The organism is Pseudalkalibacillus sp. R45, from assembly GCF_052246725.1.
Classification (GTDB): domain Bacteria; phylum Bacillota; class Bacilli; order Bacillales; family Fictibacillaceae; genus Pseudalkalibacillus.
In genome coordinates this window covers 1-115,343 of sequence record NZ_JBQQCL010000004.1, presented here as the reverse complement: position 1 = coordinate 115,343, position 115,343 = coordinate 1, and the positions used below count along the sequence as shown (strand labels likewise).

The 115,343-nt window shown below is 41.1% G+C and carries 100 protein-coding genes and 1 pseudogene (1 of these 101 running past the window's edge); 88 read left to right on the top strand and 13 right to left on the bottom strand.

Annotated elements, in window-relative coordinates:
• The 25 genes from ACTWQL_RS09805 to dapA all read left to right on the top strand — a co-directional run.
• A protein-coding gene (locus tag ACTWQL_RS09805; protein WP_443142273.1) for a phosphatidate cytidylyltransferase crosses the window boundary here: on the top strand, nt 1-485 show its 3' portion. It extends 313 nt beyond the left edge of the window; 485 of the gene's 798 nt are visible here — the last part of the coding sequence; its start codon lies off the left edge, out of view; its stop codon occupies nt 483-485.
• Nucleotides 486-595: 110 nt separating this feature from the next.
• Complete coding sequence (locus ACTWQL_RS09800; RefSeq protein WP_443142272.1) at nt 596-1,744, top strand: 1-deoxy-D-xylulose-5-phosphate reductoisomerase; 1,149 nt, start codon at nt 596-598, stop codon at nt 1,742-1,744.
• 14 nt (nt 1,745-1,758) lie between these two features.
• On the top strand, nt 1,759-3,021 hold the full coding sequence (gene rseP / locus ACTWQL_RS09795) for an RIP metalloprotease RseP (RefSeq protein ID WP_443142271.1): 1,263 nt from the start codon (nt 1,759-1,761) through the stop codon (nt 3,019-3,021).
• A 455-nt stretch (nt 3,022-3,476) separates the two neighbouring features.
• On the top strand, nt 3,477-5,171 hold the full coding sequence (locus ACTWQL_RS09790) for a proline--tRNA ligase (RefSeq protein ID WP_443142270.1): 1,695 nt from the start codon (nt 3,477-3,479) through the stop codon (nt 5,169-5,171).
• 265 nt (nt 5,172-5,436) lie between these two features.
• The gene (locus ACTWQL_RS09785; protein WP_443142269.1) at nt 5,437-9,732 is read left to right on the top strand and encodes a PolC-type DNA polymerase III; all 4,296 of its coding nucleotides are present in this window, start codon (nt 5,437-5,439) and stop codon (nt 9,730-9,732) included.
• Nucleotides 9,733-10,045: 313 nt separating this feature from the next.
• Nucleotides 10,046-10,516: a ribosome maturation factor RimP gene (gene rimP / locus ACTWQL_RS09780; RefSeq protein ID WP_443142268.1), complete on the top strand. Its 471-nt coding sequence runs from the start codon at nt 10,046-10,048 to the stop codon at nt 10,514-10,516.
• A 19-nt stretch (nt 10,517-10,535) separates the two neighbouring features.
• Complete coding sequence (gene nusA / locus ACTWQL_RS09775; RefSeq protein WP_443142267.1) at nt 10,536-11,645, top strand: transcription termination factor NusA; 1,110 nt, start codon at nt 10,536-10,538, stop codon at nt 11,643-11,645.
• A 15-nt stretch (nt 11,646-11,660) separates the two neighbouring features.
• Nucleotides 11,661-11,933 carry an RNase P modulator RnpM gene (rnpM, locus tag ACTWQL_RS09770; protein WP_443142266.1) on the top strand — a complete coding sequence of 91 codons (273 nt, stop codon included), beginning with the start codon at nt 11,661-11,663 and terminating at the stop codon, nt 11,931-11,933.
• The gene (locus ACTWQL_RS09765; protein ID WP_221564408.1) at nt 11,934-12,236 is read left to right on the top strand and encodes a YlxQ family RNA-binding protein; all 303 of its coding nucleotides are present in this window, start codon (nt 11,934-11,936) and stop codon (nt 12,234-12,236) included. It abuts the gene before it with no gap.
• Between the two features lie 16 nt (nt 12,237-12,252).
• Nucleotides 12,253-14,514, top strand: a complete 2,262-nt coding sequence (gene infB / locus ACTWQL_RS09760; protein WP_443142265.1) for a translation initiation factor IF-2 — start codon at nt 12,253-12,255, stop codon at nt 14,512-14,514.
• The gene (locus ACTWQL_RS09755) at nt 14,511-14,789 is read left to right on the top strand and encodes a DUF503 domain-containing protein (RefSeq protein WP_221564414.1); all 279 of its coding nucleotides are present in this window, start codon (nt 14,511-14,513) and stop codon (nt 14,787-14,789) included. The genes infB and ACTWQL_RS09755 overlap by 4 nt, the downstream gene beginning before the upstream one ends.
• A 38-nt stretch (nt 14,790-14,827) precedes the next feature.
• Nucleotides 14,828-15,178: a 30S ribosome-binding factor RbfA gene (gene rbfA / locus ACTWQL_RS09750; protein WP_443142264.1), complete on the top strand. Its 351-nt coding sequence runs from the start codon at nt 14,828-14,830 to the stop codon at nt 15,176-15,178.
• Nucleotides 15,179-15,541: 363 nt separating this feature from the next.
• Nucleotides 15,542-16,471, top strand: a complete 930-nt coding sequence (truB, locus tag ACTWQL_RS09745) for a tRNA pseudouridine(55) synthase TruB (protein WP_443142263.1) — start codon at nt 15,542-15,544, stop codon at nt 16,469-16,471.
• Between the two features lie 8 nt (nt 16,472-16,479).
• Nucleotides 16,480-17,421 carry a bifunctional riboflavin kinase/FAD synthetase gene (gene ribF, locus ACTWQL_RS09740; protein ID WP_443142262.1) on the top strand — a complete coding sequence of 314 codons (942 nt, stop codon included), beginning with the start codon at nt 16,480-16,482 and terminating at the stop codon, nt 17,419-17,421.
• 136 nt (nt 17,422-17,557) lie between these two features.
• Nucleotides 17,558-17,827, top strand: a complete 270-nt coding sequence (rpsO, locus tag ACTWQL_RS09735) for a 30S ribosomal protein S15 (protein WP_443142261.1) — start codon at nt 17,558-17,560, stop codon at nt 17,825-17,827.
• 211 nt (nt 17,828-18,038) lie between these two features.
• Complete coding sequence (pnp, locus tag ACTWQL_RS09730; protein ID WP_443142260.1) at nt 18,039-20,144, top strand: polyribonucleotide nucleotidyltransferase; 2,106 nt, start codon at nt 18,039-18,041, stop codon at nt 20,142-20,144.
• A 311-nt stretch (nt 20,145-20,455) separates the two neighbouring features.
• Complete coding sequence (locus ACTWQL_RS09725) at nt 20,456-20,656, top strand: hypothetical protein (RefSeq protein WP_443142259.1); 201 nt, start codon at nt 20,456-20,458, stop codon at nt 20,654-20,656.
• Nucleotides 20,657-20,729: 73 nt separating this feature from the next.
• Nucleotides 20,730-21,725, top strand: coding sequence for a polysaccharide deacetylase family protein (locus ACTWQL_RS09720; protein WP_443142258.1), 996 nt, complete (start codon nt 20,730-20,732; stop codon nt 21,723-21,725).
• A 101-nt stretch (nt 21,726-21,826) separates the two neighbouring features.
• Entirely contained in the window at nt 21,827-23,068 is a 1,242-nt protein-coding gene (locus ACTWQL_RS09715) for a M16 family metallopeptidase (RefSeq protein WP_443142257.1), read from the top strand.
• Nucleotides 23,069-23,253: 185 nt separating this feature from the next.
• Entirely contained in the window at nt 23,254-23,514 is a 261-nt protein-coding gene (locus ACTWQL_RS09710) for a YlmC/YmxH family sporulation protein (protein WP_443142256.1), read from the top strand.
• A gap of 98 nt (nt 23,515-23,612) precedes the next feature.
• A complete protein-coding gene (gene dpaA, locus ACTWQL_RS09705) occupies nt 23,613-24,494 on the top strand; it encodes a dipicolinic acid synthetase subunit A (protein WP_443142255.1) in 882 nt (293 codons plus the stop codon).
• A gap of 18 nt (nt 24,495-24,512) precedes the next feature.
• The gene (dpaB, locus tag ACTWQL_RS09700; RefSeq protein ID WP_443142254.1) at nt 24,513-25,097 is read left to right on the top strand and encodes a dipicolinate synthase subunit B; all 585 of its coding nucleotides are present in this window, start codon (nt 24,513-24,515) and stop codon (nt 25,095-25,097) included.
• A gap of 333 nt (nt 25,098-25,430) precedes the next feature.
• The gene (gene asd, locus ACTWQL_RS09695) at nt 25,431-26,480 is read left to right on the top strand and encodes an aspartate-semialdehyde dehydrogenase (protein WP_443142253.1); all 1,050 of its coding nucleotides are present in this window, start codon (nt 25,431-25,433) and stop codon (nt 26,478-26,480) included.
• 17 nt (nt 26,481-26,497) lie between these two features.
• Entirely contained in the window at nt 26,498-27,724 is a 1,227-nt protein-coding gene (gene dapG / locus ACTWQL_RS09690; RefSeq protein ID WP_443142252.1) for an aspartate kinase, read from the top strand.
• A gap of 27 nt (nt 27,725-27,751) precedes the next feature.
• The gene (gene dapA, locus ACTWQL_RS09685) at nt 27,752-28,630 is read left to right on the top strand and encodes a 4-hydroxy-tetrahydrodipicolinate synthase (RefSeq protein ID WP_443142251.1); all 879 of its coding nucleotides are present in this window, start codon (nt 27,752-27,754) and stop codon (nt 28,628-28,630) included.
• A gap of 29 nt (nt 28,631-28,659) precedes the next feature.
• Here the strand turns inward: dapA and ACTWQL_RS09680 are convergent, their stop codons facing one another.
• Complete coding sequence (locus tag ACTWQL_RS09680; protein ID WP_443142250.1) at nt 28,660-28,863, bottom strand: hypothetical protein; 204 nt, start codon at nt 28,861-28,863, stop codon at nt 28,660-28,662.
• Between the two features lie 438 nt (nt 28,864-29,301).
• Here ACTWQL_RS09680 and ACTWQL_RS09675 point away from each other — a divergent pair, with 438 nt between their 5' ends.
• From ACTWQL_RS09675 to ACTWQL_RS09640, 8 genes are all read left to right on the top strand, one after another.
• Nucleotides 29,302-30,090: a ClpP family protease gene (locus ACTWQL_RS09675; RefSeq protein WP_443142249.1), complete on the top strand. Its 789-nt coding sequence runs from the start codon at nt 29,302-29,304 to the stop codon at nt 30,088-30,090.
• Nucleotides 30,087-30,347, top strand: coding sequence for a YlzJ-like family protein (locus ACTWQL_RS09670; protein WP_443142248.1), 261 nt, complete (start codon nt 30,087-30,089; stop codon nt 30,345-30,347). The genes ACTWQL_RS09675 and ACTWQL_RS09670 overlap by 4 nt, the downstream gene beginning before the upstream one ends.
• 178 nt (nt 30,348-30,525) lie before the next feature.
• Complete coding sequence (locus ACTWQL_RS09665; RefSeq protein ID WP_443142247.1) at nt 30,526-32,892, top strand: DNA translocase FtsK; 2,367 nt, start codon at nt 30,526-30,528, stop codon at nt 32,890-32,892.
• 694 nt (nt 32,893-33,586) lie between these two features.
• On the top strand, nt 33,587-34,315 hold the full coding sequence (locus tag ACTWQL_RS09660; protein ID WP_443142246.1) for a GntR family transcriptional regulator: 729 nt from the start codon (nt 33,587-33,589) through the stop codon (nt 34,313-34,315).
• Nucleotides 34,316-34,444: 129 nt separating this feature from the next.
• Nucleotides 34,445-35,536 (top strand): BMP family lipoprotein, encoded by a 1,092-nt coding sequence (locus ACTWQL_RS09655; protein ID WP_443142245.1) that lies wholly within the window; start codon nt 34,445-34,447, stop codon nt 35,534-35,536.
• Between the two features lie 238 nt (nt 35,537-35,774).
• Entirely contained in the window at nt 35,775-37,301 is a 1,527-nt protein-coding gene (locus ACTWQL_RS09650; RefSeq protein ID WP_443142244.1) for an ABC transporter ATP-binding protein, read from the top strand.
• Nucleotides 37,302-37,307: 6 nt separating this feature from the next.
• The gene (locus ACTWQL_RS09645; RefSeq protein WP_443142438.1) at nt 37,308-38,357 is read left to right on the top strand and encodes an ABC transporter permease; all 1,050 of its coding nucleotides are present in this window, start codon (nt 37,308-37,310) and stop codon (nt 38,355-38,357) included.
• A complete protein-coding gene (locus tag ACTWQL_RS09640; RefSeq protein WP_443142243.1) occupies nt 38,358-39,320 on the top strand; it encodes an ABC transporter permease in 963 nt (320 codons plus the stop codon).
• Between the two features lie 52 nt (nt 39,321-39,372).
• On the opposite strand, the gene ACTWQL_RS09635 is transcribed toward ACTWQL_RS09640, so the two are convergent.
• On the bottom strand, nt 39,373-39,579 hold the full coding sequence (locus ACTWQL_RS09635; RefSeq protein WP_443142242.1) for a hypothetical protein: 207 nt from the start codon (nt 39,577-39,579) through the stop codon (nt 39,373-39,375).
• Between the two features lie 174 nt (nt 39,580-39,753).
• Here ACTWQL_RS09635 and yfmF point away from each other — a divergent pair, with 174 nt between their 5' ends.
• The 20 genes from yfmF to ACTWQL_RS09535 all read left to right on the top strand — a co-directional run bounded on the left by yfmF (nt 39,754) and on the right by ACTWQL_RS09535 (nt 63,048).
• Nucleotides 39,754-41,034, top strand: a complete 1,281-nt coding sequence (gene yfmF / locus ACTWQL_RS09630) for an EF-P 5-aminopentanol modification-associated protein YfmF (protein WP_443142241.1) — start codon at nt 39,754-39,756, stop codon at nt 41,032-41,034.
• A gap of 2 nt (nt 41,035-41,036) precedes the next feature.
• Nucleotides 41,037-42,326: an EF-P 5-aminopentanol modification-associated protein YfmH gene (gene yfmH / locus ACTWQL_RS09625; protein WP_443142240.1), complete on the top strand. Its 1,290-nt coding sequence runs from the start codon at nt 41,037-41,039 to the stop codon at nt 42,324-42,326.
• 167 nt (nt 42,327-42,493) lie between these two features.
• A complete protein-coding gene (gene ymfI, locus ACTWQL_RS09620; RefSeq protein ID WP_443142239.1) occupies nt 42,494-43,216 on the top strand; it encodes an elongation factor P 5-aminopentanone reductase in 723 nt (240 codons plus the stop codon).
• 174 nt (nt 43,217-43,390) lie between these two features.
• Nucleotides 43,391-43,642, top strand: a complete 252-nt coding sequence (locus ACTWQL_RS09615; RefSeq protein ID WP_443142238.1) for a DUF3243 domain-containing protein — start codon at nt 43,391-43,393, stop codon at nt 43,640-43,642.
• A 247-nt stretch (nt 43,643-43,889) separates the two neighbouring features.
• Nucleotides 43,890-44,672, top strand: coding sequence for a DUF3388 domain-containing protein (locus ACTWQL_RS09610; protein ID WP_443142237.1), 783 nt, complete (start codon nt 43,890-43,892; stop codon nt 44,670-44,672).
• Between the two features lie 18 nt (nt 44,673-44,690).
• Complete coding sequence (locus ACTWQL_RS09605; RefSeq protein WP_443142236.1) at nt 44,691-45,614, top strand: helix-turn-helix domain-containing protein; 924 nt, start codon at nt 44,691-44,693, stop codon at nt 45,612-45,614.
• Nucleotides 45,615-45,950: 336 nt separating this feature from the next.
• Nucleotides 45,951-46,529: a CDP-diacylglycerol--glycerol-3-phosphate 3-phosphatidyltransferase gene (gene pgsA, locus ACTWQL_RS09600; protein WP_443142235.1), complete on the top strand. Its 579-nt coding sequence runs from the start codon at nt 45,951-45,953 to the stop codon at nt 46,527-46,529.
• A gap of 120 nt (nt 46,530-46,649) precedes the next feature.
• Nucleotides 46,650-47,912, top strand: a complete 1,263-nt coding sequence (locus ACTWQL_RS09595; protein WP_443142234.1) for a competence/damage-inducible protein A — start codon at nt 46,650-46,652, stop codon at nt 47,910-47,912.
• Between the two features lie 74 nt (nt 47,913-47,986).
• Nucleotides 47,987-49,030 (top strand): recombinase RecA, encoded by a 1,044-nt coding sequence (gene recA / locus ACTWQL_RS09590; RefSeq protein WP_443142233.1) that lies wholly within the window; start codon nt 47,987-47,989, stop codon nt 49,028-49,030.
• 300 nt (nt 49,031-49,330) lie between these two features.
• Nucleotides 49,331-50,899 (top strand): ribonuclease Y, encoded by a 1,569-nt coding sequence (gene rny, locus ACTWQL_RS09585; RefSeq protein ID WP_443142232.1) that lies wholly within the window; start codon nt 49,331-49,333, stop codon nt 50,897-50,899.
• Nucleotides 50,900-51,347: 448 nt separating this feature from the next.
• Nucleotides 51,348-52,142, top strand: coding sequence for a TIGR00282 family metallophosphoesterase (locus tag ACTWQL_RS09580; protein WP_443142231.1), 795 nt, complete (start codon nt 51,348-51,350; stop codon nt 52,140-52,142).
• A gap of 91 nt (nt 52,143-52,233) precedes the next feature.
• Nucleotides 52,234-52,494 (top strand): stage V sporulation protein SpoVS, encoded by a 261-nt coding sequence (spoVS, locus tag ACTWQL_RS09575; protein WP_066446403.1) that lies wholly within the window; start codon nt 52,234-52,236, stop codon nt 52,492-52,494.
• Between the two features lie 366 nt (nt 52,495-52,860).
• Entirely contained in the window at nt 52,861-53,784 is a 924-nt protein-coding gene (locus tag ACTWQL_RS09570) for a dipeptidase (protein ID WP_443142230.1), read from the top strand.
• 201 nt (nt 53,785-53,985) lie between these two features.
• Nucleotides 53,986-55,722 (top strand): 2-oxoacid:acceptor oxidoreductase subunit alpha, encoded by a 1,737-nt coding sequence (locus ACTWQL_RS09565; RefSeq protein WP_443142437.1) that lies wholly within the window; start codon nt 53,986-53,988, stop codon nt 55,720-55,722.
• A complete protein-coding gene (locus ACTWQL_RS09560; RefSeq protein WP_443142229.1) occupies nt 55,723-56,589 on the top strand; it encodes a 2-oxoacid:ferredoxin oxidoreductase subunit beta in 867 nt (288 codons plus the stop codon).
• Nucleotides 56,590-57,020: 431 nt separating this feature from the next.
• On the top strand, nt 57,021-58,061 hold the full coding sequence (tdh, locus tag ACTWQL_RS09555) for an L-threonine 3-dehydrogenase (RefSeq protein WP_443142228.1): 1,041 nt from the start codon (nt 57,021-57,023) through the stop codon (nt 58,059-58,061).
• A gap of 48 nt (nt 58,062-58,109) precedes the next feature.
• Complete coding sequence (locus ACTWQL_RS09550; RefSeq protein ID WP_443142227.1) at nt 58,110-59,285, top strand: glycine C-acetyltransferase; 1,176 nt, start codon at nt 58,110-58,112, stop codon at nt 59,283-59,285.
• A 241-nt stretch (nt 59,286-59,526) separates the two neighbouring features.
• Nucleotides 59,527-61,047, top strand: coding sequence for a tRNA (N6-isopentenyl adenosine(37)-C2)-methylthiotransferase MiaB (miaB, locus tag ACTWQL_RS09545; RefSeq protein WP_443142226.1), 1,521 nt, complete (start codon nt 59,527-59,529; stop codon nt 61,045-61,047).
• Complete coding sequence (locus ACTWQL_RS09540) at nt 61,047-61,466, top strand: RicAFT regulatory complex protein RicA family protein (RefSeq protein WP_443142225.1); 420 nt, start codon at nt 61,047-61,049, stop codon at nt 61,464-61,466. Before miaB ends, ACTWQL_RS09540 begins: the two co-directional genes overlap by 1 nt.
• A gap of 568 nt (nt 61,467-62,034) precedes the next feature.
• Nucleotides 62,035-63,048 (top strand): DUF3231 family protein, encoded by a 1,014-nt coding sequence (locus tag ACTWQL_RS09535; RefSeq protein WP_443142224.1) that lies wholly within the window; start codon nt 62,035-62,037, stop codon nt 63,046-63,048.
• Here ACTWQL_RS09535 and ACTWQL_RS09530 read toward each other — a convergent pair.
• From ACTWQL_RS09530 to ACTWQL_RS09510, 5 genes are all read right to left on the bottom strand, one after another.
• Complete coding sequence (locus ACTWQL_RS09530) at nt 63,038-63,409, bottom strand: CBO0543 family protein (protein WP_443142223.1); 372 nt, start codon at nt 63,407-63,409, stop codon at nt 63,038-63,040. The two genes, ACTWQL_RS09535 and ACTWQL_RS09530, sit on opposite strands and share 11 nt — an antisense overlap.
• An 80-nt stretch (nt 63,410-63,489) precedes the next feature.
• A complete protein-coding gene (locus ACTWQL_RS09525) occupies nt 63,490-64,089 on the bottom strand; it encodes a CBO0543 family protein (RefSeq protein WP_443142222.1) in 600 nt (199 codons plus the stop codon).
• A complete protein-coding gene (locus ACTWQL_RS09520; protein WP_443142221.1) occupies nt 64,055-65,140 on the bottom strand; it encodes a Ger(x)C family spore germination protein in 1,086 nt (361 codons plus the stop codon). The genes ACTWQL_RS09525 and ACTWQL_RS09520 overlap by 35 nt, the downstream gene beginning before the upstream one ends.
• Nucleotides 65,133-66,245, bottom strand: a complete 1,113-nt coding sequence (locus ACTWQL_RS09515) for a GerAB/ArcD/ProY family transporter (RefSeq protein WP_443142220.1) — start codon at nt 66,243-66,245, stop codon at nt 65,133-65,135. Before ACTWQL_RS09515 ends, ACTWQL_RS09520 begins: the two co-directional genes overlap by 8 nt.
• A complete protein-coding gene (locus ACTWQL_RS09510; RefSeq protein WP_443142219.1) occupies nt 66,238-67,743 on the bottom strand; it encodes a spore germination protein in 1,506 nt (501 codons plus the stop codon). The genes ACTWQL_RS09515 and ACTWQL_RS09510 overlap by 8 nt, the downstream gene beginning before the upstream one ends.
• 114 nt (nt 67,744-67,857) lie before the next feature.
• On the opposite strand from ACTWQL_RS09510, the gene ACTWQL_RS09505 reads away from it, so the two are divergent.
• Entirely contained in the window at nt 67,858-68,067 is a 210-nt protein-coding gene (locus ACTWQL_RS09505) for a hypothetical protein (protein WP_443142218.1), read from the top strand.
• A 70-nt stretch (nt 68,068-68,137) separates the two neighbouring features.
• On the opposite strand, the gene thpD is transcribed toward ACTWQL_RS09505, so the two are convergent.
• Nucleotides 68,138-69,028 (bottom strand): ectoine hydroxylase, encoded by an 891-nt coding sequence (thpD, locus tag ACTWQL_RS09500; protein WP_443142217.1) that lies wholly within the window; start codon nt 69,026-69,028, stop codon nt 68,138-68,140.
• A 374-nt stretch (nt 69,029-69,402) separates the two neighbouring features.
• Between thpD and ACTWQL_RS09495 the strand changes: the two genes are divergently transcribed.
• From ACTWQL_RS09495 to hfq, 5 genes are all read left to right on the top strand, one after another.
• Nucleotides 69,403-69,969, top strand: coding sequence for an outer spore coat protein CotE (locus ACTWQL_RS09495; RefSeq protein WP_261133001.1), 567 nt, complete (start codon nt 69,403-69,405; stop codon nt 69,967-69,969).
• Nucleotides 69,970-70,264: 295 nt separating this feature from the next.
• Complete coding sequence (mutS, locus tag ACTWQL_RS09490) at nt 70,265-72,889, top strand: DNA mismatch repair protein MutS (protein WP_443142216.1); 2,625 nt, start codon at nt 70,265-70,267, stop codon at nt 72,887-72,889.
• Nucleotides 72,868-74,754: a DNA mismatch repair endonuclease MutL gene (gene mutL, locus ACTWQL_RS09485; RefSeq protein WP_443142215.1), complete on the top strand. Its 1,887-nt coding sequence runs from the start codon at nt 72,868-72,870 to the stop codon at nt 74,752-74,754. The genes mutS and mutL overlap by 22 nt, the downstream gene beginning before the upstream one ends.
• 19 nt (nt 74,755-74,773) lie before the next feature.
• Nucleotides 74,774-75,712 (top strand): tRNA (adenosine(37)-N6)-dimethylallyltransferase MiaA, encoded by a 939-nt coding sequence (gene miaA, locus ACTWQL_RS09480; RefSeq protein ID WP_443142214.1) that lies wholly within the window; start codon nt 74,774-74,776, stop codon nt 75,710-75,712.
• A gap of 32 nt (nt 75,713-75,744) precedes the next feature.
• Nucleotides 75,745-75,987, top strand: coding sequence for an RNA chaperone Hfq (gene hfq / locus ACTWQL_RS09475; protein ID WP_221564517.1), 243 nt, complete (start codon nt 75,745-75,747; stop codon nt 75,985-75,987).
• Between the two features lie 205 nt (nt 75,988-76,192).
• On the opposite strand, the gene ACTWQL_RS09470 is transcribed toward hfq, so the two are convergent.
• On the bottom strand, nt 76,193-77,176 hold the full coding sequence (locus ACTWQL_RS09470; protein WP_443142213.1) for a tyrosine-type recombinase/integrase: 984 nt from the start codon (nt 77,174-77,176) through the stop codon (nt 76,193-76,195).
• Between the two features lie 212 nt (nt 77,177-77,388).
• Here ACTWQL_RS09470 and ACTWQL_RS09465 point away from each other — a divergent pair, with 212 nt between their 5' ends.
• The 12 genes and pseudogenes from ACTWQL_RS09465 to ACTWQL_RS09410 all read left to right on the top strand — a co-directional run bounded on the left by ACTWQL_RS09465 (nt 77,389) and on the right by ACTWQL_RS09410 (nt 93,141).
• Nucleotides 77,389-77,961 (top strand): YhcN/YlaJ family sporulation lipoprotein, encoded by a 573-nt coding sequence (locus tag ACTWQL_RS09465; RefSeq protein WP_443142212.1) that lies wholly within the window; start codon nt 77,389-77,391, stop codon nt 77,959-77,961.
• Nucleotides 77,962-78,177: 216 nt separating this feature from the next.
• Nucleotides 78,178-78,345: a hypothetical protein gene (locus ACTWQL_RS09460; protein WP_443142211.1), complete on the top strand. Its 168-nt coding sequence runs from the start codon at nt 78,178-78,180 to the stop codon at nt 78,343-78,345.
• Nucleotides 78,346-78,736: 391 nt separating this feature from the next.
• Nucleotides 78,737-80,170: pseudogene (gene treP / locus ACTWQL_RS09455) on the top strand (PTS system trehalose-specific EIIBC component).
• A 53-nt stretch (nt 80,171-80,223) separates the two neighbouring features.
• Entirely contained in the window at nt 80,224-81,912 is a 1,689-nt protein-coding gene (treC, locus tag ACTWQL_RS09450; protein WP_443142210.1) for an alpha,alpha-phosphotrehalase, read from the top strand.
• Nucleotides 81,913-81,932: 20 nt separating this feature from the next.
• The gene (gene treR, locus ACTWQL_RS09445; RefSeq protein WP_443142209.1) at nt 81,933-82,652 is read left to right on the top strand and encodes a trehalose operon repressor; all 720 of its coding nucleotides are present in this window, start codon (nt 81,933-81,935) and stop codon (nt 82,650-82,652) included.
• Nucleotides 82,653-83,020: 368 nt separating this feature from the next.
• Nucleotides 83,021-83,959, top strand: a complete 939-nt coding sequence (spoVK, locus tag ACTWQL_RS09440; protein ID WP_443142208.1) for a stage V sporulation protein K — start codon at nt 83,021-83,023, stop codon at nt 83,957-83,959.
• Nucleotides 83,960-84,063: 104 nt separating this feature from the next.
• Nucleotides 84,064-85,317 carry a GTPase HflX gene (gene hflX / locus ACTWQL_RS09435; protein WP_443142207.1) on the top strand — a complete coding sequence of 418 codons (1,254 nt, stop codon included), beginning with the start codon at nt 84,064-84,066 and terminating at the stop codon, nt 85,315-85,317.
• A gap of 16 nt (nt 85,318-85,333) precedes the next feature.
• Nucleotides 85,334-86,602 carry a methionine gamma-lyase family protein gene (locus ACTWQL_RS09430; protein WP_443142206.1) on the top strand — a complete coding sequence of 423 codons (1,269 nt, stop codon included), beginning with the start codon at nt 85,334-85,336 and terminating at the stop codon, nt 86,600-86,602.
• A 137-nt stretch (nt 86,603-86,739) separates the two neighbouring features.
• Complete coding sequence (locus ACTWQL_RS09425) at nt 86,740-87,129, top strand: MerR family transcriptional regulator (protein WP_443142205.1); 390 nt, start codon at nt 86,740-86,742, stop codon at nt 87,127-87,129.
• A gap of 58 nt (nt 87,130-87,187) precedes the next feature.
• Complete coding sequence (gene glnA / locus ACTWQL_RS09420) at nt 87,188-88,525, top strand: type I glutamate--ammonia ligase (RefSeq protein ID WP_443142204.1); 1,338 nt, start codon at nt 87,188-87,190, stop codon at nt 88,523-88,525.
• Between the two features lie 741 nt (nt 88,526-89,266).
• Nucleotides 89,267-91,300 (top strand): ATP-dependent nuclease, encoded by a 2,034-nt coding sequence (locus ACTWQL_RS09415; protein WP_443142203.1) that lies wholly within the window; start codon nt 89,267-89,269, stop codon nt 91,298-91,300.
• A 5-nt stretch (nt 91,301-91,305) separates the two neighbouring features.
• Nucleotides 91,306-93,141: a UvrD-helicase domain-containing protein gene (locus ACTWQL_RS09410; RefSeq protein WP_443142202.1), complete on the top strand. Its 1,836-nt coding sequence runs from the start codon at nt 91,306-91,308 to the stop codon at nt 93,139-93,141.
• Nucleotides 93,142-93,414: 273 nt separating this feature from the next.
• Here the strand turns inward: ACTWQL_RS09410 and ACTWQL_RS09405 are convergent, their stop codons facing one another.
• The 3 genes from ACTWQL_RS09405 to ACTWQL_RS09395 all read right to left on the bottom strand — a co-directional run bounded on the left by ACTWQL_RS09405 (nt 93,415) and on the right by ACTWQL_RS09395 (nt 96,053).
• Nucleotides 93,415-94,548, bottom strand: coding sequence for a tyrosine-type recombinase/integrase (locus tag ACTWQL_RS09405; RefSeq protein WP_443142201.1), 1,134 nt, complete (start codon nt 94,546-94,548; stop codon nt 93,415-93,417).
• Between the two features lie 88 nt (nt 94,549-94,636).
• Nucleotides 94,637-95,680 (bottom strand): ImmA/IrrE family metallo-endopeptidase, encoded by a 1,044-nt coding sequence (locus ACTWQL_RS09400; protein WP_443142200.1) that lies wholly within the window; start codon nt 95,678-95,680, stop codon nt 94,637-94,639.
• Complete coding sequence (locus ACTWQL_RS09395; protein ID WP_443142199.1) at nt 95,658-96,053, bottom strand: helix-turn-helix domain-containing protein; 396 nt, start codon at nt 96,051-96,053, stop codon at nt 95,658-95,660. The genes ACTWQL_RS09400 and ACTWQL_RS09395 overlap by 23 nt, the downstream gene beginning before the upstream one ends.
• A 123-nt stretch (nt 96,054-96,176) precedes the next feature.
• On the opposite strand from ACTWQL_RS09395, the gene ACTWQL_RS09390 reads away from it, so the two are divergent.
• The 16 genes from ACTWQL_RS09390 (at nt 96,177) to ACTWQL_RS09315 (ending at nt 111,721) form a co-directional block, all read left to right on the top strand.
• Nucleotides 96,177-96,449 (top strand): helix-turn-helix domain-containing protein, encoded by a 273-nt coding sequence (locus tag ACTWQL_RS09390; RefSeq protein ID WP_443142198.1) that lies wholly within the window; start codon nt 96,177-96,179, stop codon nt 96,447-96,449.
• A 50-nt stretch (nt 96,450-96,499) separates the two neighbouring features.
• Nucleotides 96,500-96,802 carry a group-specific protein gene (locus ACTWQL_RS09385; RefSeq protein ID WP_443142197.1) on the top strand — a complete coding sequence of 101 codons (303 nt, stop codon included), beginning with the start codon at nt 96,500-96,502 and terminating at the stop codon, nt 96,800-96,802.
• 27 nt (nt 96,803-96,829) lie between these two features.
• Nucleotides 96,830-97,708: a phage replisome organizer N-terminal domain-containing protein gene (locus ACTWQL_RS09380; RefSeq protein WP_443142196.1), complete on the top strand. Its 879-nt coding sequence runs from the start codon at nt 96,830-96,832 to the stop codon at nt 97,706-97,708.
• Nucleotides 97,611-98,522 (top strand): DnaA ATPase domain-containing protein, encoded by a 912-nt coding sequence (locus tag ACTWQL_RS09375; protein ID WP_443142195.1) that lies wholly within the window; start codon nt 97,611-97,613, stop codon nt 98,520-98,522. Before ACTWQL_RS09380 ends, ACTWQL_RS09375 begins: the two co-directional genes overlap by 98 nt.
• A gap of 440 nt (nt 98,523-98,962) precedes the next feature.
• A complete protein-coding gene (locus ACTWQL_RS09370; RefSeq protein WP_443142194.1) occupies nt 98,963-99,682 on the top strand; it encodes a hypothetical protein in 720 nt (239 codons plus the stop codon).
• Nucleotides 99,666-101,564: a TraM recognition domain-containing protein gene (locus ACTWQL_RS09365; RefSeq protein ID WP_443142193.1), complete on the top strand. Its 1,899-nt coding sequence runs from the start codon at nt 99,666-99,668 to the stop codon at nt 101,562-101,564. The genes ACTWQL_RS09370 and ACTWQL_RS09365 overlap by 17 nt, the downstream gene beginning before the upstream one ends.
• 31 nt (nt 101,565-101,595) lie before the next feature.
• Nucleotides 101,596-102,639: a conjugal transfer protein gene (locus ACTWQL_RS09360; RefSeq protein WP_443142192.1), complete on the top strand. Its 1,044-nt coding sequence runs from the start codon at nt 101,596-101,598 to the stop codon at nt 102,637-102,639.
• A 13-nt stretch (nt 102,640-102,652) separates the two neighbouring features.
• Complete coding sequence (locus tag ACTWQL_RS09355; protein ID WP_443142191.1) at nt 102,653-102,874, top strand: hypothetical protein; 222 nt, start codon at nt 102,653-102,655, stop codon at nt 102,872-102,874.
• A 13-nt stretch (nt 102,875-102,887) separates the two neighbouring features.
• Nucleotides 102,888-103,304 (top strand): conjugal transfer protein, encoded by a 417-nt coding sequence (locus ACTWQL_RS09350; protein WP_443142190.1) that lies wholly within the window; start codon nt 102,888-102,890, stop codon nt 103,302-103,304.
• On the top strand, nt 103,301-105,742 hold the full coding sequence (locus ACTWQL_RS09345) for an ATP-binding protein (protein WP_443142189.1): 2,442 nt from the start codon (nt 103,301-103,303) through the stop codon (nt 105,740-105,742). The genes ACTWQL_RS09350 and ACTWQL_RS09345 overlap by 4 nt, the downstream gene beginning before the upstream one ends.
• Nucleotides 105,743-105,758: 16 nt before the next feature.
• Nucleotides 105,759-106,109 carry a hypothetical protein gene (locus ACTWQL_RS09340; RefSeq protein ID WP_443142188.1) on the top strand — a complete coding sequence of 117 codons (351 nt, stop codon included), beginning with the start codon at nt 105,759-105,761 and terminating at the stop codon, nt 106,107-106,109.
• 11 nt (nt 106,110-106,120) lie between these two features.
• Nucleotides 106,121-108,052 carry a CD3337/EF1877 family mobilome membrane protein gene (locus tag ACTWQL_RS09335; RefSeq protein ID WP_443142187.1) on the top strand — a complete coding sequence of 644 codons (1,932 nt, stop codon included), beginning with the start codon at nt 106,121-106,123 and terminating at the stop codon, nt 108,050-108,052.
• Nucleotides 108,053-108,064: 12 nt separating this feature from the next.
• Nucleotides 108,065-109,168, top strand: a complete 1,104-nt coding sequence (locus tag ACTWQL_RS09330; RefSeq protein WP_443142186.1) for a lysozyme family protein — start codon at nt 108,065-108,067, stop codon at nt 109,166-109,168.
• On the top strand, nt 109,169-109,735 hold the full coding sequence (locus ACTWQL_RS09325) for a hypothetical protein (protein WP_443142185.1): 567 nt from the start codon (nt 109,169-109,171) through the stop codon (nt 109,733-109,735).
• Between the two features lie 428 nt (nt 109,736-110,163).
• The gene (locus ACTWQL_RS09320; protein ID WP_443142184.1) at nt 110,164-110,478 is read left to right on the top strand and encodes a TIGR04104 family putative zinc finger protein; all 315 of its coding nucleotides are present in this window, start codon (nt 110,164-110,166) and stop codon (nt 110,476-110,478) included.
• A gap of 313 nt (nt 110,479-110,791) precedes the next feature.
• A complete protein-coding gene (locus tag ACTWQL_RS09315; protein ID WP_443142183.1) occupies nt 110,792-111,721 on the top strand; it encodes a hypothetical protein in 930 nt (309 codons plus the stop codon).
• A 129-nt stretch (nt 111,722-111,850) separates the two neighbouring features.
• On the opposite strand, the gene ACTWQL_RS09310 is transcribed toward ACTWQL_RS09315, so the two are convergent.
• Complete coding sequence (locus ACTWQL_RS09310) at nt 111,851-113,992, bottom strand: KAP family P-loop NTPase fold protein (protein WP_443142182.1); 2,142 nt, start codon at nt 113,990-113,992, stop codon at nt 111,851-111,853.
• Nucleotides 113,993-114,643: 651 nt separating this feature from the next.
• Between ACTWQL_RS09310 and ACTWQL_RS09305 the strand changes: the two genes are divergently transcribed.
• The gene (locus ACTWQL_RS09305) at nt 114,644-115,078 is read left to right on the top strand and encodes an NUDIX hydrolase (RefSeq protein ID WP_443142181.1); all 435 of its coding nucleotides are present in this window, start codon (nt 114,644-114,646) and stop codon (nt 115,076-115,078) included.
• Nucleotides 115,079-115,343: the final 265 nt, after the last annotated feature.

Here is a 115,343-nt window from a genome sequence, read left to right as displayed (position 1 = left end):
TTGAAGATGCTAGTTTCGTCATTATGTCTACATTATATGTCGGAATCGGATTTCTTTATTTTAACGAGACTAGAGCATTAAATGATGGAATTGGTGCGATTTTCTTTGTATTGTTCATTGTTTGGGCGACAGACTCGGGGGCCTACTTTTTCGGGAAATCCATGGGAAAACGCAAGCTTTGGCCGGTAATAAGTCCGAATAAGACGATAGAGGGTTCATTAGGCGGTTTATTATGTGCTGTCATTGTAGCTGTCATTTTCCAAGTGTTCCTGCCGATTTACTCGACGATTCTGCTTGCTGTTGTAGCAGCAATGGTCATCGGTGTTTTTGGACAAATCGGCGACTTGGTTGAATCAGCTTTTAAGAGGCATTATGAAGTGAAGGATTCAGGAACGTTATTACCTGGGCACGGTGGAATATTAGATCGATTCGACAGCATCTTGTTCGTCCTGCCGATTTTACATATCGTTCAATTATTGCCTTAGGAGGTTTTTGTAAGTAAGGAAGAGCAACCTTACTGGTGAAAACCTTTTACCAAGTCAGCAGGTTTCAACTATTAAACAACTGGGCAAGTTTTCTTTAAATGGAGGAATGTATGAAATATATCAGCATACTAGGTGCTACTGGATCGATCGGTACCCAGACAGTGGAAGTCGTTCGGGCGCATCCAGAACAATTTAGAATCACATCATTTTCTTTTGGTACAAATCTCGAAGTTGGAGCAAAATTGGTTAATGAATTCCGCCCCGGACGTGTTTCTGTCGCTACTAAAGAATTGGCCGATGAATTAAAAAGGACTATCGATCATCCTTGTCTCGTATACTATGGTGAGAATGGCCTGTTAGAGATTGCGACAGATCCTGCCTCAGATACACTTATGAACGCTGTTATGGGAAGCGTCGGACTTGAACCGACACTGGCAGCTATTGATGAAGGGAAGACCATCGCACTTGCAAATAAAGAAACTCTGGTCACGGCTGGTCACATCGTGATGACCCGTGCGAAGGAAAACAATGTAGACATCCTTCCAGTTGATAGTGAGCATTCCGCAATCTATCAATGTCTTAATGGGGAAAAAATAAGTGAGATGTCCAAGCTGATTCTGACTGCTTCTGGAGGGAGTTTCCGTGACCGGACTCGAACGGATTTGCAAGGAGTCACTGTTGAAGAAGCACTCAATCACCCGAATTGGTCGATGGGATCCAAAATCACGATCGATTCTGCAACGATGATGAATAAAGGTCTGGAAGTCATCGAAGCACACTGGTTGTTTGATACCAAGTACAAAGATATTGAGGTCGTCTTGCATCGTGAAAGTGTCATCCATTCTATGGTAGAGTTTATAGATGGCAGTGTAATTGCACACCTGGGTACTCCTGATATGAAGGTACCGATCCAATATGCTCTTACGCATCCAGGCAGACTTGATTTACCAAGTGGAAAAAGGTTAAACTTAGTAGATATTGGAACCTTGCATTTTGAAAAAATGGATTTAGAAAGGTTTCCATGTTTGCGATATGCATTTGAAGCAGGGAATGCTGGCGGGACGATGCCGACAGTACTGAATGCAGCCAATGAAGCTGCAGTGGATGCCTTTCTAACTGGGCGTATCGAATTTTTGGAGATCGAGACCTTGATCGAGAAAACACTAGACAATCACGAATGTGTCGAGGCTCCTTCGTTAGAAGAAATTCGTGAAGCTGATGTTGCTTCACGGCAATTTGTACAATCCCTTATAGTGTAAAGGTGGTCACGTAAATGAATACATTTATTTCGATCGTTATTATCTTTGGTGCTCTTGTATTCTTCCATGAATTAGGGCATCTGTTGCTGGCAAAGAGAGCTGGAATTCTATGTCGTGAGTTTGCAATCGGGTTTGGTCCGAAGATCTTCTCCTCAAAAAAAGGGGAGACGCTATACACGATCCGGCTGCTTCCACTCGGCGGGTTTGTGCGGATGGCAGGGGAAGATCCTGAAGGAATCGAAATCAAACCCGGAACACAAGTTGGACTGATCTTCGATTCAGAAGGAAAGGTCAAGCAGATTGTAGCCAATCAACTGGCCCGTTATCCTGATGCGAAAGTTGTTACAGTTGAGAAGGCTGACATAGAACATGACCTTGTTCTTAGAGGTCATGTCAATGACGAACTGACAGAATCATATCCTGTGCATCCAGAGGCAGAGTTTGTTCAGGATGGCATGCCGATGCAAATCGCCCCTTACAATCGCCAATTCGGTTCTAAATCATTGGTTGATCGTTTTCTTGCGATATTTGCCGGTCCATTGATGAATTTCTTGCTCGCATTCGTATTATTGGCTGCTTATGCTATGACTCAAGGTATTCCGGTCGATGAAGCACAATTAGGCAAGCTGGATAAAGACGGAGCTGCATATGAAGCTGGGCTTCAAGAGGGGGACCGTGTCCTCTCAATTGACGGAGAAGCTGTAAACACATGGGAGGAGCTTGTCAAAGTCATTCAGCAAAACCCGAATGAAGAGTTACAATTCACCATTCAAAGGGATGGGGACACCAATAAGGTCACAGTGACCCCTAACGAGCGGGAATCACAAGACGGGAAATCCTCAGAAGGTTATATCGGTGTATACATGCCGACTGAAGTATCCTTCCTTGGGTCTCTACAGTACGGAGTCGAGAAGACAGGAGAACTTACTGTTTTGATCATTCAAGCATTAGGACAGCTTGTCACTGGCCAGATTTCGTTTGATAATCTTTCGGGTCCCGTTGGTATATATAAATACACGGACCAGGCTTCTGAAGGTGGCGTCTTTGTCTTATTGCAATGGGCTGCTTTCTTGAGTGTCAACCTAGGTATATTCAACCTGTTGCCGCTTCCTGCCCTTGATGGTGGAAGACTTACTTTCCTGGCAATCGAGGCTGTCCGTGGAAAACCATTGGATCCTCAAAAAGAAGGAATGGTTCACTTTATCGGTTTTGCCTTGTTGATGTTGTTGATGATCGTTGTCACATGGAATGACATCCATAAATTTTTTATCAACTAACTCTGTAATTCATACCGGCTCATCTATCTAATTGATGGGTCGGTTTTTCTTCTGTTCAGGCTTTGTTGTGGAATTTAGAGATGCGGATGCAATAGAGGAAATTAGAGGACACAGGAGACCTTATCAGCATGAAATCGACATGTTTTCGAAAATTAGAGGACACCAGAGACCTTATTGGCTTGAATTCAACGATAAACCTAGTGATTTTAACCCAATAACGGAACAGTTGTCCTCTAAATATTTGAAACACCTCATTTGTTCGCAAATAACGGAACAGATGTCCTCTAAATTTTTCCTTGGACCTCATATCACAAACAACAGAGTTTATGACCGGAAACTTATTTCACTTAAAACGGTTGATTTTTTAAGCCAGTACCTTTTAAATTAAAATAGGTATGATTATCAGGTCAACGTAATAGCGATTGCAATATTTAAAAAATAAAGAAGGTGCTGTAATGAGACAAAGTAATTTATATATCCCTACGTTAAGGGAAGTCCCTTCAGATGCTGAAGCGATCAGTCACCAGTTGCTCGTACGCGCTGGTTTTATCCGCCAAAGTGTGTCTGGAGTCTATTCTTTTCTTCCATTAGGTCGAAAAGTCCTTAAGAAAGTTGAAACGATCATACGTGAAGAAATGGATAACATCGGTTCCCAGGAAGTCCTGATGCCTGCTCTGCAACCATCGGAGCTTTGGGAAGAATCCGGCAGGTGGAATACATATGGTCCTGAATTGATGCGTTTGAATGACCGCCATGATCGCAGGTTCGCACTTGGTGCTACACATGAAGAATTGATCACAAGCTTGCTTCGCGATGAAGTGAAATCATATAAACGATTACCTATGGTTCTCTATCAAATACAAGCGAAATTCCGTGATGAGAAAAGACCACGTTTCGGTCTTCTGCGCGGTCGGGAGTTCATCATGAAAGATGCCTATTCTTTCGATGTCGATTCTGAAGGGTTGGACCGTAATTATGATGCTATCTATGGAGCGTATATGAACGTCTTCAATCGATGCGGATTGAACTTCAGAGCAGTCATCGCCGATTCAGGGGCCATGGGTGGTAAAGATACGCATGAATTCATGGTGCTCGCTGATATGGGGGAGGACACGATTGCGTATTCTGATGAATCTGATTTTGCAGCAAACGTAGAAATGGCACCTGTAAAAGTAGAATACAAGAAAGAGGATGTGCCAGTAAAAGAACGGGTAAAAGTCAAAACAGAAAACATGCGGACGATCTCGGAGGTTGCTGAATACTTAAATGTAACCCCGCAAAGTTGTATCAAATCACTTTTATGGATGGTCGATGAGATGCCGATCCTTGTGATTTCACGCGGAGACCATGAGATCAATGATGTCAAGATTAAAAATGTACTTGATGCAGAAGTTGTCGAGTTGGCAACTGAAGAACAGGCGAAAGAAATCGTTGGCTGTGAGGTAGGATATATTGGACCAGTTGATGTACCGGATGAGGTAAAAGTGATTGCTGATCATGCAGTAGAATATATCGTAAATGGTGTTTGTGGAGCGAATGAACCACATATGCATTATCAAAATGTCAACCCTGGAACAGATTTTGAAGTTGATTATTATGAAGACCTACGCTTCATCGAAGAAGGGGACCGTTCTCCAGATGGAAGAGGTACAATTGTTTTCGCAAGAGGAATCGAGGTTGGCCATGTTTTCAAATTAGGCACAAGATACAGTGAAGCAATGAATGCCACTATACTCGATGAAAACGGAAAATCAAAACCGATTACGATGGGCTCGTACGGAATCGGTGTGTCCCGAATCATGGCAGCTGTCGTTGAACAAATGCATGATGAGAATGGGATCGTCTGGCCTAAATCGTTGACACCTTTTGATGTCCATCTCATTTGCGTCAATCCTAAAAATGATACCCAGGCTGACCTTGGAGAAGAACTCTATGCTCAATTGAAGAGGAATCGTTTGGATGTATTGTATGATGATCGTAAAGAACGTGCCGGTGTAAAATTCACTGATGCTGATTTGATCGGCATTCCGTTCCAGGTCATTGTCGGGAAGCGGGCTGAAGAAGGAATCGTCGAAGTGAAGAACCGCCAAACCGGCGAAAAAGTAGAAAAGCCTATATCTGAAATCGAAGCGTATATTGCACAAGCTTAAAAATGTTCGAAAGCCTCAGAGGGACTGACGAGTAGATCACAGTCAGTCCTTTCCCTATTCTTATATAAAGGTACATACTTGTAAATCGGGTATTGGTACAATGGAAAAGTACCACTCGTTTTTAGTTTGAGGCTCTGTTAAAGTACTTTGTTGATTTAAGTGAGTTTTGCGGCATTCCTGAGGAAAACTCGCGGAAAGCGAAGGAGTTTCGTGGAAATCAGCAATAAAAACGAACAAAGCCTAGTTTGAAAGGAGTCAAGACGAAATGGAAGACCTCGAAATTCGGAAACAACGATTGTCCTTGTTGCTTGAACAAATCGGTTTTCCTCAAGAGAAACTTTCTTTTTTTGAAGATGGATACTTGAAGAAGCTCTCCATTCAAAAGGAGCAGAAAAAATGGACGTTCCATATATTCATAACCTCACCTTTGCCATATGATGCTTATCAACTACTTGAGACATTAGTACAAAAAGCTTTCCACACCATTGCAAAAGCAAGTTGTGTTATACACTGCGATCAAAAAGAAATCTCAAGTGAATTATTTGAGGGCTATTGGAGTCCAGGTATCGAACAATTACAATCCCAAAATATGCCTGTCTTGGATATGCTATCAGGGAAGATACCTAGCCTTGAAGGAAATAAGGTCACAGTGAAAGTATCCAATGACGCACAGGCGATGCTTTTTCAAAGAAAACTTGGTCCATCTCTCGGTGCCGCCTTTAAAAAATATGGCTTCCCTACATTGAACTTCGAGACGAAAGTAGAACAGAATCAGGAAGATTATCAAAGGTTCGTTGAGCAGCGGGAGCAGGAAGATAAGACCAAAGTGATGGCCGCCATGATGGAGAAGGAAAAAGCGGAGAAGAAGCTTGAAAACGGAATTCGGAATGAAAAATTGAAGATCGGATACGGAATAAAAGATGAACCGGTGCAGATCCAATCAATCGTGGATGAAGAGAGAAAAATCACCGTCCAGGGTTACGTATTCGATGCTGAGACGAGGGAATTGAGAAGCGGCCGCGTCCTATTGACATTCAAGATAACGGATTATACGGATTCTTTGCTTATTAAAATGTTTTCGCGTGATAAGGAAGATATCCCAAGACTTCAATCCTTGAAGAAAGGGATGTGGGTAAAGGCACGTGGAGGAATCCAGAACGATACATTCGTAAGGGATCTCGTCATGATTGCGAATGATATTGAAGAGCTGCCACCAGTAGTCAGGAAGGATGAAGCACCTGAGGATGAAAAACGGGTTGAACTTCACCTTCATACACCGATGAGCCAGATGGATGCGATCAGCTCTACGTCTTCTCTCGTCGAACAGGCGGCGAAATGGGGGCATCCAGCAGTAGCAATCACAGATCATGCAGTCGTCCAATCCTATCCAGAGGCCTATTCTGCTGGCAAAAAACATGGAATAAAAATTTTGTATGGACTTGAGGCGAATCTTGTCGATGATGGCGTACCGATCGCTTATAACGATCAGCACAGACTGTTACAGGACGAAACATACGTTGTATTTGATGTAGAGACGACTGGCCTATCTGCTGTTTATAATAAAATCATTGAGCTAGCAGCGGTGAAAATCAGAAATGGGGAGATCGTCGACCGGTTTGAATCGTTTGCAAATCCACATCATCCTCTTTCAGCTACGACGATCGATTTGACTGGGATTACTGATGATATGGTGAACTCCGCTCCTGAGATCGAAGACGTGTTGAAGGATTTCCATGCTTTCATTGAAGATTCAATTTTAGTGGCTCATAATGCAAGTTTCGATATGGGATTCTTGAATGTCGGTTTCCGGAATGTTGGAATCGGTGATGCGCTAAACCCGGTGATCGATACCCTTGAACTTGGTAGATTCCTATATCCAGAGTTCAAGAACCATAGATTGAACACGCTGTGTAAGAAGTTCGATATCGAATTGACGCAGCATCACAGAGCGATTTACGATGCTGAAGCAACGGGTTATCTATTATTGAAAATGATCAAGGACAGTATCGAAAAAGGAATCACCTATCATGATGAATTCAATGATCACATGGGAGAAACCGGATTTGAACGGACACGCCCATCTCATTGTATTCTTCTTGCTAAAAACCAGGAAGGTCTGAAAAACATCTATAAACTGGTGACAGATTCCCATCTCAACTATTTTTATCGTACACCGAGAATACCTAGGTCCAAATTGAAGAAGCATCGCGATGGGATTTTAATCGGCTCAGGCTGTGATAAAGGTGAAGTTTTCGAAGGTATGATGCAGAAATCGCCAGAAGAAGTGGAAGAGATCGCTAAATTCTATGATTATCTTGAAGTGCAGCCAATCGGAAACTATGAACACCTCATAGAGAAAGAGCTAGTCCAGAATGAGCTTTCATTGAAAGAAATCATTAAAAATATCGTCAAACTTGGCGAAAAATTGGACAAACCGGTAGTTGCAACCGGGAATGTTCATTACCTTGATGAAACTGATAAGATATACCGGAAGATCCTGATTGGAAGTCAAGGAAATGCGAATCCTCTTAATAGGCAGAAGCTACCTGATGTCCATTTCCGGACAACCGTTGATATGCTTGAACAATTCGATTTTCTTGGCGAAGATACAGCAAAAAAGATTGTTGTTGAAGCAACACAAGCAATTGCAGAGCAAATCGAAGAAGTGAAGCCGATTCCGGATGATCTTTATACGCCAAAGATTGAAGGTGCGGATGATGAAATACGTAACATGAGTTATGGCCGTGCGCGAAGCATCTATGGAGAAGATCTTCCTAAATTGGTTGAAGATCGACTGGAAAAAGAGCTAAAGAGTATCATTGGTCATGGTTTTGCCGTCATCTACTTGATTTCTCAAAAACTCGTAAAGAGATCATTGAATGATGGCTATCTAGTCGGTTCTCGTGGATCCGTCGGCTCTTCATTCGTGGCGACGATGACGGAAATCACCGAGGTGAATCCGCTGCCGCCGCATTATGTTTGTCCATCCTGTAAACACTCTGTATTTTTTGATGATGGATCGGTAGGATCAGGGTTCGACCTTCCTGATAAACCATGTGAAAAATGTGGCACTGAATATACGAAAGATGGTCACGATATTCCATTTGAAACGTTCTTAGGGTTCAAAGGGGACAAAGTGCCTGATATCGATCTGAACTTCTCAGGCGAATATCAACCTCGAGCACATAACTATACGAAAGAACTGTTCGGGGAGGATTATGTATACCGTGCAGGGACGATCGGAACGGTAGCTGAGAAGACGGCCTATGGGTACGTCAAAGGGTATGCGTCTGATTACAATATCCATTACCGCTCAGCAGAAATCGACCGGCTTGTCAGTGGATGTACCGGTGTGAAAAGGACCACAGGGCAGCACCCAGGCGGTATCATCGTCGTACCTGATTACATGGATATTTTCGACTTTTGTCCGATTCAATTTCCAGCGGATGACAAGAAATCAGAATGGAAGACGACTCACTTTGACTTCCACTCCATCCATGACAACCTGTTGAAGCTGGATATTCTCGGGCATGATGATCCGACGGTTATAAGGATGCTCCAGGATCTGAGTGGTATCGATCCGAAAACGATTCCGACTGATGATGAAGAGGTCATGAAATTGTTCAGCGGAACCGAGGCTTTGGGAGTAACAGAGGAACAGATCATGTGTAAGACGGGAACTTACGGCATTCCAGAGTTCGGAACACGGTTCGTCCGGCAGATGCTTGAGGAGACGAAGCCAAGTACATTCTCCGAATTGGTGCAAATCTCAGGACTTTCCCATGGTACAGACGTATGGTTGAATAATGCGAATGAGTTGATCGCAAATGGAACATGTGAACTTAAAGATGTGATCGGCTGTCGTGACGATATCATGGTTTATCTAATATACAAAGGTCTCGAACCATCACTGGCATTCAAGATCATGGAATTCGTCCGTAAAGGGAAGGGTTTGCAGGATGAATGGATCGAAGAAATGAAAAAGAACGATGTCCCGGATTGGTACATTGAATCTTGTAAAAAGATCAAGTACATGTTCCCGAAAGCCCATGCTGCTGCATATGTGTTGATGGCAGTAAGAATCGCCTATTTCAAAGTTCACCATCCGATACTCTTCTATGCTGCATATTTCACTGTTCGTGCAGATGATTTTGATTTAGAAGTGATGGTGAGAGGATCTGCAGCGATCCGGCAACGTATTGAAGAAATCAACCAAAAGGGACTTGATGCTTCACCTAAGGAGAAGAGTTTGCTGACTGTGCTAGAGTTGGCTCTTGAGATGTGTGAACGCGGGTACGGCTTCAAAAAGGTAGACCTCTACCGCTCTTCTGCATCGGAATTCATCGTCGATGGAGATACGCTCATTCCACCGTTCAATGCGATACCAGGACTTGGGACGAATGCTGCGATCAACATCGTCAAAGCGAGAGAAGATGGCGAGTTCCTTTCGAAAGAAGATCTTCAGCAAAGAAGTAAGATTTCAAAAACTGTGATTCAATATTTAGAAGATCAAGGCTGTCTAGAGGGACTGCCGGATGCGAACCAGCTCTCGTTGTTCTAAGTTGCAATCCTGAACACGTTTATGGTATATTGAAATTGGAAATACTAGTGAATAGGTCGTCGGAAGGAGTGGGTGCCAACCCACTCTTTCCTTTATGTTTGATATCTTTTTCTAATGGCTCTGTTAAAGGACTGTGTGTTTTATAAAAAGCGAAACTTGCGACACTCCTGTCGGAAAAAGGGTTGCCGATCAGCCGCGGAAAGGGAGTAAATTTCGTTGGAATCAATAAAAAAACGAATAGAGCCAATCTATCAAGTATTCGAACAGCAAGAATTGAAGCAGAAAATGTCCCAGTGATAAAGGAGGGCCACAAATGAGTAAAAAGGTGACTGAGATAACGGAAGAACTCGTAACACCGATCTTAGAATCCATGGACCTTGAACTAGTAGACGTCGAGTTTGTCAAAGAGGGAAAGAACTGGTTTCTAAGGGTATACATCGATAGCGAAGATGGTGTGGATATTGAAGAATGTGGGAAAGTAAGTGAACAATTGAGTGAGAAATTGGACGAAGTCGATCCAATCTCCCAGGCTTACTTCCTTGAGGTATCCTCACCAGGTGTAGAGCGTCCTTTGAAAAAGGATGCAGACTTTCAAAAAGCAGTCGGCAAGCACGTACATGTCAAAACATATGAACAAATCGATGGCCAAAAAGAATTCGAAGGAACGCTCACTGCTTTTGATGGTGTAGAGCTTACTGTCGAAATTCGCGTGAAGACAAGAACGAAGGAAATCAAGGTACCGTATGACAAAGTTGCTAATGCACGTTTAGCGGTATCATTCTAATCATAAGGGGGAGAGTCCGATGAGCGATTTAATGGATGCGTTGACAGTACTTGAGAAGGAAAAGGGAATCAGTAAAGACGTAATTGTAGAAGCAATTGAGGCGGCATTGATTTCGGCTTACAAGCGAAATTTTCACCAAGCACAGAATGTCCGCGTTGATTTTAATCAAGATACGGGCAGTGTAAAAGTATTTGCAAGAAAGAATGTAGTGGAACAAGTGGAAGACAGCCGCCTGGAGATGTCGGTCGATCAAGCGAAGGAAATCAGTCCTCAATATGAAGAAGGGGATGTCGTAGAGCTTGAAGTGACACCGAAGGATTTTGGCCGTATAGCAGCACAGACTGCTAAACAAGTCGTCACTCAAAGAGTACGTGAAGCAGAACGTGGAATCATTTTTTCTGAATTCATCGATCGCGAAGAAGATATCATCACGGGTGTAGTGCAGCGGCAGGATCACCGTTTCATGTATGTTGATTTAGGTCGAGTCGAAGCGTTGCTGCCGACTACCGAACAAATCCAATCCGAATCTTATAAGACGAATGATCGGATCAAAGTATTCATCACAAAGGTCGAGAAGACGACAAAAGGACCACAGATTATGGTTTCAAGGACTCATCCAGGATTATTGAAGAGATTATTTGAGCTAGAAGTACCCGAAATCTATGATGGTACAGTTGAAATCAAATCAATATCACGTGAAGCTGGTGATCGTTCTAAAATATCCGTCCATGCAGAAGACCCGGAAGTAGATCCGGTCGGCTCTTGTGTCGGACCAAGAGGCCAGCGGGTACAAACGATCGTCAATGAGCTTCACGGAGAGAAGATTGATATTGTAAGATGGTCCAACGATCCTGTGGAATATGTCGCTAATGCTTTGAGCCCTTCAAAAGTGCTTGAAGTACAAGTGAATGAAGAGGAAAAGATGACCCGTGTCATCGTCCCTGATTATCAGCTTTCACTTGCAATTGGAAAACGTGGTCAGAATGCTAGATTAGCTGCCAAGTTGACTGGCTGGAAAATTGATATCAAGAGTGAGTCAGAAGCAGTTGAACAAGGTTTATATGACCCGGATAAACAACCTGAAGAGCCGGATTATGATGAAGTATATGACGAAGAACTGGAAGATTAAAAGGAGAGGGAAACGATGAAAAAGCGGAAAATACCGATGCGAAAGTGTATAGCTTGTCAAGAAAACAAGCAGAAGAAAGATTTGATTCGCATTGTCCGTACTCCTGAAGGAGTGGTTTCGATCGATCTTACCGGTAAAAAGTCAGGCAGAGGAGCTTACATTTGCAACGAGATCTCCTGTTTTGAATTGGCACAAAAGAAGAAAGCTTTCCAGAACCAACTTTCTGTCCAAGTTTCTGATACAGTATACGAAGAACTGAAAAGTCAAGTCAGTCAATCGGGGGATTAGATGAAATCATCATGGGAATCCCTATTAGGCTTAGCGAATAGAGCTGGAAAATGTGTATCTGGTGAAGAGTTGGTTGTCAAAGAAATACGTCAGCAACGTGCCAAAATGATCTTGCTTGCAGAAGATGCATCCGCCAATACAAGGAAAAAGCTGATAGATAAGTGTTCATACTATCAAGTTCCTTATTATATAGTGCCGAACCGATATGAGTTGGGTAACGCAATTGGGAAAGAACAACGGGTAACCGTTGCTGTGATCGATAATGGATTTGCAGAAAAGTTGAAGAAATTAATCGATCAATAATTTTGGGGGTGACCAAATGAGTAAGATGCGCGTTTATGAATATGCAAAGAAACAAAACGTTCAAAGTAAAGATGTTATTCAAAAATTGAAGACTATGAATATAGAAGTCACAAATCATATGTCAACGATTGAAGATTCCACAGTAACTAAATTGGATCAAGCATTCAGTCCTAATAAAGGTCAGAAGAAAGACCAGAAACCGAATAAACCATCCAATAAACCTATGAATCAATCGGACAGCAGACAAAAAGGAAAAACGACCGACAACAATCAGAATCAGCAACAGTCTGGTAATCGTCCGAACAATCGTGGTGGAAATAAACCGAATGCCAACAATTCTAATAAACCGAACCGCGGCAATAACCCTAATGCAAACCGTGGGCAGAACCGTCCAGGAGGACAAAATCGTCCTGGCGGGCAGAATCGTCCAGGAGGACAAAACCGTCCAAAAGGAAAAGGACGTAACAATCGTCCAGCTGCGAATCAACAACAGCAGCCGAAGAGAGAACAGCCGAAACCGAAAATGCCTGAAAAGATCACTTTTGAAGGTTCTTTGACTGTCGGTGAACTCGCTAAGAAACTTCATATTGAAACATCTGAAATCATCAAAAAGCTGATGGGATTAGGTGTAATGGCGACGATCAACCAGGAGCTTGACAAAGAAACGATCGAGCTGGTTGCCTCTGATTTTAACGTTGAAGTTGAAGAAGAAATTATCATTGACGAAACGAACTTCGAGGAAAATGAAATTGAAGAAGATGAAAGTAAACTCTCTATCCGTCCACCAGTCGTGACGATTATGGGACACGTTGACCACGGAAAAACGACGTTGCTTGATTCAATCCGTAAAACAAAAGTAGCTGCAGGAGAAGCTGGTGGAATCACTCAGCATATCGGTGCCTATCAGATCGAAGAAAATGGTAAACCGATTACATTCCTAGATACACCAGGACACGCAGCATTCACAACAATGCGTGCTCGTGGTGCACAAGTTACGGATATTACCATCCTGGTTGTAGCAGCTGATGATGGCGTCATGCCTCAAACGATTGAGGCGATCAACCATGCAAAAGCAGCAGAAGTCCCGATCATCGTAGCAGTGAACAAGATGGATAAAGAAGGGGCAAACCCAGATCGCGTCATGCAGGAATTGACTGAACATGAATTGATTCCTGAGGATTGGGGCGGCGACACGATTTTCGTCAAACTTTCAGCTATCAATGGAGAAGGAATCGATGACCTTCTTGAAATGGTTCTTCTCGTAGCAGAGGTGGAAGAGCATAAGTCGAATCCAGACCGTTTTGCCAATGGTACAGTAATTGAGGCACAACTAGATAAAGGCCGCGGTCCTGTCGCTACACTTCTTGTACAAGGCGGTACGCTTGAAGTCGGTGACCCGATCGTCGTCGGAAATACGTTCGGACGGGTACGTGCAATGGTCAACGACCTTGGACGCCGTGTTAAAAAAGTTGGTCCATCGACACCTGTTGAAATCACCGGGTTGAATGATGTCCCAAATGCAGGGGATCAATTCCGAGTGTTCAAGGATGAGAAAAAAGCCCGTGCAATTGGTGAAGCCCGTGCGAAAAGACAAATTGAGCAACAGCGAAAAGAAAGCTCGAAGCTTAATCTGGATGATCTATTTGAGCAGATCAAGGAAGGCGACATCAAGGAAATCAACGTCATCCTCAAAGCAGATGTTCAAGGTTCTGTCGAAGCTCTCGCAGGTTCATTAAGAAAGATCGATGTGGAAGGTGTCAAGGTTAAAATCATTCATACTGGTGTAGGTGCGATTGCAGAATCTGACATCATCCTTGCATCAGCGTCAAATGCGATTATCATCGGCTTCAATGTACGTCCAGATAACAACGCGAAACGTACAGCAGAAGCTGAAAAAGTGGATATCCGATTGCATAGGATCATCTATAATGTGATTGATGAAATCGAATCTGCGATGAAAGGTATGCTTGATCCTGTCTATCAAGAGAAAGTGATTGGGCAAGTTGAAGTCCGTGCGACTTTCAAAGTTTCCAAAGTAGGAACCATTGCTGGTTGTTACGTAACTGAAGGAAAAATCACTCGTGATTCAGGTGTCCGTCTTGTTCGTGACGGTGTTGTCGTATTTGAAGGGGAAGTCGATACACTGAAACGATTCAAGGATGATGCGAAGGAAGTAGCAACTGGTTATGAGTGTGGTATAACATTGGAGAAATTCAACGATATTAAAGAAGGCGACGTTATCGAAGCCTATGTGATGGAAGAGGTTAAACCGAAATGATTGGAAGTTTGAAGTGTGAGTGTCATATACATGATGCTCACTCTTTGAAAGAAAAACGTTCGGTAGTCAAAAAAGTGATCCAGCGGCTGAAACAGCAGTTTAATGTTGCTGTAGCAGAGACGGATTTTCATGAGCTGTGGCAACGATTTGAAATTGGAATCGTGACCATTTCCAAAGATAAGCAAATGGTCGAAAAAGAATTACAGCAAGTTATGAAATATCTGGACCGCTTTGATGAGTTTGAAATCACAAATTATGAGACCGAATTATTATAAGAAACCTTCGCCTAAAAAGGCGGAATGAGGTGTTTTTTATGAGCAATGTACGTGCAAACCGCGTAGCAGAGCAGATGAAAAAAGAACTTGGCGAAATCATCGGCCAGAAGATCAAGGACCCTAGAGTAGGTTTTGTAACGGTCACCGCTGTTGAAGTGACTGGAGATCTTCAACAAGCAACCATCTTCATCTCTGTTTTCGGAGACGAAGAAGAGAAAGCGAATACACTTGCCGGACTCGCAAAAGCGACAGGGTTCATCCGTTCAGAAATTGGGAAACGGATCCGTTTGAGAAAAACACCAGAAATTCTCTTCGAATTTGACCATTCGATTGAATATGGCAACCGGATTGAGACCATTCTGGATGAAATCAATGATAACAGAGATTAAAGGTAAGAGGGATTGCCCTGGGTTTGGAGTCTGAATTCCGAAGAAAACGAGCAGCTATTCATGTGTGTTCGTATCATAGGATGGACCAGACTGCCGGGACAGTCCCATTTTTCTTCTCAGATGCCAGAGAACAATATTTAGAGGACACCAGGGACCTTATTTGGAGCAAATCACCACGTTTTACAAAAATAGAGGACACCAGAGACCTTATTTAGTGAAAATCATGTACAAATGACCGATTTATACAGCAATAACGGAACAGATGTCCTCTAATTTTTAAAATCAACGCTTTTAGTCACACATAGCGGAACAGTTGTCCTCTAATTTTTCACAACCATGCTACTCTGATAAGGAAGTGCGTGTATGATAATAACAACAGATGGAATTATCCCTTTACATAAACAAGCAGGAATGACTTCTCACGATTGTGTCGTAAAGCTTCGCAAAATCCTGCGAACAAAACGTGTTGGTCATACGGGTACCTTAGACCCATCCGTTTCAGGTGTACTCCCGATTTGTATAAATCGCGCTACAAAAGTGGCTGAATATATGAGTGCATATGATAAGACATACGAAGCAACGGTCGCTGTGGGTACAGCAACTACAACCGAAGATCAAACTGGAGAAATCATAGAGTCTTCCAGACCAGAACTGTTCAGTAAAGACGAAGTGAAGGCAGTATTGCAATCATTTGAAGGCGAAATCGAACAAATTCCACCGATGTATTCAGCTGTCAAAATCAAAGGTAAAAAATTATATGAGTACGCTAGAGAAGGGATTACCATTGAAAGACCCTCTCGAACGATACGGATTGTACAAGTAAAGCTTTTGAGCCTACCAGAACGAAATGAAGTTAACGGTAATGTGGAATTCAAAATCAGAGTGACGTGCAGCAAGGGTACTTATATCCGTACATTGGCAGTCGATATTGGCAAAGCATTAGGTTATCCAGCACATATGTCATCTTTGGTACGGACACAGTCTGGACCGTTCTCTATACAAGATGCCGTTACACTTGAGGAACTCGAGCATGTTGTTGAGGCGGGAAATCTTTCTGATGTTTTATTGCCGATTGAGAAAGCATTATCAATCTTTCCATCTGTAACGGTATCTTATGCAGTGGAACAAAAAATCCTTAATGGATCTTTACTTGAAGAAACGAAAGAACTTTCCAATCCCAGGACTGCCGTTTATAATGGACAAGGAGAGTGCCTCGCAATCTATAAACCACATCCTGAACGCCAGGGATGGGTTAAACCTGAGAAAGTACTTAAAATTCAAAACAGAACTTAGGTGGTAATTTGAAAACGTATAGGATTGACCACACCCAATTGGACCACTTGAAAGGGTCGCCGTCTGCAATGGCTATCGGATATTTTGATGGAATACATTTAGGTCATCAAAAAGTCATCATGGCTGCAAAGCATATTGCAGATGAAGCAGGATTGGACTCGGCGGTCATGACATTCGACCCTCATCCATCTGTTGTCTTAGGCAGGGAACAGACGGAAAAAGCGCATATTACACCAATTGAAGATAAACGGTCCTTGATTGAAGCCATGGGAATCGACCGATTATATATTGTGAATTTCAGCAAAGCATTCGCATCACTTACACCACAACAATTTGTAGATGATTTCATTATCGGTCTCAATGTAAAACATGTCGTTGCTGGATTCGATTTTTCATTTGGCAAAAAAGGTGAAGGGACGATGGAAACACTACCGTTCCATTCAAGAGACCAATTCAAACATTCCGTTGTCGATAAAGTAGCGGTCGATGATGAAAAAGTGAGCTCCACATTGATCCGGATATTGATCCGGAGCGGTGAAGTCGAGAAAATTCCTAAATACTTAGGCCGAAGGTATTCCATTAAAGGCACTGTCATTCACGGTGATCATCGCGGTCATACGATCGGTTTTCCGACAGCCAATATTGAACCAGCCGATTCTTATATCTTACCAGAAATTGGGGTCTATGCTGTCCGGATGGAAGTGAATGGGAAATGGTATGAGGGTGTATGTAATGTCGGCTATAAACCGACCTTCAATGATGAAAAACCAGAAAACCCAAGTGTAGAAGTTCATTTGTTTTCATTTGATTCATCCATTTATGGAGAAGCTGTTGAAGTTGAATGGCACCACAACATTCGCAAAGAAAAGAAATTCTCTTCAATCGATGAATTGAAAGGACAGATTTCAAAGGATATTTACGCGGCAACACAAATTTTTCACAAACCGTGAATGTTCTTGACTTGCATTTACACTCGAAAAAAGGTATTCTTGTAGTTGTACAAATTGTACAGAACCACTTCTTGGCACAGCGATTCACCGACGCTTGCTAGGAGGATGGGGATCAATAGAAAAGGAGGTGAAGAGGATGGCTATTTCACAAGAGCGTAAAAACGACTTAATAACAGAGTACAAGACTCATGATAATGATACTGGTTCTCCAGAAGTACAGATTGCTATCCTGACTGAGCAAATTAACGAATTGAACGATCATTTACGTACACACAAAAAAGATCACCACTCTCGTCGTGGTCTGCTGAAAATGGTTGGTAAACGACGTAATTTGTTGACGTACTTACGTAAGAAGGATGTAACACGTTACCGTACTCTTATTAACAAACTTGGTTTACGTCGATAGTTCACAAAAAGCGGGTGTTACACCCGCTTTTTTATTAGCTTTAAAAAGGGACAGTGCCGAACATAAAGTGTCAGACACCTCAAACATTCCATTATGTTATGAAGTAAGTGTCCGAGTTAGCTTTATTAGCTTTTTGAATATATACTTTTGGGTTATACTAGAACAAGACAACCAATAATTTTATGTAAGTTTGAGAGGAGTTCTCTGAGAAATGGAGCAAAACAAGCATGTTTATTCCATCGATTGGGCTGGGCGGAAGCTTACCCTTGAAATTGGAAACTTAGCTAAACAGGCTAACGGCGCAGTTATGGTCCGCTATGGCGACACAGCGGTTCTTTCAACAGCTACAGCCTCCAAAGAACCAAAAAATCTGAGCTTTTTCCCACTGACTGTCAATTACGAAGAAAGATTATATGCTGTCGGTAAAATTCCAGGTGGCTTCATCAAGCGTGAGGGAAGACCAAGTGAAAAAGCAACGTTAGCTTCCCGTCTTATCGATCGTCCGATCCGGCCGTTATTCGCTGATGGCTTCAGAAATGAAGTTCAAGTCGTCAGTACCGTCATGAGTGTCGATCAGGATTGTTCATCCGAGATGGCCGCTATGTTCGGTTCCTCACTCGCTTTGACGATTTCGGATATTCCATTCGAAGGACCGATTGCTGGTGTCACAGTAGGAAGGATTGACGGTGAATTCGTCATCAACCCGACTGTGGAGCAAAAAGAACAAAGCGACATCAACCTTGTGGTAGCAGGTACGAAATATGCAATCAACATGGTGGAAGCAGGTGCTGACGAAGTTCCAGAAGAAGTGATGCTTGAAGGAATCATGTTTGGTCACGAAGAAATCAAACGTCTAATCGCCTTCCAGGAAAAGATTTCTGAAGAAGTCGGTAAAGAGAAAATGGAAGTGCAATTGCACCAGCTTGATGCAGATCTTACTGCAGAAGTAAGTGCGCATTTCCTGGATGAAATAAAAGAAGCAGTAAAAGTGATTGAAAAGCATGCGCGTCAAGACGCATTAGATTCTATCACTGAAAAAGTCCTTGTGAAATATGAAGAAGATGAAGAAAAAGCTGCTGAAGCTAAAGAAATCTTACATACGCTCATCAAACAAGAGGTACGTCGCCTCATTTTGAAGGACAAGATGCGTCCTGATGGCCGTAAGATTGATGAAATCCGTCCACTTTCTTCTGAGGTCGGTCTGTTGCCAAGAACTCACGGTTCCGGGTTGTTCACACGTGGACAGACACAAGCACTCAGCATCTGTACACTTGGAGCATTAGGAGATGTACAGGTACTTGATGGACTTGATATGGAAGAATCAAAACGGTTCATGCACCATTATAATTTCCCTCCATTCAGTGTAGGAGAAACTGGATTCATGCGCGGTCCAGGCCGTCGTGAAATCGGCCATGGAGCCTTAGGAGAACGTGCACTCGAGGTTGTAATCCCATCTGAAGAAGAATTTCCTTACACGATCCGTCTCGTTAGTGAAGTACTAGAATCTAACGGGTCTACTTCACAAGCAAGTATTTGTGCGAGTACATTAGCGATGATGGATGCTGGAATTCCGCTTAAGGCACCAGTCGCTGGAATCGCAATGGGGCTGATCAGTGATGGAGAAGATGTTACAGTACTTACTGACATCCAGGGCATGGAAGACTTCTTAGGTGATATGGACTTTAAGGTAGCAGGTACTAAGGAAGGTGTCACTGCACTTCAAATGGATATCAAGATTTCCGGGATCAACCGTGAAATTTTACAAGAAGCATTATTCCAGGCTAAAGAAGGCAGGATGAAGATTTTAGATTCGATGCTAAGTACATTAGCAGAGCCAAGAACAGAACTTTCTTCATATGCACCTAAAATCCTCACGATGAAAATCAAGTCAGATAAAATCCGTGACGTCATCGGACCAAGCGGTAAGATTATCAACAAGATCATTGAAGAGACCGGTGTTAAGATCGATATTGAGCAGGATGGAACCATTTTCATTGCTTCAACTGATGAAGCGATGAATAGAAAAGCAAAAGAAACGATTGAAGATATTGTCCGTGAAGTCGAGGTAGGAGAAATCTATCTTGGAAAGGTAAAACGCATTGAAAAGTTCGGTGCTTTTGTTGAACTGTTCAGTGGAAAAGATGGACTTGTCCATATTTCTGAACTTGCAATGGAACGGATTCCTAAGGTGGAAGATGTTGTGAAGCTTGGTGATGAAATACTTGTAAAAGTAACAGAAATCGATAACCAGGGACGAGTGAACCTTTCGCGTAAAGCTGTTTTGAAAGAACAAAAGAAAGAACAAGAACAAAAGTAAGAGACGGATTCATGATCCGCCTCTTTTTTTTATGCTTTGGCTGGTTATCGCAAACTTTGTTGCTCTTGCACTTAAAGAAAGTATAAAATACTTTCTTCAGTATAAGGGCAACTAAGGCTCGACCTACAAAAGGCTTGGTCTCGCCAAGTTTTCTTTAAAAGTCGTTGATTTCCGCTCCAGGATGCTCGCTTTCCTCGGGGCATGCGGTGAGCCCACTCGTTGCCTTGCAACCTCAGGAGTCTCCTTTTCAAGGAAGCATTTGTGCTCCTGCGTCTACAAGAAAGTCCTGTCGAAGCGAGCTTCCTCGTCGCATGCCTTGCGAGGAGATCATTCAGGTAGTAGGCACGCAAATCCCGCAGGACAAGGAAAGCATCGGCAGCGTTACATCGCACGAAGAAAATGTGATTTTCATTTTCGAGGAGTCTCGCACCCTGCTCTCCAAACAACTACTTGCACAAGGTGAGTTTTTAAAAATGACTCTTATCATCTATTCCACTCTAAAATGGCTATAACATTTACATTCCCTATACGTTCTACCCTGTCCTATCCTATCATACGTTAACTATTGAAAGGGGTGGATCGTAGGTGAAGGAATACAAGCCGTTCATTATAATAACCATCATATTATTGATTTCCTTAATCAGTGTTCAGAACCCGCCTTCACATCGTTATATTTCGACGTTAAAAGAAGCAGCTTTCACCACATCTACAATACAATTGTCCGATGCAGGACCGTTATTGGATCAGATCAAGCTTTTCGCTAGCCAACATGATATCAAGCCTGTGGATGCGCGGATTGACCCTGTTTGGAAAGCGATTCCAGGTTATAACGGTCTATCTGTGGATATTGACGCCTCTTACGACCGTATGAAGAAGAAAAAAGAATATAATGAATCAATGATCGTTTACAAACAGACGAAACCTAAAGTATCACTGGAGGATCTTCCGCCATCACCAATCTACAAAGGGAACCCGAACAAACCGATGGTCACTTTCTTGATCAATGTGGCTTGGGGGAATGAATTCCTTCCACAAATGCTGGAAACGCTGAGAGAACATAAAATTCATACAACCTTCTTTTTGGATGGATCATGGGTGAAGAAAAATCAGGATTTGGCGAAAGTCATCTACGAGGAAGGACATGAAATCGGTAATCATGCCTATACACATCCTGATATGAAATCTTTAACTAATAAACGTATTCAAGAGGAAATTCATAAAACAAATGAAATCATCCAAAGTACATTGGACGTTACCCCAAAATGGTTTGCTCCTCCAAGTGGTAGTTATCGGATGGATGTTGTTGAAATCGCATCCACAATGGATATGCATACGATTCTGTGGTCAGTGGATACAGTAGATTGGAGAAAGCCTGCTCCTGATGAAATGGCAAAACGGGTTGTAAACAAAATCCATCCAGGTGCCATGGTTCTAATGCATCCCACATCATCAACTGCAAAAGGCCTAGAGCAAATGATACAAGGAATACGTGCTAAAGGGTACTCAATCGGTACAGTGTCACAGATGATGAGCGAAAAAAGACTTGTTAAAACAAATCAGATTGGCGAGACTGACAAATAATTGTCGAATATAGGCTTAAATGGTATAGTGGTTTTATAATAAGTATAAGTACCAAAATACCTACATAATTTGCCTGTTTGACAATTTAGGAGGAAAAAAGTTTGATAACAAAACATACGTGCAAGAATGGTGTGCGAATCGTAACAGAAAACATTCCTAGCGTAAGATCGGTTGCAATCGGTATATGGATCGGCACGGGCTCTCGTTTTGAAACCAAAGATAATAATGGGATCTCCCACTTCTTAGAGCATATGTTCTTTAAAGGTACGAAAACGAGGAATGCAAGAGAAATTGCAGAATCATTCGATAGTATTGGTGGTCAAGTGAACGCCTTCACATCAAAAGAATATACATGCTACTATGCAAAAGTTCTGGACAATCATGCATCTCATGCGTTGGAAACGCTATCGGATATGTTCTTCAATTCCACATTTGACGAAGATGAGCTTTTAAAAGAAAAGAATGTCGTACTTGAAGAAATCAAAATGTATGAAGATACACCTGATGACATCGTCCATGATCTTTTGAGCCAGGCGACTTACAGCCATCACCCTTTGGCATATCCAATCCTTGGGACGGAAGATACACTGAATACGTTCAATGGGGATGCATTACGGGCCTATATGAATGAGTTTTACACACCCGATAATGTCGTGATTTCAATTGCGGGGAATGTAGATGATTCATTTATTGATGAAGTCGAAAAATATTTCGGGAGTTTTACAGCTTCCAACAACAAACCACAAGCACAGAAACCGGCGTTCTGTACAGAAAAGAAAGCACGCAAAAAAAAGACAGAACAAGCACATCTGTGTATTGGTTATGAGGGATTGCCAGTAGGTGATAAGAGTATATTCGACTTAATCATCATCAATAACATCTTCGGAGGAAGCATGAGCAGCAGGTTGTTCCAAGAAGTGAGGGAACAGCGTGGTTTAGCATACTCAGTGTTTTCATATCACTCAGCTCATTTGGATACCGGCGTCTTCAACATTTATGCTGGAACAGCACCAGGACAGTTGGACGAAGTGTATGATACGATTTCCAATATCATCGGTACATTGAAGGAAACGGGTGTTACTGAAAAAGAAGTAGCCAACAGCAAAGAGCAGATCAAAGGAAGTTTGATGCTCAGTCTTGAAAGTACGAATAGCCGAATGAGCAGGAACGGGAAACATGAATTGCTCTTGAGGAAGCATCGGTCTCTTGATGAAATTTTACAAAGTATTGATAACGTTTATAAAGAGAACGTCGACAAGCTAATCCGAAAAATTTTCACAGATGACTTTTCAAGCTCTCTCATCAGTCCGAGCGGGCAATTTCCGAAAAACTTTCCGAATTAAAATAAATGGGGGGACTCCAGAGTCGCCTCATTTTTTCTATTGCGGCAACCTGTCCCACAATAGTTTTTTTACCCTATGCTAAACAAACACCCGGAGGTTCCTTCTTTTCTTCGTTTATTTGTGGTTCGACTTTTTATCCCTACATATATATAGAATGATAAGCGAAAATAGGAGGGGAACCCCAAATGAGGTTAAGTGAAATTTTAGGAAAAGAAATCATCGATTATACGAAGGGCGAGAAACTTGGTATATTGACCTATGCTGAGTTCATCATAGATGAAAATGCTGGGTATATACATACGCTGGAAATTCCATTGAAGGAATGGAACGGGTTGCGAAAAAGAAAATCAATCATACAATTTAAGTGGAATAAGATTTACCGAGTGGGTGAAGAAACAATTCTAGTGGACCCCTCAGAAGCGGATGTCCAAACCGAATATAAATAATCACCATGAAAGTATCTTCTTCATATGATGTTGAAGAATCAGCACTCAAGTATTATTATTCCTCCGTTATTAATGACGAATGAGAAAGGGGAGGAAGGATGTTAACAGGAATTAAAGCGGCGATCATTGGCGGCGATGCAAGGCAGCTGGAAGTAATCAGAAAACTGGCTGCATTGAACGCCAGTCTGTATTTAGTAGGATTCGATCAATTGGACCATGGATTCACTGGAGCAACTAAAATGGATTTAGATGACTTGCCTTTAGGAGAATTGGATGCATTGATCCTACCGGTGAACGGCAGTGGCCCGGATGGAGAGATTGATACGATTTTTTCGAATAAAAAAATTAAATTCACAGAGGAAATCTTACAAAAAACAAAACCATCATGTACCGTATTTTCTGGTATAACCAATCCTTATTTGACGAAATGCACATCGAATGCGAACAAAAAACATATCAAGTTATTTGAACGTGACGATGTTGCTATCTATAATGCCATCCCTACTGTCGAAGGTACGATCATGATGGTCATCCAGCACACTGATTTTACGATCCATCAATCAAATATTATGGTATTGGGCTTTGGTCGAGTAGGATTCTCAGTAGCACGGACATTTGCTAATCTTGGAGCCAACGTATCTGTTGGTGCACGAAGATCTGAACATATCGCTCGAATCACTGAAATGGGCTTCAAGCCATTTTATCTCGATCAATTGGAAAATGAAGTAGAGTCGATCGATGTTTGCATCAATACAATCCCAGCACCAATCATCACTTCCAATGTCATTTCGAAAATGCCATCTCATACTTTGATCATCGACCTTGCTTCCAAGCCTGGAGGTACGGATTTTCGTTTTGCTGAAAAGAGAGGGATCAAAGCATTGCTAGCTCCAGGATTACCGGGTATTGTCGCTCCAAAGACAGCCGGTAAGATCATTGCGAATGTATTGACACAACTACTTATGGATGAAAGCAATTAAGGGGAAGGGGCAAGGAGAATGAAACTGGAAGGTAAACATATCGGATTTGGTTTGACAGGTTCGCACTGTACCTATGATGCAGTCGTTCCCCAAATCCAAAAGCTTGTTGACTCAGGGGCAAAGGTCACACCTTTTGTTACGTTTACAGTTCAGAACACGACAACAAGATTCGGAGAGGGAGAAGATTGGATCAAGAAGATCGAAGAAATCACCGGTAATGAAGTGGTTGATTCGATTGTCAAAGCTGAACCATTCGGTCCTAAAACGCCTCTCGACTGTATGGTCATCGCTCCATTGACAGGAAATTCGATCAGTAAATTTGCAAATGCAATGACAGATTCACCCGTGTTGATGGCTGCAAAAGCAACGATGAGGAACTTGAATCCGGTAGTATTAGGGATATCCACAAATGATGGACTCGGTCTAAACGGTGTGAATATCATGAGATTGATGGCTTCAAAGAACATCTATTTCATCCCATATGGTCAGGATTCACCACAAAATAAACCGAATTCATTGGTCGCACAAATGGAGTTATTGCCTGAAACTGTAGAGACTGCATTGGATGGTCAACAATTACAACCAGTTTTACGAATATATTAATGGAAGTATAAGCGCCACGACTGACAGTGTGCGTAGATTACTTCTCTAGAAAAATATACATTTTTGATGAAGAATTCTTACCTCTACAAACAATGATATGGTAAAATAAATGACAATATGACCAGAGATACAGGAGAAACCATGTTGTTTCTCCTTCTATCATTTTTAAATAACTATGTCGTTTAGCTTTATTATGCCGCTGTTCATGTTATGTTTTTATTGTATACACGTATAAAGAGTATGCTCGATTAGCGAGCGGATACGAAGCTTTGGACATAGTTTACAAAATACACTAGGTAATGAGATCGATAAATTATGAGGAGGGACATACCAATGAAATCTAACAATGGTTATCACATTGCAGTTGTTGGGGCTACTGGAGCAGTAGGTCAACAAATGCTCAAAACATTAGAAAAAAGAAACTTCCCGATCGCTTCTCTGAAATTATTGGCTAGTAAGCGTTCTGCAGGAAAGAAGCTCGATTTCAAAGGTGAAGAGTTCACAATAGAAGAAGCGACTCCAGAGGCGTTTGAAGGTGTACAGATCGCTCTATTTTCTGCAGGGGGATCGATATCGAAAGAATTGGCGCCGGAAGCAGCGAAAAGAGGGGCTGTAGTCGTCGATAATACAAGTGCTTTCAGGATGGATCCAAACACTCCGTTGGTCGTACCGGAAGTGAATGAAGATGCACTTCACAACCATAACGGAATTATTGCGAACCCTAACTGCTCAACGATCCAGATGGTCGTCGCCCTTGAACCAATCCGTAAGAAATATGGAATGAGTAAAGTGATCGTCTCCACTTATCAGGCTGTTTCTGGTGCTGGTGCGAAAGCAATCAATGAACTAAATGCACAAACACGTGCAATTATCGATGACGAAGAATTCACACCGGAAGTATTGCCGGTTGCTGGGGATGAAAAGCACTACCAAATCGCATTCAATGCAGTTCCACAAATTGATAAGTTCCAGGAAAACGGCTTTACTTTTGAAGAAATGAAAATGATCAATGAAACGAAGAAAATCATGAGCATGCAGGAACTGGAAGTAGCAGCTACATGCGTTCGTCTCCCGGTAGAAACAGGTCACTCAGAGTCTGTCTATCTTGAAATTGACGATGACACCGTAACAGTTGATGAAATAAAAGCATTATTAGCTGAAGCACCGGGGATTTTGCTGCAGGATGATCCTTCTCAACAACTTTATCCGATGCCGGCGGATTGCGTAGGTAAAGATGACGTATTCGTGGGACGTATCCGTAAGGATCTTGATCGTCCGAACGGCTTCCATATGTGGGTCGTTTCTGATAATCTCTTAAAGGGTGCAGCACTGAATTCTGTACAAATTGCTGAAAGTCTCGTAAAGCTGAATTTGTTGAAATGAACGAGAGAGGTGCATCAATGAATATCGTCGTGCAAAAATTCGGCGGAACATCTCTAAAATCAGATGATGGACGTAATCGCGCCGTACAACACGTATACAATGCTGTTAATGAGGGGAAAAAAGTCGTTGTCGTCGTATCAGCCATGGGACGTAAAGGCGATCCTTATGCGACAGACACGCTATTAAGTTTGATAACCGGAAATCCTACTTCAATCAGTCCTAAGGAAACTGACCTTCTCATGTCATGTGGAGAGGTCATTTCATCTGTCGTCTTCTCCAACTTACTGAAGCAGAAGCACATTCGTTCATTGGCTTTTACTGGTGCAAAAGCAGGTTTTAAAACGAATACTGAGCATACTAATGCGAAGATCGTGGAGATGGATTGTAAGAATATTATCCATGCACTTGAAGAAATGGATGTCGTGGTAGTAGCCGGATTTCAGGGTCAGTCGAATGATGGAGATGTGACAACTCTTGGAAGAGGTGGAAGTGACACTTCTGCTGCAGCCTTAGGCGCTGCGTTGAATGCTGAAGTCATCGATATTTTCACTGACGTTGAAGGGGTTATGACTGCAGACCCTCGTATCGTAGAGGATGCACGCCCACTAAATGTTGTAACATATAATGAAATATGTAACATGGCCTATCAAGGAGCAAAAGTCATTCACCCTCGAGCAGTAGAAATCGCCATGCAAGCAAAAGTGCCGATCAGGATCCGTTCCACATACTCAGATCATGAAGGCACGCTGGTTACATCCGCAGCTGGCGGTGGAGCGGGAAGAGATATCGAGGATCGCTTGATCACCGGGATCGCCCATGTATCGAACGTTACTCAAATCAAGGTACTTGCTCCTGATGGAGATTACGATTTCCAGTCGAAGATATTCAAAGCGATGGCTGAGGAACAAATCAGTGTTGACTTCATCAATATAAGTCCACGTGGAGTGATCTATACGATCAACTCGGCTTTAACGGATGATGCGGTGAAAGTTTTGAATGAGTTGGGCTATGAAGCAGATATCCAACGGAATTGTGCAAAAGTATCTGCTGTAGGTGCAGGAATCGCAGGTGTGCCTGGGGTAACGGCGAAAATAGTCGGAGCTCTCTCAGAGCAAGGTATCAATATCCTGCAATCGGCTGACTCCCATACGACGATTTGGGTGCTTGTACGGGAAGAGGATATGATAAACGCTGTCAATGCGCTCCATCGAGTGTTCAAGCTTGAGAAAGGCGATCATATCTGAGGCAGTATTAAGGAGGAGTATAGTAAGATGGACTTTGGAAAAGTATTGACCGCTATGGTCACGCCATTCGACCATAAAGGAAACATCGATTTCACACGAACTACCAAATTGGTCGAATATTTAATTAAGAACGGATCGGATGGGCTGGTGATTGCCGGGACGACTGGAGAATCCCCTACCTTGACAAAAGAAGAGAAGGTAGCGCTCTTCAAGCACGTTGTAAAAGTCGTCGAAAAACGTGTGCCTGTTATTGCTGGGACTGGAAGCAACAACACACACGCTTCGATTGAACTTACAAAACAGGCTGAAGAAGCCGGTGTAGACGGGATCATGCTTGTAGCCCCATACTACAATAAACCGAACCAGCAAGGACTTTACTTACATTTTAAAACAATCGCAGAATCCACATCGCTGCCAATCATGTTATATAACATTCCAGGTCGATCTGTCATTAATATGTCAGTCGATACCATCGTACGGTTGTCTGAAATCGGAAACATCGTTTGTGTGAAGGAAGCCAGCGGTGATCTGGATCAGATGACAGAAATCATTTCAAAAACAAGTGATGATTTTGCATTATATAGTGGTGATGACGGCCTTACGTTACCTGTAATGGCTATTGGCGGAAATGGAATCGTTTCTGTAGCTTCTCATGTAGTAGGAAACGATATGCAAAAAATGATCGCTGCTTTCCAGTCTGGAAATAATAAAGAAGCTGCTGCACTACATGGTAAGCTTTTGCCGATCATGAAAGAAATGTTCGCTGCACCTAGCCCGACACCGGTCAAGACTGCATTGCAAATCTCCGGTGTTGATGTTGGAGGCGTAAGACTTCCTTTGGTACCATTGTCAGAACAAGAGCGCGTCCGATTAACATCTTTAATGAACAATTATCATACTGTTTGAAACTTATAGAAGAGGTTGGCCCTTAGAGGTCAGCTTTTTTTTGGCTCTTTTTTAAGAGATTGTTGCTTTTGAGTCATAAAAACCTCACCTTGTGCAAGTTGATTGGAGAGCAAGATGCGAGACTCCTCGAAAATGAAAATCGCATTTTCTTCGTGCGATGTAACGCAGCCGAAGCTTTCCTTGTCCTGCGGGACCAGCGTGCCTACTACCTGAATAATCTCCTCGCAAGGCATGCGACGAGGAAGCTCGCTTCGACAGGACTTTCTTGTAGACACAGGAGCACAAATGCTTCCTTGAAAAGGAGACTCCTGAGGTCGCAAGGCGACGAGCGGGCTCACCGCACGCCCCGGGGAAAGCGAGCATCCTGGAGCGGAAATCAACGACTTTTAAAGAAAACTTGGCGAGACCAAGCCTTTTGTAGGTCGAGCCTTAGTTGCCCTTATACTGAAGAAAGTATTTTATACTTTCTTTAAGTGCAAAAGCAAGAAAGTTTGCGAAAGAAGCCATTTCTTTTGATTGACATTACGGTGCAAATACGTAATTTATCGGTGATTTGCCCATAATGAACCTTTAAAATCGCAAGATCAGAAGTTCTCGTTTCATGATGGATAGAATGATTCCGAATAAGACAATACTAAAGGAAAAGTAATTGTTGTGAAAGGAGTCCGCCCATGAACGAGCAGCAGAATGCGAATAACGATGAAGTCACACCAACTCAACCAACACAACCTCAAAAACCGAATAAACAAGAACAGGATAAGGAAAACTCCTCGTCACTGATCAATAAAATCCAGCAAATGGGACAGACGAATGTACCACAAATGGAGCAATCCAATATCCATTGTATGACGATTGTCGGGCAAATCGAGGGGCATGTCCAGCTTCCTCCCAATAATAAGACGACTAAATATGAGCATATGATCCCTCAAATTGTGGCAATAGAACAGAACCCGAAAATCGAAGGTCTACTAGTAATCCTCAATACTGTGGGGGGAGATGTTGAAGCAGGATTGGCCATTGCGGAAATGATTGCCTCTTTATCAAAACCAAAAGTTTGCCTTGTCCTTGGCGGTGGGCACTCTATTGGAGTTCCAATCGCTGTGGCAGGGGATTATTCATTCATTGCTGAAACAGCTACGATGACGATCCATCCTGTGCGTCTGACTGGATTAGTGATCGGTGTGCCTCAAACATTCGAGTATCTGGATAAAATGCAGGAAAGGGTAATTAGTTTTGTTATGAAACACTCGAACATTCCAGAAGAGAAGTTCAAAGAATTGATGTTATCGAAAGGAAATCTTACTCGTGATATTGGAACGAATGTAGTAGGGGACGATGCAGTGGCTTATGGATTGATTGATGAAGTTGGGGGCCTCGGAAAAGCAATGAAGAAACTGAATGAGCTTATAAAAGCTGAAAAACCCGAAAAGCCTGAAGAAGAACAGGATCTGGTCCAATGATTCTATATACCTCGATGCCCAATGAACTTGTCTTCAATGTAGCCAATGAAGATTATGAAAAACACGCTATGATCGAAATGAATGGGGTCTCGATGATGGTGGAGCATCTAGACGGAAATCAATGCAGGATTGTGAATCTCTTAAGTACGGATCCTTACCATTATCTTGATCCAAATTTTCAGCCAGGCACGATTTTAAAGAAGAGCTACAACTATGATCAAAGTCCATCTAGTTCCCAGAATTCCAGTATGTTATAATAACACTACTTATAGTGGGTTGACCCATAAGTGTCCGACTCGTTTAACACGGTTTCCAGTCATTGAAGTGTTAACACAGTCCCGCTTTAACAGGGTCAGCCCTTTTGCAATACATAAGTAAATGTGAATCACCAAATACATACATCCAGACAGAGTAAATCGCATGAGAGGTGAAAAAATGGCAAAAAGGAAAAAAAAGAAGAATAAAAAGTCGTCAGGTTGGAAATCGCAGCTTTCTTTTGAAGTTTTCGGACTTCTATTGCTTGCGATGACGTTGATTGCAGCTGCGGAATTCGGCAAAGTGGGGAATATTTTTGCTGGATTGTTCCGTTTATTAGGCGGGGAATGGTATGGGATCTTGCTATTAGGAGTCTTTGTCCTCTCCATCTATATCATTTGGAAGCGGGCATGGCCAAACTTTTTTACACGCCGGTTAAGCGGTGTTTACTTGTTTGTCCTCGGTTTATTATTGCAAAGCCATGTTAAGCTTTTCGATCTGTTATCTCGAAATGGCGAATGGGAAAATCCTTCTGTCATCCAGAATACTTGGGAATTGTTTTTGCGCTACCAGGGATCTGATCCAGGAACCTACGATTTAGGTGGCGGTATGATCGGAGCTTTTGGCTTCGCGTTCACTTATGTCTTGTTTGCACCAGAAGGTACACAGGTCATCATTTTCTTCATGTGGATCATCGCGATCTTGCTTATCACAGGATTGTCCATGAATGATATTCTCGCTAAAGTCGTGGTACCATTAAAGAACTTCATCATGAATACATATAGTGATTGGAAGGATCATTTTCAGAGCAAGCGAGAACAGAAGCAAGAAGCACGTAAGAAAGAACGGAAGACGAGGGGCAAACGGACAACCAAGGATAAAAAAGAAGCCGATGATCAGAAAGAGTTTGATGAGGAAACTTACTCTGAACCGATCATTGAAGATTTCACTGAAAACAGCTATCAGGAAGCATTCGAGTTCGAAGAGTTGAAACAAAAGGAACTGCAAAAGGCTCATGCTGAAAAAGAAAACAAAAAACCATCCCAACCTGCCAGCAATTCGAGTATAGATTCTGGCGAAGTCACGTCCGGATTTTCTGTTGCTGAGGTGGAGAATGAATCCTATGAGCTCCCTCCTTATGATTTGCTGAGCAGACCAGTTAAATCCGGCCAACATCGGGAAAGACAACATGTTTCGGAAAACACGAGGAAGCTGGAACGAACGTTTGAAAGCTTCGGGGTAAAAGCGAAGGTAGTTAAAGTCCATTTGGGTCCTGCTGTCACAAAATATGAAGTACAGCCGGCAATTGGTGTGAAGGTAAGTAAAATCGTGAATTTGACAGATGACCTCGCATTGGCCCTTGCAGCAAAAGATCTGCGTATTGAAGCGCCGATTCCAGGAAGATCGGCAATCGGAATCGAAGTGCCGAATCAGGAAGTGGCGATGGTTTCATTGAGAGAAGTAGTGGATACAAAGCGCAACGATTTAAATGCTAAGCTTAGTATTGGTTTAGGTCGCGATATTTCCGGCGAACCGATTCTTGCTGACCTGAGCAAAATGCCTCACTTGTTGATTGCAGGGGCGACAGGTAGTGGTAAAAGTGTATGTGTGAATGGAATCATAACAAGTATTTTGTTGAAAGCGAAACCGCATGAAGTGAAAATGATGATGATCGATCCGAAAATGGTCGAATTGAATGTCTATAACGGTATTCCTCATCTGCTTGCTCCAGTTGTGACTGAACCGAAAAAAGCTGCACAAGCATTAAAGCGGGTCGTCAATGAAATGGAACGTCGATATGAATTGTTTTCACATAGCGGGACAAGGAATATTGAAGGCTATAACAACTTGATCAAAAAACAAAATGAGGAATCGGATGCTAAGCAGGCTTTACTGCCATATATCGTTGTCGTCGTAGATGAACTCGCTGATCTGATGATGGTCGCTTCTGGTGACGTTGAAGATGCGATTACTAGGCTTGCGCAGATGGCCCGTGCTGCTGGAATACACTTGATCATCGCAACACAAAGACCTTCAGTTGATGTCATCACGGGTGTCATCAAAGCAAACATTCCATCAAGGATCGCATTCAGCGTTTCATCTTCAACGGATTCCCGAACGATTTTAGATATGGGAGGGGCTGAAAAGCTTCTAGGGAAAGGTGACATGCTTTACTTCCCAATCGGCTCAAACAAACCGACACGTGTACAAGGTGCATTTTTATCTGATGAAGAAGTGCAACAAATAGTCGATTTCGTCATTGGACAGCAAAAAGCGAAGTATCAGGAAGAAATGATCCCGACCGATGAACCTGATCAGAAAGTGGAAGAAGTAGAAGATGAACTTTTTGATGATGCAGTGAATTTGATTGTCGATATGCAAACAGCGTCAGTTTCCATGCTTCAGAGGCGTTTCCGTATAGGATACACAAGAGCTGCAAGACTGATTGATGCAATGGAAGCCAGAGGCATTGTCGGTCCCTATGAAGGTAGCAAACCGAGAGAGGTACTCATTTCAAGTATAGATCAGGATGCTTCATCCAGTTAAAGAAAATGAGAAATGATAAGTGTCTGACGCTCTGAATTCCGAAGTGTCAGGCACTTTTTCTATGTTTACTGGACGTATAATTTGAACTCAGCTGATAAATGTAAATGACATTTCGTTGATGCTTTAATTATGGCTCTTTTCTAAAAGATTGTTGCTTTTGGGTCATTTTAAAAAATCACCTTGTGCATGTTGATTGGAGAGCAAGGTGCGAGACTCCAGCGGGATCAGCGTGCCTACTACCTGAATAATCTCCTCGCAAGGCATGCGACGAGGAAGCTCACATCGACAGGACTTTCTTTTTAGACGCAGGAGCACAAATGCTTCCTTGAAAAGGAGACTCCTGAGGTCGCAAAGGCGACGAGTGGGCTCACCGCACGCCCCGCGGAAAGCGGGCATCCTGGAGCGGAATTCAACGGCTCTTAAAAAAACTTGGCGAGACCAAGCCTTTTGTAGGTCGAGCCTTAGTTGCCCTTATACTGAAGAAAGTATTTTATACTTTCTTTAAGTGCAAGAGCAACAAAGTTTGCGAAAACAGCCTTTATTATCAAATAGCATGTCAGATTTGAAATATTATCGTAACATTTTTATATATAATGTAAAAATAGTATTTATTTATTGATGTAAAAATGATATAGTATTGTCGAATATTGTTAAATAAACAGAATAGAATGCAATACACTTGGGGTGAAGACGTGTGACCATTAAAACGGACCATCGTCTATTATATTTACAAGTAATAGATCGATTAAAGAAAGATATTGAATCAGGGGTCTATCAGGAAGGGGAAAGACTTCCGAGCGAGTTTGAATTATCGAAGCTGTTAGGTATCAGCCGCGCAACACTTAGAGAAGCGCTGCGAATACTAGAAGATGAGAATGTCGTCGTCAGAAGGCATGGTGTAGGTACTTTCGTACGTACTCGACCCGTTTTCTCATCTGGGATCGAAGAGCTCTTCAGTCTCACTGAAATGATTGAACGAGGTGGACAGAAACCAGGCACAATCTTCTTATCATCAGATACGAGAGAAGCGATGGACGAAGAAATCCAGCAGTTCAACCTTGAAGCTCCAGATGAACTTGTAGTAGTGGAACGAGTTCGTACGGCAGATGGACAACCTGTCATTTATTGTCTTGATCAGGTCCCTGCTAAATTGATGCCAACCAATTACAAATCGATGGAAGAAGAATCACTGTTCAATTTGCTAGAAAAAGAGTCTAATAGCCGAGTATTGTATGCGGTTACTCATATCGAACCTTTAGGGTATCACGACAAGGTTTCAGACGTACTGGAATGTCCACCGGAATCATCCCTGCTCGTATTGAAGCAAATGCATTATGATCAGAATGATATTCCTGTGTTATATTCGGTGAATTACTTTAGGGCTGATAAGTTTGATTTCCACGTTGTCAGACGTCGGGTGTGAAAGGAAGTTCAAAATGGCATCGAATGATAAACGGTGAATTTAAGGAGGTGGTCAGGGGGTTGTTTGAAAGCGCTTAGCTTTTAGAAATTTATGAAATTTTGATAATACACTAAGGGGGAAATGTACGGAATGAAAAAGCGTTATGGGTTATTGATGTCTATGGTTTTAGCGGCTGGAACATTGCTTTCGGCTTGTGGCAGTGATGAAGCTGCATCAGGGGATAAGAAGGATGACGGCTTTAAAGTCGCAATGGTTACAGACACTGGCGGAGTAGACGATAAGTCGTTCAACCAATCTGCTTGGGAAGGTCTTGAAGCATTTGGTGATGAAAACGACCTGGAAGAGAAAAAAGGTTACAAATACTTACAGTCAGAAAAGCAAAGTGACTACCGTCCGAACTTGAACAACTTGGTCCGTCAAAATTATGATTTGATTTACGGAATCGGCTTCTTGATGCAAGAAGACATTCAAAAGGTCGCACAACAACAAGAGGCTGCACAATTTGCACTTGTTGATAGCGTAGCTGTCGATAAAGAAGGAAATCCACTTGAAAACGTGGCAAGTATCACATTCAAGGAGCATCAAGGATCTTTCCTCGTAGGATTGGTAGCTGGATTGCAGACGAAAACGAATAAAGTCGGGTTCATCGGCGGTGTAGAAAGTGAACTTATTTCTAAATTTGAGAATGGTTTCCTTGCTGGGGTTTTGACTGCAAACCCGGATGCTGAAGTACTGACTCAATATGCTGGTGATTTCAACGATGCTGCTAAAGGTGCCACGATTGCTTCAGCACTGTATGGTAAAGATGTAGACGTTATTTATCATGCAGCAGGAGGAACGGGTGCAGGAGTGTTCACAGAAGCAATCAACCGTAAGAAGAACGGTGAAGATGTATGGGTGATCGGTGTTGACCGTGACCAATTCGAAGAAGGGATCTATGACAAAGAGAACAACAAGAGTGTAACCCTTACTTCAATGGTGAAACGTGTAGACACCGCTGTATTTGAAGTTTCTACCCAAACGAAGGACGGAAACTTCCCGGGTGGCAAAATCGTCGAGTTCGGTCTTGAGCAAGATGGAGTCGGAATCGCTCCAACAGAAGATAACGTTACAGAAGAGTCACTGACAATGGTTAAAGAATATAAAGAGAAAATCGTTGCAGGTGAGATTGAAGTACCTAAGACAGCTGAAGAATACGAAGCGTTCAAAAGCGAAAAGTAATCTATAGCTCTATACAGAGGGGTTGACCCATCATTCTTTGAGTCAACCCCCTTTTTATGCAATTGAACAGTTTTCAATTCCTTGATGATCGACTCATCCAGCATTAAGTTCTTGAGTGTAACAAAGGTATGTCGGATATTCCCCAGACTCTCTTGTTACACTTAAGAGCCATTGAGGATATAAGAAAGAATGCTGTTCAATCTATGCAAACGCAACAACATAGTAGGAGTGATGACAGTTGGAATACGTCATTGAAATGCGGGACATCCGCAAAGAGTTTCCTGGCATAGTTGCCAATGACAACATAACTTTACAGGTTCAAAAGGGCGAGATCCATGCATTGTTGGGAGAAAACGGTGCAGGGAAGTCCACATTGATGAATGTGCTATTCGGCCTGTATCAGCCTGAAAAAGGTGAAATACGTGTACGCGGTGAGAAGGTGGAGATCACAGATCCGAACATCGCGAACAATTTGGGAATTGGTATGGTCCATCAGCATTTTATGCTCGTAGAAAACTTTACTGTTACTGAAAATATCGTCCTTGGACAGGAACCGAAACGGCGTGCACAGGTCGATATCAAATCAGCAGCAAAGAAAGTCGAAGAAATATCCAGACAATATGGATTGCGTGTTGATCCATATGCAAAGATCGAGGATATTTCTGTAGGGATGCAACAGCGTGTGGAGATTTTAAAAACGTTGTACCGTGGAGCGGAAATTCTGATCTTCGATGAACCGACAGCTGTGTTAACACCTCAGGAAATAAAAGAATTGATCCAAATCATGAAACGTCTGATTGCTGAAGGCAAATCGATCATCCTGATCACCCATAAATTGAAGGAGATCATGGAAGTCTGCGATCGTTGTACGGTCATCCGCAGAGGGAAAGGAATCGGTACTGTTGATGTAGCAGATACAAATCGCGAAGAATTAGCTTCGATGATGGTTGGGCGTGATGTATCGTTCACCACGAAAAAAGAAAAGGGAAATCCTCAGCAGGAAGTTCTTGAGATAAACAGCCTTGTGGTGAAAGATGCTCGCGGCGTACCAGCTGTCAACGGTCTGGATTTGACCATTCGCGCAGGGGAAATCATCGGAATCGCAGGGGTAGATGGCAACGGCCAGACGGAATTGATTGAAGCGATTACAGGTTTACGCAAAGCGGACAGTGGAGAAATCCGATTGAATGGTAAAGGAATAACCAATCTTAAACCACGTAAAGTCACAGAATCGGGAGTAGGTCACATTCCGCAGGATCGTCATAAACACGGTCTTGTCCTTGATTTTTCCATCGGTGAAAACATGGTTTTGCAAACCTACTACAAAAAACCGTATTCCAAATACAAACAGCTCAAAGCAACAGAAATTTTCAATAAGGCGGAACAGTTGATTGAGCAGTTCGATGTACGTACACCGAGTGTACATACGGAAGCGAGAGCTTTATCCGGAGGGAATCAGCAAAAAGCGATCATAGCTCGTGAAGTGGACCGTAGTCCTGACCTGTTGATTGCCGCACAGCCGACAAGGGGACTTGACGTCGGAGCGATCGAGTTCATCCATTCGAAGCTTATTGAAGAAAGAGATGCCAATAAAGCTGTCTTGCTCATTTCATTTGAACTTGAAGAAATCATGAATGTGAGTGATCGGATTGCTGTCATATATGAAGGGAAAATCATAGCGATCGTTGATCCACAAGAAGTGTCCGAACAAGACTTGGGCTTGCTGATGGCTGGTTCGAAACAGACAGAGAAGGAGGAGAAGTAAGTGAAACTGCAAAGAATTCTATTCAAGCTCAGCGTACCTGTCATTGCAGTTGCGCTTGGTCTTCTCGTCGGCGGAATTATCATGGTTACAAGTGGATATGATCCGCTGCTGGCATACTCCTCTCTGTTCAGTGTAATTTTCACAGATCCATATTATATCGGAGAAACAATCAGACAGATGTCACCGCTGATTTTATCAGGAATTGCTGTCGCATTCGCTTTCAGAACAGGGTTGTTTAACATCGGTGTAGAAGGTCAGCTATTAGTGGGATGGCTCGCTTCTGTTTATGTAGGAATCGTTGTTGAAGGGGTCCCTGCTTTCATCCATATTCCGCTCGCTATCATTGCGGCAGCAGTTGCTGGGGCATTGTGGGGGCTTGTACCTGGCTATTTGAAAGCAAGATTCAGAGTACATGAAGTCATTACCACGATCATGATGAACTATGTCGCTTTGCATGTCACCAACGCAATCATTCGAACTCATTTGTTAGCGCCAGGAGAACGGACTGAAGTTATCCAGTCTTCAGCTTCATTGTCATCACTGTTTTTACAAGAAATAACGGATTTTTCGAGGTTTCACTATGGCATTATCGTGGCCATATTGGCTGCGGTTTTGATGTGGTACTTGTTATGGAAGACGACGACTGGATACGAACTGCGTGCAGTCGGATTCAATCAGCATGCTTCTGACTATGGAGGAATCAGTGTTTCGAAGAATATCATCTTATCCATGTGCATTTCAGGTGGATTTGCTGGTGTTGCAGGTGCCATGGAAGGTCTTGGGACGTATCAATATATGACAATTAATGCTGCCTTTACTGGTGTCGGATTTGATGGAATTGCTGTAGCGCTTCTTGGAGCGAATAGTGCGATTGGAATCATCCTTGCTGCTGCCCTCTTCGGAGGATTGAAAATCGGAGCATTGAATATGCAGGCGATGGCGCAAGTCCCTCCTGAATTGATCACAATTGTCATTTCACTAATCATCTTTTTCGTAGCTTCCAGCTATCTTGTATACTGGCTGCGAAACCGGATTAACAGAAGGGGGAAAATCTAGATGGATCTCATGCAGATATTACAAATTATCATACCTACAGCCATCTTTGCTGCTGCCCCTTTAATCCTGACTGCGCTTGGTGGAGTTTTCAGTGAACGATCCGGAGTTGTCAATATCGGTTTGGAAGGGCTCATGATGATGGGAGCCTTTGTCGGAGCCGTCTTCACGTTCTATGGAGAAACCTGGGGATTTGGAAGTGCATCACCTTGGTTCTCTTTCCTGGCTGCAATCGTAATCGGGGCGATTTTTTCACTGTTGCACGCAGTTGCAAGCATTTCGTTCCGTGCTGACCAGGTCGTCAGCGGCGTTGCATTGAATTTCCTTGCAGCAGGTTTGACACTTTTCTTAGTAAAAAAAATCTTTGATGCTGGTCAAACGCCGTATTTGAACGAACGGATTTTTAAATCGGATATTCCAATACTATCTGACATCCCTTTTATCGGCCCGTTACTTTTTGGTGATGCCTATATAACCTCATTTTTAGCTGTGGCACTGGCTTTCGTTGTCTGGTTCGTCGTGTTCAAAACACCTTTCGGACTTCGTTTACGTGCTGTCGGTGAGCATCCGATGGCTGCAGATACAATGGGGATCAATGTAACGAAGATGCGTTACATTGCAGTTATGCTAAGTGGTGCTTTCGCAGGGCTTGGTGGTGCGGTTTACGCTACCTCGATTAGTGGGAACTTCACACACTCGACGATCGCAGGGCAAGGATTCATGGCCCTTGCAGCAATGATCTTTGGAAAGTGGCACCCGCTTGGCGCATTAGGCGCAGCATTGTTCTTCGGGTTTGCTCAATCGTTGAGTATTACAGGTCAACAAATACCCTTGCTGAAAGAAATACCACACGTCATTTTGCTTATTTCGCCATATGTGCTGACGATCCTTGCACTAGCTGGTTTTGTAGGCCGTGCAGACGCACCTAAAGCAATCGGAAAACCATACGAAAAAGGAAAACGATAATGGATAGAGAACTTCTCATAGTATGAGGAGTTCTTTTTTAAAGGCTTTTTTCTTAAAGATTGTTGCTTTTGGGGGATTTTTGTATAGACTCACCTTGTGCAAGTTGATTGGAGAGCAAGGTGCGAGACTCCTCGAAAATGAAAATCGCATTTTCTTCGTGCGATGTAACGCTGCCGAAGCTTTCCTTGTCCTGCGAAATCAGCCTTTTTAAATGGTGGGTATGTTTAATGGCAATCTTTGGAAATTTCGCAGAAATCAACAATTTAAAACTGCAGAGCCTAGAAGATAAAAAAGTATAAGTCTAGCGGTTGTAATTAGCTTGCCTTTCGTTATGAAAATCTCATTAAAGAGTATTATAATGATGAGAGTTCATGTTTCGGGAATAAATGGGTAAGCTATCAACAGAAAACCTGGCAAAGGAGAGGTTGAAGATATGACAAGGACAACTGAACCTCGAGTGGTACCTACGGAGGGGTACACACTGCATCTGATTGAAACAGAAAAATATAAGACAACGACGATTTCCATCCAGATAAAACGTAAGATTGAAGAAGAGAACGTAACAAAACGGGCGTTGTTAGCGCAAGTCTTGAAAGCTGGCACCAAATCGTATCCATCATCATTACATATCCATCGACTATTGGAAGATATGTACGGTGCCGGATTCGTAACTTCTGTCGCTAAAAAAGGGGATTACCAGATCATCACGATCCGTATGGATGTTTCGAATGAAAAGTTTCTGTTAGATAATACACAGCTCCTCGATCAATCCTTTGAGTTCTTATCTGAAGTGATGTTGCAGCCATTGAACGATGGCACGAAATTCGATGAGAATAATGTAAAAAAAGAAAAACGGGTCTTGAAACAGAAAATCCAATCGATCTATGATGATAAAATGCGTTTTGCGAATAAACGTCTTGTAGAAGAAATGTTCAAAGGCCGCCCGTATGCACAACATGCCTATGGGAAAGAAGAAGAGGTCGATGCCATTACGGCAGAAGAACTTTTCAACTACTATAAGGACGTAATGAATAAAGATGAAATCGATATCTATATTGTCGGAGATATCGATGGTGAGGAAGTAGAACGTAAAGTTCTCTCGAGACTCGAACTGAGTGAACGGTTCAATGCTGATGAATCACCTTCCTCTGAAATCGAAAACAGGACACAGGAGAATGTTGTTTTTGATGAACAGGACATCAAACAAGGAAAGCTCCATATCGGTTATCGGACATCCATTACGTTTTCCGATCCAGAGTATTATGCCATTCAGGTCTTCAATGGAATATTCGGTGGATTTTCACATTCGAAATTGTTTATCAATGTCCGTGAAAAGGCGAGTCTTGCGTACTATGCAGTTTCGAGGATTGAAAGTCATGTAGGTGCCCTGTTTGTCATGTCAGGAATCGAATTCAAAAATTATGAAAAAGCAGTTTCAATTATTAAGGAACAGATGGAAAAGATGAAGGATGGTGATATTACAGACGCTGAATTTTCTCAGACTAAGGAGATGTTGCGGAATCAACTGCTCGAGTCTGTGGATAACCCGAACAGTTGGGTGGACCTGTTATATCATTCAAAAGTAGCCGGCATTGAGCGTTCCATCGATGAGTGGATAGAGGGGATTCAGGCGGTAACGATGGACGATGTCAAGAAAGCTGCCGAAACCGTCACGCTTGATACGATCTATTTCCTTAAAGGGGAGGGTCAATAACCATGAATGAAACGCATTTCGATCAACTGCAAGAAACCCTTTATTCCGAAACATTAGACAATGGACTTCAGGTATATGTTTTACCGAAAAAAGGGTTCAATAAGACGTATGCAACCTTTACGACCAAATATGGTTCAGTCGATAATCATTTCACACCGATTGGTTCAAATGAGCCTGTCAAAGTTCCGGATGGCATCGCTCATTTTCTAGAACATAAATTGTTTGAAAAAGAGCACGGCGATGTTTTCCAGGATTTCAGCAAACAAGGGGCATCAGCCAATGCTTTCACATCCTTTACAAGAACGGCTTATCTTTTTTCCAGTACATCGAATGTAAAGGAAAATCTGAAGACATTGATTGATTTCGTGCAAGCGCCTTATTTCACTGAAAAGACTGTAGAGAAAGAAAAAGGGATCATCGGACAGGAAATTGAGATGTATGATGATAATCCTGACTGGCGTGTGTACTTCGGTGTAATCGAAAACATGTTCCATCATCATCCGGTAAAGATCGATATTGCAGGAACCGTTTCTTCCATTGCGAAGATTACAAAAGATTCACTGTACACATGCTACGAAACTTTTTACCATCCAAGCAACATGCTCTTATTTGTCGTCGGTAATGTCGATGTTAAAGAAATAATGGGTCTCGTAAAAGAGAATCAGGATGGAAAAGATTTTGCAGCACCTGAGAAAATCGAGCGTTTTTTTGAAGATGAACCACCTGAAGTTGCAAATAAGAAATCGGTCATTAAAATGACTGTACAAACACCGAAGTGTATGGTTGGGTTTAAAGAGGCGACACCTAATCGTTTAGGTGAGGAACGCCTTAAATACGAATTAAGCATGAATCTTCTGCTAGATTATTTGTTCGGCCAAAGCTCAGACAATTATGAGGAATTATACGATGAAGGCTTGATCGATCAATCATTTTCGTTCGATTATACAGAGGAATCTGATTTCGGTTTCTCACTCATAGGCGGAGAAACAAGCGATCCGGACCGCTTGACGGAACGTATTTTTGAAATGATTGAAGCGACCAAATCAAAAGGAATTGATCCTGACTCAATCGAACGTTTGAAGAAAAAGAAAATGGGGAGTTTCCTGAGATCGATGAATTCCCCAGAATATATCGCCAATCAATTCACCCGTTTTCAATTCGGAGATATGAATCTGTTCAACGTCGTTGAAATGTATGCGAAAATCACACCTGATGATCTCCAAAAGATAATGAGTGATCACTTTAAGGAAAAAGCTTTTACAAGCTGTCAAGTACGACCAAAAAGCAGTTGAGAATATTGGGGGAAAAGTGAGGCTGACTGAAAAAGTCAGTCTCTGCTTTATGTTTCATTTAAAGAAAGTATAGATACTTTCTTCAATATAAGCACGACTTAGGCTCAGCCATCGCTAAGGGATTTTATCGGGACTAAGTACAGAAATTTCAGATGGGAGGGGACACTATGAAAACCTATGCCTTAGTCACTGGAGCAAGCGGGGAAATCGGACAAGCAATCGCAAGAGAATTGGCTTCTCAAGGGTACAACATGTATCTGCACTATTATCAAAATAAAGAGGCTGTTGAAAAATTACAGATGGAATTTGCGGACTCGGTCGAATGTAAATTGATCAATTCGAACTTAGCTTTACCGGACGGACCAGGGATTTTAACCCAACAAATTAAAACTCCGGTCAACGTACTCGTTTATAATTGCGGGAGCTCACATACTGGATTGATAACGGATGTGGCTCAAAAGGAACTTGATGGGATGGTGCAGCTCCAATTAAAAAGCCCATTCCAGCTCATACAACAACTTCTGCCTTCGATGATTGAAAAGAAACAAGGGTCGATCGTCATGATCACGTCGATTTGGGGACAGACAGGTGCATCCTGTGAGGTTCTCTATTCAATGGTGAAAGGCGGTATGAATACGATGGTAAAAGCATTATCAAAAGAATTGGCGCCGAGTGGGATTCGAGTCAATGCTGTCGCTCCAGGGATCATTGCAACAAAAATGAATGAACATCTTTCTGATGAAGAGCTGGAAGCGATCTCAGATGAAATACCGATTGGGCGTTTCGGGCTTCCGGAAGAAGTCTCTGATGCGGTTGGATATTTGGTTTCCAAAAAATCATCCTATGTGACAGGCCATATCCTCCCGGTAAACGGTGCTTGGTATTGTTGAAGGACTGTTTTAAAAAAATTGGCTGCGAAACGCCGCGGAGTTAATTTTGTATAAATTAACAATAAAAACGAGCAATGCTTTACTAAAAACCTTGTTGAAAAACGATGCATACTTTCCACTTTTTGAGACATGATAATGCTTGAACGATTTTATTTTTTCTAGGAGGGACTAGACATGTCTGTTCTTGATAACTGGAATGAGTGGAAAGGCTTCCTCAGCCAACGTTTACAACAAGCAGAGGAAAAAGGTATGAAGGATGGAGCGATTACAGAAATCGCTACTGAAATCGGAGGATACCTTGCTGATCAGGTTGAACCGAAGAATGCAGAAGAAAAAGTACTTGCTGACCTTTGGCATGTTGCCGATGAAGAAGAGCGTCATTCAATCGCAAGCATGATGGTCAAGCTTGTACAAGAAAGACGATAGTTGAAAACGGGCTGATTCCATTAGAGGATCAGCCTTTTTTCGTGAAACCAAGACAGTTCTTATCACTTTGCTTAAGACTTGCCAAGTTTTCTTTGCATCTCGTGGCATAACGGGAACTAAGGCAATTCTTTGCACTCCGTTTAAGACTTGCCAAGTTTTCTTTAATTTTACTTTTCTTAATGTGGAAAATCATTTATCATTAGAGAAAAGGATGTCGGATATTGGTGAACAGCGAAGGAGATGACTAATGGAACAACAGGAATGGTATTTAGAATATGAAATACATAAAAACCGTCCCGGGCTTCTAGGTGATATTTCTTCTTTGCTCGGTATGTTAGGGATAAATATTATTACAATCAACGGCGTTGACAATATGAGGCGCGGAATGTTGTTGTTGGTTCATAATTCTGAACAAGTCGAACGTCTGAAGACTATCCTTGAGACGATGGACAACATTACGATCACGAAAATGAGGAAACCGAAGCTCCGAGATATTTTAGCGGTCAGACATGGACGTTACATACAAAGAGATGCTGATGATAAAAAGACATTCCGGTTTGTCAGGGATGAACTTGGATTGCTTGTTGATTTTATGGCTGAATTGTTCAAGGTTGATGGGCACAAACTCATAGGTATCCGCGGGATGCCTCGTGTCGGGAAAACTGAATCGATCGTAGCAGCAAGTGTATGTGCGAACAAGCGATGGATTTTCGTTTCTTCAACACTTCTGAAACAAACGATACGCAGCCAATTGGCAGACGATGAATACAGCAATGACCATGTGTTTTTAGTTGATGGGATCGTTTCTTTAAAGCGGTCGTCAGAAAAACATTGGCAGCTGATTCGTGAAGTCATGAGACTACCAGCAACCAAAATCGTTGAACACCCGGATATTTTCGTAAGGGATTCAGAGTACACGCTTGATGATTTTGATTATATTATTGAACTCCGAAATAACCCTGAGGAAGAAATTACTTATGATGTCGTTGAAGATACAAACCCTACATCCTTTGGTTTTGACTTTGAATAGTGGCAGGTGGTAGCAAGTATGACAGAGCTTGGTCAGCGCTTGAAAGAAGCGCGGTTGGAAAAACAGTTATCATACGAAGAGTTACAAGACAAGACGAAGATTCAGAAGAGGTACCTTCAAGCGATCGAAGAGGGAAAATACTCCGTCCTTCCGGGAGCATTTTACGCCCGAGCATTCATTAAAAACTATGCTGAAGCAGTCGGTCTGGATCCCGATATGCTTTTTGAAGAACATGCGAGTGAAGTGCCCGCTTCAAAAGAAGGGCCAACTGAATTCGCACCCAGATCCTCAAAACCTAAAGCAAATGTGCCGAAAGATAATAAATTGGCCAAGGTCGTCCCATTATTATTAACAGCCGTTTTATTAACCGCTCTATTAATCGCCTTTTACTGGGTAGTACAGAATAACGGTGGCAACAGCAGTTCTGAACCGAATAAAGATAATGTCGACAATTATGAAAGTGCTGAAGGAGAGAAACCACCGGAAGAATCCTCAGATACAACCGAAGGTACGGACGACAATAATGAAGAAGACAATGAAGGCTCAGAAGATGATGGAACGAATGAAACTGAAACCCAATCTGAAGAAGAAGCCCCAGAGCAAAAGCTAGAGGAACTATCTTCAGAAGGAAGCATCAAAACCTATTCCTTATCAGGAACAGACGAGTTCAAAGTCGAGCTGAAAGTAAATGGGGAAACCTATATTGATGTGAAGGATGAATCAGGTGAAAACATTCAACCTGGCGGGAAAATATTCAAAAAAGAGGATGGTCCGCTTTCGTACGATCTGAAAGATCTCACTCAAGTAACATTCAATATCGGTGCGACTCAGCATGTAGAAGTCACTGTCAATGGTGAATCAGTCACCTACGCAGTTGAACCATCCAAGAGACCTCATCAGAAAATCGTCATCCAGTACCAAAAAGGAACAGAAGCACAATAACCAAATGGATTGACTCAACCAGCAAACACTGACATGTTGAGTCGGTCCTTTTTTATACTTAGGCTCTGTTAAAGCATAATGTTGATTCGTATAGAGTTTAATTGAGTGAAATTCGCGACACTCCTGTGGGAACAGCGAGCCTGGCAAGATCCCCCAGCGAGGAACTCGCGAGGAGGCTTGCGGATCACCCGCGGAAAGGGAGTGAATTTTTGCAGAAATCAACACTGTAGATTACAAGCCTCTACTTAAAGAAAGCATAAAGATGATTCATTGTTTGCTTTTCTTTCGTTTGTGGTAAAATATACATGCTTGAGCGATAACCGACAGGAGGCAGTTATGAACTTACCAAATAAAATAACAGTATCAAGAGTAGTGTTGATTCCTATTTTCATGGTTTTCCTTCTCGTTCCATTCGACTGGGGTACATTTGAAGTCATGAACGGGGAGATACCGACACATCATTTTATCGCTGCACTTATCTTCATTATTGCATCATGTACAGATTGGATTGACGGTTATTATGCAAGGAAATTGAACCTGGTCACGAACCTAGGGAAATTTCTTGACCCTCTGGCAGATAAGTTACTGATCACAGCGGCATTGATCGGACTTGTTGAACTGCAGCTTGCACCAGCTTGGATGGTCATTTTGATTCTTAGCCGTGAATTTGCGGTCACAGGACTACGGTTGATTGCAGCAGGTGATGGGGATGTCATTGCGGCAAGTCAGATGGGTAAATTGAAGACATGGATCCAAATCATTGCAATTGCAGCATTATTACTTCATAATGTTCCGTTCACGATCGTTGGATTTCCTTTTGCTGACATTGCACTATGGGCAGCAACAATCATTACGGTCTACTCCGGATGGGATTATTTTATGAAAAACAAGCACATTATGCTAAAGTCGAAATAACGACAAAGAAAAGGCTGACTCAACAAATAAGGTGAAGTCAGCCTTATTCATTTCAACAATGGTTCTACCAGAGATGTATTTTATGTAACTGATACAATTTCAAAAAGAGGTGCAGAATCTATGAATGCAGAAATCATTGCAATTGGCTCCGAGCTTTTATTGGGTCAAATCGCCAATACGAACGGCCAATTCATTTCTAAACAGCTAGCTGATCTAGGCATCAATGTTTTCCACCATACTGTTGTCGGGGATAACAAACAACGGTTGATTTCTACGATTAAAACCGCTGAAAAACGTTCTGACTTGTTGGTTTTTACCGGTGGCTTAGGACCCACAAAGGATGACCTCACGAAAGAAACGATTGCAGAACATCTCGGACTTCCTTTGATTGAAAATAAGGAAGCGATGGATTTCATTGAAGGCTATTATGAGAAAATCCAACAACCGATGTCTGAGAATAATCGAAGACAAGCCCTCGTGTTCGAAGGTGCTGCAGTATTACCGAATAATAACGGGATGGCCCCCGGAATTGCCTTGCAACAAGAAAACAAGACTTACATACTCCTACCTGGCCCACCAAAGGAAATGAAACCGATGTTTACTGATTTTGCGATTCCGTACATTCAACAGGTGAGAGGTGAAGATGTAGAACGCATCCTTTCACGCGTCCTGCGATTCTATGGGATTGGTGAATCGGCACTCGAGACGAATTTGATGGACCTTATTGAAAACCAGACGAATCCTACAATCGCACCCCTTGCTGGTAATTTCGAGGTTACCTTGAGATTGACTGCCAAATGTGAGACCGAAGAGCAGGGTAAAACGATGATCGATGAACTCGAGAGGGAGATTTTAGGTCGGGTCGGCAGTTTCTTTTATGGTTATAATGACACCACGCTTTCCTATGAAACTTTCGATACATTACAAGACAAAGAACTTACTGTTTCATGTGCAGAGAGTCTAACGGGTGGATTATTCGGACATGCATTAACGAAACAGCCTGGAGCGGGACAAGTTTTGCAGGGCGGGATCATTTGCTATCAGAATGAGATCAAAAAGAATCAACTGAAGATTCCCGAAGAAGTCCTGGATAACGATGGTGCCGTCAGTGAAACATGTGCGAAATTGATGGCTGAAAATGTCCGTGAATTATTCAACAGTGATTATGGCATCAGTTTTACCGGAGTAGCCGGACCGAATGAAATGGAGGGCAAACCTCCTGGAACCGTTTATATCGGAATAGCATCTTCCCAAGGGACCGATGTATATCCCCTTCGTTTAGCTGGTGATCGGAATGCAGTCAGGACCCGGACAGTCAATTATGGATTGTTTTATTTATTAAAGGAACTTGTTGGACAGTCTATTTCGCAAAAAGGCGAATAAATGTTCGTAAAAAGTATTGGCAAACGAGATGAAAAAAGGTATGATGAAGTTAGTTAATTTTAAGGAGTGATTGCATGAGTGATCGTAAAGCTGCATTAGATATGGCATTAAGACAAATAGAGAAGCAATTCGGTAAAGGATCTGTCATGAAGTTGGGAGAACAAACGGAAAGTCGCGTTTCTACAACTTCAAGCGGATCACTCGCAGTAGATATCGCACTTGGCGTGGGTGGCTATCCACGGGGCAGGATCATCGAAGTTTATGGACCTGAGTCTTCCGGTAAAACAACCGTAGCACTGCATGCGATTGCGGAAGCACAACGGAATGGAGGGCAGGCAGCGTTCATCGATGCTGAGCATGCTCTTGACCCGGTTTACGCTGAAAAGCTTGGTGTGGATATCAATGAATTGTTACTTTCACAACCAGACACTGGGGAGCAGGCGTTAGAGATCGCAGAAGCACTCGTACGAAGCGGAGCGGTCGATATCCTGATCATCGACTCTGTTGCTGCACTGGTACCGAAAGCAGAAATCGAAGGAGAAATGGGTGACTCGCACGTAGGACTTCAAGCTCGTTTGATGTCACAAGCCCTTCGTAAATTGTCCGGTGCGATCAGCAAATCAAAAACAACAGCGATCTTCATCAACCAAATCCGTGAGAAGGTCGGCGTCATGTTCGGAAATCCAGAAACAACTCCTGGTGGACGCGCCCTCAAATTCTACTCATCTGTACGTCTGGAAGTACGAAGAGCAGAAACGTTGAAGCAAGGTAACGACATGGTCGGAAACAAGACACGGATCAAGGTCGTCAAGAACAAAGTCGCACCTCCGTTCAAAACAGCGGAAGTGGATATCATGTATGGAGAAGGAATCTCAAGACAAGGAGAAATCCTTGATATCGGATCTGAAATTGATGTTGTCCAAAAGAGCGGTGCCTGGTACTCATTCAATGGTGATCGTCTCGGTCAAGGACGTGAGAACGCAAAGCAGTTCTTGAAGGAAAACGAAGCGATCCAAAACGAAATTTATCAGCAAGTCCGCGCATACTACCAATTGAATACGGAAACAGCGGCTGCAAAAGAAGATTCAGACAAAGAAGAACAAGATTCATTAGTATGATAATTTGACGGAAGTTGACCCGTAGGTATCCTCCTAATCGTAGATTGATTGGAGAATCGCTTCGGGTCTTCTTTTATTTTCATTAGAAATCAGAGAGCATTCCAAACACTTTTCATTGCCAACTAAACTCTGTATTGACAGCTCTTGACATTAAAAATAGACAACTATACAATTAGTGTATATTGTTTGATTACTTTTACAATTGTTAAACAATGAAACCGCTGTATGTGAATAGCTAGCTTGATGGAAAACTATTCAAATTTACACCCAACAATTAGATAGCAAGAGGAGGTGATTGGTATGTATATTGATATAATCGTCCTCATCTCCATTTTGCTTGTCTCTGCAATCGTGTTTGCAGTTGTTGGATATCTTGTTCGTAAATCAATTGCTGAAGCGAAAATTTCTAGTGCCGAGCATGCGGCGAAACAGATTATCGAAGATGGAAAACGAGAAGCTGAAGCTAGCAAAAAAGAAGCTTTGCTCGAAGCGAAAGATGAGATGCATAAGCAACGGGTAGAAGCTGAAAGTGAAATTCGCGAACGCAGATCAGAACTTCAAAAACAAGAACATCGATTGGTACAAAAAGAAGAGGTCCTTGACCGCAAAAGTGAAACCTTAGATAAGAAAGAGGAATCATTAGAAAAAAGGGAGGATACTCTCACCAAAAAACAACAACAAATTGAAGAGATGGAAAGCAAAGTGGAGCAGGTGTTGCAGCAAAAGCAACTGGAACTCGAACGACTATCTGGAGTTTCACGCGATGAAGCGAAGCAGATGATCATGGAACAAGCCCAGTCGGAAATCGATCATGAGCTTGCAGCTATGATTAAAGAACGTGAAATCCGCGCGAAAGAAGAAGCAGATAAGAAGGCGAAGGAGATTTTATCTCTTGCCATCCAGCGTTGTGCTGCCGACCACGTAGCGGAAACAACTGTTTCCGTTGTCAATCTGCCGAACGATGAGATGAAAGGTAGAATCATCGGTCGTGAAGGACGTAATATACGTACTCTTGAAACATTGACGGGAATCGATCTGATAATCGATGATACACCTGAAGCGGTCATTCTTTCCGGATTTGATCCAATCAGGAGAGAGATTGCAAGAATTGCACTTGATAAACTTGTTTCCGATGGACGGATCCATCCTGCACGAATTGAAGAAATGGTGGATAAGTCCAGAAGAGAAGTTGACGAGTATATCCGGGAAATCGGTGAACAGACTACATTTGAGATTGGTGTACATGGCTTGCACCCTGACCTGATCAAGGTCCTGGGACGCTTGAAGTATCGTACAAGTTACGGTCAAAACGTCCTTAAGCACTCAATGGAAGTCGCTCACTTGACTGGATTGATGGCTGCAGAGCTTGGAGAAGATGTAAACGTAGCTCGCCGGGCTGGATTGCTCCATGATATCGGAAAAGCAATCGACCATGAGGTGGAAGGAAGTCACGTTGAAATCGGTGTAGAACTTGCTCAGAAATACAAGGAACACCCGATTGTCATCAACAGTATTGCATCCCACCATGGAGATACTGAACCAACGTCAATCATCGCGGTTCTGGTCGCCGCTGCAGATGCCTTATCTGCCGCAAGACCTGGAGCTCGCAGAGAGACGCTTGAAACATACATCAAGCGACTTGAAAAGCTTGAAGAGATTTCTGAATCCTTCGATGGTGTCGAGAAATCATTTGCAATCCAAGCTGGACGTGAAATCCGGATCATGGTACGCCCAGACATGGTGGATGATATTGCATCCCACCGTTTGGCTCGGGACATCACCAAGAAAATTGAAGATGAACTCGATTATCCTGGACATATCAAAGTTACAGTCATTCGGGAAACAAGAGCAGTTGAATATGCGAAATAAAGCGGCGGAAACGTCGCTTTATTTATTTATTTATTTCATTTAAAGAAAGTATAAAATACTTTCTTCAATATAAGCGCAGCTAAAGCTCAGCCTGCGCCAAAGGCTTGGCTTTGCCAAGTTTTCTTTATCCTGGCTAATTTTTCGCACTTATTGATTCCCATAGCCCTCCCCTATGTCTAAAATCCAAATGTAAGTTAAAAAAATTAGAAACAAGTCTAAAAATCTGAAAACAAGTCTAAAAATTCCATGATAAGTCTAAAAATCTGAAAACAAGTCTAAAAATTCCATGATAAGTCTAAAAATCTGGAAATAAGTCTAAAATCCTAAAATTAAGTCTAAAACCGTATCAAATGGCATGTCATTTCAATTGGACACTGGCCACACAACGTGGCATATTAGAAGAAATAATGCTGAATAAGTAATCTTGCAATAGAAAGGGTAATAATCAATGAGAATATTATTTATTGGTGACATTGTCGGTTCACCTGGCCGAACAATGGTTGAAACATACCTTCCAAAATTGAAAACCAAGTATCAACCTACATTAACCATCATTAACGGAGAAAACGCCGCTCATGGTCGTGGAATAACAGAAAAGATCACAAAAAACTTGAAGCAATGGGGTGCTCAAGCAATCACAATGGGGAACCACACCTGGGACAATAAAGAGATCTTCAACTTTATTGATGATGTTCCGCAAATGGTTCGTCCAGCTAACTTTCCAGAAGGGACACCTGGACAAGGATATACCTTCGTGAAAATCAACGACATCGAAGTAGCTGTCGTCAATCTTCAAGGTCGTACGTTCATGCCTCCCCTTGATTGTCCCTTCCGTAAAGCAGATGAAATAATCAATGAGGTCAAAACACGTACTCCTTTCATATTTGTCGACTTCCATGCTGAAGCCACAAGTGAAAAACAAGCACTTGCCTGGTACTTGGACGGTCAAGTATCGGCAGTTGTAGGGACACATACACACGTGCAGACCTCCGATAACCGTGTCCTGCCAGGAGGTACAGCTTACATTTCAGATGTCGGAATGACTGGACCTTATGATGGAATCCTCGGAATGAGTAAAGAAGCTGTTCTTAAAAAATTCTTAACAAATTTACCAGTTAGGTTTGAAGTCGAAAACGGGCGGGAACAGTTAAGTGGAGTCTTAATCGATCTTGAACGGGACACTGGGAGAGCCAAATCGATTAAAAGGATCCAAATCAACGATGATCATCCTTTCACAGAATAGTCTTGGAAGAGCTTTTGAACTTTTAAAGGAATACAAGCTCACATCGTGAATATAGTAGAAGTGGTAGGATATCAATAAGGAGGTACAAATCATGGAAATATTAAAAGTTTCAGCAAAGTCCAATCCAAATTCTGTAGCTGGCGCATTAGCCGGAGTCCTCCGTGAAAGAGGGGCAGCCGAAATACAGGCAATCGGTGCTGGCGCCTTGAATCAAGCTGTGAAAGCAGTAGCTATCGCTCGAGGATTTGTAGCACCCAGTGGAGTTGACCTCATTTGTATCCCTGCATTTACAGATATCTTGATTGAAGGGGAAGAAAGAACCGCAATCAAGTTGATCGTTGAACCAAGATGATGATGTGTGGCCTGTTTGTTCTAATGGACAAACAGGCTTTTTGCATATGTTGCTTTGCAATGCGTATTGTTGATTCTTTTAGAGTATTTGATTGGGCGGAACTTGAGACACTCCTGCGGGAATCCTTAATGATAAATACATTTTCTAGTATGAGTGGGGAGCGGATGGGGAGTGAATATTAGAGAAACATGATGTTAGCGGAAAGAAAGGTTTTCAATCTAGCAGGATTGCATATATCATTGTATGTATAGTACGATTCTTGTCCAAAATGGAATAATGGAACTCGCTTGGCACCTGCTCGTCAGATGGGACCAAGTTTTTTCTAGTTTCAATGGATAAGTTCATCATTTACTAAGGAGGTACATAATGAAAATATTCGACGCCCATTGTGATGCGTTATTGAAGCTATGGCGAGATCCTCAGTTGACATTTTCTGATTCTGACCATCTCCAAGTCTCTTATCCTGGTTTAAAAGAAGCGGGAGCGAAGGTACAATGTTTCGCCGTTTTCGTCCCAGAGGACGTTGTCGGGGATGCGAGATTTCAGGCTGCTATTGAAATGATTGACATCTTTTACGAAAAGATCGTAAAGCCATATCCGGATTTGAAGCTTATCCAAACGAAAGAAGACATATCTTTACTTGGTGAAGGTGATATCGGGGTGATGCTCACACTGGAGGGCTGTGGACCGATTGCGAATGATCTCTCGAGGTTACGGACGTTGCTTCATCTTGGTGTTCGTTCAGTAGGACTTACGTGGAACTTCGCCAATGATCTTGCAGATGGCGTTCGTGAAATAAGGCAATCGGGTCTGTCAAACCTGGGGAAAAAAGCTGTTTCTCTCCTTGATGAAGAAAAAGTATGGACAGATGTCTCTCATCTGGCCGAAGCTGGGTTTTGGGATGTGATGGAGTTGACAGATTACGTCATTGCTTCACATTCGAACGTGAAGAAGCTATGTAACCATCCGAGGAATCTTAATGATCGACAAATCAACGCTTTGATCGAAAAAGATGCGGTGATGGGGATAACGTTCGTCCCGTATTTCCTGAAAACCCGTTCACCGGTTCGGATCGCTGAAATCCTCAAGCATATCGATTATGTCGCTTCATTAGGCGGTGTGCATAACATCGGTTTTGGGTCCGACTTCGACGGAATCTCCGAAACAGTAATTGGCTTGGATACCTATTTCGGTTATGAGATGCTGATCAACGAATTGCAGAAACATTTCTCTGAAGCACATGTCAGAGGTTTCTGCTTTGATAATTTCAATAACCGGATCAATTTTTAGTAAATTTCCAATTGTCCAATGAATGGAAGAATTTTTCGGTGGAATACTTGCATTTTTATAGTGTTAGGTCTATTATTGTAGACGTTATTAATCATTTTTCTTCCCAAATTTTAGAGGTTTTTTACTCGGATGATTTGGTTGAAAAAATACATCTATACGATTGAAATATTGATTGGAACAATAAAAGGGGTGGAGTTTCAAATGGTAGATCAACTTTCATGGAAAGTTGGCGGACAGCAAGGTGAAGGAATCGATAGTACTGGTGAGGTCTTTTCACTTGCACAAAACCGATTAGGTTATTATCTGTATACATACCGTCACTTTTCGTCACGTATCAAAGGAGGTCACACGAACAACAAGATTCGTGTTTCCACAAAAGAGATCGGTGCGGTATCGGATGATTTGGATATCTTGGTGGCATTCGATCAGGAAACGATCGATGTAAACTATCATGAGTTGCACGCAGAAGGATTGATCATTGCAGACGCAAAATTCAACCCGACTGCACCTGAAGATTGCAAAGCGAAGTTGTATGCGGTTCCATTTACTGAGATTGCAAATGAATTAGGCACTTCTTTGATGAAAAACATGGTTGCCATTGGTGCAACAAGTGCGATTCTTGGACAATCTACAGAAGAATACCGTGAAATCGTCCAAGAGGTTTACGGACGTAAAGGTGAAAAAGTAGTCGAGAAGAACATGGAAGCGCTGCGTCAGGGAGCAGAGTATTTCAATGAGCAAGCAGGTGGCTCTATTGAACGGCTTCAGCTTGAAAAAGCTGACGGTAAGAAGCGTATGTTCATGATCGGGAATGATGCGATTTCCTTAGGCTTCTTGGTTGGTGGCGTACGATTCATGTCTGCATACCCGATTACACCAGCATCAGAAATCATGGAATATATGATTAAACATCTTCCTAAGTATGGTGGAACCGTCATCCAAACGGAAGATGAAATCGCAGCAGCGACGATGGCGATCGGAGCTAACTATGCAGGAGTGCGTACAATCACTGCCTCAGCAGGACCTGGACTTTCGCTTATGATGGAATCAATCGGTCTTTCTGGTATCACAGAAACTCCACTTGTAATCGTAGATACACAACGTGGCGGTCCTTCAACAGGTCTGCCGACAAAGCAGGAACAATCTGATTTGATGGCGATGATCTACGGTACTCATGGCGAGATTCCAAAGGTCGTAATAGCACCGAGTACTGCTGGAGAAGCGTTCTATGATGCTGTAGAAGCATTAAACATCGCAGAAGAATATCAATGTCCTGTAATCGTGTTATCCGATTTGCAGCTTTCACTTGGTAAGCAAACGGTTCAACCGCTAGACTACAGTAAGACAGAAATTCGCCGTGGCAAGCTTCAGACTGAGGAATTACCAGAGCTTGAAGCGAAAGAGTACTTCAAACGTTACGAAGTCACTGAAGATGGTGTATCACCTCGTGTAACCCCTGGTATGAAGAATGGAATCCATCACGTAACTGGTGTGGAACATGATCAAACAGGTAAACCATCTGAAGTAGCAGAAAACCGTCAGGCTCAAATGGATAAGCGAAATCGAAAACTTGAGAATCTGAAGTTCCAGAACCCGATTCACAAAAATGCGAAACATGAGGAAGCGGATGTCCTCGTGGTCGGTTTCAACTCTACGCGCGGAGCAATTGAAGAGATGATGCCTCGCTTGGAGGAAGATGGAATCAAAGTCAACCATGCGCATGTACGCCTGATTCACCCGTTCCCGACAAAAGAAATGCAGGAAATGGTCGACTCTGCAAAGAAAGTTATCGTTGTTGAAAATAACTCGACCGGTCAACTTGCAAATATCATGAAGATGAATCTTGGGAACCTGGATAAGATCAACAACGTATTGAAATACAACGGGAACCCATTCCTACCTTCAGAAATTTACACGAAATGCAAGGAGCTGGTATAGATGGCAACATTCAAAGATTTTCGTAACCAAGTAAAACCAAACTGGTGTCCAGGTTGTGGAGATTTCTCAGTACAAGCTGCAATCCAGCGTGCGGCAGCTAATATCGGCTTAGAGCCGGATGATCTTGCAGTCGTTTCTGGTATTGGATGTTCCGGACGTATTTCGGGTTACATCAATTCTTATGGATTCCATGGGATTCATGGCCGTTCATTACCGATCGCGCAAGGCGTGAAAATGGCGAATCGCGATTTGACTGTCATCGCATCTGGTGGTGACGGGGATGGCTTTGCAATTGGTATGGGTCATACAATCCATGCCATCCGCCGTAATATCGATGTGACATACATCGTCATGGATAACCAGATCTATGGATTGACGAAGGGGCAAACGTCTCCTCGCTCTGATTTTGGATTCAAGACGAAGAGTACACCTGAAGGATCTGTTGAGTCTTCCATTTCAATCATGGAAACTGCTTTGACTGCCGGAGCAACCTTTGTTGCTCAGAGCTTCTCAAGTGACTTGAAGGAATTGACTTCATTGATCGAACAAGGAATGCAGCATAAAGGATTCTCGCTTATTAACGTATTCAGTCCTTGTGTTACTTACAATAAAGTGAATACGTACGATTGGTTCAAAGAAAATCTCGTCAGCTTGGCTGATGTCGAGAATTATGATTCTTCAAACCGGATGATTGCGATGCAAACGCTGATGGAGAACAATGGTCTTGTCAAAGGTTTAATCTACCAGGATAAGAATAAGAAATCCTATCAAGAGCTCGCACATGGTTACAGTGAGACTGCATTATCAAAAGCAGACTTGAGCATTGATGATAAACAATTCGAGGAATTGATTTCCGAGTTTATGTAAGAATTAAAGACAAAACCTCATCCGAATCGGGTGGGGTTTTTTTAAAACCTACACTTAAAGAAAGTATAAAAATACTTACTTCAGTAAAAGTGCAACTAAGGCTCATCCTGCGCCAAAGGCTTGGCTTCACCAAGTTTTCTTTAGGCTATGTTAAATAATACTGTTGATTTCTGACTATGTTTGATTGAAGCGTAATTTGCGACACTCCTGCGGGAAAGCGATCGAATTTTACTAGACATAACATAACCTTGAAAAGCTAAAAATAAAACGAAAACACGTATAGTTTCCGCAACAGAATTGCAAAATGAATAAGAGACTTCCATCCATCAAAACAGTATGTTTCTCTCAGGTGGACATACCTTTACTACTTTTTGTTGTCATGATACAATTTCAGAGGGAAATGAATAGTTAAGTTTAAAGGAGTGTTCATCTTGGAAGGAAAAATGAAGGCGATTGTAAAACACCATCGCGGTAAAGGCGCTAAGCTAGAGATGGTCGATATCCCTCAAATTAAAAAAGATGAAGTGTTGATCAAAGTAAAGGCAACTTCTATATGTGGAACAGATGTACATATTTATGCTTGGGACGAATGGTCAGCGAGCCGTGTGAATCCGCCGTATGTATTTGGGCACGAATTCGCTGGGGAAGTCGTTGAAATTGGTGAAGATGTAACAAATGTGAAAATCGGTAACTCCGTTTCTGCTGAGACCCATATCGTCTGTGGAGAATGCCCGCAATGCCTGACGGGTAATGCGCATATCTGCCGCAATACGAAAATCATCGGTGTCGATATCGATGGCTGTTTTGCGGAATACGTAGCACTCCCAGCCAAAAACCTTTGGGTGAATGACCCTGAGCTTCCGATGGCGGTCGGTTCTGTCCAAGAGCCGATGGGGAATGCAGTCCATACTGTTCTTGCTGGTGATGTTGCGGGCAGAACAGTGGCGGTAATTGGTTGTGGGCCTATCGGACTTATGGCTGTTGGAGTTGCAAAAGCAGCTGGTGCTTCACAGGTGATTGCATATGATCTGAATGAATACCGCCTGGATCTCGCAAAAGAAATGGGAGCAACAACCACTGTCAATTCGAAAGAACAAGATCCTGTCGAAGTGGCTATGAGCCTGACAGATAGAAACGGCGTAGAGATCGTGTGTGAAATGTCTGGACATCCTGCAGCGATTGATCAAGGCTTCAAGATGCTTACGAATGGTGGCCGCATGGCGATCTTAAGTCTCCCTGTAAAACCCGTTAAAGTCGACATCACAAATGATATCGTTTTCAAAGGGATCACTGTCCAGGGGATCACGGGACGAAAGATGTTCGAAACATGGCGTCAGGTCGCTGGTCTTTTAGGTTCAGGTCAAGTGGATGTCGAAAAGATGATTACACATGAATTTTCATTAGAAGACTTTGAAAAAGGTTTCGACTTGATGCTCCAGGGCAAATGTGGAAAAGTGGTATTGAAGCCATAAGAATTTGAAAAATGATTATGCAATTTAATAATGACAGGAGGAATTCCAGTGAAAGGTTTTGAGTATCTCCAAAAAGAACTTGATGAAATGAAGTCAGAAGGTGTATTTCGTGAATTGATCCCTCTTGAATCCGAACAGGGTTCACGTGTGGTGATCAAAGGAAAGGAAGTCATCCAGCTTTCCTCAAACAACTACTTAGGTCTGACCAACCACCCTCGTATGAAGCAAGCTGCATTGGATGCCGTTGATAAGTACGGTGTAGGTACTGGATCTGTACGGACGATTGCGGGTACTTTGGCAATGCATGAGGAATACGAAAGGAAGCTCGCAGAATTCAAGCATACAGAAGCTGCTCTTGTATTCCAATCAGGGTTTACTACGAACCAGGGTGTTCTTTCTTCGATTCTTACGAAAGAAGACGTTGTCATATCCGATGAATTGAATCACGCATCAATCATCGATGGAATTCGTTTGACGAAGGCAGATAGAAAGATCTACAAGCACGTTGATGTAGAAGATCTTGAACGTGCATTGAAAGAATCCTCTGAATACCGTGTCCGTCTTGTCGTGACAGACGGTGTGTTCTCGATGGACGGAAATATTGCGCCGCTTCCTGAAATTGTGGACCTTTGTGAAAAGTATGATGCAATCCTAATGGTTGATGACGCACACTCTAGTGGTGTTCTTGGCAGTAATGGACGTGGATCGATCGATCATTTCGATTTGAACGGACGCGTACATATTCAAGTTGGAACATTAAGTAAAGCGATTGGTGTCCTTGGTGGTTACGTCGCAAGTACACAAGCATTGAGGGATTATCTGATCCATAAGGGACGTCCATTCTTGTTCAGTACATCTCATCCTCCTGCAGTAACAGCAGCATGTTCAGCAGCGATCGATGTGCTTTTAGAAGAACCTGAGCTTATTGATAAGCTATGGGATAATGCAAAATTCTTCAAAGACGGCTTGCAAAAGCTTGGGTTCGATACTGGTAAGAGCGAAACACCGATCACCCCTGTTGTGGTAGGAGATGCTGCACTAGCCCATAAGCTATCCGATAAACTGTTCAAATATGGTGTGTTTGCTCAAGGTATCGGATTCCCTACTGTTGCAAAAGGATCCGCGCGTGTGCGTACCATCGTGACTGCACAGCATTCTAAAGGTGATCTGCAGGAAGCGCTTGACGCTTTTGAAAAGGCTGGTAAAGAACTGAATATCATCTAGTAACCCAAAAGGAGAAGGCGTGATGGCCTTCTCCTTTTCATGACTTTAGAAGTGAACAGATTAATCCTCAATAATGCACAGATTGGTCTGGCGCACGCCTAATCTCATAATCTTCACGTCTCATCCTCTAACTTTTATGGTCAAGTGTTCCACTATTTGTTATAATAAACTAGTTATATATATTAATTTTACTATTCATTATTTCACATACACATTGATTTTGCAGTAAGGAGTGAGACTGTTGAAAAAAGATACCTCCGTAATCGAAACACCAGAACAAAAGACAGATGAGAAAGATTACTCGAAGTATTTTCAAACAACCTATCAACCCCCTTCGCTGAAAGATGCGAAACGTCGGGGAAAAGAAAAAGTACAGGTTCATAAAGATTTTATTATTGATGAAGACTTCAAAGATATAGGTAAAGGGAAAAAGTTCATGATCCGTACTTACGGATGTCAGATGAACGAACATGACACCGAAGTAATGGCAGGGATTCTCACGGATATGGGATTTGAATCAACAATGGATACGAAAGAAGCGGATGTCATCCTCCTCAACACATGTGCAATCCGTGAAAATGCAGAAAATAAAGTGTTCGGGGAAATCGGCCATTTGAAGCCGTTGAAGCTTGAAAATCCTGGCCTCATACTGGGTGTATGCGGATGTATGTCTCAGGAAGAGTCTGTCGTTAATAAGATTATGCAGAAGCACCAGCATATCGATTTGATTTTCGGAACACACAACATCCACAGATTACCACAATTGATTAAAAACGCCGTTTTCAGTAAAGAAATGGTCATTGAGGTTTGGTCGAAAGAAGGGGACATTGTTGAAAACCTGCCGAGAGTCCGCAAAGGGAATATTAAAGGCTGGGTTAATATCATGTATGGCTGTGATAAGTTCTGCACGTATTGTATCGTCCCTTATACGCGTGGAAAGGAAAGAAGCCGTCGTCCAGAAGACATCATTGAGGAAGTACGCCATCTTGCAAGAAACGGGTATCAGGAAATTACATTGCTTGGGCAAAATGTCAACGCATATGGAAAAGATTTCGATGATATCGACTATGGCCTCGGCGACTTGATGAATGAGATCCGGAAAATCGATATCCCTCGTGTAAGATTTACGACTAGCCATCCACGAGATTTCGACGATCATTTAATTGATGTCCTTGCAAAAGGCGGAAATATGGTTGAGCATATCCACTTGCCGGTCCAACATGGCAGTTCTGAAGTATTGAAGTTGATGGCGCGTAAATATACCAGAGAGCACTATATGGAACTTGTCAAAAAGATCAAGGATAAGATACCGAATGCTGTCTTTACAACGGATATCATCGTCGGATTCCCGAATGAAACAGATGAACAATTTGAAGAGACGCTTTCGCTTGTGAAAGAGGTCGAATACGACATGGCATTCACGTTCATTTATTCACCACGTGATGGTACACCTGCTGCAAAAATGAAAGACAACGTACCGATGGAAGTGAAAAAAGAACGACTTCAGCGTTTGAATAGTGTCATGAATGAAATCTTTTTAAAGAAGAACAAAACATTAGATGGAAAATTTGTCGAGGTTCTTGTTGAAGGGGAAAGTAAGAAGGACCCGGATGTTCTGGCAGGCTATACGAGAACGAATAAACTGGTACACTTCAAAGGACCAAAATCATTGATCGGTAAACTCGTCAATGTGAAAGTGACAGATCCTAAAACATGGAGTCTCAATGGAGAGCTTGTAGAAACGGCAGGGGTGAAAGCGTAATGGCACAATATACTAGGAAACATGTGATTGAAAAAGCAGAAGAGCTTGCAAAAATGATATCTGCTACCGAAGAAGTGGATTTCTTCAAAAAGGCAGAAGAAAAGATCAACGAAAACGATAAGGTCCAAAAGTTGATCGGTAAAATAAAAATGTATCAGCAAGAAGCGGTCAATCTCCAGCATTATCAAAAACATGAAGCATTGAAAAAAGTGGAGGACAAGCTTGAGAGTCTTCATGCTGAGGTTGATGCGATTCCAATCGTAATGGAGTTCAAGCAATCACAAACAGATGTGAACGACCTTTTACAGTTGGTCACGTCCACAATTTCGAATACAGTGACGAACGAGATCATCCGTGAAACAGACGGTGATCAATTAAAAGGGATGACAGGTTCAGCAATTAAACATAATCGATACTGAACATGGGAAAGCGATGCAACTAATGCATCGCTTTTTATTTTTGGCTATTTTCTAAAAGATTGTTGCTTTTGAGTCATTTTTAAAAAACATCTTGTGCAAGTTGATTGGAGAGCAAGGTGCGAGACTTCTGCGGGTTCAGCGTGCCTACTACCTGAATAATCTCCTCGCAAGGCATGCGACGAGGAAGCTCGCTTCGAAAGGACTTTCTTGTAGACGCAGGAGCACAAATGCTTCCTTGAAAAGGAGACTCCTGAGGTCGCAAGGCGACGAGTGGGCTCACCGCACGACACGCGGAAAGCAAGTATCCTGGAGCGGAAATCAACGACTTTTAAAGAAAACTTGGCGAGACCAAGCCTTTTGTAGGTCGAGCCTTAGTTGCCCTTATACTGAAGAAAGTATTTTATACTTTCTTTAAGTGCAAGAGCAACAAAGCTTGCGAAAACAGCCTTATTTTTTGCATTGCGGCTGGACCAAGTTTTCTTTAGCTGAATTCCTGCTCCAGGTATAATAAATCCATTGAAAAGATAAGCTAAAAACATTACTGATCCATGAACGGAGGAAGAGTTTTATGGAGGTCAACCGAAAGATCCGCTTAACCTCAGCAGAATTATCCCAACTTTGGACAGCTTATATGAATGATACATTTTCAGTCTGTGCTTTGAAGTATTTCCTGAATCACGTTGAAGATGATGAAATACGTCCGATTCTACAATATGCACTACAATTGGCAGAAACACACGTTGAAAGGTTAGAGGCGTTTTTTAATGGTGAAGGTCACCCTGTACCTTATGGATTTAAAGTGGAGGAAGATGTCGACATCAATGCACCACGTTTATTTGCAGATTCTTATTATCTGGTGTTCCTCAATCATATGGGGAAGATCGGCTTGAATGCATATAGTATGAGTACTGGACTTGCAGATCGCTCAGACGTATACGAGTATTTTTCTACCTGTCTTCAAGAATCGGTCGAGTTGAGAAATCGCACTAGGGAGACATTATTATCCAAAGGTTTATATATACGTTCCCCATATATTCCGACACCGGCCACATATGAGTTTGTGACAAAACAAAGTTTTCTTACAGGCTACTTTGGAAATCGTAGACCACTGACATCACTTGAAATTACAAATCTATATGAAAATATACAAAGGAATGCACTGGGAGTAGCGACGATGATGGCTTATAGTCAGGTTGCTCAACAGAAAGATGTTGTTAAATTTTTTACAAGGGGCAAAGAGATTGCCAAAAAACATGTGGAAATTTTCAGTTCAGTGATGAGAGAGGATGATCTGCCAGTACCTATGACATGGGATACGGATGTTACTGAATCCACAACCTTTACATTTTCGGACAAATTGATGATGTTCCAAACCACGTCATTGACTGCCTTAAGTATCGGTTACTATGGTACGAGTATATCCACCAGTCCTAGACGTGACCTTGGGGTAATGTATGGAAGGTTGATCGGTGAAGTTGGCAAGTTTTCGGAAGATGGAGCAAATATCATGATTGATAATCGATGGCTGGAACAACCACCTATGGCGAGTAACAGGGAAGAACTTAAAAATCTCAATGATTGAGGTGGTTGATCCGTTCAATTGTAAATTTTAATACAATGGCGATCAAAATATAAATCACAAAGGAATAGAAATGACTCCATTTCAGCTGTTCGTAAACGTCAAGATATATGAATAATGGTTCAATGATGAATGCTCCTATGGAAGATAATACGATAGATGCTATGATGTACCTTTTCCATGAGCCGAAAAATTGATATGTAATCATATATCCAACCGGCAGGACTGAATAGTCCATAGGTATAAAATGGGGAACGATCCGAAACAATTTCGAATTGTATCTCCACCATTCATTATTAACCCCAGTAGTATCCAAAAGTATAACAATTGTCGATAATAGAAGCCCGAAAATCAATATTTCCATTAAACGAGTTCGATCTATTGTTTTCCACCAAATGATCCAGGGTACGATCAGCAGTGTAATATAGAAAAGATTTAGCATTATCATGTCCATATACTCAGTCCTCGGCTTGACAAGTTTACAGGAACTTTGAAATACATCAATAATACTGCGATGATGACCAAAGAAACCAAATAAGCAATGAGAGGCTTCAGATAATGAAGTCTTAACATCGGAAACATGACACACACAAACAATAATGAGTAAAGGAGATTCCACTTATTGAAATAAGTTATTCGATCGAAGAGATTAGCCAGGAATTCAAAGCCAATATAAATGCCAATCCATTTCAGGTTGTACAAGACCTTTTTTGAAAGACTCTCAGGGTAATCGGTTAAATATAACAATACTGTTGCAGGGTATATGATGAAAAAATAAAGAGATTCAGTCACAGCGTAAGGAATCCCGAAATCAGGGTCGATACGCCAAAGCAGATGGCCAGAACAATAGAAGAAATAGAGAAGACTCATACTGGTCATATAAAGCATTGTTGCATGGTATTTCCTCCAATTTCTCCAATCGCCCCATTTCCATGCTGTAAAAACTGCTAAAACCGTCAGTGAAAGGTGCATGTCCTTCATTCCTTTTCCATTCTGATAATCAAAACCGTTACGATGAAATCCCTGTTTCAAGAATTTCGACATTGACTTTTACCTCGATCTGCGCAAATGGATATTTTTCCTTCCATTGTTTATGAACGAATTTTCGTTCGCGACTTTTCATAACATTCCCCAATCCTAACGGGTCAATGTCTTTTTCTTGTAATTCCCCTAACATACTTAAGCAATTCTTTTCCAAATTTGCAGCGAATTTCTTTTCCAACTTGGGAATTAATTTTGGGTCTTTTGGCATTTTGAAGCGGGTGACTTCATTCAAAATTCCATTCAAATTGATTTCGATTTGGAACTTCGGGTTGTCAATTCCTTCAATAACGTGGTACTTCACTTCCGAACCGATATTTTCGATGATGTAATCATGTTCTTTGTACTCTACTTTACGATTCCCGTATTTGAAGTCCTCCTTCATGATTTTAAAGAGGAAACTGTCGCTGAAAGGTACAGAGTGAACGTATGTCCCTTTTTTGAAAAAGGCAATCCCATCAAGTTCAACATGCTCACCTTTTTTTTTCAGTATAGGTAAAAAACCATCCATCCCTGCCGAGCTGTAGGCATAGGCAAAATCATGTAGGTTGGTGGTGGGAAAATTTTCCATGGTGTTATTTTTTAAGAGACCGGTTATATACCTGGAAGTACGCTCATTCGCTGAAAATTCCGTCTCGATCAGCTCCTTTGTAGAACCCTTAACTACACCTAGATAAACGTCTCTGCCAATGCTTGCATCCCTGATCAGATTATCGAGAAGAAATGATATGTCATTTCTTGCAAGTTCCTCCTCGTAAAGGTTCACAGTCGTTTTACCATGGATCAGTGGTCTGGAGGATTTTCCTTGCAACTTTCCATGGATTTCTTTTAACGTTTCACCCTCAGCACTAAAGTATTTTTCACTGATTGTAGCCCCTGTTTCAACTCTACTGAACTGTGGAATAGAAATCGTCCCCTCGATCTGTTCATCATCAATATAGTCATAACCTTCTACCTGGATAATGGCCACATCTTCAATACTATAAATTTCGCAACTTGTGAGTACCAATAAGGAAAGGGACAGAAGTAACGGCATAATGATTTTGTTAGACATGACGTTTCCTCACTTTATTTGCAGCCTTTTGAAATAGAAACAATATAGGAATGTAAAGCAATATATAGAATCCGATCTTACCTGTCCAATCATTCAATTGATCAATGGTTTCTCTATCTTTCAATAAGCCGCATGCTATGAATAAAATGATGAAATAGATGATGAGGATCCAGTGTTGTTTGAAATTCAGAACACGTCTTGGAACTCGGCTGGCGGCCCACAATGCCAAACAAATATTCGGTAAAATGACGTAAACCCACATCGCCAATCCTATATATTCAAATCGCTCTACAAAAGGTAATTCTACGATTTTCCACAACGAAATCGTCGGCCATATGATATCCTGAATTCCTTCTAGACTGTAATAGACAAATGAGACGATTGCAGTCCCAAGATATATGAGAGTGGTGAAAAACACCCCGTGATGCGCCCATTTTTTTGAGGCATGCGGCTTTTTGATGAAGGGATAATAAATCAGCAATAGTTCAATTCCAAGAAAACTCAGAGTAGCCGTCTTTGTAGAAGCTAACAATTCCGGGATTGAATGATTAATGATTGGAAAAAGATTTTCCATATGAGCGAATTGTAATGGAAAGAAGTACAAAGATAGCACCGGTAATCCTAAAAGGACACTGAACAGACACATGCCGGTTACTACACGGAATCCACCAGCTGCAAAATAATAGGCTAATAAAAGGAAAACGAATGAAAATACCCAAACATTCAATCGAGGAAAAACCCAAACTTGAACGACTTCGATGAACGTTCTCACAACAGTTAGACTCAGCAAAAGGAAATAAAAGCTGAATATGATGCTCAACAAACCTCCGAGATATTTCCCATAAATATCATTGTGCACAGATACGATATCACCATCACTGTCTTCGAGAATCTTGTAAATCATCCATAGCAGGATATGCATCATCAATCCGCCTATTAAAATCGAGATCCATGCATCGTATCCTGCATCTTTGGCTATATAACGTTGAAAACCAAGTATCCCTACACCGATCTGCATCGCGTGGATCAGAAAAAAAACAAGGGTGGGAGATACCATTGCATTTTCAGATATGGATCGTACTCCTGATTGATTGTTTCTAATCATCGATATCTCTCTTTTCATTAGACCGATGTGCGTTGAAACGTGTTGAATCATCCGGGCGCGTTTGTAACGGTCTTTTCGATTGTTTATTGAAAGGCAGACGGATGAAAGCATCCTTCAAATCCCGGAACCGCAGAGGGTATAGTGGTGCAAAAAAAGGTCGTCCGATTGATTTGAGTCTGATCAAGTGTCCGATGAAAAAGACCATAGATAGGGATATACCGATCAATCCCCAAAATTGTGCTCCAAGTAAAAAGGGGAATCGGATAAGACGGATCGTATTACCGATTTGGTATACAGGCGTCGTAAATGACGCAAGTGCTGCAAGTGCAGTGATGATCAGCAGGACATTACTTGTCAATCCAGCTTCAACTGCTGCTGTTCCAATTACGATACCGCCAACAATACCAATGGTCTGACCAACCTTGGCTGGAAGCCTTGCTCCTGCTTCTCGGAGTAATTCGATGGTCAATTCCAAAACAATGACTTCGAGGATCGGCGGTAACGGGATATCCGCTCTCGAAGAAATGATCGTTGGCATCATATCCTCTGGTACCATTTCATGATGATGTGTCAACACCGCTACATATAAAGAAGTACTCAGAACTGAAAAAATTACCGCAAATAATCTGATCAGCCGAAATGCAGACGCTAGATGCCAGGGTAAGAAATAATCATCTGAAGCGGAAAAAAATTCAACGATGGTCGTCGGGCATGTCAAAGCATGCGGAGAGCCATCAACGACAATAGCAACTTTACCTTCTACCAATACCTCCGCCACACGATCAGGTCTTTCCGTATCTAAAAACTGTGGAAAGGGAGAGTTCGAATTATCAGCAATCATCTGTGTAATGAAAGAACTGTCGATGATCTGATCGTATTCAATCACATTCAAACGTTGAATGACGGTATTCAGGTTTTCTTCATTTACGATCCCTTCAATTGAAATGACAGCGACCCTGGTTTTGGTGAGTTTCCCGATCACTAACTCATGGATGGTTAATTGCGGTAGTGTAAGACGTTTCCGTAAGAGATTGATATTGGTATCAAGTGACTCGACAAACGCTTCTTTGGGACCAACGACACTGAATTCAACTTCCGGAACACTGACTTTTCTTGTTTCCACGGTAACCGCCGGTATCAACAGAACCTCTTTATCAGCTTCCTCCATCTGGATCATGACATAACCTTGCATCATTCTTATCCGGATCTCTTCTAATTCATCTGTTATCTTGATGTTATCAACAGGTATTTCATGTTTAATATCTTCTAAATCTTTTAGATGATGAGACTTGAGAGCTGGTAAAATCGACTGGTGAAGGAATTTAGGTTCGATCATTGTTTTTATGTACGAGATGACACATGTAGTAGGACCCGTAAGATGATCGGTTGTAAAATCTTTTGAACGTTTGAGGGTTTCAATTAATGCATCAATGGAATCGTTTTGTTGGACTTGTTCGTCTTTTGGAAATTGTTTTTTATTACGCCTCCATTTCCACATATCTCATGTCCCCCTATATTACTCCAAAATGATTGAGCTCTTATCATTTTTTACAGCAGGGTTATTATTTATACTGTTATAGGAGAAGATAGTGGAAGTGAAAGGGGGAAATCGATGTTTTTCGGTTATGTGATCCCATTGTTGCTGCTCTTGCTGTTTTTCCTGTCAGCATATTTTCTTTTAAGTGGACTTTCAAAAATCATCTTGATCGGTTACGTCATCTATTTGATCATTCTTCCTTTTGTTCTTTTATATCGCCAGGAAGTCAAAGAATACCGTAAAGATAAAAATAAAGTGTTGAATGATGAAGAGAGCGGCGCATGAGGATGCACCGCTCTCTTCATCTGTATAATATTACCCTTTTGCTCTTTCAGTACGAAAGTGGTCGAGCTTCCTAAATCTTGATTTCTTCTTCTTCACGGTTTGCAATGAAATCTGGTCTTGCTTTTCCGCCAGAGAACGGCTCTACAAGTCGATTGTTTACACTGTTATAGACGAGGAAGAGGTTGTTCCGATCATAAGGCGTGATATTGCTGTTCGAGCCGTGCATCGTATTCGATTCGAAAATAATAACGGAACCAGCTTTACCAGTGGGAACTTCGATTCCACCACCATCGACTAGCCATTTCATATGGTCATGATCTGGTACACCTAATTCCTGACGTTTCAAGGATTGTTTGAAATTATCTTCAGGCGTTTCTCCTGCGCAAGAAATGTAATATTGATGCGAGCCTGGTACGAGCATGAGTGGACCGTTGAAGGTGTAGTTATTTGATAAAGCAATGGATACACTTAAAGCCCGCATACGGGGCATCCCGTCCTCCACATGCCAGGTTTCGAAATCGGAATGCCAATAAAACTCTTTCCCGGTGAATCCAGGTTTATAATTAATCCGTGACTGATGGATATATACGTCATCACCGAGCAAATGGTTGATGATTTTGATCAACTCAGGGTTCCTTGTCAACTTCTCAAGGTATGAATTACTTTTATGAAAATCAAATATAGATCGGATCTCATTACTTTCTGGTTCTCTGATGATTTTAGGGGAATCGGTCATCCGATTCTCATCACGTAACCCGAAAATCTCATCCTGTAATTTTCCAACTTCTTCTTTAGAAAAGAAATTCTCGAGCATGATGAATCCATTCTCTTCGTAATATAAAAGTTGTTCATCGGTCAATGGACAGCTTTGCCTAGTCTTTTCATCTCCATGGATGACCGGATCCTTTCTCTGGAGGACTTCGAATTGGTCATTGTTTCGAGATGGATACAAATCTTGCATATTAACACTCCTTCGATTAGATAGGGTCATTTTCGTAGTTGTTGTACCCTCTTGTATTATCATTAAACGTGCATATTCTTAAAAAATGGGAATTCACTTTTTAGAAATTTCACATACCGTATTAAACGTTATTTTTTATAAATTTGTTTTTACAACGAAGGCTGAAGAAGCGTGCGGATCGTCCTTGGAAAAAGAGTCATTTTGCAAGACAAGAATAATCAATTAAAAAATAAAAAAAATGAACAATAATTTCGTAAGAATCTCATAGACTGAACTAACGGGACATTATGAACGAGTTTATAAAATTTTTAGCACACTAGTCATTCGCCCTGCATAGGATGAATTGAAGATTGGAAGAGGAGGGATTGAGTTACATGGCCAATAACGATTTCAGTTACAGAGAAATTATAACTAAAGCGGTTTGCGGCAAGGGGAGAAAGTTCTCACAGGCCACCCACACGGTTACACCTGCTCATAAACCATCCAGCATTCTCGGTTGCTGGATCATCAACCACAATTATAAGGCGATAGAAAACGGAGATGCAGTTGATGTAGAAGGCAGCTATGATATCAATGTATGGTACTCCTACAATAACAATACAAAAACAGAGGTCGTAACTGAGACAATCAAGTATAAAGATTGCTGCAACCTTTCAAAGAGAGATGAAAATTCATTAGGAGCACATACACAAGTGAGTGCAAGAGCAATACAGGAGCCTAATACATTAGAAGCAACAATTTCTCCTAACGGCAATAAAATACTTGTTCAAGTCGAGAGGGAATTCATTGCAGAAGTGATCGGAGAAACGAAAGTCTGGGTCCATGTAAACCAGGATGGTGTTGAAGAAGATTTAGAAGACGATTCTTGGGAAGATGAAGTGGACGGAGAAGAATTCGAAGATCTAGATCCGAATTTCCTTCTAGGTGATTTAGAAGAGTAGGTGAACAAGGAAGAAGAAAACTTCTTCCTTGTTTTTTGTTTGTTTTAGAAAGCGATACCGGCAGCCAGCACCGTACATTTCCCGATTTTTATTGAACATTTCTTCCCATGATATATGTACATATATTGAGTTTTATCAACATTTTACGTTTTTCGACAACGTCAGGATAAAATCAGACCTTTGTACTATGCCACTTCAAAGGGTTTTTATCTTAAGATTTCATTTCATCCAACGAATCAAAAAGTCGAATTATGCTATAATGGGGTGTAGAAAATAAGTAAGACGGAGGGCTAAAATGGCTGAATACACTCCAATGATCCAGCAATATTTATCAATTAAGGCAAAATATGAAGATGCCTTTTTATTTTTTCGATTAGGAGACTTTTATGAACTGTTCTTTGATGATGCACTCAGAGCATCCCAAGAACTTGAAATAACACTGACAAGCCGCGATGGCGGAAAAGGGAATAGAATACCGATGTGCGGTGTTCCTCACCATTCATCCCAGAATTACATCGCTCAGCTGATTGAAAAAGGTTTTAAAGTTGCGATTTGTGAACAAGTGGAAGATCCGAAAGAAGCAAAAGGTGTTGTGAAAAGGGACGTGGTCCAGGTCATAACGCCGGGAACGGTAATGGAAGGTGCATTATTGGATGAAAAAGCGAACAACTTCATCGCTTCAGTAACACCTTTTGAAGATGGTTTCGGGATGGCAACAAGCGACTTGTCGACCGGCCAGAATTTTGTAAAATTCTATCAGGAGGACTGGAAAGCAGTTTGTCTGGAACTCCAATCTATTTCAGCGAAAGAAGTCATCGTCCCATCTAATCTACCAGAGGAACAATTGAAACGATTACAAGACGTCTATCAATTCACAGTTTCATTTGAGGATGACAAAGATATACCAGAGCCATTACATAGTATTCTAATGAAATTGGAATCTGACAAACTGCGACAGACTGCCAGTCAGCTGATCGCTTATCTTGTTCGGACCCAAAAACGTTCACTTGATCATATGCAAGAGTATCAATATGTCGAGACGACTGCTTATATGAAAATCGATCCAAATTCCAAACGTAACCTTGAACTAGTGGAAACACTTCGTCAGAAACAGAAAAAGGGGTCTTTGCTCTGGCTGTTGGATAAGACCGTGACTGCGATGGGCGGGCGTATGCTGAAGCAATGGATTGAACATCCATTGCTTGATCGGAAGGCGATTGAAGAACGACTATCGATCGTTGAAACGTTCATGAAGCAATTTTTCAACCGGGAGCAGGTTCGTGAACAACTGACGGAAGTTTATGATCTAGAGCGCCTGGCTGGAAAAGTCGCGTATGGAAATGTTAATGCGAGGGATCTTATCCAGCTGAAGAAATCCTTGCAGAAAGTACCATCCTTAAAAGACACATTGCTTGATATGGATCATCCAGGATTAGCTGATCGCTCGGAAAACATGGACCCTTGTGTCGAACTGGCAGAGTTGTTGGAACAAGCGATTCATGAGGATGCACCGATTTCGATAAAAGAAGGGAACATCATACAGAACGGCTACCATGAAGATCTCGATGAGTACCGTGACGCTAGTGTGAATGGGAAAGCCTGGATCGCTTCTCTTGAACAAAAGGAACGTGAAAAAACCGGAATCCGATCATTGAAAATCAGATATAACCGTGTATTCGGTTATTATATCGAAGTGACGAAGAGCAACCTTCATCTGATTGATGAGGATCGTTATGAACGAAAACAGACACTGGCAAATGCCGAGCGATTCATCACCCCGGAGCTGAAGGAGAAAGAGGACATCATCCTCGAAGCAGAAGAAAAGTCGATTGAGCTTGAGTACGAACTGTTCATCAAAATCCGAGAAGAAGTGAAAGCATTCATTCCGCAGTTACAGATCCTTGCCAAACAGATCAGTGAAATCGATGTCCTTCAATCATTCGCTGTTGTGAGTGAGGATGGGCAATATTGCAAACCGAAGATTTCAGAAGATGGGACGATCAATATCGAAGCCGGACGCCATCCGGTTGTCGAACAAATGATGGATCGCCAGGATTATGTATCAAACGATGTCCGTATGAATCATGAACGTGAAGTACTATTGATTACAGGTCCGAATATGGCTGGTAAAAGTACGTATATGAGGCAAGTGGCGCTTTCTTCAGTCCTTTTACAAGTCGGTTGTTTTGTTCCTGCAGAAAGCGCCACACTACCGCTTTTCGATCAGATTTTCACACGGATCGGTGCGGCAGATGATCTCGCAGGTGGTCAGAGTACTTTCATGGTTGAAATGATGGAGACACAGTACGCTTTGACACATGCGACCGAGCGCAGCCTATTGCTGCTCGATGAAATCGGTCGTGGGACTTCAACCTACGACGGCATGTCACTTGCGCAATCAATCATTGAATATATCCATGAAAACATTGGAGCGAAGACGTTATTCTCGACACACTATCATGAGCTGACGGTGCTTGAAGGACATCTAGAGCGATTGCATAATATTCATGTCAAAGCGATTGAAGAGAATGGGAAAGTAGTCTTTTTACACAGAGTTGAAGATGGCAAAGCGGATCGTAGTTACGGTATCCACGTTGCTGAACTTGCACATCTTCCGGTTGAATTGATCAAGCGGGCGAATGAGTTGCTTTCAGACTTTGAATCGACGAAAACTGTAAAAAGTGACCATGATGTTCCAGTAAAAGAGGATCAAGGACAGCTTTCCTTTTTTGAACCTTTTAATCAATCAAAACATACGAAACAAAAACAAGATGAACGTCATCCTGCGCTAGAAAAAATAAAAGATATGGAACTGCTGACGATGACGCCTCTTGAAGCGATGAATGCTCTCTATGAACTTCAAATGTCGATTAAACAGGAGAAGCAGGAGGGGACGAAATGGGCAAAATCCAACAATTAGACGATCTGTTATCAAATAAAATCGCGGCTGGGGAAGTCGTCGAACGCCCTGCCTCGATTGTTAAAGAGCTGGTGGAAAACTCGATCGATGCAAACAGTACTCGTGTTGATATCGAAGTCGAAGAAGGAGGGCTTTCAAAGATCGAAATCGTCGATAATGGCGATGGCATCGAAAGTGATGATTTATTGAAGGCTTTTCAAAGGCATGCAACAAGTAAAATCAAGCATGAAAATGATTTGTTCCATATCCGGACGCTCGGTTTCAGAGGGGAAGCATTACCGAGTATCGCCTCTGTATCAAAGGTATATGTAAAAACGAGCACTGGGCAAGGGGCAGGTGACGAGCTTTCGATCCACTTCGGAAAGGTGATCGACCAGAAGAAATCCGACAGCAGGAAAGGGACATCGATCGAGGTTACACAATTGTTCCATAATACACCTGCCCGGTTAAAGCATTTGAAAACGGTCCATACTGAATTAGGAAATATTACGGATGTCATCAACCGCCAGGCGATGGCACATCCAAATGTCGCATTCCATCTGAAACATAACGGGAAGACTGTGTTGAGAACGCCAGGCAATGGTGATCTTCTGCAAGTTATCGCTGCCATTTATGGGATGTCTGTGGCGAAAAAGATGTTGCGAGTTGAAAACAAGACGCTTGATTATACGATCAGCGGGTATGCGGTCAAACCTGAAATTACGCGTGCATCTCGTCAATATGTATCGTTGTTTATAAATGGTCGGTACATTAAAAATTTTGCGATTTACAAAGCGATTGAGCGTGCTTACCACACATTGTTGCCGATTGGAAGGCAGCCGATCGTGATCCTCTCCATCGAGTTGGATCCGATTTTAGTCGATGTCAACGTCCATCCAGGGAAACTGGAAGCTCGGTTCAGTAAAGAACAGGAACTGACGAAGGCGATAGAAGATGGTGTTGCAGAAGTGTTACGACAAACCGAATTGATCCCTTCAGCTGCAAACCCGAAAAGACAATCGAGTCCAAACTCGAAATCAGAACAACCCAGCTTTGAGTTTGACTCATATACAACACCGAATGTTGAGAAAAAACCGGATATCGAATTTGAAGATAAATCAGTAAGTGTAAACAAAAATCATGTCTCTCAAGTTGAAGAACCGAAAATCGAAGACATTGTCACTCCGGATGAAAAACCGCTTTTTTCAGAAAAACGGTTTGAGTACCAGCCGCCAATCGATCAACCAGGCCAACAAAATGAAGGAACGATAGAAGTAAACAGACCTGAGAACGCGGAACCATCCCGTATTCCACCCATGTATCCCGTCGGACAAGTACACGGGACCTACATTGTCGCGCAAAATGAGCAAGGAATGTATATCATCGATCAACATGCAGCGCAAGAACGGATCAAGTATGAATTTTACCGTGAAAAAGTTGGGGAGTTTGAACATGAGGTACAGGAGCTGTTAGTCCCCTTGACGTTTGAATTCACTCATACGGAAGCACAAGTGATCGAAACGCACAAGGATGAACTCGCTTCGATCGGTATCTTTTTGGAACCCTTTGGAGGGAATACATTCATTGTCCGCTCCCATCCGCAATGGTTCCCGAGCGGAGAAGAGCAGGAAACGATCCAGGAAATCATCGATCAGGTTATAGCAGATAAGAAGACGAATCTGAAAAAGTTGCGTGAAGACGCAGCAATCATGATGTCTTGTAAAGGCTCAATCAAAGCGAATCATCACTTGAGAAATGATGAGATGACTGCATTGGTCGATACTTTACGGAAAGCTGGTGATCCTTTTACCTGTCCGCATGGGAGACCGATCCTCATCAAATTTACGACTTATGAAATGGAAAAAATGTTCAAAAGAGTCATGTAGCAAACGTGGAGGTAGTTGGATGAAACCAGCATTAGTTGTAATTGTGGGTCCGACAGCGGTCGGTAAGACGAAAACGAGTATTGAAATCGCAAAAGCATTCGATGGTGAAATCATCAACAGTGATTCAATGCAAGTTTATAAAGGTTTAGATATCGGAACCGCCAAAATCAAAGAAGATGAAAAAGAAGGGATCCCCCATCACCTCTTTGATATTCGGATCCCGGACGAGGATTATTCGGCTGCGGATTTCCAGAATGATGCGCAACGCAAAATCAAAGAATTACATGATAAAGGAAAACTGCCTGTAATGGTAGGCGGTACCGGTCTCTATATCCGAGCTATCACGCATGGATATGAATTCACGGATGTAGCAGCTGATCCGGAATACCGTGAAAAGCTGGAAGCGTATGCTCAAGAAAATGGGGTTGAAGCGCTTCATGAACAGTTGAAACAGCTGGATGAAAAACGTGCTTCTCAAATCCATCCGAACAATGTCCGTCGGGTCATCAGAGCGTTGGAAATCCATCATACAAGCGGCAGTCTGGAATCACCTACCAACCAATCTGAAGAGGAATCACCCTACAACCTCATCACGATCGGATTGACCATGGATCGAGAACGGCTGTATGAGCGGATCAACCTGAGAGTGGATCTCATGATGGAAGAAGGTTTGTTAGAGGAAGTTCAATCCCTTTACGAGTCAGGAGTTCGGAACTCCCAGGCTGTTCTGGGGATCGGATATAAAGAGCTTTATGCTTATTTCGAAGGGCAATGCAGTTTGGAAGAAGCGGTTACGACCTTGAAACGGAACTCGAGAAGATATGCGAAAAGGCAATTGACCTGGTTCCGACACCAGATGGAAGTAGAATGGTTCGATGTGACAAATGGTTCAATAAATGAAAAAATTCCATCAATTTTGCGTTTTGTGGCAGGAAAGCTCAATCCTGAATCGAATTAGTGTATGAACGTTTATTGAGGAGGCCTATACACATGAAGCAATCCATTAATATTCAAGACCAATTCCTGAACACCTTGAGAAAAGAAAATGTTTTCGTTACGGTTTACCTATTGAATGGTTTCCAGCTTAAAGGGCTGGTTAAAGGGTTTGATAATTTTACTGTCGTATTAGAATCAGATGGCAAGCAGCAACTCATTTATAAGCATGCCATTTCGACATTCACACCACAGCGTCCGGTTGATTTTTCTTCTGAAAACAATAACCAGAACGGCTAAATCAATGGTGGATGGATGTCATCCAATTAAACAAATATAAAAGCCCCGGAAATTGGTACTATACCTTGACCGGGGCTTTCGTATGTTCCACTTAAAGAAAGTATGAAATACTTTCTTTAGTATAAGTGCACGCACGAAGGAAAAGCAATTGCTTTTTCGAGGAACGAATGGCTCAGCCTACGTCAAAGACTTTGCTTTATCAAGTTTACTTTAACGATGTGGGTTGGGAGAGATGTTCAACGTAATCCAGATAGCGATTCAAGGTAAGTGGCGTCTTCATTCCGAAATGGTTTTGGATCTGTTCCGTATCATCCCCGTTAAGAATGGCTTTAAGAATCGCCGTCCTTCTGAAATGTTGTGCGGATATTCCTTTGCGGAGTCCTGCCCTTTGGATTTCCTGGCGAATCATTTTCTGGATCGCGATTTCAGTAAGTCGTTTCGGACGATCTTCCTCATAACTCCACCTATAGGTCAACCGCTGGAAATCAAAGGCAACAAAAAAGGGATCAGAACTGAATTGTCCAGGTCGAACTGACTCTGGAATTGATTGAAAGTAATCAAACAGGATTTCGTTTTCCTCTTGATCGAATTTGATTTTCCGTTTCGCCGTCTGTTCGGTATTCGGGATCAACAATTCTTTTTGAATAAAGGAGATGTGACGTGTATCAATCGCACTGACCTCATGTAACGTCATACCGTGTTTGATCATGAGGGTGAGGATGGACAGATTCCGCTTCGATAACAGATTGTGGGCTTTCAATTGATTTTCTGTTAACCCTTGTTCAGATGGAATGATCTCAACTATTCTTCCCTGTTCAACCTCCGTAATGAACATATCGTCCGTAAACCGTTCTTCCCCATCATTATGTAATTCAATTGAGGAAACAGGGTTTTCTCCTATGATCTTTTTAGAAATAAGGAAACGATGAAATTGATTCAATACACTGTAAACCCGTTTCAGTGTTCGATACGAATAAGAGCGTTCATTGATCAGAAAATCGAAATAGGATTGTACAAACAAGGGCGTAAAAATCTTACTGTCGTTGTATGAAAGCTCATTAACTCGGATCCACGCTAAATAATCCTCGAGATCATACTTGTATCTTTTAACGGTAGAAGCTTGTCTGCCTCTCTTTTCAAGGTCTAAGACAAAATCGATCGCAGTTTGAGGTGTTTCCTGATTTGACATGATTTTTTATCAGCACCACCTTTATTCGCCATTTTCTCGCACTTAAAGAAAGTGTAATCAGTTTCTTCAGTATAAGTGCAACTATGGCTAAGCCTTCGCTAACGCTTGGCTTTGTCAGTTTTCTTTAATTATATCATGGTTTTTCTGCTTGTATGTATAACAGCCACATAAACTTCAAACGCTACATATTAAAATAGCGTGAGGTGGTTTGGATGTTTAAGAAGGTTATTGTTATCTTGTTGGCTGTCAATATTCTAGCCGCTTGTAATAATGGTGATGAAGCGCTTGACCAGGCATGGGAAGAAAACTATTCGAATCCAGGAAAAACAAGAATTAGCCAAAAAGGAAGTACACTCCAGAATAGTCCTCAAGTAAAAGAACGTGCCAGTGAAAGTGCTCAAGCAGAGGAACTAGTGAAGATGACTGAACAAGTAGATGGAGTTGATAAAGCAGATGCAATCGTTACAGGGATGTATTCCGTGGTGGGAGCCAAATTGGAAAAGGGAGTAGATCAAAATGCTGTTGTTAATGAAATCTATTCCCGACTGGATGATATTAGTCAGGGAGCGAACGCAGTTGTAACAACAGACCCTCAGCATTTGAAAAAAATGAATGAATGGGGGAAAGAGATTAACAAACGTGGATTTCATAAAGGGATTTATAATGAACTTGTGGCCATGATGAGTCAGATTCCAGCGCCTGAACGAGAAATCCATGAATCGAATCCTTCTAAAATGGATTTGGACAGGGAACGCATCAATCATTTACCGAATACGCCAAGATAACTCTCATGTTGAGGGTTATTTTTTTGTAACAGGCTGTTTTCGCAAACTTTGTTGCTCTTGCACTTAAAGAAAGTATAAAATACTTTCTTCAGTATAAGGGCAACTAAGGCTCGACCTACAAAAGGCATGGTCTCGCCAAGTTTTCTTTAAAAGTCGTTGATTTCCGCTCCAGGATGCTCGCTTTCCGCGGGGCGTGCGGTGAGCCCACTCGTCGCCTTGCGACCTCAGGAGTCTCCTTATCAAGGAAGCATTTGTGCTCCTGCGTCTACAAGAAAGTCCTGTCGAAGCGAGCTTCCTCGTCGCATGCCTTGCGGCACGCTGATCCCTCAGGAGTCTCGCACCTTGCTCTCCAATCAACTTGCACAAGGTGATTTTTTAAAATAACTTAAAAGCAAAAACAACCTTTTAGAAACAGCCAAAAGGGAAAAATCCTGTCCAAGATGGTGTGAATTCTTATGGCGTTACTTAGCCATGAACATTTTGAAAATATTCAAAAACTCCAGGTTCGAATTTTCCAAAAATTTCTCCGTTGACAATCCTGTATATACAAGTATAAACTTGTTATCGAACATGTATATACAAGATAATGAAAGCGGTTTATAAAAATTGGAAAAGATATTGAAGTGTAAAGCCTTTCTTTATATTTAAAGAAAAGTATAACTATTTTCTTCAATATAAAGGTAACTAAGGCTCAGCCTGCGCAAAGTCTTGGCGAAGTTCAAGTTTTCTTTATTTCAATCACTTGTAATCGTTTTCGTATGAGGAGGAGGACAACATGAGTGTTAGTCGTGAAGTAGTAGAAGAGATTGTGGCCGCCCTCGGGGGGAAGGAGAATATCCACACCGCAACACATTGTGTTACACGTCTAAGATTGGTCTTGAATGACGAGGAGAAAGTTGATCATGACAAGTTGAATGGGATTGACCTGGTAAAAGGATCATTCTCGACAAACGGGCAATTCCAGGTTGTCATCGGACAAGGAACAGTGGATGAAGTATACAAAAAAATGGTTGAAATCACAGGTATCGGAGAAGCGTCCAAAGATGAGGTGAAAAGTGCCGCTGCAGAAAGGATGAATCCACTGCAAAAAGCGGTGAAAGTACTTGCGGATATTTTCATACCGATTCTTCCTGCTATCGTAACAGCCGGATTGTTGATGGGACTTAATAACATTTTGACTGGACCAGGAATTTTTTATGATGGGAAATCAGTAATTGATGTTCATCCTCAGTGGGGAGACCTGGCGAATATCATCAACCTCATTGCAAACACCGCATTCGTGTTCTTGCCCGGACTGATTGGTTGGTCTGCAGTCAAGCGTTTTGGAGGGAGCCCGCTTTTAGGGATCGTACTTGGTTTGATGCTTGTCCATCCTGATCTGTTAAATGCATGGGATTATGGAAAGGTTCTTGAAGAAGGCGGGAAAATACCAAAATGGAATCTGTTCGGAATGGATGTCGAGAAGGTAGGTTATCAGGGACAAGTACTCCCGGTGTTAGTCGCAGCTTATGTTCTTGCTCGAATTGAACGTTTCTTGAACTCCAAGATTCCAGATGCTTTCAAATTGCTGATCGTTGCGCCGGTTACACTGTTGATCACTGGATTCTTAGCATTCATTGCTATCGGCCCGATCACGTTTGCACTTGGAAACCTGATTACAGATGGTTTTGTGAGTATTTTCGATAATTTTGCTGCTTTAGGCGGAATCATTTACGGTGGATTCTATTCATTGCTTGTCATCACAGGAATGCACCATACGTTCCTCGCGGTAGATTTGCAGTTGATCTCAGCTACCGGCGGGACATTCCTCTGGCCGATGCTTGCGTTATCGAATATCGCTCAAGGTTCGGCAGCACTAGCGATGATGTACGTGTCTCAGGATGAGAAGTTGAAAGGTTTATCTATGACTTCCGCAGTTTCTGCGTATCTTGGTATCACTGAACCAGCGATGTTCGGGGTTAACATCCGTTTCAAATACCCATTCATCGCAGCAATGGTCAGCTCCGCAATTGCCGGATTGATCCTCATGCTGAATGGTGTAAAGGCGAACTCGATCGGTGTTGGAGGAATTCCAGGTTTCTTATCCATCGCTGAAGGTTAATGGGGGGCATTCTTCATAGGAATGGGAATCGTCCTAGTTCTACCGTTTATCCTCACATACCTATACGGGAAATTTAAAAGCAATAATCTGCCAGGGATGGAGCATTAAGAATAAGCTCCTCCCTTTCATTCTTTTATACACCTAATGGAAGGAAGGCGTCTATGAATATAGAATGGTGGAAAAAATCGGTTGTTTATCAAATTTATCCGAGAAGCTTTAATGATACGACAGGTAATGGAGTTGGGGATATCCCGGGCATTATCGAAAAACTGGATTATTTGAAAACACTGGGGATCGATGTCATCTGGCTCACGCCGGTTTACGATTCCCCGCAAAAGGACAATGGTTATGATATCCGTCATTATTATAAGATCTATGAAGAATATGGCACTATGGAGGATTTTGAACGTTTGCTGAATGAAGCGCATGACCGGGACATCAAAGTGATCATGGATCTCGTGGTTAACCATACCTCAACTGAGCATGCATGGTTTCAACAAGCCCTTGCAGAGCCGGATAGCAAATACCGGAACTATTATATATGGAAAAAAGGCAAGGAGAATGAACCGCCGACCAATTGGCGATCTAAGTTTGGAGGTTCGGCCTGGGAGTTAGACTCGAAATCAGGAGAATATTACTTGCACCTTTTTGATGTTACACAAGCCGATTTGAACTGGGAGAATGAAGAGCTTCGTCGGGAAGTATATGAGATGATGCATTACTGGTTTGAAAAAGGAATCGACGGTTTCAGACTAGATGTCATCAACCTCATTTCCAAAGATCAACGCTTCCTGGATGATGACGGCAGCGTCCCTCCGGGAGACGGAAGGAAGTTTTATACGGATGGGCCTAAAGCCCATGAATATTTGAATGAGATGAATGAAAACGTCCTCTCTGAATATGATGTCATGACGGTTGGTGAAATGTCCTCAACCACCGTGGATCACTGCATCAAATATACGAATCCAGATCGGAAGGAATTGAACATGACCTTCAACTTCCATCATTTGAAGGTCGATTATCCGAACGGGGAAAAATGGGCGGAAGCGGATTTTGATTTTCTCCAGTTGAAGAGGATTCTCTCCAAATGGCAGAAGGAAATGTTCGAAGGTGGGGGCTGGAATGCATTGTTTTGGTGTAACCACGACCAGCCCCGCATCGTGTCCCGCTTCGGTGATGAAGGTCAATACAGGACTGAATCAGCGAAAATGCTTGCTACCACCATTCATATGATGCAAGGGACACCGTACATCTACCAGGGGGAAGAAATAGGGATGACCAATCCTGGATTCGATGAAATTGAATCCTACAGGGATGTAGAGTCGCTCAATGCTTTTGACTCTATGAAAAAACAAGGGAAGTCCGAGCAAGAAATCTTAAATATTTTAAAGCAGAAATCCAGGGATAATTCCCGGACACCAGTGCAATGGAATGCAGAGGAACATGCAGGATTCTCCTCAGCAGAGCCATGGATCGATGTAGCTTCCAATTATAAAAAAATCAACGCAGAAAATGCGCTGAATGACAGGGGTTCAGTTTTTTACCATTATAAAAGATTGATTGAACTTAGGAAGGGATTTGACATCATTACAACAGGTGACTACCAGTTGATTCTTGAAGATGACCCGGATATTTTTGCTTATATAAGGAATTCGAAGGATGAGAAACTACTAGTCGTCAATAATTTCTATAGAAAAGATGCCGAGTTCAGACTGCCCGCAGAAATTGATCTAAGCGGATTCGACTCGAAGGTATTGTTATCAAATTACTCTGATTCACATGAAAATTATAAGCACATAAAACTTCGGCCATACGAATCTGTCGTTTTTTACTTTGAGAAGTCATGCTAAACTAGTAGTGGTGATGAAAGATGCAAAATAATAAATTTCTATCGATCTATCAAGATCTTCTAGAAAAAATCCAAAATAACACATATCGTCCTAAATCGAAGCTTCCATCAGAGCATGAATTGACGGAGTTGTACGATACATCGCGGGAAACGGCTCGTAAAGCGCTGCATCTATTAGCTCAAAATGGCTATATCCAGAAGGTGAGAGGGAAAGGATCGATTGTACTCCCCCTTGATAAATTGAATTTCCCAGTGTCCGGACTCGTCAGTTTTAAAGAAGTATTTCAGAAGGTTGGCAAAAAGGTTACGACACAAGTCCATGAACTTTCCCTGTGCCAACCGGATGAGGAGATCCAGCATCATTTAAATGTAAAGTCAGGGGAAAAGGTTTGGAAACTGATCCGGACGAGAGAAATTGATGGTGAACGGATCATTTTGGATAAAGATTACCTTCTCCAGGAAAAGGTGCCGACACTTACGAAAGAAGTTGGCGAAAATTCAATCTATGAATACCTTGAAGGTGAATTAGGGTTGTCAATCAGCTTTGCAAAAAAAGAAATTACCGTCGAAGAAGTTGAACAAGAAGATGTCGAATTGCTGGATCTTGAAGGACAAACCCATATCGTTGTGGTCAAGAACTACGTCTACTTGGAAGATACGAGCATCTTTCAATATACGGAATCAAGGCACCGATTAGATAAATTCAGATTCGTCGACTTCGCAAGACGTGCTCATCTATAAGGGATGAACGGGGCTATCCAAAAAGTGTCATAGTCTCTCCGAACTTAACAACATTTTGAGTGTTATGTTTGAGAGGTGTCTGACTCTTTTCTTTTGGACAGCCCGTTTTTTTACACTTGAAGAAAGTATAAAAATACTTTCTTCAGTATAAGCGCAACTAAGGCTCAGCGTGCGCCAAAGGCTTGGCTTTGCCAAGTTTTCTTTACGGTTTATTCTAGAAATTCACTTCATAATTCCAGAAAACAATACTAAGGTACCATCGATTTTGGGATGAGGCTATATCTGTAAAAAACGCGATATAGGCATTTGTCACACTTTGGTGATCTAGGCGTATAATATCCAAGAATCTGAAAGTGAGGTGAAGGTTCTTGCAACAAGCGATAACTCGAAATTCAAAAAGCCAGATCAACGTGGTCCTGAACTCGGGCTCTCCTTCATCTGCAACAAAAGAAGATTGGCTTTTGGATTCGAAAGAGCGTGAGAAGCATGCGCCTCTGAAGAAAATCCAAAAAGAATTAGGAACGTTAGTGGGAATGGAGGAATTAAAGGAATTAATCAATGAAATCTATGCATGGTTATATATAAATAAATGCAGAGAGTCTGCGAATTTGAAAACGAACAAACAAGTGCTCCACATGATGTTCAAGGGAAATCCCGGAACCGGGAAAACAACTGTCGCACGGATGATCGGAAAGCTGTTTCATGATATGAATGTTTTATCAAAAGGGCATCTGATCGAAGCCGAGCGCGCGGATTTAGTTGGAGAGTACATTGGTCACACCGCTCAGAAAACAAGGGAACTTGTAAAAAAAGCACTTGGCGGTGTCTTATTCGTTGATGAAGCATACTCCCTTGCACGTGGCGGCGAAAAGGACTTCGGTAAAGAAGCGATTGATACACTTGTAAAAGCGATGGAGGATCAGCAAAATGAATTCATCCTGATACTTGCTGGTTATTCAAAAGAGATGGAAAATTTCCTTACTCTGAATCCGGGTCTGCCATCACGTTTCCCCGTCGTCGTCAGCTTCCCGGATTATACAGTTGATCAACTGATGGATATCGCGAAGCGGATGATCAAGGAAAGGGAATATAAATTATCTTATGATGCTGAAAGAAAACTGAAAATCCATCTGCAGCAAGTGCGTTCCAAGGAAGGGAGTACGTTTTCAAACGGGAGATACATCCGGAACCTGCTTGAAAAATCAATGCGGAAACAGTCGATGCGATTGTTGAAGGAAGGGAAAGAGGACAGAGATTGCCTGGTATTGATCACTGAGAGGGACCTCCATCTAGCAGAAACCCCCTGAATCTGATAAGATGTATGCAGGATTTAAGATGAAGAGGCATTGGCTCAAGTAACTGCTTTTTATAATAATGAATAGAGTCAACCCGATAAAGGCAGGGGAATAGATTGGCAACACCATCCAACATAAAAGAACGGACGTTATTAATAGGGTGTCAATTACAGGATAAGAATGACACCCTTTTTGAATCTTCGATGAATGAATTGGCTGCCCTGGTACAGACTGCGCAAGGTGAACCGGTTATGGAAGTTGCCCAGAAGCGGGAACGTTTCCATCCAGCGACCTTGATCGGAAAAGGAAAGGTAGAGGAAGTCCGAATGCTTCTCGAGGAAATCGAGGTTGATTTGGTTGTGGTGAACCATGAATTGACACCAAGTCAAATCCGAAATTTAGGCGAAGCACTGGACATAAAAGTGATCGACCGTACACAATTGATCCTTGATATTTTCGCACAACGGGCAAAATCACGTGAAGGTAAGCTGCAGGTGGAGCTTGCCCAATTGGAGTACCTTTTGCCCCGTTTGTCTGGACAAGGCGTTCAACTATCACGGCTAGGTGGCGGAATCGGTACTCGAGGTCCTGGGGAAACGAAGCTCGAAACAGACCGCCGACACATCAGGAACAGGATCACAGATATCAAGAACCAGTTGAAAACTGTCGCTTCCCATAGACAGCGATACCGGGAAAGACGGAAAGCGAACCAAGTCTTCCAAATCGCTCTTGTCGGTTATACGAATGCAGGGAAATCGACCTGGTTCAATGCGTTGACGGATGCAGATTCATATCAGGAAGATCTGTTGTTCGCAACGCTCGATCCGATGACACGAAAATTAAAGCTTCCAGCAGGTATGATAACGCTTTTGACAGATACGGTCGGGTTCATTCAGGATCTTCCTACCGGACTTGTCGCTGCTTTCCGCTCAACCCTGGAAGAGGTGACCGAGGCAGATCTGATCATGCATATGGTGGATGCCTCAGACCCTAACCGGGACAAGCATCAAGATACGGTCATGTCTCTCTTGAAAGAATTAGGAGCCGAGAAGATCCCCGTATTAACAGTCTATAATAAAGTCGATCGCCACCACGAACCGCTTCCGAATTACCAGGCGCTTTCCGTATCTGCATTCAGGAAAGAGGATCAGCGACGGATGCTCAATACGATCGAAACAGAGATCAAAACATCGATGGAAGCTTATAAAGTCAACGTAGCTTCTGATGATGGCAAATTATTAAGCGATCTGCAACGACTGACGATTCTTGAAAAGAGGGAATGGGACGAAGAGCTTAGTAAGTACGTTTGTGAAGGCTATGTGCACCCGACACTCCCTATCCATGATAGAATCCAATCATTGAACAACTAGGAGATAAAGAAACCGAATGAATTTTTTAAATCAAGATCCACAATTAGTAGAGCTTTCAAAGAAGATAGAAGAAAAAATCTGGCCTGTTCATGAGAGGATCGACGCTGTTGAAGCGTTCAATCAACAAAAAGTTTTATCAGCTTTTCGCAACCAGCAGGTGAGCGACTTTCATTTCACTCCTTCTACAGGTTATGGATACGATGATACTGGGCGGGATGTGCTTGAGAAGGTCTATGCAGAGGTGTTCGGTGCAGAAGCAGCAATCGTCCGCCCGCATATTATTTCTGGTACACATGCGATCTCCGTTGCTCTTTCAGGAGTTCTGCGTCCGAAGAATGAACTTCTGTATATCACGGGAAAACCGTATGATACTCTTGAGGAAATCGTCGGGATACGTGGTGATGGTAAAGGTTCATTGAAAGAGTTTGATATTACTTATCAGGCAATTGATCTTCTCTCAGATGGAGGAATTGATTACGATACGGTCAAGAAGAAAATCCATAGTCAAACAAAAATGATCGGAATTCAACGTTCCAAAGGCTATTCGGATCGTTCTTCCTTCACGATCAAACAAATCAAAGAGATGGTTGAATTCGTTAAAAGCATCAAACCGGGTGTCATCGTATTTGTCGACAACTGCTATGGGGAGTTTGTAGAAACGGAAGAACCGACAGAAGTTGGAGCAGATCTGATCGCGGGTTCTCTCATTAAGAACCCGGGTGGCGGTCTTGCAAAAATCGGGGGATACCTCGCTGGACGTGAAGATTTGATTGATCTATGTGCGTATCGATTGACATCCCCTGGTCTAGGAAGAGAAGCGGGAGCCTCTTTGGATACCTTATTGGACATGTATCAAGGATTTTTTCTCGCTCCGCATGTTGTAAGTCAATCATTGAAAGGTGCTGTTTTTACGGCAGCCTATTTAGAGGAATTAGGATTCGATACTTCACCGCGATGGGACAGTGAGCGGACGGATCTCGTCCAATCGGTGAAATTCCATGATGCGGATTTCATGATTCGTTTTTGTCAGGCGATCCAAAAGGCATCTCCGGTCAATGCCCATGTCGTGCCACATCCAAGCTATATGCCTGGTTATGAAGACGACGTGATTATGGCTGCAGGAACATTCGTCCAGGGGGCAAGTATCGAATTATCGGCTGATGGACCAATACGCCCTCCTTTTGAAGCATATGTACAGGGCGGACTGACATATTCACACGTCAAATTAGCGATAATGTCCGCTGTCCATGAATTGAAAGAATTTGGTTTAACAATAAAAGAATAGGGAAGTATCTAAAGGGAGTGTGTTTCACTCTCTTTTTTCTTATGTAAAAAAAGAAATGTAAGGTTTTCTAACATTTTATTGACATAAAACCTAACATTGCATATACTATAAGTAATTCAAAAGAGAGGAGGCGCGATATGGGAGATCAAGTGAGAAGGAACATGCCCTTATTTCCCATGGGGATTGTGATGCAACTGACGGAGTTATCAGCACGGCAAATCCGTTATTATGAAGAAAACAAGTTGATAACGCCAGCTCGTTCAGAAGGAAATCGAAGGATGTTCTCCTTCAACGATGTAGACCGGTTGCTCGAAATCAAGTCTCTTCTTGAACGTGGAGTCAATTTAGCTGGAATTCGAGAGGTCTTTGAAATGAAAGAGAAGGGTATAAATCGAATGCCTCCTTACTATAAAAAAGAACCATCCGAAGCGGATCTCCACAAGCATTTGAAAAAAGAACTCTATCAAGCAGGTCGTTATGGGAAGACCTCATTGATTCAGGGAGAGTTATCACGATTCTTCAATTGAATCAATTATCATTTACAGGTAATAATGAAGTTTTTAAATCAAATAGGGAGGAAACAAAATGAGCTCGAAGTATACGAAGGACCAAATTTTTAAAATGGTGAAAGAAGAAAACGTAAGATTCGTCCGACTACAATTTACAGATCTACTTGGTATCATCAAAAACGTGGAGATTCCTACTAGTCAGTTGGAAAAAGCACTTGATAACAAAATGATGTTCGACGGTTCATCTATCGAAGGATTTGTCCGTATCGAAGAATCTGATATGTACCTCTATCCTGATTTAGATACATTCGTCGTTTTCCCTTGGACATCTGAAAAAGGAAAGGTTGCACGTTTGATCTGTGATATCTATAACCCAGATGGAACACCATTCGAAGGAGATCCACGTGCTAACTTGAAGCGTATACTTAAAGAAATGGAAGAGTTAGGCTTCACTGATTTCAATATTGGACCTGAGCCAGAATTCTTCTTGTTCAAAAATGATGAAAAAGGCGAACCTACTCTTGAATTGAATGATAAAGGCGGTTATTTCGACTTAGCCCCTACAGACCTTGGTGAAAATTGCCGTCGTGATATCGTGCTCGAACTTGAAGACATGGGCTTTGAAATTGAAGCTTCTCACCACGAAGTTGCTCCTGGACAGCACGAAATTGATTTCAAATATGCAGATGCAGTTACAACTTGTGACAACATCCAAACATTCAAACTTGTCGTTAAGACAATCGCTCGTAAACACGGATTGCATGCGACGTTCATGCCGAAACCATTATTTGGTGTAAACGGATCTGGAATGCATGCCAACATGTCTCTGTTCAAAGGGAAGGATAATGCATTCTTTGACCCGAATAGCCAAACACAATTAAGTGAGACTGCGATGCAATTCCTATCAGGAATCGTGAAGCATGCTGAAGCCTTCACGGCAGTTACGAACCCGACGGTCAACTCTTATAAGCGTCTTGTACCTGGTTATGAAGCACCTTGTTATGTTGCATGGTCCATGCAGAACCGTAGTCCGTTGGTCCGTATTCCGGCTTCTAGAGGCGTAAGTACCCGTATCGAGGTCCGTAGTGTCGACCCGGCTGCTAACCCATATCTTGCAATGGCGGCTATGCTTGCAGCAGGACTTGACGGAATCAAGAACAAGATGGAAGCACCTACTCCAGTAGATCGTAACATCTATGCTATGGATAAGGAAGAGCGTGAAGAAGCGGGTATTCGTGACTTACCTGCAACATTGAGTGACGCATTAGAAAAGTTCAGAAAGAGCGAAGTCATGAAAGCTGCTCTCGGTGCTCACGCAACAGAACACTTCATTGAACTGAAAGAAATCGAATGGGATATGTTCCGCACACAAGTCCACCCTTGGGAACGCGAACAATATATCCAACTATACTAAATTGATAAGCCCTTGACACCATTGGTGTTGAGGGTTTTTCTATTTTGGTCAAATTAATTATTTGCTTCAAAATTTATACTTGACCAAAATATGACCAAAAAATTTTATTTTTTCGTTTGAAAAATGTAGAACTAAAATAAAATATGAAAAATTCTTCTTCAACAATTGGGCAGCATAATTCAACAGCGTTTCATTTTTATCTTTAAAGAAAAGGAGATGGTTTAACATTAAAACGGGTTCTCTTTGGAAGTACACACAGTATAATTCGTACATGAAAACGCATGCGATTTTTTACACACGAAATCACATGCGTTTTTTTGTTTTATAAGGAGTTTGATTGAAAAAGGTACTTGCATTCACAACCCGATTTGCAAGGTAAGAAATAATTTATGTAGGGGAGTGATTCTTGTGTGATTTGCTTTGTGATTTTAGATGTGAATATCAAGGGGATTTAGAAAAATATGTTAAAATATAGATATGAATTTATGTTGACCATTATTCAGCTGGCAGCATTGTGGAATAAGAGGATACTACCTTTAATCCGTAAAAGGGTTAGATTGTTGAATAATTTGGCCCATAGAAAATGGATATTATATGTTAATTTATGAAAAAACGTACTTAAAGTAAAGAAGCATAACTTCAAGGTCATGGGAAGAAAGATGTTATATAAAGAGCAAAAATAATTTATGAAACTACGTTGTAATCTATAATGATTAATATATTGGGAAGAAAGGGGTTTTTATGAAATTAACTAAATTGGTTTTTAACAACTATCGTAGCTTTGGACCAACTGATACAACCATTAATATTTCTGATTTAACCGCATTTATAGGTCATAATAGCTCAGGGAAAACTACAGTATTAAGTGCGCTTCAAAAGTTATTTGGAAATTCAAAAATAACTAAATCTGATTTTCATATACCTCTAGATAAGACACCAGATGAAATAATAGAAAGTAATTTTTACATAGAAGCTTATTTTGAATTTTTTGATGAGGACAGTAAAGGATTAGAAGAGGATGATTACGGAATAGCTCAGTATTTTGAAAACTTTATAGTAGATCAACCGGGTGGCAATCCATATATCGCTATTCGTTTAGATGCAAGTTATGAAAAAGGAAATTCTCCTGAAGGAATAATAGATTATAAATATCATTATGTGGTGAATAAAGACGAGGACGGTCTTAAACCAATCTCTGCACATGATAGAAACAAAATACAAGTTATATATATTCCAGCAGTGAGAAACCCCTCCGAACAGTTGAAAAATTCTACTGGAACAATACTATGGAGAATTTTAAACCAAATTAATTGGAAAGATTCAGATAAAGAAAAGATAAATAATAAAATCGATGAACTTGATAAGGAGGTTGCTAAGCAATCTGGCATTACTGTTGTAAAAAAAGTGGTTTCTTCTTCATGGAAAAACTATCATAATGATCCCAGATATAATGAGGCTAATATTAAATTTGGTAGTAGTGATTTGGATAATATCTTAAAAAAACTCGAAGTAGAATTTACCCCTGCGCATACCGAAAAGGCCTTTAAAGTGGATGATTTAGGGGATGGTTTGAAGTCTTTATTTTATCTGACTTTAATTGATTCTCTATTAGAATTAGAAAATGAAGCTATAACAGAAATAAAAAAAAGAGTTTCTAAAGAAGAACGAGTATTAAATATTAATCCACCAGCTTTAACACTTATTTTAGTTGAAGAACCGGAAAATCATGTTAGCCCACATCAATTAGGTAAGGTTATAAAAAATTTAAATAACATACGAAATAAAAATAATTCTCAAGTATTGATAACGTCTCACAGTCCATCAATTATTAAACGTGTAGAGCCAACTGAGATCCGTCATTTAAGAATAGAAGATGGTACAACTATTGTTAAAGAGATTGTGCTACCTGAAAAACAAGACGAATCATATAAATATGTAAAAGAGGCAATTAAAGCTTACCCAGAATTATATTTTTCATCATTAGTGGTATTAGGAGAAGGCGATAGTGAAGAAATAATAATACCAAAATTTATAAGTTTATACATGGATGACATTGATACCGTTGGTATATCTGTAATTCCTTTAGGCGGTCGACATGTAAATCACTTTTGGAAGCTCTTAAATCAATTGAATATACCTTTTCTTACTTTGATAGATTTAGATAGAGAAAGAGAAGGCGGTGGCTGGGGAAGAATTAAATATGCTATAAAACAACTACTTGAAAATGGTACCAATAGAAATCAATTATTAACAGTTAAAGGCGGTAATATATTAACAGATAAAGAGTTGGAAAATATGCATACATGGGAAGGATATGACTACATTAATTCTTGGACAAAAATGTTAGAAAAGTACAATGTTTATTTTTCTAACCCATTAGATATTGATTTTTTAATGATTGAGCAATTTTTAGATGCATATTTACAAACTTTAGAAAAAAATGAGGGACCGTTGATCAAAATAGAGGAAAATGAGAAGCAAAAAAGAATTTATGAATTAACAGAACAAGAAAAACAAACTTTAGCTTATCAAGAACGAATTGAAAGTGATGTGCAGAGGGCTTTAAAGAAAAACGGTGGGGATGGCCATACATATACTGAAAAACAAAAGGAATTAATGGTATGGTATAGTTATTTCTTCTTAACCAGAGGAAAGCCAGTGACACATTTGCAAGCATTAAACTATATAGCTGATGATGACCTACAAGCAAATATTCCCGATGTATTTATAAATATAGCAGATAAAGTCAAGCTATTACTTAATATAGAGGAATGAATTGTATGGGAATTTCAATTAAGGAATGGAAACCAGGTGATGGATTAATATTAGAACCAGCTGCTCTGGAGGCTGTAAAGGATTTAAATAATTCTTTAGTTGTTGCAGGGCCAGGAGCTGGTAAGACAGAACTCTTAACTCAAAAAGCAAGTTGTTTGTTGGAGACGAATAGTTGTGCAAACCCTAGTAAAATTTTAGCATTAAGTTTTAAAAAAGATGCAGCAGTAAATTTAAAGGATAGAATAAAACTTAGGTTACCTGAAAATTTGGAAGCTAGATTTATATCCCATACTTTCGATTCATTTGCAAAAGGTATATTAGATAGGTTTTTATATGCGCTACCTGAGGAATTTAGACCTGATCCAAATTACGAAATAGCCGGAAATCAGAATGAATTTGTTCGAGCCTTTTCAAAATGTAGGGAAAACTTATACAACAATAAAATCAAAAAACAGTACATTGATAATTTAACTAAAAGAAGATTAGATTATTTATCAGGTGTTTATAAAGATGTATGGGATAAATTACTTAAAGGTGATGGCGATATTAAACCAACTTTGAGCTTTCAAATGATATCTGTTTTAGCGATCTACATTTTAGAGTCTAATCCACTAATATTAAAATCTTTAAGGAAGACTTACTCACATGTTTTTTTAGATGAATTTCAAGATACTACACGTGTACAATATGCATTAGTAAAAGTGTGTTTTCATAATACTGAAACATCAATTACAGCCGTCGGGGATAATAGGCAAAGAATAATGTTATGGGCAGGAGCGAAACCCGATATATTTGATTCTTACAAAAATGATTTTAATTCAAAAGAATATACGTTAGTTATGAATCATAGGTCAGCTCCTAGACTACTAGAGATACAAAAAATAGTTAATAATTATTTGCAAGATATACCATTTTCACCTATTGCAAATCCAAAATGGACTGAAGATGAAGGGGTTGCTGAAATATGGTATTTTAATGATTCAATTACCGAAGCAGAACATATTGCTGAAAGAATAACGCAATTAATTCAACAGCACCAAATTTCATATAGAGATATTTGTATTATAGTAAAGCAAAGCGTACTGCAATTTTGTGATGAAATTGTTGAAGTACTGGAAAAAGCAAATATTCAGGCTAGGAACGAAGCAAAATTCCAAGACTTATTAAAAGAAGATATAGTTTTGCTTATTCTTTACACATTGAAATCAGCTCTAAATGTTAAAGATAGTGATGCCTGGTCGTTTATCTGGGAGGCGAAGATATTCTTTGAGGGCAAATCAAGTATAGCTCCCCCTTTTATTATCGATGAATTGAGAAAACAGTTTAAAATCATGTTAAAAACTGTAAAAAGAAGATTGGAGAAAATAACTCATCCAGAAGAATTGAATATATTATTAATGGATATTGTAGATTTTTATGATACTAATAAGATTAAGAAGCATTACCCTCAATATTTACAAGGCCCATATATAAATAAATTACGTGAAGAGTTAACGGATTATTTATATCAATATTTTATGTCAAAAAATGATTGGATAGCTGCAATAGATTCATTTCGAGGTAATGACTCAGTTCCAATAATGACAATTCATAAAAGTAAGGGGCTAGAATTTGACGTAGTATTTTTTGTAGGATTTGATGATAATTCATTTTGGAGTTTTTCTCATCAAGAAGATGAAGATAAATGTACTTTCTTTGTTGGGCTTTCCCGTTCAAAAAGAAACCTATATTTCACATTTTCAAAAAATCGTTTTGGAAGAAGACGTACTAATACTGATATTTCAATCCTTTATCAGATGTTAGATGAATCTGGTGTCGTGAAAGAAAAATATATAGATTGACGTGGAAAATCCAGTCCTCTTTCCTGAACATATATTGATCAGTTTATTTTAAAATGTGTAGGTTTTTCCAAAAGATAAGGATGTGCAACAATCGGTCGCAATTCAAGAGTATTGGATGCACCATAGTTCCATACGAGGGGGCTTTGAAGTGAAGAAATAAAAACTCCGGAAAAATATAAAATTGGCGTGCTCAATAATCAATCATATGAGTACGCCATTCACTTTTATCACCATTTACTTCAATATGAAAAACAGCATTAAGAAAAATAACCTTTACTTATAAACTTCTTTCATATATTCTTCATATTTGCCTAAGGTATCTTTTTCGATCTTTTTTGAAATATGTGCATATACATCTGATGTAATTTGCACGCTACCATGTCCTAGTCGTTCCTGGACATACTTCATATCAGCTCCTGCTTCCAACAATAAAACAGCATGTGTGTGGCGTAAAGAGTGAATTGGTACCATCGGGAGGTCTGCACGTTTTAAAATACGTTCAAAGGCGTTAAATAGTGTTGATTTTGGCATAATGTCCCCGTTATTCCGACATAGCACTAAGTTAAGATCATGATGATAAATTTCATTCAATGCAATTTTATTTTGGTTTTGATACTTCATATGGAAGTGTAAGTCATTAAGTAAGCCTTTGCTGATTGTTATTGTCCTTTTGGAGCTATAAGTTTTTGGTTCACAAAATAGTTCAGATTTGTCTTTAGCATTAAAATCAAGCGTTTTATTGATGGAAACTAATCCTTCTTTTAAGTCAAAATCCGTCCACTGCAAAGCAGCTGCCTCTCCTTTTCGCATACCTGTTTCAATTAGCACTTTAAAAAATATCCAATAAACATAGTTATATTTATATGATTCTTTAAGGAATCGAGAGATATCTTCTGTCTCAATGAATTTCAAAGAGTTATCTTTTTGCTTACCCTTAATCGTCACGCCTGAGCAAGGATTTTTATCAAGTTTTCCTAATGTTACAGCTTTCTCAAGTGCGTTATACATGGTTGTGTGGATAATTTCAACAGTGCGTTTACTATAACCCTGAGCTGTCAAATGGTTTAAAAATTTTTGATACATAATCGCTTTAACATCTGAAAGCTGTATGTTTTTAAAATAGGGGTGAATGTATTTAGTGATGTTACGTTCATGAAGCTGGTAAGTGTTTTTTCTTACTTCTCCCTTTTTGTATTCTATTAACCAATCCTGTAAAAACGTTATCAGACTGGCGGGAGCCTGTTCGTATCCTTCGGAAAGTTTTAATTCTGCTTTTGCTGCAGCTAATTTTGCCTCAGGTTTTGTTCTGAAACCACCTTTTGATTTCAATTTATATTTTTGAGTGAAAGGGTCCTTATATGATATTCGATATTCCCACTTATCGCCGCGCTTTCTAAATGTAGCCAATACATTACCTCCTAATATGAAATAGTGAACGACGGGCATCTCCGGAATAGGGAACTTAATTTAAGTAATCTTAAATGGGTCTATATGGTTATGTTTTTATAGAGTAAGCGTTGATTAATCCATCTTCGAGGAAAGTAGAAGTTGCTCCACACTTGTGACAATACCTCGCATCGATATCTAATCGTTCTCTACATCCGCCAGGGTGAGCATGCCACTTAATATTTTCTTGTAATCTATCACCTTCATTACAATGAAAGCCTGTACACTTGTTAATTATGTAAGTACCACATATTTTACAATAATTTGAATCAATACCGAACTCATCGTATTTGCATCTTGGACATCTCTTAACCGTCTTATCCGGTCTATCAACATCTATTGTGTTCACTATAGATGTTTGTTTATAACTGAAGCCTTTGACTAAATCATTATGTCCACACGATGGACAAAAACGAGCGTTTTGTTCAATAAAGGTGAAATTACACTCTATACATCGCCTGCAATTTTTTAGTTTATTAATAAAATCTGAGAATAGTTGAAGTACTGGATTATTTGGAGGATACTTGATACCAAATTGAGCTCCTTGTTTAAGAAACTTATAGACATTGACGGAAGCTTCACCTGATATGTCGCATATATTTGAGATGTTGCTAGGGTTCGTTACGTTCAGTTCGTTTAAAACTGGAGGAGGTGCTAACAGTTCGCGAGCGAAACAATTCGCCTCACTTTCGAACTCGTTATATTCCTCTTCGGTAAGGGAACTTCTTGCAAGCGAAGACTTATAGGTTCGTTTATTATGGTTCAAGATATAATGACCCAGCTCATGAGCGAGGGTCCATCTCTTTCTGCCTTTGTTCGCTATCCTATCGTTATAAAGAATTAAATACTCATCGAGAGATTCATAATATAGACAGCAACCCTCGTCACTATCCACGAGATCACATACCTCTCTATGTGAATAGCCTCGCTTTTTGGCAAACCAGGAATACGTCCTCACTTTCAAATTCGGAAAGCTTTTAACGATCTTTTTCACTCTTACAGGTAATTCACGAATATTGTTTTCCTTTAACACATCATCTGCGTATTGTTGTGCCTTGACGAAGTCTGCTTTATAAGTTGTCTTCTTCGTCATCCTCATCACCCTCTTCATTTTCTGCATCAAGAAATGAGAGCTTCAACATCTTTATCATATTTTCTAATCTTTCTCTATCTTTACCGGTAAGGCGATTTCTTTGTCTCTGGATTTGTTTTAAGTCATTGTCATCCAATGAAACATTCGTATACGGATCATTTGTGCTTCCCAATAAATAATCAGTCGTAACATTAAAGACTTGTGACATTTCTATCAAAACATTCCCTGGAGGAACAACTCTACCAGATTCATAATTCGCCACATTGGATCGTTTCATTTTCAACTTATTCGCTAATTCATCTTGAGAGAAATTATTATCTAGTCTACATTTCCGAATACGCTTTCCGATAAGCCTTTTTCTTTCTTCATCCATAATTGTTCCTCCTAAAAACTAAAAATGTTTATAAAAATGACGTTTTTACCATTGACATGCTTTCAGTTGACGTGTTACGGTGTGGGTGTCAATTAAAAACACAAAATAGAAAAGGGTGATATTTTGGAAAACATAACACTTCGGCGCTCCAGGTTCCGTTCACTACGTCAAAAGTTCAATGTTTCCCAACGACAGTTATCAATTGATCTGAATGTAAGCGAAAGCCACATTCGCAATATCGAAAGTGGCAGAGGGAACCCAGATGCAAAGTTGTTATTCAGATTGACCAACTATTTTGAAACCACCCCGGAATATTTATTCCCTGATTTAGCTGCTGTCAGGATCGAAAGGTTTGTTAATAAAACATACTGTCATTATTATAAACCGTCTGTTTAATTCCCACAACAAAGGATTGTCTCACTGTTGAATCAAGAGGAGGGTTCAATATGTCGAATCAGCTCGAACAAGTAGAAAGAAATCCTAAGCTCATTGAAGTACAGGTAGATGAGGAAGCGATAAGACAGATGTACATGGAAGCCATCGAAAGACGGATCGAAAAACTTGATAAAGATATGGTCTATTGGGATTCCAATGAACTGAAAAGAAGAACGTGCATGAGCTGGAATACGATCCTCAACAACTTTTTCTATGAAAAAGAATTTCCAAAAATCAAAGTCGGCGGAAAGTGGTATTTTCCAGCAGCTGAGACAAAACAGTACCTAAAAAGATGGCTTTACGGGATGAAGTGAGGAGCATTCGATCAAGGAGGGTTAACATTGTCTGAAGTGAAATGGATCAAGCTGAGTACTCAAATGTTTGAAGATGAAAAGATCAGACTGATTGAGTGTATGCCTGAATCCGATGCATTGCTCATCATTTGGATCAAGCTGTTGACACAGGCAGGAAAGACCAATGCCAATGGCTACATCTATTTGAATAAAACGATTCCATACACCGATGAAATGCTTGCCACGATTTTCAATCGTCCGCTTAATATCGTCAGGTTAGCACTGAAGACATTCGAGGAATTCGGGATGATCGAAATCAAAGATGACCACTTTATCACCATCAGCAACTGGGAGAAACATCAGAATGTCGAAGGGCTTGATAAGATCCGCAAACAGACCCGGGATCGAGTAGCGAAGCACAGGGAAAAGAAACGGCTTGAATCACGTAACGGTGTATGTAACGTTACAGTAACGGATGGTAACGCAACAGATATAGAAGAAGAATTAGAGAAAGAAATAGATATAAAGAAATATAAAAAAGAAAATCAAACCAAAAAGAAATCCAAAAACAATCAAATACCCTATGACTTATATAAACAAAAAATAGGTAAAGCCAATACGGAAATCAAAAAAGAAATCGAGGTATGGGTAAAAGTTTTAAACGAAGAACTTGTCATCGAAGCATTGAACCGATCGATCCAAACTAAGAGACCATCCTGGAATTATTCAAGAGCGATCCTGACCAATTGGGTTCGTAGTAACGTTCAGAACCTTAACGATGTAGAAGTGCTTGATCTTGAATTTTCGAATAACCGGAAGGAGGATAACGATGGAAAACCGTCTGGAAACCATCATGAAGAATCTTCAGGAGAAGCATTTTCCATTACCGGAGGACAGACAGGTCGAGTCAATAGTAGAGAATCATGAGTGCACGGAATGTAAAGACAAAGGATTCATCCTATACCGTGTCCATAAGGATACGGAATGGAAATGGGATGAACAAAAACAGATGTGTGTACCTACCAGTAAGGTGCTTGAGTCACACTATCATCTCGGAAAAGTATGCACCCCGGATAAGGCATGGGAATGGCATGATCGTTTTTCAGAAAAATGCAGCTGCGTCAAACTAAGAAGTATCGAAATGCTCCTCCAGTCTTCAGAAATCACGGAATCATTCAGACAAAATAACTTCAAAAATTTCGTCATACAGGGAAAAGACCAAATGATTAAAGACGCCAACCAGTGTGCGAAAGAGTACATTTTAGATTTCATGGATATCCAAAACACAAGAAGGAACAGCATTGCATTGTTAGGGCAGCCGGGTTCGGGAAAGACACACCTACTTACAGCTATCTCGAACCATCTGATGGTAGAGAAACAGGTATCCGTCCTTTACTTTCCTTATGTTGAAGGATTTGATGATCTAAAGAACGATTTCGAAATGCTGGAAGAAAAAATGGAACGGATGAAGAAAACGGATGTTCTTTTCATCGATGATCTATTCAAGCCAATCGGTAAGAACCGGAAACCACGAGCCACAGAATGGCAAATTGAGAAAATGTATGCTCTTGTTAATTACCGGTACCTGAATAATCTTCCCATTCTCATTTCATCCGAATTGACCATCGACGAACTGGAGGCTATCGATGAAGCGTTAGGATCTCGGATTTATGAGATGTGTAAAGACTATACTGTCATCATCAAAGGAGATAAAAGAGTCTTGAACCAGCGATTAGGATGATGTCGATTATTCAAAAGGAATCGCAAAATATAAAAATTCAACACACCACCTTACAATATTTTGAAATAACAATAATAGATTTATTTATCCTAGGAATGCTTTTAAATTTATGAACAAATGGAAGAATCGTTGTTAAAAATCTATTTAATAAGTATTTAATTCAAGGACGTAATTTTTTAAAGGATACCTGGGTTTAGACAATTGATGCCGGGCATCTGCGCCTTGTTTTTTCTTCGCTATCGCTGTGAAAATACGTTGACCTCACACAGCCAACATCATCCTGTGTGAGGTCAACGTACCACGACGGCGCAGATGCCCGAAATGTAAATGTTTTGTACGAACTGTTGTTTTTGGAAAAAGAGGATGATAATATACAACTATAATTTTTTATGAATAGTGAATATTGTCAAAATTCAGAAGAGGAAGGAGGTTTTCGACAATTGCAAGCCAGCCAATCAAGTATATTGGCAGCGAAGCAAGAAAAAGTGCTGGAAGTAATCAATCGGTTCGGAGTCATCTCATCCACCCAACTGGTCGACTATCTGGAAGGTGAAATTAGCCATGTCACAGTCTATAACACGAAGAAGAAACTGCTGTCATTGGGATTCATCACGGAAAAGAAAATCGGATATACCCTTGTTCTTGCCGTTCGGCCGAGAGGTGTCGACTATCTTGGAAGTCCACTCACGCCTTTCACGAAGTTGAACTTTGGTCTCTTGAATCATCAGATGCTCATGAATGATTGCCTGATGGCATTCAATCAGCTGGAAAAACGTAAGGGAAAAGAACTCCAATTCCTCACGGAACGGGAACTGAGAAGCGAATACCTCGATCAGAATTTTTCCCGGAATGAACGGAAGAACCCTACGAAGCTGAAGCAGGTGCCTGACCGGATCCCGGATTTCGTCGTTATCGAGGACGAACAACGGATTGCCTATGAAGTCGAGCTGACACAGAAATCATCCAAACGTTACCTGGCGAAAATGGAACGATATCGAAACGAAATCCGTGAAGGACGATACAACATGGTCCGGTACCTTTGTAAAACGAATCAAATCAAAGATACCGTCATCAAGCATGCCAAGCGGGCAGGGATCGAAGCGAAAATGCTGCAGTTGGAGTTGGTTGGGAGGTTGTTAACCGTTGGCGAAAAGCAATGAAGAACTGAGCAAAGAACTCGTACTTGGGATCGGGATGTTGATTGCTGCCTTGTTGATCTTCCCACTGTTCATTTTTTCAATCCCGTTTTTCATGGCAACACGTTTACTTAAGAAACCAAAAACCCACCTGGCTTTATCCATTCTGGGCTGTGCACTGTTCATCGGAATGCTTGTTTATGAGCCTCGAAGCTACTTTACACTGTACCATGTGTTGCCTGTCGATTTTTCATGGTTGACTGAATTGGTCGGTGAGACGGTCGAACCCAATGGTTTCTCACTCCTGATGTATGGAAGCGGTGGAATGGCAGTGGCTTATGTCTGGTCTGTCCTAATGGACTATTTCCGTTCCAAACGGGTCCGTTCAAAGGAGGATGAACGGGAATCGGTGAAGCGATCTCCACGCTTCCAGAAGACATACCAACAGCGCTTCCAACTCGCGGAAAAAGTCCAAAAAAAATGGCGCGCCGATTTTCTGAAAGGGAAGACGGATCAATTACTGCTGGGGATCACCGAGACAGGAAAACCCTACTCCATGGATTTCAAAGAAATCAACCAACATATGTTCGTCCCAGCAACGACGGGAGGAGGAAAGACCGTTCTGCTTCTCAATTACATCGAGTTTGCACTGCTCAAGGATTATCCGTTGATCTTCATTGATGGAAAGGGTTCCTCGGAAAGTATCGATGATGTAAAGGCTTTGTGTGAACGACACGGGAAGACATTGGACATTTTCTCGGATGACGGTCAGCTTACCTACAATCCTCTGAGATATGGGAACGCAACCGTCATCAAAGATAAGCTCGAACAATTGATCGCGACAGAGAGCCATTACTATACTGAAATCTCCACCTCTTTAGTTCAGGCGATCATCCAGTTCATCGACGACTACGGTTTCAAACGGGATTTATGGACATTTGCGAAGTTCCTGAATCCGAATGAAATCAAGGATGTATTGCATTCCGATGTCGAAGAAGTCGACATTGATGAGGTTGATGGTTCCTATGAGGAAAACGCGTATTCCTCCTTCCTCGATGAGCAGGAGGAGACAGAAGAAGCTGAAACTACGACCAGTGTTAAGGAAAAGAAGACAGAAATGGTGAGGAGCAGCAGGGCTCAAAGGTATTTTGAACGTTTCTTCGAGCGATATGAGCACGAAGCGGAAGGGGAACTGTACCTTTTCTCAAATGCCTCGTCGGTCCGTACCCAACTTTATCTATTGCTCGACAGTGAGTTGGGGCATCTGTTCGAGGAAAAGGAGAATGGACTGGACCTGATCGAAGTCAGTGACAAGAGGAAAGCACTATTCGTCAGCTTCGACGGCCTGATCTACGATACGTTCATCAAAGTCATCGCACGATTTCTCATCCTCGACTTGAACTATCTTGTCTCCTATCGGAACCGGAAGAAGAAAGGTGACCAGCCGATGCTCGCCATCTACGACGAATTTTCTGTCTATGCGAATGACAAGATCGTGGATACCGTCAATAAGTCGCGTTCAGGAGGGTTCCATTGCATCATCGCAACCCAGACGATTGCCGATCTTGAAAAGATCGATCCTGTTCTCGCCAGGCAGATTATCGGAAATACCAATACCTTTGCGATCGGCCAGACAAACCATTCTGAGGAAGTGGAAGCCTGGGCAAATATACTGGGAACGTTCAAAGACATCGACTTGACCATCCAGACGAAAGAACAATCCGGCCGGCTCCGGCGCGTCGATCTGAAGTCCGAGATGGGGACGATGCGGAATGTCCAGAAGTTCAAGATTTCGCCAGATGAGATACGGGATCTTCGAACCGGACAATTCATCCTCGCCCGAAAAGCGGCAGGACAAATCATAAAACCGGAAGTCATCTATATCCGCCATCCGTTGAAAGCTTGACTCTTACCTTGAAATCCGAAGGAGTGAAGTCATGAAACCCAAACTTTTTCAACGTACAAAAAGAATGGGTACCGGAAATGGGAAAGAAGGGACTCGGAAAGTGCCCTTTTCCAGAAGAACCTCAACACGAATCACAAGCATCGTTTTTTTCTCCGTCATCTTTTTGTCGTTATTATTCAACGTCATTTTCTTCAGCAAATACCAGACCATCCGTAATTCTGTCAAAGCACAGGAAAACTCCATCGAAGAACAACTTAATCAAGTGAACCAGTCGGATCTGATCAATTCCCACTCCATCGTCGTTTTTACGGAAGACTTTTTACGAAACTACTTTACAATACCCGAAAAGGCAGAAGAGCGGAAAAGCCGTTTGGAATCCCTCAGCACGTTTTTCGTCAATGGTTATGACATCCAGCGTTTAGGATCACTTGAGGAATTCAAGGGAAGCCGGACATTGAAGAATCTGCAATACATCGAAACAGAACGAATCAGCAGTCATGAAGCCAACGTCCATTTTACGGCAGACTATGAAATTATCGAAATCTCCGAAGCGGAGGAGGCTACCGAGAAAAAAGAAAAGCGCGAGGAAGACGGAAAGGAAGCTGAAAAAGTACGGGACACAGTGAAGAAACAGGAACCCAAGTCCATTTCCAACAGTATCGAAATCGTGGTGCCTGTGACGACGGATGGGGAAGGGTATGCGGTTTATCAGAATCCTCGTCTCGTAGAAAGGGAACTGAAGACCTCTATGACTGCCGAGCAGAAGGAGTTAAAGGGTGAGCCCATCACATCGACAGAGCAAAAGAAGCTGGACGGTTTCTTGACGGAATTCTTCACCTCATATGGCACGAGTGATGAAAAACTGCCATTCATGGCCAACGTGGAACGGGGGCTGCGGGATCAAGTCCTGCAGAGTGTGACCATCCTGCAGGTCGTCGAAAACGACAAAGGGAAGTATGAGACAGTCGTCGATGTCCAGTATCAGAATAAAGAGACAACGCTTAACAGCTTATTTACGTATGAACTGACACTTTCACGTGAAAACGCCAAGTATTTCATCGAAACCATTCAATAGGGAGGATGTAAAAATGAATTTCAGCTTGGAAGCAGTGACGACGAACCTTGTTTCTCAAATCGCCTTTCTGGTACTTTTTATCATGACTATTCGTTCCTTAGTAGCTTATACAAGACAAGATTGGGGAGCATTTTTGTCAGGCCTTGCAATGGGAATCTGTTGCCTGATTGTCGTATTCTTCGGTCCGCAAATTGAAGCCATAGCCAAAGCGTTCGGTGGATCCATCTTCCAATAAAGGAGGCCTCCCTGTGGAACCCAGAGGTGAAAACTACACAGCGGAATATAAGTATCCGATCAAGATTTACAGGATCGGTGCCATGGAATTCTCCAATGGAATCGAGGTTCGGAAAATGATCTTTTCCATCATCCTCGCAGCACTGTTGGTTATCGGTTTCGTCATGATCGGTATCAGGGGGGACCGGAACGTCCTAGGGTTCCTCGCGAAGAACTGGCTGATCCTCATAACCGTCATACCAGGGGTCATCACATTCGTCGTATTCAACCTACAATACGACCATAAGAAGTTCATCCCATTCATCAAGGATCGTATCCGGTTTTATCGGACCAGAGGGACCTCATATGAACATTTCATCGAAGTGGCGAGTGAGCAAATGGGAAAAGAGTTGGTGTTCGAACCGCATATGAAAGCAGGTGAAGATGAATGAACAATATGCTTGAGTTCCCGATCGAGCTCAAATATCAGAATATGGCTTTCAACAAACGGAAACAGGTCTGGGCATTCTACAAACTGGACGAGGAAAATATCCGATTGAACAGTGAAGTCGAATTCCACCGTTACATCGAACGGACGGCAGCATTCCTGTCGCACACGGAATACGATTATCACATCATGATCATTCCCAAGAAGTTTGATTTCCCGACGTTCACTCGCGCCATCAATGATAACATCGTGAAAGGGGAATTTTCGGATATCGGCCGTGTCTACTTTGACCGAGCTTCTGTGACACTGGAAAACGAAGTCTTCCTCCATGAATACGATGTGTACGTCGCCATCCATCTCAACAAAATGGATAACGCTGTCATGGTTGATGTCGGTGACTTCATGAAGAAATTCACGAAAAGGGTGCGGGAAGATCTCTCGAAACTGATGACGTTCCAGACGCACGTAGAGGATGATTTCGAGTATTATACGGAACTTGAACGATCCTTCAGCAACAAAGTTGCGTATCATAAGAATTTCAAAAAGCTTACCGAAAAGGAGATCGACAAACTCATCTATTATATGTTCCATCGGACCAGTGATCGCTTCGATCCGCCGGAAGGGGCTTATAACTTAACAGAAGGTGTCGTCAAAAACGAATACGGTCATATGACGGTGAAACATGAAGATTATACCGAATACCTCTGTTTCATGCCCTTTTCAGAAATGCCTGTTTCAGTTGAAAACTACCGGTTCATCCAGGACATTCTCGAGAGTATCGATTTCCCTGTCGAGTTCCAGATCCGATATCATTTCAAGGATCAAGCGACCAACATCAGACAGGTCCGGAAATTGAAACGACGTTTCACCAATTTTGACCGTGAAATCCGTTCCACGAATACGACGGATGATGATTCAGTGGTGGAAATGGCGTCAGAAAGATTGGAAACGCTATTGGAGGATCTCAAGAACGATACGAGAAAGGTGCTTCATATGTCCTTCACGCTTGTGATTGCGGATCGTTTAAGGGAAGGATTAAAGGATAAACAGGAAGCGCTTCAAAACCTTTTCAAGAACACAGGATTTCTCATTACGAAGCCCCTCGTCGACCAATTGACACTATTTTCACAGAGTCTGCCAGCTTCTTACCATGACTATCGCTATTTTGAACAGGTGGTGGATGAGACGTATCTTGCCCAGTCAGCCATGGATCTCTCTAACAAAGTCGGGAACCGGTTCGGTATGGTCCTCGGGAAAGTCATTACCGGAAAGAAGTTGTCGAGCGTCGAACAGGCACGTGAAATCAATAACAACATCGTCGTCTTCAACCCATTACTAACGAAGAAGGCAATCTCCGGTGCAACCCATACGAACGGGAACATCCTGATCACAGGTCCACCGGGAAGCGGGAAATCGGTTCTGGTGAAGAACTTTTTTACATGGTGTACATTTTTCGGCTCAAAAGTCCTCTATGTCGATCCGAAGAATGAATTCCAGCGGTATTATCAGGATGCTTTGCACAAATATGGCGACATACCGGAGTTCAGGGAATTGTATGATCGGATCAACTTCATTCATCTTTCCGAAAAAAACGAGTACCACGGGGCATTGGATCCTCTCGTGTTTCTGAAAGGGGATCAGGCGATCCAGACGGCGATGATGATCCTCAACACACTTGCGGAAGTCAGAGGATCAAGGAATGAATCGGTCATCATCTATGACTCCATCATTGAAGAAGTGGAAGGAAATGATTTCCCTACCTTGACTGGTGTTCTGGAACGGATCATCGAGAAGGATGTGACGTTAGGCAAGTTCATTCAAAAGTACCGGTACGGACTTGGGCGGATGCTGTTTGGGAGTAAACAGTCAAAGGGATTGGATTTTGAATGTCAAATCAATGTATTAGGGCTTCAAGGTTTGCGTCTTCCAGCGTCAGACAACATGAACGAAGAGGAACGCATCGGGCTATGTCTCATGATGTCGATCTCCAAATATGTCCATACCTTCTCAACCAAGAAAGAGGAGGAAGCCATGATCATCTTTGACGAAGCATGGACATTGAAACGCTCCTCCAACGGTCAGGATCTGATTGATGAAATGCTGCGGACCGGAAGATCGTTACGGACGGATATCGTCCTTGTCACGCAAGCCTATGATGATTTCAACGTGGATACGACGAAAGAGCAGATCGGCATCAAGTTCGCTTTCCGTCCCAAATCAGATGAGTCCATCAAACCTGTCTTACGATTTTTCGATATGGAAGAGAATCCTGAAAACATTGAGATCGTCAGTAATCTTAAATCCGGTATGTGTCTATTCCAGGATCATCTTGGCCGGAACCAGGCAATCGCAATCGATATCCTCTTTGATGAATGGTTTGAAGCGTTCAAGACGACGGAAAAAGAATCTGAAGCGGTACATTTAGAAGAAGCCTACAGCTGAAGAAAGGGTGTAACTAATGAAAAGATCAGTACTACTATTCATATCTACGATTCTATTTGTCCTTGGAGGTTGTGGGGGAAATGAGTTTGACCTTGATGAAGAAAAAGTGAACAGTGCTGTGGCAGATCGTGCCTTAAAACAAAAAGTGATTAAAGAAGGTAACTATAAAAAAGAGGATATCAAGGTTATGGAAGTATGTGAAGCCGTTGAAGAAGGCAGTCCTAATAATGAATTCCAAGGGGAGTATATCGTTTATTGGGAAACCAATGATTCCAAGTATCAGCGAACTTTTTTAATGAAAGATTATAAGGTTGATAATGGTGACGTGAATTTCGAACCTACTGACAAATGTATTTCTTTTGAGTAGGAGATGATCTTATGAAGTGGAAGTTAATGGTTTCCTTGCTTTTTCTACTTCTTTTTTTTAGTTCGCCGTATCTTACTTATGCAGAAACACTTGAAGGAGAAGAAAGGAAATCTAAACAATACGATGAAAATCGTTATGAATTGATGACTTATGCAGAGGACAGCTGGTGGGATGTGGCAGGAAAGACGGGTTCATCAGTGGCAACATCAATCAAAAGCTTCATCTGGATGGTCAATATTGTCGTTGCCAATATCGTTCTGATGATCGTATATCAATTATTTTCCCTCGATATTATCGAAATGACAAAAGGGGCGGTAGAAGAGATCACGTCGAGTACTGCTAGTACCCTGACCTATAATTTCGGTTTGTTCGCATTGGCTGTCGCCTCTTTTGGGATTGTGATACGGGCTTATATCCAACAAAACTGGCAAGCCTTTTTCAAGCTACTCTCATTGATTATGCTCAGTCTGACATTGCTTTTCTCTATCCAAACGGAAAAGTTCAATTACATCGATTTTGCCCATGGCTTTTCCACTACTCTTGAAAATGCATTGATGGAGGTCAATCCGTCATTGACGGAGGATGAATCATTCAATTTTGACAGTTTTAATGAGAATTCTGCCCGTTCTGTTTCTGTCTCAGTAGAGAACAAGGTATTTGATGCATTAATTTACCAACCATATCTTCTTCTTCAATATGGAAGTGCGGATGAAGCAAAAATTAACGATGAAAAGTCTGGCAGAATAAAAGAGTATTTAGAGGCGGACCCAAGTACCAAAGATGGTATGAATCAAAGGGAAAAAATAGCGAAAGACGAATACACAGATTACAACAACAAACAAATCTTTGCTGGAAATGCTTTCAAACAAGCTGGTTACATCATGGTCATGTTATTATCAACCATCATTCAAGGTATTGTTTTTTTCTTCATCGCCTTGGTTCGGATCATGCTGCAATTTGCGTTCATACTAATGATGTTGCTTGCACCTTTCATTCTATTCATAAGCATCTTCCCATCGTTTGAAGCATTAGTCGCCCGGTACACAAAAGGCACTTTCATCCTTGTTTTTTTCAAGGCGATCACCATGTTCTTCATTTTGGTGGCTACGAGTTTCATCACACTTGGATATGATATGACGAATATGTCCAACGACCTGTATTACCGGATTTTCATTCAAATCGTTTTCAGTGTCGCGATCATCTTCATGTACATGAAGCGTCAATTCGTCTTCAGCATGTTGGAAGGGGCCTCTCCAAGTCTCAATGATATGGGTGCAGAACGAACTGGTCGGACTGCTCTCTCACGGACACAGAAAGGATTTCGTAATGTCTCACATTTCAATGGCAAGACAGGAATCAAAAAGCCAGGCCCACCCTTCGCGCATAGCCGTCGAAAAGCTGGTGATGGTATAGCGATGATCGGTCAATCTGCACGAAATGTCAGCGGTTCCATTCATGAGAAGGTGAAGAGTGCACGATCTCGTATCGGTCAAGCCCAACAGGGTGAACCGCAGAGTACTGGTATGGCACACCAGGGTATCAATAAGGAAGTTGCAGCATTAACAGATCATATAGACAGACATTCATATCAAGATGTGAATATGCAAAGTAAAAAAGTGGCCGTGCTCTCAAAGAATCCAGCCACTCCAACTTCAACGCGAAATCCAATAAAGCCAAAAATAAAACACAATTCCACAAACACTGAACAAACATCCAACAATAAGAAAACATCTACTCAAAATATAGGTGAATCCTCACAAACATTGACTAATCCCAATAAAAGAACAGCACGGAATCCTTATTATCATACAAAAGATGAAGCATTAAAGAACAACCAAAACAACAATTCATCCAGCAGATCGAAAACAGAAAGAAGGCTAGGCGGGAGTAGAGAAGGTTTATTACATCAAAAATCACACTTTCATTCTTCAAAAGACGAGTAGGGAGGTGATCCTTTGTTAAGGGAAGCGATCGAAGCCAAAACTAAAACAGTGGCATTAAGTTTATTCTTCAAATATCTATTCCCCTTCCTCCTTGCTGTCGCCCTTCTATTCGGTCTTCTTTTCATGCTGTTGATGTGGGCTGATAATCTTGTAAACAATCATTCTACCTCCCTTGACGGAGAAGGTACTGCAAATCTGTCACAAGAAGTCCTGCAACACAAACCATCCGTTGAAAAGTACGCGAAGGAGTTTGGAATTGAAGAGCATGTGGGTATTCTCCTCGCCTTGATGATGCATGAATCTGGTGGGCGTGGAGATGATCCTATGCAAGCTTCTGAAAGCTATTGCGGGAAAGCCGGGTGTATCGATGATCCAGAGCTATCTATTAAACAGGGTGTAAAGTATTTTGCCAATATACTAGAAAGTGCACAAGGTGACGTCAAACTTGCACTCCAATCGTACAATTTCGGTTCTGGTTTCATCAATTTCGTCTTTGAAAATGGAGGTCAATATACTCAGGAACTTGCAATCGAATACTCATCAATGATGTATGACAAATTGAAACATACTGGTGAATACAGCTGTGTAAGACCAGAAGCCACAAAATACGGAGCCTGTTATGGTGATATCTATTATGCAGACGCAGTAATGCAGTATCATGATTACTCCACACTAGTTGTGGCGGAAGGTGAATGGACATTTCCAGTAGATGGAATAAAGGAAGTCACCTCAAATTATGGTTATCGGGAAGGTCCATTTGACGGCTCAAAGGAAATGCATCAGGGTATCGACTTTGGCTGCATCAACCATGTCACGCCGATCCAATCAGTAAATGCTGGTAAGGTCATCTATTCAAAATTTCATAATAACAGTAACGGCACACCGGGGTACGGAAATCTAGTGATGGTTCAACATGGAGAAGGATTTATTACGGCTTACGCCCATCTTTCGGATCTATCTGTTAAACGAGGAGATATTGTGGAGCGTGGACAGCAGGTGGGGATTTGCGGAAGTACCGGTTCATCAACTGGTCCACATTTACACTTTGAATGGAAGACGAACAAGTGGAGTGGTCATCAGAATCCTATGAATCTATTTGCAGGCAAGGGTGATTAGATGAAGAAACAGGATCTCATTCTAAAAACTATTATACTATTAATTGCTATTACCGTAATCGTTGGGGGAGGGTTCAGTCTGTCCACCATCGATCAACAAACTGCTGAAATTAAAGGGCTTAAAGAAACAACAGAGAGACAAAAGAATGAAATTAGTCTTCTGAAAAATGATAATCAGAAAAAGACTCAAGCTTATGAAAAAACAGATGTACAAAAAATTGAGGAAACGGTCAATGTGTTTGTTCAATCGGTCTTTAACGTTAAGGAAGGTAACTATGAAGAAAGAAAGTCGAATGCTGAGAGTGTTTTAAGTCAGGAGTTATTTAAACAGATTTTTTCTGACGAGCCTGAGAAACTACTATACGAGTATGATGTAGAAGACCTAAGAGTGTATACAAGTATGGAAGGGGAGAATGCATCTTCCTATTTGATTATGGAACAAACAACAATAAATCTAGCAAATAATAAAAGTAATAACTCAAGAATCACCATTGAAGTTTTTCTACAGAAAGAAGGTGAACAATGGATTGTCAATTCCTTTCAACAAATCAAGGACGAACCTTTATAGGCATTACAAATTGAAAAACGAAATAGATTAAGATTATGAACCCCCTACAAAAAAAGTAAAGGGTTTACTTCAGAGGTGCAAACAAGTAAATATCAAAGCGAAACTCACTGGATTTTTCACAATGAAATTCACAGTGCGTTTTTTATTGTATTATCAGCATTAGTCGGAACTTTTGGCTTATTCAAATATGAATTAACATACACATTTCACAAAGGTAGAAATAATTAATGGAGAGTTGTGAATTTAGGTGTGATTTGCGTTGGGTTTTGTTTGTGAATAACGAAGGAACCTAGAAAAATATGTTAAAATATAGTTATGAAGCAGATAAGCTTGCTATTCCGTTAAAGGGCAGGATTCTGGAATAAGGGCGAAACCAATTACATAACAATCCATAAATAGAAATGGAGACAGTATAGAGGAGGAATTGTATGCCTACTTGTGAAAATTGTAATTGTAAATGGACTTGGAAACAAACGTTTGTAAGGCAATTTAGGTTCAAAAATAAATTGATATGTCCTTGTTGTAATAAGCCCCAATTTATCTCTGCAAAAACTAGAAACCTTTCTGGACTCTTTGCTCTTATTCCGCTTTTTCTATTAATACCACTTGCAATAATAGATATAACACTAATTGATTTACCTAATAATATTATTTATCTAACTGAGGGTATAACAATATTGGTAGTACTATTTATTGCCCCGTATTTTTTTAAGATAAAGAGCACTGAAGAACCAATGTGGTAAGTCGATTTTTAAAACTAATAATCGTGTTTTATATGAGTAATACAGTATCTGGCCTATTACTAATAGGTTTATCTTTTTAAACAGCAGCAATTTTTTTATAGTTTCGATCAACTGTCTATTGCAATAATATGTCTGCTGTGTTTATTAAAGCAGGAGGGTCAATGAGATTAAGCGACCCAAAAGGTGTTCAATTTGTACCATTAATATTTTTTCTAATAACATTTTTAATAGGTGTGTAAATATTTTTAAAACCAAACCAATGAATAGGATAAATAAAGAGACATATACTTCCTCTTAAGGAGGTTTGGTTATTATGAAAAAAATTACTATTGGCATTGTTTTATTAATAATCATTTTTGGTTCACCACTTGTATTCGCAAACAGCTCAGATAAATCGGAAAATGCTCAATCTGATGAACAAATAGAAAAAGAATTAATTAAAAGTATGGATGAAACTAAAAAAGCAAAAGAGAAATTAGAAAAGTTATTTACAAAAAGTTCAAAAGAATTAAAGGACAAAGGATACGATGAAGTAGGACTAGGTTTCTCTAATGAAGAACGTATTTTAACCGTACAAGTTAAGGATAAGGGTTTATTAGACACCAACAAGAGGGAAATGGAAAATATAATATTTAATACTGCAAAAGAGGTAGGATTTAAAGATTTTGATATAAAGTTCAGGGTTTTGGAAAGGGACATTACCCGAAATGAAAAAGATAAAGAGTTAATGGAATCATTAGATAAGGTTTCAAATGTAGTTTCAGATGTATTAAAGGATAAAGGTTATAATAACCTTTCCTATTCAATATCGGTTAAACCGAAGAAGGAAATCATAATTGAAGGAACCGATAAAGGTTCAGCAGGGAATGAAGAACTCAAAAATACCATTACTAATACCATTTTATCAGAAACAAATATGAAATTTACAGTTAAATTAAAGAAGAAGAGCGAAGGTGAGATAAGTGATATGGAATGGCAACCCATATTTACTGCAATAAATGAGGAAACAAATAAGAAATTTAACGAATATAGAGGGTTTGCTTATTCGTTCCATCCTCAACCATTACAGATTATCATAAAAACAAAAATAAATAATAGTTGGTTCGGAAACTCCGATGAAAAGGTTAAGGAAATTGAAAATTACGCAGATAAAATAATTGAGTTAAAAATTGAAGAGTTATCTATTAAAGAAATTCCATATGAAATTATTATAAGGGATAAAAATAATAAGAAAATAAATTAAGCAAATTGAACAGTGCAATAATATACTCATTATATAACAAACAGGGATTTTGATGAAATATGTCCTAAGGTTTTATAACGTGAAAAAGAGCTCCAGATGTGGAGCTCTTTTTTAGTGATCAATCATGGATTAAGGTTTTCCTAATCTTTTTTCTTGTCTTGAAAGATATACTTGGATTTTATCAATTGCTGTTTGTAGCAATACACCTTGTTTCTCAGTTAAATCATCAGCCTCTTCTTTAATTTTTTCTAACCTTTCATAAACAACTTCAATATCCATGAAGTCTGATATAACTTCTGGGTTTAAATCTTGGGTAGTTTCAATGGTATAGTTATCCCCAGATTGACTTTTGACTTCATGCATGACTCCTATAACAAATGACAGTAATTGAATATCATCTTTTGTTCGATTAGAGATATATTTGTTTATTTCAGAAGGTTCAGAGTTCCACTCTTTCCATCTATATAATACAAATGGTAAATTTTTTGTTTCTACAAATTCATTTTCATCAAGCCAAGAGTAGATTTTTTTACAAGCAAGTTCTTGAAGTTGAATTAGTTGTGCATGACTTATTTTCATTTTTTCATCAGGAAGATTGGGGTCATCTTCTTTACTGATATCTTTCTCTAAAAGAAATAAAAATTGAACGGTGGTATCGATGCTGTTATTGGCTTTTTCAATAACCTCGTATAACAAGTTATATTTTTCCTCTTGTTCTGGAAATTTATCAATAAGACGGTAAATCAAATAAGGGGTCATTTCATATGAAAATAATCCTTTAGAAACTTTTTGGATACTATCTCCCCGATTTAATAATACCATTATAATATTTTTTACATTTTCTTTTGCAATCTTAAGAGAATAATCTTCTATCCTTTCTAAAAACCTCTTTAACTTTCCCTCGTCCTTTAGCTTCTGAAATTGTATCGAAAAACCCTCTACATTGGATGTTGATTCCAGAATATCTGACATATCACTTTCAGATATTTCTCCTTTAGGTAAACTTAATTTAAAATAGGTCTCAAAGTAATCTGGGCTGCAAATACGTTTTTTCTGTCGCCAATCCGATAACCAGGTATGTCCATAATGCATGTTGCGAACAAAAGATTCTGTCTTTGGAAATATCCTATTAAGTAGTCTCGAAATATCAAAAGGTAGGTGTTCATTTACTTGCTCTATAATTTTTTTATATCTTTCGCTTTGTTGTTCTTTTGTATTTCCTAAGTCACTTCTATCTGTTGCTCCAACAAAAAGGTCAGGATTGTCTTTAATTATTTTATATAACTCAGGTAAGAATACCTCAATGACAGAAATAATAATTAAATCAACTGGATTTACTTCAGTACCGATAACGTTATACTTCATGCCGAATAGGTTAGTAAACCTTTTAGTATCACGCAAGTTCTTAATCAATGGTTTTAGTCCATCTAAATATGCATTCGTCCAATAAGTTCTATCAAAACCTTGTACCCCTTCGAGGATACGATCTAAATCGTTGAATAAAATGGTTTCAACATCTTGTTTATCGATCACAGGCATTTCAAAAGGTATCTGGATTATTTTCTCTAAATATTCATACCCATTCCGATCTAAAGACTTTGATAATGAGTTTGCTACAACATCCTTATCAAAAGATAGAAGGTAAATACTATTGTTTAAATCACCCACTGTTTTAACTAATTGGAATATTTCGCTCATTTCATTTGGTTGTAGTCGATCTATATCATCAATTATAATTACTAAGCGAATTTCATTTTTTACCAGCTCTTTATTTATTTCACTTTTTATATCCTCTAAGCTTTGGTCTTGGTTTACTGCGTTAAAAGTTTCCGCTGCACTTGTAAGAAGTTTTTCAGCAAGCTCTCCAAATTGGCTAATACCTGGTATATATTTTGCAGGACTTATTATTTTTGACATAAGATGCAACTTGTGGCCTAAGTCTTCTAAGTTCCCTCCATCGTTATCGCTAATATTATAAGAAACTTCTTCAAAGAATCTACTGATCAGTTGATGTTGTCCAGAATAGTTCCAAGGATTAAACTTAATTATTATGTATTTTTCTTGAACATCGTTTTGAACGCTTTCTTCTAACTTTTCTAACATCATATTTATAGTAGACGTTTTACCTGATCCCCATTTCCCATAAAAACCGATAACCAAACTGTCCTCATCTGAATGGTTACTTAAGGATTGTGCTAATTGAGAAGCAAAGTCTGCTCTGTTTAGTAGATCATTTTCACGTTTGTAAATAGGCTTATCAGAAAGTAACATGAGACCCCTCCAAAAAAATTCATTTTTTATATCAACTTACTTATTATACCAAAATCTTTGTAGTCCAAGTTATTTTGAAGGTAGAAGTTTAACTCAAAGAAAACTTTATATCTTTGGGTACCATAATACAAAATATAGTAGCATATAGCAGGTATCTAATTTTATAAAAATCCTGTAATCCCAAAACATTGTGCTCGAATACAAAGCTCTTCTTGTAAGGGGTTTTCTTCTGTAAAAGACTTGAACTTGACTTTTTCCTTTTGCGACATCCAGGCAAATCACTGGATCCATAGGTTATCAATCTCCTTCATGTTGTTTTTCGCCGGTAGCCCCTATCCTGTCTTGCAGTGTCATAGCTTCGCTTTTTATACGGGATCAGGGTCCCAACCAGCCTTAAACATGTTTCTACAAGTAGGGGGTGGACAATATTCTGGTCGGGATCATGTCCCACGGGGGCGAACGTCCTACCCCTGCTACCTAAAGAATAACCTAGATGAAATAGGTCAACCAGAAATGATTGGCTGACATTATAATACGAACGGGGGCGTTGATCTAAGAAGGATTAACGCTTCTTTTGTTTAATATCTAACTGTTGGGATGTAGCAGTACTATTCCAAAATTTAATAATCTAGTTGGTCTAAGGAGTGTTATATGTATCCACGTGCAAAAGCTTTAGGTTTAATTATTTATGAGGATAATTTACTTTTAGAGGAGTATGAGGGTATTCATTCAAAGGGAACTGGGTACTATTATCGTCCAATTGGTGGCACGATTGAGTATGGCGAAAGATCTGAAGAGACAATATTAAGAGAATATAATGAAGAATTAGGAGCTGGAATTATTATCAAGCGATATATAACTTGTCTTGAAAACATTTTTAAGATAGATGATGATATTGGGCACGAATTATTCCAGATTTACTTAGTTGAATTTATAGACAAAAGCTTATATCAGTATTCTTACCTTTCTGTCAAAGAAGGAAACAGAAAATCTTATGCTAAATGGGTTCCAATTAAAATGCTTTGTTCAGGAAAAAAGATTCTATACCCTAATGGATTAGTAGAAATACTTAAGAAAGTAACCTAGAATTCAATTATCGGGGGCGTTGATCTAAGAAGGATAAGCCTTTTATGGTGTAATAACACCTTAATTGTAGAGTTAAATATAAGCCAATGGAGTGAGGTAATGGAGGTTCCAAATACATTTATTGATGAGTCATATCTGGTATAAATGCTAATTTTAAGATGTACAGAAGTGATCGTTTAAAAATGTACAGTTTTGTCGGATAACTGCATAATATTCTTGAGGTGAATATTGTGCATATCGCAGTCAACATAAACACAGATCTAGA

Bases quoted from the DNA above. Each gene is read 5' to 3' on its own strand.
- ACTWQL_RS09565 (WP_443142437.1), top strand. From the start codon at position 53,986: ATGGTAGATCAACTTTCATGGAAAGTTGGCGGACAGCAAGGTGAAGGA.
- rimP (WP_443142268.1), top strand. From the start codon at position 10,046: ATGAGTAAAAAGGTGACTGAGATAACGGAAGAACTCGTAACACCGATC.
- ACTWQL_RS09680 (WP_443142250.1), bottom strand. From the start codon at position 28,863: ATGCCTTGCGAGGAGATTATTCAGGTAGTAGGCACGCTGGTCCCGCAG.
- ACTWQL_RS09345 (WP_443142189.1), top strand. From the start codon at position 103,301: ATGAACAATATGCTTGAGTTCCCGATCGAGCTCAAATATCAGAATATG.
- mutS (WP_443142216.1), top strand. From the start codon at position 70,265: ATGGCTGAATACACTCCAATGATCCAGCAATATTTATCAATTAAGGCA.
- ACTWQL_RS09305 (WP_443142181.1), top strand. From the start codon at position 114,644: ATGTATCCACGTGCAAAAGCTTTAGGTTTAATTATTTATGAGGATAAT.
- glnA (WP_443142204.1), top strand. From the start codon at position 87,188: ATGAGCTCGAAGTATACGAAGGACCAAATTTTTAAAATGGTGAAAGAA.
- ACTWQL_RS09605 (WP_443142236.1), top strand. From the start codon at position 44,691: ATGACAGAGCTTGGTCAGCGCTTGAAAGAAGCGCGGTTGGAAAAACAG.
- pgsA (WP_443142235.1), top strand. From the start codon at position 45,951: ATGAACTTACCAAATAAAATAACAGTATCAAGAGTAGTGTTGATTCCT.
- ACTWQL_RS09360 (WP_443142192.1), top strand. From the start codon at position 101,596: ATGAAACCCAAACTTTTTCAACGTACAAAAAGAATGGGTACCGGAAAT.
- asd (WP_443142253.1), top strand. From the start codon at position 25,431: ATGAAATCTAACAATGGTTATCACATTGCAGTTGTTGGGGCTACTGGA.
- mutL (WP_443142215.1), top strand. From the start codon at position 72,868: ATGGGCAAAATCCAACAATTAGACGATCTGTTATCAAATAAAATCGCG.
- ACTWQL_RS09525 (WP_443142222.1), bottom strand. From the start codon at position 64,089: ATGTCGAAATTCTTGAAACAGGGATTTCATCGTAACGGTTTTGATTAT.
- ACTWQL_RS09790 (WP_443142270.1), top strand. From the start codon at position 3,477: ATGAGACAAAGTAATTTATATATCCCTACGTTAAGGGAAGTCCCTTCA.
- ACTWQL_RS09425 (WP_443142205.1), top strand. From the start codon at position 86,740: ATGGGAGATCAAGTGAGAAGGAACATGCCCTTATTTCCCATGGGGATT.
- ACTWQL_RS09755 (WP_221564414.1), top strand. From the start codon at position 14,511: ATGATTGGAAGTTTGAAGTGTGAGTGTCATATACATGATGCTCACTCT.
- ACTWQL_RS09335 (WP_443142187.1), top strand. From the start codon at position 106,121: ATGAAGTGGAAGTTAATGGTTTCCTTGCTTTTTCTACTTCTTTTTTTT.
- ACTWQL_RS09410 (WP_443142202.1), top strand. From the start codon at position 91,306: ATGGGAATTTCAATTAAGGAATGGAAACCAGGTGATGGATTAATATTA.
- rbfA (WP_443142264.1), top strand. From the start codon at position 14,828: ATGAGCAATGTACGTGCAAACCGCGTAGCAGAGCAGATGAAAAAAGAA.
- ACTWQL_RS09615 (WP_443142238.1), top strand. From the start codon at position 43,391: ATGTCTGTTCTTGATAACTGGAATGAGTGGAAAGGCTTCCTCAGCCAA.
- truB (WP_443142263.1), top strand. From the start codon at position 15,542: ATGATAATAACAACAGATGGAATTATCCCTTTACATAAACAAGCAGGA.
- infB (WP_443142265.1), top strand. From the start codon at position 12,253: ATGAGTAAGATGCGCGTTTATGAATATGCAAAGAAACAAAACGTTCAA.
- ACTWQL_RS09340 (WP_443142188.1), top strand. From the start codon at position 105,759: ATGAAAAGATCAGTACTACTATTCATATCTACGATTCTATTTGTCCTT.
- ACTWQL_RS09535 (WP_443142224.1), top strand. From the start codon at position 62,035: ATGGAGGTCAACCGAAAGATCCGCTTAACCTCAGCAGAATTATCCCAA.
- ACTWQL_RS09415 (WP_443142203.1), top strand. From the start codon at position 89,267: ATGAAATTAACTAAATTGGTTTTTAACAACTATCGTAGCTTTGGACCA.
- ACTWQL_RS09320 (WP_443142184.1), top strand. From the start codon at position 110,164: ATGCCTACTTGTGAAAATTGTAATTGTAAATGGACTTGGAAACAAACG.
- yfmF (WP_443142241.1), top strand. From the start codon at position 39,754: ATGACAAGGACAACTGAACCTCGAGTGGTACCTACGGAGGGGTACACA.
- ACTWQL_RS09355 (WP_443142191.1), top strand. From the start codon at position 102,653: ATGAATTTCAGCTTGGAAGCAGTGACGACGAACCTTGTTTCTCAAATC.
- ACTWQL_RS09580 (WP_443142231.1), top strand. From the start codon at position 51,348: ATGAGAATATTATTTATTGGTGACATTGTCGGTTCACCTGGCCGAACA.
- hfq (WP_221564517.1), top strand. From the start codon at position 75,745: ATGAAGCAATCCATTAATATTCAAGACCAATTCCTGAACACCTTGAGA.
- ACTWQL_RS09560 (WP_443142229.1), top strand. From the start codon at position 55,723: ATGGCAACATTCAAAGATTTTCGTAACCAAGTAAAACCAAACTGGTGT.
- dpaB (WP_443142254.1), top strand. From the start codon at position 24,513: ATGAAACTGGAAGGTAAACATATCGGATTTGGTTTGACAGGTTCGCAC.
- ACTWQL_RS09510 (WP_443142219.1), bottom strand. From the start codon at position 67,743: ATGTGGAAATGGAGGCGTAATAAAAAACAATTTCCAAAAGACGAACAA.
- recA (WP_443142233.1), top strand. From the start codon at position 47,987: ATGAGTGATCGTAAAGCTGCATTAGATATGGCATTAAGACAAATAGAG.
- spoVS (WP_066446403.1), top strand. From the start codon at position 52,234: ATGGAAATATTAAAAGTTTCAGCAAAGTCCAATCCAAATTCTGTAGCT.
- ACTWQL_RS09595 (WP_443142234.1), top strand. From the start codon at position 46,650: ATGAATGCAGAAATCATTGCAATTGGCTCCGAGCTTTTATTGGGTCAA.
- ACTWQL_RS09465 (WP_443142212.1), top strand. From the start codon at position 77,389: ATGTTTAAGAAGGTTATTGTTATCTTGTTGGCTGTCAATATTCTAGCC.
- nusA (WP_443142267.1), top strand. From the start codon at position 10,536: ATGAGCGATTTAATGGATGCGTTGACAGTACTTGAGAAGGAAAAGGGA.
- ACTWQL_RS09765 (WP_221564408.1), top strand. From the start codon at position 11,934: ATGAAATCATCATGGGAATCCCTATTAGGCTTAGCGAATAGAGCTGGA.
- ACTWQL_RS09515 (WP_443142220.1), bottom strand. From the start codon at position 66,245: ATGATTAGAAACAATCAATCAGGAGTACGATCCATATCTGAAAATGCA.
- ACTWQL_RS09725 (WP_443142259.1), top strand. From the start codon at position 20,456: ATGCCTTGCGAGGAGATCATTCAGGTAGTAGGCACGCAAATCCCGCAG.
- dapG (WP_443142252.1), top strand. From the start codon at position 26,498: ATGAATATCGTCGTGCAAAAATTCGGCGGAACATCTCTAAAATCAGAT.
- ACTWQL_RS09570 (WP_443142230.1), top strand. From the start codon at position 52,861: ATGAAAATATTCGACGCCCATTGTGATGCGTTATTGAAGCTATGGCGA.
- dpaA (WP_443142255.1), top strand. From the start codon at position 23,613: ATGTTAACAGGAATTAAAGCGGCGATCATTGGCGGCGATGCAAGGCAG.
- ACTWQL_RS09400 (WP_443142200.1), bottom strand. From the start codon at position 95,680: ATGACGAAGAAGACAACTTATAAAGCAGACTTCGTCAAGGCACAACAA.
- ACTWQL_RS09540 (WP_443142225.1), top strand. From the start codon at position 61,047: ATGGCACAATATACTAGGAAACATGTGATTGAAAAAGCAGAAGAGCTT.
- rnpM (WP_443142266.1), top strand. From the start codon at position 11,661: ATGAAAAAGCGGAAAATACCGATGCGAAAGTGTATAGCTTGTCAAGAA.
- rny (WP_443142232.1), top strand. From the start codon at position 49,331: ATGTATATTGATATAATCGTCCTCATCTCCATTTTGCTTGTCTCTGCA.
- yfmH (WP_443142240.1), top strand. From the start codon at position 41,037: ATGAATGAAACGCATTTCGATCAACTGCAAGAAACCCTTTATTCCGAA.
- ACTWQL_RS09470 (WP_443142213.1), bottom strand. From the start codon at position 77,176: ATGTCAAATCAGGAAACACCTCAAACTGCGATCGATTTTGTCTTAGAC.
- ACTWQL_RS09375 (WP_443142195.1), top strand. From the start codon at position 97,611: ATGGAAAACCGTCTGGAAACCATCATGAAGAATCTTCAGGAGAAGCAT.
- ACTWQL_RS09610 (WP_443142237.1), top strand. From the start codon at position 43,890: ATGGAACAACAGGAATGGTATTTAGAATATGAAATACATAAAAACCGT.
- ACTWQL_RS09495 (WP_261133001.1), top strand. From the start codon at position 69,403: ATGGCCAATAACGATTTCAGTTACAGAGAAATTATAACTAAAGCGGTT.
- ACTWQL_RS09325 (WP_443142185.1), top strand. From the start codon at position 109,169: ATGAAGAAACAGGATCTCATTCTAAAAACTATTATACTATTAATTGCT.
- ACTWQL_RS09640 (WP_443142243.1), top strand. From the start codon at position 38,358: ATGGATCTCATGCAGATATTACAAATTATCATACCTACAGCCATCTTT.
- ACTWQL_RS09655 (WP_443142245.1), top strand. From the start codon at position 34,445: ATGAAAAAGCGTTATGGGTTATTGATGTCTATGGTTTTAGCGGCTGGA.
- treC (WP_443142210.1), top strand. From the start codon at position 80,224: ATGAATATAGAATGGTGGAAAAAATCGGTTGTTTATCAAATTTATCCG.
- treR (WP_443142209.1), top strand. From the start codon at position 81,933: ATGCAAAATAATAAATTTCTATCGATCTATCAAGATCTTCTAGAAAAA.
- ACTWQL_RS09675 (WP_443142249.1), top strand. From the start codon at position 29,302: ATGAACGAGCAGCAGAATGCGAATAACGATGAAGTCACACCAACTCAA.
- ACTWQL_RS09505 (WP_443142218.1), top strand. From the start codon at position 67,858: ATGTTTTTCGGTTATGTGATCCCATTGTTGCTGCTCTTGCTGTTTTTC.
- ACTWQL_RS09710 (WP_443142256.1), top strand. From the start codon at position 23,254: ATGAGGTTAAGTGAAATTTTAGGAAAAGAAATCATCGATTATACGAAG.
- ACTWQL_RS09670 (WP_443142248.1), top strand. From the start codon at position 30,087: ATGATTCTATATACCTCGATGCCCAATGAACTTGTCTTCAATGTAGCC.
- pnp (WP_443142260.1), top strand. From the start codon at position 18,039: ATGGAGCAAAACAAGCATGTTTATTCCATCGATTGGGCTGGGCGGAAG.
- ACTWQL_RS09385 (WP_443142197.1), top strand. From the start codon at position 96,500: ATGTCGAATCAGCTCGAACAAGTAGAAAGAAATCCTAAGCTCATTGAA.
- rpsO (WP_443142261.1), top strand. From the start codon at position 17,558: ATGGCTATTTCACAAGAGCGTAAAAACGACTTAATAACAGAGTACAAG.
- miaA (WP_443142214.1), top strand. From the start codon at position 74,774: ATGAAACCAGCATTAGTTGTAATTGTGGGTCCGACAGCGGTCGGTAAG.
- ACTWQL_RS09395 (WP_443142199.1), bottom strand. From the start codon at position 96,053: ATGGATGAAGAAAGAAAAAGGCTTATCGGAAAGCGTATTCGGAAATGT.
- thpD (WP_443142217.1), bottom strand. From the start codon at position 69,028: ATGCAAGATTTGTATCCATCTCGAAACAATGACCAATTCGAAGTCCTC.
- ACTWQL_RS09785 (WP_443142269.1), top strand. From the start codon at position 5,437: ATGGAAGACCTCGAAATTCGGAAACAACGATTGTCCTTGTTGCTTGAA.
- ACTWQL_RS09315 (WP_443142183.1), top strand. From the start codon at position 110,792: ATGAAAAAAATTACTATTGGCATTGTTTTATTAATAATCATTTTTGGT.
- ACTWQL_RS09310 (WP_443142182.1), bottom strand. From the start codon at position 113,992: ATGTTACTTTCTGATAAGCCTATTTACAAACGTGAAAATGATCTACTA.
- rseP (WP_443142271.1), top strand. From the start codon at position 1,759: ATGAATACATTTATTTCGATCGTTATTATCTTTGGTGCTCTTGTATTC.
- dapA (WP_443142251.1), top strand. From the start codon at position 27,752: ATGGACTTTGGAAAAGTATTGACCGCTATGGTCACGCCATTCGACCAT.
- ACTWQL_RS09530 (WP_443142223.1), bottom strand. From the start codon at position 63,409: ATGGAAATATTGATTTTCGGGCTTCTATTATCGACAATTGTTATACTT.
- ACTWQL_RS09430 (WP_443142206.1), top strand. From the start codon at position 85,334: ATGAATTTTTTAAATCAAGATCCACAATTAGTAGAGCTTTCAAAGAAG.
- ACTWQL_RS09800 (WP_443142272.1), top strand. From the start codon at position 596: ATGAAATATATCAGCATACTAGGTGCTACTGGATCGATCGGTACCCAG.
- ACTWQL_RS09520 (WP_443142221.1), bottom strand. From the start codon at position 65,140: ATGTCTAACAAAATCATTATGCCGTTACTTCTGTCCCTTTCCTTATTG.
- ymfI (WP_443142239.1), top strand. From the start codon at position 42,494: ATGAAAACCTATGCCTTAGTCACTGGAGCAAGCGGGGAAATCGGACAA.
- ACTWQL_RS09665 (WP_443142247.1), top strand. From the start codon at position 30,526: ATGGCAAAAAGGAAAAAAAAGAAGAATAAAAAGTCGTCAGGTTGGAAA.